This window comes from Cohnella caldifontis, assembly GCF_029360585.1.
Lineage (GTDB): Bacteria > Bacillota > Bacilli > Paenibacillales > Paenibacillaceae > Cohnella > Cohnella caldifontis.
The window spans coordinates 1-115,343 of sequence record NZ_JAQZSJ010000011.1 but is presented as its reverse complement, the minus strand read 5'-3'; the positions used below and the strand labels follow the sequence as shown (position 1 = coordinate 115,343).

Annotated in this window: 110 protein-coding genes and 1 tRNA gene (1 of these 111 running past the window's edge); 28 read left to right on the top strand and 83 right to left on the bottom strand. The window is 57.4% G+C overall.

All coding sequences use genetic code 11. The annotated features are described in order from the left end of the window. A protein-coding gene (locus PTZ19_RS16225) for a hypothetical protein (RefSeq protein ID WP_276356117.1) crosses the window boundary here: on the bottom strand, positions 1-21 show its 5' end (the start). It extends 870 nt beyond the left edge of the window; the window shows 21 of its 891 coding nt (coding positions 1-21); the start codon lies at positions 19-21; its stop codon lies off the left edge, out of view. Positions 22-252: 231 nt separating this feature from the next. Here PTZ19_RS16225 and PTZ19_RS16220 point away from each other — a divergent pair, with 231 nt between their 5' ends. Then, complete coding sequence (locus tag PTZ19_RS16220) at positions 253-1,137, top strand: phosphotransferase (RefSeq protein WP_276356116.1); 885 nt, start codon at positions 253-255, stop codon at positions 1,135-1,137. 7 nt (positions 1,138-1,144) lie between these two features. Here PTZ19_RS16220 and PTZ19_RS16215 read toward each other — a convergent pair whose 3' ends face one another. Further along, the gene (locus PTZ19_RS16215) at positions 1,145-1,537 is read right to left on the bottom strand and encodes a nuclear transport factor 2 family protein (protein WP_276356115.1); all 393 of its coding nucleotides are present in this window, start codon (positions 1,535-1,537) and stop codon (positions 1,145-1,147) included. A gap of 159 nt (positions 1,538-1,696) precedes the next feature. Between PTZ19_RS16215 and PTZ19_RS16210 the strand changes: the two genes are divergently transcribed. Further along, positions 1,697-1,882 carry a hypothetical protein gene (locus tag PTZ19_RS16210; protein WP_276356114.1) on the top strand — a complete coding sequence of 62 codons (186 nt, stop codon included), beginning with the start codon at positions 1,697-1,699 and terminating at the stop codon, positions 1,880-1,882. A gap of 117 nt (positions 1,883-1,999) precedes the next feature. Continuing rightward, on the top strand, positions 2,000-2,497 hold the full coding sequence (locus tag PTZ19_RS16205) for a DinB family protein (protein WP_276356113.1): 498 nt from the start codon (positions 2,000-2,002) through the stop codon (positions 2,495-2,497). A gap of 40 nt (positions 2,498-2,537) precedes the next feature. On the opposite strand, the gene PTZ19_RS16200 is transcribed toward PTZ19_RS16205, so the two are convergent. From PTZ19_RS16200 to PTZ19_RS16175, 7 genes are all read right to left on the bottom strand, one after another. Next, positions 2,538-3,497, bottom strand: coding sequence for a helix-turn-helix transcriptional regulator (locus PTZ19_RS16200; protein WP_276356112.1), 960 nt, complete (start codon positions 3,495-3,497; stop codon positions 2,538-2,540). 48 nt (positions 3,498-3,545) lie between these two features. Further along, on the bottom strand, positions 3,546-4,466 hold the full coding sequence (locus PTZ19_RS16195) for a helix-turn-helix transcriptional regulator (RefSeq protein WP_276356111.1): 921 nt from the start codon (positions 4,464-4,466) through the stop codon (positions 3,546-3,548). A 155-nt stretch (positions 4,467-4,621) separates the two neighbouring features. Beyond that, positions 4,622-5,785, bottom strand: coding sequence for an epoxide hydrolase family protein (locus tag PTZ19_RS16190; protein WP_276356110.1), 1,164 nt, complete (start codon positions 5,783-5,785; stop codon positions 4,622-4,624). Positions 5,786-5,919: 134 nt separating this feature from the next. Continuing rightward, positions 5,920-6,114, bottom strand: coding sequence for a VOC family protein (locus PTZ19_RS25315; RefSeq protein WP_339329336.1), 195 nt, complete (start codon positions 6,112-6,114; stop codon positions 5,920-5,922). Between the two features lie 21 nt (positions 6,115-6,135). After that, positions 6,136-6,888, bottom strand: coding sequence for a sigma-70 family RNA polymerase sigma factor (locus PTZ19_RS16185; protein ID WP_276356166.1), 753 nt, complete (start codon positions 6,886-6,888; stop codon positions 6,136-6,138). Positions 6,889-7,030: 142 nt separating this feature from the next. After that, positions 7,031-10,099, bottom strand: a complete 3,069-nt coding sequence (locus PTZ19_RS16180) for an RCC1 domain-containing protein (RefSeq protein ID WP_276356109.1) — start codon at positions 10,097-10,099, stop codon at positions 7,031-7,033. Positions 10,100-10,331: 232 nt separating this feature from the next. Beyond that, a complete protein-coding gene (locus tag PTZ19_RS16175) occupies positions 10,332-11,270 on the bottom strand; it encodes an aldo/keto reductase family protein (RefSeq protein ID WP_276356108.1) in 939 nt (312 codons plus the stop codon). Positions 11,271-11,421: 151 nt separating this feature from the next. On the opposite strand from PTZ19_RS16175, the gene PTZ19_RS16170 reads away from it, so the two are divergent. Next, positions 11,422-11,766 carry a winged helix-turn-helix transcriptional regulator gene (locus tag PTZ19_RS16170; protein WP_276356107.1) on the top strand — a complete coding sequence of 115 codons (345 nt, stop codon included), beginning with the start codon at positions 11,422-11,424 and terminating at the stop codon, positions 11,764-11,766. Positions 11,767-11,828: 62 nt separating this feature from the next. Here the strand turns inward: PTZ19_RS16170 and PTZ19_RS16165 are convergent, their stop codons facing one another. From PTZ19_RS16165 to map, 5 genes are all read right to left on the bottom strand, one after another. Continuing rightward, positions 11,829-12,080 (bottom strand): 4Fe-4S dicluster domain-containing protein, encoded by a 252-nt coding sequence (locus PTZ19_RS16165; RefSeq protein WP_276356106.1) that lies wholly within the window; start codon positions 12,078-12,080, stop codon positions 11,829-11,831. A gap of 105 nt (positions 12,081-12,185) precedes the next feature. Then, positions 12,186-12,764, bottom strand: coding sequence for a class I SAM-dependent methyltransferase (locus PTZ19_RS16160; protein WP_276356105.1), 579 nt, complete (start codon positions 12,762-12,764; stop codon positions 12,186-12,188). A 320-nt stretch (positions 12,765-13,084) separates the two neighbouring features. Then, positions 13,085-13,537 carry a MarR family winged helix-turn-helix transcriptional regulator gene (locus PTZ19_RS16155; RefSeq protein WP_276356104.1) on the bottom strand — a complete coding sequence of 151 codons (453 nt, stop codon included), beginning with the start codon at positions 13,535-13,537 and terminating at the stop codon, positions 13,085-13,087. Positions 13,538-13,613: 76 nt separating this feature from the next. After that, positions 13,614-14,888, bottom strand: a complete 1,275-nt coding sequence (locus PTZ19_RS16150; RefSeq protein ID WP_276356103.1) for a hypothetical protein — start codon at positions 14,886-14,888, stop codon at positions 13,614-13,616. Between the two features lie 62 nt (positions 14,889-14,950). After that, positions 14,951-15,697, bottom strand: coding sequence for a type I methionyl aminopeptidase (map, locus tag PTZ19_RS16145; protein ID WP_276356102.1), 747 nt, complete (start codon positions 15,695-15,697; stop codon positions 14,951-14,953). Positions 15,698-15,833: 136 nt separating this feature from the next. Between map and PTZ19_RS16140 the strand changes: the two genes are divergently transcribed. Beyond that, positions 15,834-16,199 (top strand): hypothetical protein, encoded by a 366-nt coding sequence (locus PTZ19_RS16140; RefSeq protein ID WP_276356101.1) that lies wholly within the window; start codon positions 15,834-15,836, stop codon positions 16,197-16,199. Positions 16,200-16,264: 65 nt separating this feature from the next. Here the strand turns inward: PTZ19_RS16140 and rarD are convergent, their stop codons facing one another. The 5 genes from rarD to PTZ19_RS16115 form a co-directional block, all read right to left on the bottom strand. Then, a complete protein-coding gene (gene rarD / locus PTZ19_RS16135) occupies positions 16,265-17,167 on the bottom strand; it encodes an EamA family transporter RarD (protein WP_276356100.1) in 903 nt (300 codons plus the stop codon). Between the two features lie 150 nt (positions 17,168-17,317). Continuing rightward, complete coding sequence (locus tag PTZ19_RS16130; protein ID WP_276356099.1) at positions 17,318-17,740, bottom strand: DUF1259 domain-containing protein; 423 nt, start codon at positions 17,738-17,740, stop codon at positions 17,318-17,320. 50 nt (positions 17,741-17,790) lie between these two features. After that, the gene (locus tag PTZ19_RS16125; RefSeq protein ID WP_276356098.1) at positions 17,791-18,210 is read right to left on the bottom strand and encodes a DUF1259 domain-containing protein; all 420 of its coding nucleotides are present in this window, start codon (positions 18,208-18,210) and stop codon (positions 17,791-17,793) included. 84 nt (positions 18,211-18,294) lie between these two features. Next, on the bottom strand, positions 18,295-19,929 hold the full coding sequence (locus PTZ19_RS16120) for a GMC family oxidoreductase (RefSeq protein WP_276356097.1): 1,635 nt from the start codon (positions 19,927-19,929) through the stop codon (positions 18,295-18,297). 214 nt (positions 19,930-20,143) lie between these two features. Next, entirely contained in the window at positions 20,144-21,043 is a 900-nt protein-coding gene (locus PTZ19_RS16115) for an SDR family oxidoreductase (protein WP_276356096.1), read from the bottom strand. Between the two features lie 112 nt (positions 21,044-21,155). On the opposite strand from PTZ19_RS16115, the gene PTZ19_RS16110 reads away from it, so the two are divergent. Further along, a complete protein-coding gene (locus PTZ19_RS16110) occupies positions 21,156-21,494 on the top strand; it encodes a winged helix-turn-helix transcriptional regulator (RefSeq protein ID WP_276356095.1) in 339 nt (112 codons plus the stop codon). Positions 21,495-21,698: 204 nt separating this feature from the next. On the opposite strand, the gene PTZ19_RS16105 is transcribed toward PTZ19_RS16110, so the two are convergent. The 6 genes from PTZ19_RS16105 to PTZ19_RS16080 form a co-directional block, all read right to left on the bottom strand. Then, positions 21,699-22,094: a DUF4870 domain-containing protein gene (locus PTZ19_RS16105; protein WP_339329334.1), complete on the bottom strand. Its 396-nt coding sequence runs from the start codon at positions 22,092-22,094 to the stop codon at positions 21,699-21,701. Between the two features lie 220 nt (positions 22,095-22,314). After that, positions 22,315-22,908: a DJ-1/PfpI family protein gene (locus PTZ19_RS16100; RefSeq protein WP_276356094.1), complete on the bottom strand. Its 594-nt coding sequence runs from the start codon at positions 22,906-22,908 to the stop codon at positions 22,315-22,317. Positions 22,909-23,001: 93 nt separating this feature from the next. Next, the gene (locus tag PTZ19_RS16095; RefSeq protein WP_276356093.1) at positions 23,002-23,454 is read right to left on the bottom strand and encodes an acetyltransferase; all 453 of its coding nucleotides are present in this window, start codon (positions 23,452-23,454) and stop codon (positions 23,002-23,004) included. A gap of 69 nt (positions 23,455-23,523) precedes the next feature. Further along, a complete protein-coding gene (gene speD / locus PTZ19_RS16090; RefSeq protein WP_276356164.1) occupies positions 23,524-24,330 on the bottom strand; it encodes an adenosylmethionine decarboxylase in 807 nt (268 codons plus the stop codon). Positions 24,331-24,409: 79 nt separating this feature from the next. Further along, positions 24,410-25,279 carry an alpha/beta fold macrolide esterase gene (gene mle, locus PTZ19_RS16085; protein ID WP_276356092.1) on the bottom strand — a complete coding sequence of 290 codons (870 nt, stop codon included), beginning with the start codon at positions 25,277-25,279 and terminating at the stop codon, positions 24,410-24,412. A gap of 403 nt (positions 25,280-25,682) precedes the next feature. Next, positions 25,683-26,939: an acyltransferase family protein gene (locus PTZ19_RS16080; protein ID WP_276356091.1), complete on the bottom strand. Its 1,257-nt coding sequence runs from the start codon at positions 26,937-26,939 to the stop codon at positions 25,683-25,685. 313 nt (positions 26,940-27,252) lie between these two features. On the opposite strand from PTZ19_RS16080, the gene PTZ19_RS16075 reads away from it, so the two are divergent. After that, positions 27,253-28,050, top strand: a complete 798-nt coding sequence (locus PTZ19_RS16075) for an alpha/beta hydrolase (RefSeq protein WP_276356090.1) — start codon at positions 27,253-27,255, stop codon at positions 28,048-28,050. A 31-nt stretch (positions 28,051-28,081) separates the two neighbouring features. On the opposite strand, the gene PTZ19_RS16070 is transcribed toward PTZ19_RS16075, so the two are convergent. The 7 genes from PTZ19_RS16070 to PTZ19_RS16045 form a co-directional block, all read right to left on the bottom strand. Next, positions 28,082-28,582, bottom strand: a complete 501-nt coding sequence (locus tag PTZ19_RS16070) for a DinB family protein (RefSeq protein WP_276356089.1) — start codon at positions 28,580-28,582, stop codon at positions 28,082-28,084. A gap of 47 nt (positions 28,583-28,629) precedes the next feature. Continuing rightward, complete coding sequence (locus PTZ19_RS16065) at positions 28,630-29,046, bottom strand: VOC family protein (RefSeq protein WP_276356088.1); 417 nt, start codon at positions 29,044-29,046, stop codon at positions 28,630-28,632. A gap of 29 nt (positions 29,047-29,075) precedes the next feature. After that, entirely contained in the window at positions 29,076-29,309 is a 234-nt protein-coding gene (locus tag PTZ19_RS25440) for a CatA-like O-acetyltransferase (protein WP_422615008.1), read from the bottom strand. Between the two features lie 109 nt (positions 29,310-29,418). Continuing rightward, on the bottom strand, positions 29,419-30,663 hold the full coding sequence (locus tag PTZ19_RS16060) for a DUF4153 domain-containing protein (RefSeq protein WP_276356087.1): 1,245 nt from the start codon (positions 30,661-30,663) through the stop codon (positions 29,419-29,421). Between the two features lie 161 nt (positions 30,664-30,824). After that, positions 30,825-31,619 carry a tail fiber protein gene (locus PTZ19_RS16055; RefSeq protein WP_276356086.1) on the bottom strand — a complete coding sequence of 265 codons (795 nt, stop codon included), beginning with the start codon at positions 31,617-31,619 and terminating at the stop codon, positions 30,825-30,827. A 44-nt stretch (positions 31,620-31,663) separates the two neighbouring features. Next, a complete protein-coding gene (locus PTZ19_RS16050; RefSeq protein ID WP_276356085.1) occupies positions 31,664-32,800 on the bottom strand; it encodes a copper amine oxidase N-terminal domain-containing protein in 1,137 nt (378 codons plus the stop codon). 156 nt (positions 32,801-32,956) lie between these two features. Further along, on the bottom strand, positions 32,957-33,427 hold the full coding sequence (locus tag PTZ19_RS16045) for a DinB family protein (RefSeq protein WP_276356084.1): 471 nt from the start codon (positions 33,425-33,427) through the stop codon (positions 32,957-32,959). A 180-nt stretch (positions 33,428-33,607) separates the two neighbouring features. On the opposite strand from PTZ19_RS16045, the gene PTZ19_RS16040 reads away from it, so the two are divergent. Then, entirely contained in the window at positions 33,608-34,339 is a 732-nt protein-coding gene (locus PTZ19_RS16040; RefSeq protein ID WP_422615007.1) for an MFS transporter, read from the top strand. Between the two features lie 459 nt (positions 34,340-34,798). Beyond that, complete coding sequence (locus PTZ19_RS16035) at positions 34,799-35,992, top strand: linear amide C-N hydrolase (RefSeq protein WP_276356083.1); 1,194 nt, start codon at positions 34,799-34,801, stop codon at positions 35,990-35,992. 638 nt (positions 35,993-36,630) lie between these two features. Here the strand turns inward: PTZ19_RS16035 and PTZ19_RS16030 are convergent. From PTZ19_RS16030 to PTZ19_RS16020, 3 genes are all read right to left on the bottom strand, one after another. Further along, the gene (locus tag PTZ19_RS16030) at positions 36,631-37,665 is read right to left on the bottom strand and encodes a hypothetical protein (RefSeq protein WP_276356082.1); all 1,035 of its coding nucleotides are present in this window, start codon (positions 37,663-37,665) and stop codon (positions 36,631-36,633) included. After that, positions 37,662-38,207 carry an RNA polymerase sigma factor gene (locus PTZ19_RS16025; RefSeq protein WP_276356081.1) on the bottom strand — a complete coding sequence of 182 codons (546 nt, stop codon included), beginning with the start codon at positions 38,205-38,207 and terminating at the stop codon, positions 37,662-37,664. The genes PTZ19_RS16030 and PTZ19_RS16025 overlap by 4 nt, the downstream gene beginning before the upstream one ends. 484 nt (positions 38,208-38,691) lie before the next feature. After that, positions 38,692-39,528, bottom strand: coding sequence for a sulfurtransferase (locus PTZ19_RS16020; protein ID WP_276356162.1), 837 nt, complete (start codon positions 39,526-39,528; stop codon positions 38,692-38,694). A 147-nt stretch (positions 39,529-39,675) separates the two neighbouring features. Between PTZ19_RS16020 and PTZ19_RS16015 the strand changes: the two genes are divergently transcribed. From PTZ19_RS16015 to PTZ19_RS15975, 9 genes are all read left to right on the top strand, one after another. Further along, positions 39,676-39,861, top strand: a complete 186-nt coding sequence (locus PTZ19_RS16015; RefSeq protein WP_276356080.1) for a hypothetical protein — start codon at positions 39,676-39,678, stop codon at positions 39,859-39,861. A gap of 237 nt (positions 39,862-40,098) precedes the next feature. Beyond that, entirely contained in the window at positions 40,099-40,815 is a 717-nt protein-coding gene (locus tag PTZ19_RS16010; protein ID WP_276356079.1) for a type II toxin-antitoxin system prevent-host-death family antitoxin, read from the top strand. A 596-nt stretch (positions 40,816-41,411) separates the two neighbouring features. Next, the gene (locus PTZ19_RS16005) at positions 41,412-42,218 is read left to right on the top strand and encodes a hypothetical protein (RefSeq protein ID WP_276356078.1); all 807 of its coding nucleotides are present in this window, start codon (positions 41,412-41,414) and stop codon (positions 42,216-42,218) included. Next, the gene (locus PTZ19_RS16000; RefSeq protein WP_276356077.1) at positions 42,215-42,859 is read left to right on the top strand and encodes a DUF4328 domain-containing protein; all 645 of its coding nucleotides are present in this window, start codon (positions 42,215-42,217) and stop codon (positions 42,857-42,859) included. Before PTZ19_RS16005 ends, PTZ19_RS16000 begins: the two co-directional genes overlap by 4 nt. Before the next feature lie 184 nt (positions 42,860-43,043). Then, positions 43,044-44,345: a transglutaminase domain-containing protein gene (locus tag PTZ19_RS15995; RefSeq protein ID WP_276356076.1), complete on the top strand. Its 1,302-nt coding sequence runs from the start codon at positions 43,044-43,046 to the stop codon at positions 44,343-44,345. A gap of 32 nt (positions 44,346-44,377) precedes the next feature. After that, complete coding sequence (locus PTZ19_RS15990) at positions 44,378-44,815, top strand: YybH family protein (protein ID WP_276356075.1); 438 nt, start codon at positions 44,378-44,380, stop codon at positions 44,813-44,815. A gap of 391 nt (positions 44,816-45,206) precedes the next feature. Further along, a complete protein-coding gene (locus tag PTZ19_RS15985; RefSeq protein WP_276356074.1) occupies positions 45,207-45,884 on the top strand; it encodes a GntR family transcriptional regulator in 678 nt (225 codons plus the stop codon). Positions 45,885-45,898: 14 nt separating this feature from the next. Continuing rightward, positions 45,899-46,981: a mannonate dehydratase gene (gene uxuA, locus PTZ19_RS15980; RefSeq protein WP_276356073.1), complete on the top strand. Its 1,083-nt coding sequence runs from the start codon at positions 45,899-45,901 to the stop codon at positions 46,979-46,981. Beyond that, entirely contained in the window at positions 46,978-47,844 is an 867-nt protein-coding gene (locus PTZ19_RS15975; RefSeq protein WP_276356072.1) for an SDR family oxidoreductase, read from the top strand. Before uxuA ends, PTZ19_RS15975 begins: the two co-directional genes overlap by 4 nt. Before the next feature lie 112 nt (positions 47,845-47,956). On the opposite strand, the gene PTZ19_RS15970 is transcribed toward PTZ19_RS15975, so the two are convergent. The 4 genes from PTZ19_RS15970 to PTZ19_RS15955 form a co-directional block, all read right to left on the bottom strand. Beyond that, positions 47,957-49,681, bottom strand: coding sequence for a type 2 periplasmic-binding domain-containing protein (locus PTZ19_RS15970; protein ID WP_276356071.1), 1,725 nt, complete (start codon positions 49,679-49,681; stop codon positions 47,957-47,959). A gap of 80 nt (positions 49,682-49,761) precedes the next feature. Further along, positions 49,762-50,631, bottom strand: a complete 870-nt coding sequence (locus PTZ19_RS15965) for a carbohydrate ABC transporter permease (protein WP_276356070.1) — start codon at positions 50,629-50,631, stop codon at positions 49,762-49,764. A gap of 15 nt (positions 50,632-50,646) precedes the next feature. Further along, positions 50,647-51,576 (bottom strand): ABC transporter permease, encoded by a 930-nt coding sequence (locus PTZ19_RS15960; RefSeq protein ID WP_276356069.1) that lies wholly within the window; start codon positions 51,574-51,576, stop codon positions 50,647-50,649. A gap of 114 nt (positions 51,577-51,690) precedes the next feature. Beyond that, positions 51,691-53,748 carry an alpha-glucuronidase family glycosyl hydrolase gene (locus PTZ19_RS15955; RefSeq protein WP_422615010.1) on the bottom strand — a complete coding sequence of 686 codons (2,058 nt, stop codon included), beginning with the start codon at positions 53,746-53,748 and terminating at the stop codon, positions 51,691-51,693. Between the two features lie 340 nt (positions 53,749-54,088). On the opposite strand from PTZ19_RS15955, the gene PTZ19_RS15950 reads away from it, so the two are divergent. After that, positions 54,089-54,883: an AraC family transcriptional regulator gene (locus tag PTZ19_RS15950; protein WP_276356067.1), complete on the top strand. Its 795-nt coding sequence runs from the start codon at positions 54,089-54,091 to the stop codon at positions 54,881-54,883. A gap of 40 nt (positions 54,884-54,923) precedes the next feature. After that, positions 54,924-58,424 carry a glycoside hydrolase family 2 TIM barrel-domain containing protein gene (locus PTZ19_RS15945; RefSeq protein ID WP_276356066.1) on the top strand — a complete coding sequence of 1,167 codons (3,501 nt, stop codon included), beginning with the start codon at positions 54,924-54,926 and terminating at the stop codon, positions 58,422-58,424. Between the two features lie 75 nt (positions 58,425-58,499). Here the strand turns inward: PTZ19_RS15945 and PTZ19_RS15940 are convergent, their stop codons facing one another. Both PTZ19_RS15940 and PTZ19_RS15935 read right to left on the bottom strand, forming a co-directional pair. Continuing rightward, complete coding sequence (locus PTZ19_RS15940; protein ID WP_276356065.1) at positions 58,500-59,141, bottom strand: GNAT family N-acetyltransferase; 642 nt, start codon at positions 59,139-59,141, stop codon at positions 58,500-58,502. A gap of 98 nt (positions 59,142-59,239) precedes the next feature. Then, positions 59,240-61,393, bottom strand: a complete 2,154-nt coding sequence (locus PTZ19_RS15935) for a glycoside hydrolase family 3 C-terminal domain-containing protein (RefSeq protein ID WP_276356064.1) — start codon at positions 61,391-61,393, stop codon at positions 59,240-59,242. A 233-nt stretch (positions 61,394-61,626) separates the two neighbouring features. Between PTZ19_RS15935 and PTZ19_RS15930 the strand changes: the two genes are divergently transcribed. After that, positions 61,627-62,553 (top strand): AraC family transcriptional regulator, encoded by a 927-nt coding sequence (locus PTZ19_RS15930; protein ID WP_276356063.1) that lies wholly within the window; start codon positions 61,627-61,629, stop codon positions 62,551-62,553. A gap of 802 nt (positions 62,554-63,355) precedes the next feature. Here the strand turns inward: PTZ19_RS15930 and PTZ19_RS15925 are convergent. Genes PTZ19_RS15925 through PTZ19_RS15900 form a run of 6 tightly spaced genes read right to left on the bottom strand, consistent with a single transcriptional unit; the run spans position 63,356 to position 70,860 of the window. Further along, positions 63,356-63,835, bottom strand: a complete 480-nt coding sequence (locus tag PTZ19_RS15925) for an RNA polymerase sigma factor (protein ID WP_276356062.1) — start codon at positions 63,833-63,835, stop codon at positions 63,356-63,358. Then, the gene (locus tag PTZ19_RS15920) at positions 63,804-64,841 is read right to left on the bottom strand and encodes an ABC transporter ATP-binding protein (RefSeq protein WP_276356161.1); all 1,038 of its coding nucleotides are present in this window, start codon (positions 64,839-64,841) and stop codon (positions 63,804-63,806) included. The genes PTZ19_RS15925 and PTZ19_RS15920 overlap by 32 nt, the downstream gene beginning before the upstream one ends. 20 nt (positions 64,842-64,861) lie before the next feature. Continuing rightward, the gene (locus PTZ19_RS15915; RefSeq protein WP_276356061.1) at positions 64,862-67,666 is read right to left on the bottom strand and encodes an ABC transporter permease; all 2,805 of its coding nucleotides are present in this window, start codon (positions 67,664-67,666) and stop codon (positions 64,862-64,864) included. Beyond that, entirely contained in the window at positions 67,666-68,715 is a 1,050-nt protein-coding gene (locus tag PTZ19_RS15910) for an efflux RND transporter periplasmic adaptor subunit (protein WP_276356060.1), read from the bottom strand. Before PTZ19_RS15910 ends, PTZ19_RS15915 begins: the two co-directional genes overlap by 1 nt. Beyond that, a complete protein-coding gene (locus PTZ19_RS15905) occupies positions 68,672-69,367 on the bottom strand; it encodes an ABC transporter ATP-binding protein (RefSeq protein ID WP_276356059.1) in 696 nt (231 codons plus the stop codon). Before PTZ19_RS15905 ends, PTZ19_RS15910 begins: the two co-directional genes overlap by 44 nt. Then, positions 69,364-70,860 (bottom strand): ABC transporter substrate-binding protein, encoded by a 1,497-nt coding sequence (locus PTZ19_RS15900; protein WP_276356058.1) that lies wholly within the window; start codon positions 70,858-70,860, stop codon positions 69,364-69,366. The genes PTZ19_RS15905 and PTZ19_RS15900 overlap by 4 nt, the downstream gene beginning before the upstream one ends. Before the next feature lie 1,537 nt (positions 70,861-72,397). Between PTZ19_RS15900 and PTZ19_RS15895 the strand changes: the two genes are divergently transcribed. Next, positions 72,398-73,306, top strand: coding sequence for a GNAT family N-acetyltransferase (locus PTZ19_RS15895; RefSeq protein ID WP_276356057.1), 909 nt, complete (start codon positions 72,398-72,400; stop codon positions 73,304-73,306). Here PTZ19_RS15895 and PTZ19_RS15890 read toward each other — a convergent pair. Together PTZ19_RS15890 and PTZ19_RS15885 are read right to left on the bottom strand one after the other, a co-directional pair. Continuing rightward, the gene (locus PTZ19_RS15890) at positions 73,303-74,583 is read right to left on the bottom strand and encodes a sensor histidine kinase (RefSeq protein ID WP_276356056.1); all 1,281 of its coding nucleotides are present in this window, start codon (positions 74,581-74,583) and stop codon (positions 73,303-73,305) included. The genes PTZ19_RS15895 and PTZ19_RS15890 overlap by 4 nt on opposite strands. After that, the gene (locus PTZ19_RS15885; protein WP_276356160.1) at positions 74,583-75,260 is read right to left on the bottom strand and encodes a response regulator transcription factor; all 678 of its coding nucleotides are present in this window, start codon (positions 75,258-75,260) and stop codon (positions 74,583-74,585) included. Before PTZ19_RS15885 ends, PTZ19_RS15890 begins: the two co-directional genes overlap by 1 nt. A 201-nt stretch (positions 75,261-75,461) precedes the next feature. Between PTZ19_RS15885 and PTZ19_RS15880 the strand changes: the two genes are divergently transcribed. Together PTZ19_RS15880 and PTZ19_RS15875 are read left to right on the top strand one after the other, a co-directional pair. Continuing rightward, positions 75,462-76,115: a TetR/AcrR family transcriptional regulator gene (locus PTZ19_RS15880; RefSeq protein WP_276356055.1), complete on the top strand. Its 654-nt coding sequence runs from the start codon at positions 75,462-75,464 to the stop codon at positions 76,113-76,115. 16 nt (positions 76,116-76,131) lie between these two features. Then, positions 76,132-76,536 carry a hypothetical protein gene (locus PTZ19_RS15875; protein ID WP_276356054.1) on the top strand — a complete coding sequence of 135 codons (405 nt, stop codon included), beginning with the start codon at positions 76,132-76,134 and terminating at the stop codon, positions 76,534-76,536. 42 nt (positions 76,537-76,578) lie between these two features. Here the strand turns inward: PTZ19_RS15875 and PTZ19_RS15870 are convergent, their stop codons facing one another. Further along, positions 76,579-76,992 carry an SRPBCC family protein gene (locus PTZ19_RS15870; RefSeq protein WP_276356053.1) on the bottom strand — a complete coding sequence of 138 codons (414 nt, stop codon included), beginning with the start codon at positions 76,990-76,992 and terminating at the stop codon, positions 76,579-76,581. Positions 76,993-77,527: 535 nt separating this feature from the next. On the opposite strand from PTZ19_RS15870, the gene PTZ19_RS15865 reads away from it, so the two are divergent. After that, positions 77,528-78,004 (top strand): SRPBCC family protein, encoded by a 477-nt coding sequence (locus PTZ19_RS15865; protein WP_276356052.1) that lies wholly within the window; start codon positions 77,528-77,530, stop codon positions 78,002-78,004. A 95-nt stretch (positions 78,005-78,099) separates the two neighbouring features. Here the strand turns inward: PTZ19_RS15865 and eno are convergent, their stop codons facing one another. From eno to PTZ19_RS15835, 6 genes are all read right to left on the bottom strand, one after another. Then, entirely contained in the window at positions 78,100-79,392 is a 1,293-nt protein-coding gene (eno, locus tag PTZ19_RS15860; RefSeq protein ID WP_276356051.1) for a phosphopyruvate hydratase, read from the bottom strand. A 46-nt stretch (positions 79,393-79,438) separates the two neighbouring features. Further along, complete coding sequence (gene gpmI, locus PTZ19_RS15855) at positions 79,439-80,974, bottom strand: 2,3-bisphosphoglycerate-independent phosphoglycerate mutase (protein ID WP_276356050.1); 1,536 nt, start codon at positions 80,972-80,974, stop codon at positions 79,439-79,441. A 1-nt stretch (position 80,975) separates the two neighbouring features. Then, positions 80,976-81,731, bottom strand: coding sequence for a triose-phosphate isomerase (gene tpiA, locus PTZ19_RS15850; protein WP_276356049.1), 756 nt, complete (start codon positions 81,729-81,731; stop codon positions 80,976-80,978). Between the two features lie 22 nt (positions 81,732-81,753). Next, a complete protein-coding gene (locus PTZ19_RS15845) occupies positions 81,754-82,935 on the bottom strand; it encodes a phosphoglycerate kinase (protein ID WP_276356048.1) in 1,182 nt (393 codons plus the stop codon). Between the two features lie 385 nt (positions 82,936-83,320). After that, entirely contained in the window at positions 83,321-84,325 is a 1,005-nt protein-coding gene (gene gap, locus PTZ19_RS15840; RefSeq protein ID WP_276356047.1) for a type I glyceraldehyde-3-phosphate dehydrogenase, read from the bottom strand. A 72-nt stretch (positions 84,326-84,397) separates the two neighbouring features. Continuing rightward, the gene (locus PTZ19_RS15835; RefSeq protein ID WP_276356046.1) at positions 84,398-85,420 is read right to left on the bottom strand and encodes a sugar-binding transcriptional regulator; all 1,023 of its coding nucleotides are present in this window, start codon (positions 85,418-85,420) and stop codon (positions 84,398-84,400) included. 228 nt (positions 85,421-85,648) lie between these two features. Between PTZ19_RS15835 and PTZ19_RS15830 the strand changes: the two genes are divergently transcribed. Next, positions 85,649-85,723 (top strand) — tRNA-Arg (locus tag PTZ19_RS15830). 146 nt (positions 85,724-85,869) lie between these two features. Here the strand turns inward: PTZ19_RS15830 and PTZ19_RS15825 are convergent. Further along, a complete protein-coding gene (locus tag PTZ19_RS15825) occupies positions 85,870-86,937 on the bottom strand; it encodes a DUF3231 family protein (protein WP_276356045.1) in 1,068 nt (355 codons plus the stop codon). A gap of 240 nt (positions 86,938-87,177) precedes the next feature. Here PTZ19_RS15825 and clpP point away from each other — a divergent pair, with 240 nt between their 5' ends. Continuing rightward, positions 87,178-87,759 carry an ATP-dependent Clp endopeptidase proteolytic subunit ClpP gene (clpP, locus tag PTZ19_RS15820; protein WP_276356044.1) on the top strand — a complete coding sequence of 194 codons (582 nt, stop codon included), beginning with the start codon at positions 87,178-87,180 and terminating at the stop codon, positions 87,757-87,759. 235 nt (positions 87,760-87,994) lie between these two features. Further along, positions 87,995-88,252, top strand: coding sequence for a sporulation histidine kinase inhibitor Sda (gene sda, locus PTZ19_RS15815; RefSeq protein WP_276356043.1), 258 nt, complete (start codon positions 87,995-87,997; stop codon positions 88,250-88,252). Positions 88,253-88,400: 148 nt separating this feature from the next. Here sda and PTZ19_RS15810 read toward each other — a convergent pair whose 3' ends face one another. The 26 genes from PTZ19_RS15810 to PTZ19_RS15685 form a co-directional block, all read right to left on the bottom strand. Beyond that, positions 88,401-89,168, bottom strand: coding sequence for an SIMPL domain-containing protein (locus PTZ19_RS15810; RefSeq protein ID WP_276356042.1), 768 nt, complete (start codon positions 89,166-89,168; stop codon positions 88,401-88,403). Positions 89,169-89,299: 131 nt separating this feature from the next. Next, positions 89,300-89,569 carry an HPr family phosphocarrier protein gene (locus PTZ19_RS15805; RefSeq protein WP_123042820.1) on the bottom strand — a complete coding sequence of 90 codons (270 nt, stop codon included), beginning with the start codon at positions 89,567-89,569 and terminating at the stop codon, positions 89,300-89,302. Positions 89,570-89,668: 99 nt separating this feature from the next. Continuing rightward, positions 89,669-90,604, bottom strand: coding sequence for a DNA-binding protein WhiA (whiA, locus tag PTZ19_RS15800; protein ID WP_276356041.1), 936 nt, complete (start codon positions 90,602-90,604; stop codon positions 89,669-89,671). A gap of 5 nt (positions 90,605-90,609) precedes the next feature. Then, on the bottom strand, positions 90,610-91,593 hold the full coding sequence (locus PTZ19_RS15795) for a gluconeogenesis factor YvcK family protein (RefSeq protein WP_276356040.1): 984 nt from the start codon (positions 91,591-91,593) through the stop codon (positions 90,610-90,612). 4 nt (positions 91,594-91,597) lie between these two features. Then, positions 91,598-92,491 carry an RNase adapter RapZ gene (rapZ, locus tag PTZ19_RS15790; protein ID WP_276356039.1) on the bottom strand — a complete coding sequence of 298 codons (894 nt, stop codon included), beginning with the start codon at positions 92,489-92,491 and terminating at the stop codon, positions 91,598-91,600. Positions 92,492-92,573: 82 nt separating this feature from the next. Then, entirely contained in the window at positions 92,574-93,527 is a 954-nt protein-coding gene (locus tag PTZ19_RS15785; protein WP_276356038.1) for an ROK family glucokinase, read from the bottom strand. Between the two features lie 175 nt (positions 93,528-93,702). Further along, positions 93,703-94,653, bottom strand: a complete 951-nt coding sequence (gene trxB, locus PTZ19_RS15780; RefSeq protein ID WP_276356037.1) for a thioredoxin-disulfide reductase — start codon at positions 94,651-94,653, stop codon at positions 93,703-93,705. A gap of 55 nt (positions 94,654-94,708) precedes the next feature. Further along, entirely contained in the window at positions 94,709-96,454 is a 1,746-nt protein-coding gene (locus tag PTZ19_RS15775; protein ID WP_276356036.1) for a tetratricopeptide repeat protein, read from the bottom strand. 299 nt (positions 96,455-96,753) lie between these two features. Further along, positions 96,754-97,704, bottom strand: coding sequence for a ribose-phosphate diphosphokinase (locus tag PTZ19_RS15770; protein ID WP_276356035.1), 951 nt, complete (start codon positions 97,702-97,704; stop codon positions 96,754-96,756). 80 nt (positions 97,705-97,784) lie between these two features. After that, a complete protein-coding gene (gene hisJ, locus PTZ19_RS15765; RefSeq protein ID WP_276356034.1) occupies positions 97,785-98,591 on the bottom strand; it encodes a histidinol-phosphatase HisJ in 807 nt (268 codons plus the stop codon). 9 nt (positions 98,592-98,600) lie between these two features. After that, complete coding sequence (gene hisIE / locus PTZ19_RS15760; RefSeq protein WP_276356033.1) at positions 98,601-99,257, bottom strand: bifunctional phosphoribosyl-AMP cyclohydrolase/phosphoribosyl-ATP diphosphatase HisIE; 657 nt, start codon at positions 99,255-99,257, stop codon at positions 98,601-98,603. Then, positions 99,254-100,012, bottom strand: a complete 759-nt coding sequence (gene hisF, locus PTZ19_RS15755; RefSeq protein ID WP_276356032.1) for an imidazole glycerol phosphate synthase subunit HisF — start codon at positions 100,010-100,012, stop codon at positions 99,254-99,256. Before hisF ends, hisIE begins: the two co-directional genes overlap by 4 nt. A gap of 153 nt (positions 100,013-100,165) precedes the next feature. Next, positions 100,166-100,903: a 1-(5-phosphoribosyl)-5-[(5-phosphoribosylamino)methylideneamino]imidazole-4-carboxamide isomerase gene (hisA, locus tag PTZ19_RS15750; protein WP_276356031.1), complete on the bottom strand. Its 738-nt coding sequence runs from the start codon at positions 100,901-100,903 to the stop codon at positions 100,166-100,168. A gap of 1,043 nt (positions 100,904-101,946) precedes the next feature. Further along, positions 101,947-102,561 (bottom strand): imidazole glycerol phosphate synthase subunit HisH, encoded by a 615-nt coding sequence (gene hisH, locus PTZ19_RS15745; RefSeq protein WP_276356030.1) that lies wholly within the window; start codon positions 102,559-102,561, stop codon positions 101,947-101,949. A gap of 1 nt (position 102,562) precedes the next feature. Next, positions 102,563-103,165: an imidazoleglycerol-phosphate dehydratase HisB gene (gene hisB, locus PTZ19_RS15740; protein ID WP_276356029.1), complete on the bottom strand. Its 603-nt coding sequence runs from the start codon at positions 103,163-103,165 to the stop codon at positions 102,563-102,565. Continuing rightward, positions 103,162-104,451 (bottom strand): histidinol dehydrogenase, encoded by a 1,290-nt coding sequence (gene hisD / locus PTZ19_RS15735; protein WP_276356028.1) that lies wholly within the window; start codon positions 104,449-104,451, stop codon positions 103,162-103,164. The genes hisB and hisD overlap by 4 nt, the downstream gene beginning before the upstream one ends. 2 nt (positions 104,452-104,453) lie before the next feature. Beyond that, positions 104,454-105,101 (bottom strand): ATP phosphoribosyltransferase, encoded by a 648-nt coding sequence (gene hisG, locus PTZ19_RS15730; protein WP_276356027.1) that lies wholly within the window; start codon positions 105,099-105,101, stop codon positions 104,454-104,456. Beyond that, positions 105,098-106,321 (bottom strand): ATP phosphoribosyltransferase regulatory subunit, encoded by a 1,224-nt coding sequence (locus PTZ19_RS15725; RefSeq protein ID WP_276356026.1) that lies wholly within the window; start codon positions 106,319-106,321, stop codon positions 105,098-105,100. Before PTZ19_RS15725 ends, hisG begins: the two co-directional genes overlap by 4 nt. Before the next feature lie 241 nt (positions 106,322-106,562). Continuing rightward, positions 106,563-108,467: an FAD-dependent oxidoreductase gene (locus PTZ19_RS15720; protein WP_276356025.1), complete on the bottom strand. Its 1,905-nt coding sequence runs from the start codon at positions 108,465-108,467 to the stop codon at positions 106,563-106,565. A gap of 40 nt (positions 108,468-108,507) precedes the next feature. Then, positions 108,508-108,981: an acyltransferase gene (locus PTZ19_RS15715; RefSeq protein ID WP_276356024.1), complete on the bottom strand. Its 474-nt coding sequence runs from the start codon at positions 108,979-108,981 to the stop codon at positions 108,508-108,510. Continuing rightward, positions 108,978-109,640: a pyrophosphatase PpaX gene (gene ppaX, locus PTZ19_RS15710; RefSeq protein WP_276356023.1), complete on the bottom strand. Its 663-nt coding sequence runs from the start codon at positions 109,638-109,640 to the stop codon at positions 108,978-108,980. Before ppaX ends, PTZ19_RS15715 begins: the two co-directional genes overlap by 4 nt. Next, the gene (gene lgt / locus PTZ19_RS15705; protein ID WP_276356022.1) at positions 109,633-110,727 is read right to left on the bottom strand and encodes a prolipoprotein diacylglyceryl transferase; all 1,095 of its coding nucleotides are present in this window, start codon (positions 110,725-110,727) and stop codon (positions 109,633-109,635) included. Before lgt ends, ppaX begins: the two co-directional genes overlap by 8 nt. An 18-nt stretch (positions 110,728-110,745) precedes the next feature. After that, complete coding sequence (hprK, locus tag PTZ19_RS15700) at positions 110,746-111,678, bottom strand: HPr(Ser) kinase/phosphatase (RefSeq protein ID WP_276356021.1); 933 nt, start codon at positions 111,676-111,678, stop codon at positions 110,746-110,748. A gap of 138 nt (positions 111,679-111,816) precedes the next feature. Continuing rightward, positions 111,817-112,941: an ABC transporter ATP-binding protein gene (locus PTZ19_RS15695; RefSeq protein WP_276356020.1), complete on the bottom strand. Its 1,125-nt coding sequence runs from the start codon at positions 112,939-112,941 to the stop codon at positions 111,817-111,819. Positions 112,942-113,031: 90 nt separating this feature from the next. Next, positions 113,032-114,117, bottom strand: coding sequence for a PucR family transcriptional regulator (locus PTZ19_RS15690; protein ID WP_276356019.1), 1,086 nt, complete (start codon positions 114,115-114,117; stop codon positions 113,032-113,034). 131 nt (positions 114,118-114,248) lie between these two features. Beyond that, positions 114,249-115,196: an MraY family glycosyltransferase gene (locus tag PTZ19_RS15685; RefSeq protein WP_276356018.1), complete on the bottom strand. Its 948-nt coding sequence runs from the start codon at positions 115,194-115,196 to the stop codon at positions 114,249-114,251. Positions 115,197-115,343 lie beyond the last annotated feature (147 nt).

Here is a 115,343-nt window from a genome sequence, read left to right as displayed (position 1 = left end):
CCTCGCTGCCGCACCGTTCATTTCCCAACATCCTTTCTACGCCGCTGTAATTTCCTCCAGTTTAAAGGAGAAGCGGCGGCAGGATAACGGACGCGGGTCGAAACGGGAGCCGTCCGGGGTCGGTGATTTCGATCGGACCGCAGACCGGGGAGGCAACGGTCCTCCGGCAGGAATCATCTACCGCAATGGGCCATGTAGAGAAACGCGGATTATGTTAAGGTGATAGAAAAGCGAAGCACGGGGAGAGTCGGCATGACGGAGCGGATCGAGCGGCAAAACGATGCGGATGTGGAAACCCTACTGGCGGAGTTCATGTCACGGGGAGTTTTGGAGCGCGCGGCATGGGAGATTCACGGCCGGCGAGGGACGACGGAGGGCCGGGTGTTCCTCTTGTCGGACGGAGACGGACCGAAATACGTGCTGAAGCTGGATGAGCCGGGGCAGATCCGGACGACCGGGGAGTTCCTGCGGGCTTATTCCGGCGTTCAGCTCTTTCCTCGGCTGCTGGAAGTCCATCCGGAAGGCGAGTATTTGGTCTATGCCTACCGGGAGGGAAGCACCCGATCCAACCGGGGGGCTAAGGCACGTTGGCTGGCGAAGATAACGGAAGAAGTGCTGAACGTATACGAGCCGGAGCGGGAGAGGGCCGGATGGGGCCGGCCGGAGTATCCTTGCGAGTCTTGGAGGGAATTCAACCGGCGAAGCCTGTACGGAACCCGGGACGACGTTCGGGGCGTTATTTCCTTGGAGGATCAGCAGCGGATCGAGTCCCTCGCCCTGACCCGGTTGGCGGACGAAGGACCCGAAGCGAAATACCGGCTGCATGGGGACTTGGGAGCCCACAATTTCGTTTATGATCAGGAGGAGCTCGTCGGCATCATCGATCCTGATCCGATGGCAGGGCCGATTCTGTACGACTTCACTTATGCCTTCTGCTCCACGCCGGACGACCTCGACCCGGAGACGCTGCGGTCCGCCTATGCGCGTCTGCGCCTCCCGGAACCCAAGGACGAGCGCAAGCTCATGGAGGAAACGGCGTTCCAGCTCTATTGCCGCATCGGGATCTGCCTCCGCCATCACCCGGAGGATCTCGAGGAATACATGACGGCATGGGCATTCTGGCGGACTTTTTTGTGAACTGCCGTTAAAACCGCTCGAAGCAGTCGTAGTTCCTCTGTCTGTAAATCATGCCGTCCTTGAATTCGAAGACGCAGCAGAAGTAAGCTTTCAGTTGCTGGCCCGCTTTGAACGAGCCGACGTCCGCTCCGACCTCGGCGGTCCAGATCACTTCCGTAATCAGCGTATCCCCGGTCTCGTGAACCCTCTGAATCTCGTACTTCTGTTCCTTCAGCAGCTTCTTGCCGTTCGGGGCCCGTTGCATGAGCAACTCCATGTTGCTGACGACCACGCCCGGCGTGAGCAAATTCGGATACTCGGTCTGTTCGATCTCCGGATGCAGGATCGTCTGGAAGTCGGATGCTTCCAAGCTGAAGGCTTCGAGCAACTCGAAATAACGTTCTACCTTCTCTAACTTCATCCCGTCACCTGCTTTATCGATTGATAATTTCCATTTTTAGTATATCAGTCCTTTTTCCAGAAAAGTTTCACGGAATGATGAACATTCGAATCCGATTGACCCTGGTCTTCACTCTCTTATATGATGAGAATAAATGAGAGATTGGGAGGAAATGGGACGATGGAACCGAGAAGGGCGACCGAAATTCCTCCGTGTCCGGTGTGCGGGTTCGAGATGAAATGGTGGTTCGCCAAGTGGAAATGCTTCAACTGCGGGCAATGGAACGGATGCTGCGGGGACAGCACGAGCGATCCCGGCGGCCTGTGGTGCGATCCGGCGGAGACGAACCGGAGCGAAGAAGATTAGGGGATTCCGTTACTCACCTCCGATTTGCTGACATATAGATGTCAGCCGGGGCTTCCTATAATGAAATCGCAGCGAGCGGAAACCGCTCGACGAACCCCATCATAGGAGGCATGCCCCATGTATACTTCCGTTCAAAGCTTTGTTAACGAGTACCGCAATGAGTCCCATTTCACGCACAAACTGCTGAGTACCCTGACCGATGCATCTTTGAAGCAACCGATCGCGCCAGGCTTCCGAACGCTTGGGACGTTAGCTTGGCACTTGGTGCCTTCGGGCGGCGTTCTGACTCCGACCGGACTTCAATTCGAATCGCCGCCCGAGCGCGCCGAGGCTCCGGAATCCGCGGCGGACATCGTCCAAGCGTACTCCGCCGCTTCCGCTTCCCTAATCGAGGCGGTACAGACGCAGTGGAACGATGAGAAGCTGCAGGAGTCCGTCAATATGTTCGGCCAACAATGGAAACACGGCTTTACCTTGTCGATCTTTCTCAAGCACGAAATCCACCATCGGGCGCAGTTAACCGTCCTGATGCGTCAAGCGGGACTTCCCGTGATCGGAATTTACGGTCCGTCGAAAGAAGAATGGATCTCCATGGGGATGCAAGCCCCGGCATAACGAAAGGCGCGCTTCCGGAGATCGGGATGCGCGCCTTGTCCTATTCGTATTGGTTAAAGATTTGCCGCGCGCGCTCTTTGACGTTATCGGCCAAATGCTTCGGCTCCAGCACCGTCACGTCCGTACCGTAACTGAGCAACGTTCCGTATAACCATATGTCCTCCGCATGTTGGGTTCGCACGATGAAATAGCCGTCTTCATCCCTCTCTATTTCCTCCGGCGGGAAATATTCTTCTACCCGGACCCTCGCCCGGGGGTGGAAGCGGAGCACCATCCGGATCTCATGTTCATTTTCTTGTTGGCCCCACCGGGCATTCAGATCCTCCAAGCTCGCTTCTCTTCGCATGAACCTTTCATCCGTAACGACAAGTTGTTTGATGCGCGTAAGGCGGAAGCTCCGATAGTCGTCGCGCATCCGGCAATAAGCGTATAAGTACCACGCGTATCCTTTCCAAGCCAGCCCAATCGGTTCCACCGTTCGAAGCTCGTCCTGCCCTTCGGCATTCGTATACCGAAATTGAACGGCGTATCGATTTCGGGCGGCTTGCCGGAGCCCTGCCATCATGGCTTGGTCGACATGTCCGCCCCGCCAGATGTTCGTATCGAATATAAGCGTCTCGCCGGCATCCTCGAGCAAGCTTTGCTCCGATTTGGTCATCAGCGCCCCGACTTTCGCGATCAAGGTATCCAGGTCCGGATCATCGAGAGAAGACCGTATTCCCTTGAGCGCATTCATGATGGAATGAAGGTCCTCGAGCGTAACGATCTGTCTATCGATATGGTATTGCTCCATGATCTCGTACCCGCCGTTCGCACCGGAGTAAGAGATGATCGGGATCCCGGCGCTATTGATGGTCTCCAGATCGCGATAGATCGTCCGCAAGGATACTTCGAACAGATCGGCCAGTTCCTGTCCGCTCATTCTTTTGCGGTTCAGCAGATGCATGACGATCGAAAGGAGTCGATGGACTTTCAGATCGGAAGCCCCCTCTAATGGCATTCAGGCAAATCTCGAGATGCTGCCCCCAGCTCCTGAACGGATAGAGCGTTAATCGGAGTACAATCCGCTCATTTTCCGAATTTGCTCCTTCAATTCCCGGATCAACTGCTGGGGTTCGATCACTTGCACGGAACCGCCGAAGCTCATGATTTTCTGTACGGCCCGGTCCATCGAAGAAAAACTCGCCGTGAGCGAAATCGTCCGATCCGGATTCACGGTCATTCGGTCGTACCCGAATTCGTCCCGAACCCGGGTTTCGGCCTCCGGTCGGAACCGCAGAACCGCCTTTACCTTCGCGAAATCGGCTCTTTCCATGAACTGCCGTTCGACATCCTTCAACGTATAGTCCCGGCGGACAAAGCTTTGCGGCAAAATCTTCAACCCGCTGATGCGGGAAAGGCGAAACACCCGGATATCCGTCCGGTTCAAGCAAAAGCCGTACATGTACCATACATAGCCTTTGAGGAAAAGGCCCATCGGTTCGACTTTGCGCTCGGTTTCCGAGCCTTTGTTGTCCAAATAAGCAAACTGAACGATTTTCAGTTCCTTGATGGCTTCGTGCAGCGGAACGAACCGTTCTTTATCGTTAGGAGCCGGCTTGAAATCCAGATCCACAAGCGATTGGCCTTCCAGCGCCGAAGGCTCGGGCACCAGCGCCCCGATCCTTTCGATTAACCGATCGATCTCGGATTGATCCGTCGCGGACCGTACGCTGCGCAAGGCGGTGCAAATGGACGAGAAGTCCTCTAGCGACAGTACCTGCTTTTCCAAACGGTACCCTTCCATGATCTCGTATCCCCCGTCCGAACCGGCGAACGAGACGATCGGAATACCCGCCTGGTTGATGGCTTCCATATCGCGATAGATCGTGCGAAGCGAGACCTCGAAGCGCTTGGCCAGTACGGCGGCGCTGACGCGGGGCTGATTCAGCAGGGTCATCGTAATCGCGAGCAAACGATCCAGCTTCATGGGAAATCCTCCAACCCGAATTCGGCAATCGTCGCATTTTCCGACTCTACTAGTTTCTACGCTTTGATGCGTGTACCTGCCGCCGAAGCCGGAAATCGGCGAAAAAGGAAAGCCTCAAGATCGGCTCTCGAGGCCATTTCGTTTCATTCTCAACGTTATCGAAACCGGCGGAAGAAAGCTTGAATGTCCGAGACGAGCAGGTCCGGGGCGTCCATGGCGGCGAAGTGCGTCCCTCGTTCGAACTCCGACCAATGGACGATGTTCGTGTTGTCACGCTCGGCGAATCGCCTGATCGATTTGAAATCTTGTCCGCACACCGCGACGCCGGTCGGAATCGCGCTTGGCCCTTGGTGTTCTTGGCCGAGATGCGCATTCTCGTAGTAAAGGCGCGTCGAGGATTCGGCCGTATGGGTCAGCCAGTACAAGGAAACGTTCGTCAGAAACGCGTCCCGATCGATCGCGTCCACGTGGTCGCCGAAACCGCAGAACAAGTCGGCGATCCAAGCCAGTTGCCCGGCCGGCGAGTCCGCGAGTCCGTAGGAAAGGGTTTGCGGCCTCGTCGTCTGGATGGCGTTGAAGCCGGCCCTCGACTGGAAGAGCCCAAGGAACTGCAGCCGCTTCTGATCCTCCTCGGACAAATCCGCCATCTCCGCCGGATCTCCCGATGGGAAAGAGAAGAGTTGCAGCACGTGAATGCCGCGAAGACCTTCCGGCTTCTGCAGGCCGAGCTCGCGCGAGACGAGCGCTCCGACGTCGCTGCCATGGGAGCCGTACGCTTGGTAGCCTAGACGTTTCATCAAAGTATCGAACGCCCGGGCGATGCGGGCAATGTTCCATCCCGGTTCGAGGGAGGGACCGGAAAACCCGAAGCCGGGAACGGACGGGATGACGAGGTGGAAGGCGTTCGCCGGATCGCCCCCGTACCGTCGCGGATCGCTCAGAGGTCCGATTAGCTCCAGGAATTCGACGATCGAACTGGGCCAAGCGTGCGTCAGCAGGAGGGGAAACGCGTCCGGCTCGGGCGAACGGACATGCAGGAAATGGATTTGCGCTCCGTCGATCGTCGTGATGAATTGCGGATATTCGTTCAATCGCGCTTCGTGCTTCCGCCAATCGTATCCGTTTTGCCAGTAGGCCGCCAACTCTTTCACGTAATCGAGCGATACGCCGTATCTCCACGCCGATTCGCTTACCGCCTCCGGCCATCTTGTCCGGGAGAGACGGTATTGCAGATCGTCCAGATCCGCCTGCGGGATGGCGATGCGGAACGGCTTCAGTTCTTCCGTTATTTCGTTCAACGTGCGGTTGGTAAAGGTCATTTAATTTTTCCTCCTCTAAGGGTTGTTGTCTGTCTTGCTTACATTCTCATAGTAAAACAACCACCCTGACAGCCTTGTGTCAGGGTGGTGACCGGGACGAAAGATTAATTTATTATGCAAGAGGATTCGCGTCATTACACGACCCCGTACTTATTCCCGTCAGGATCGTACAGCGAGAAGCCGCGCAGTCCGCCGTCGAAACTCTCGATTTCCCCCACATCGGCCCCTTTTTCCTTCAACGCGCGATAGGCTCCGTCCACGTCATCGGTATGGAAGTTGAAATATTGCTCGACTTGGTAGTTGTTGACCGGAAATTGCCGATGTTCGATCTCAAAGGCTTTCCCATCCGTTCATTCCTCCGTTTTTCCGATGAGTGGCGAAGTCACGGTCAACACGTTGCCGTCCGGGTCTTTGAAATAAAACCAAGCGCGGCCGTGCATGAACCCTACGCGTTCGATCCTGATCCCGAGATCGGACAGCTCGCGGTAAGCGCTGAACATCGATTGCACATCCGCGCTCCTGAACGCTTGGACGAACGATTCCAGCAGCTCCGCGTCCGCTTTGGACCTTGGAGCCTTCGCATCGTTCTCATCCTCTTTCAGCATGTGGAACTGCCGATCCGCCGCTTTTTTCAGCCGCATCCGGGCACGGTGCAGCGCGGCTTTGACCGCCGTGATCGGCTGCCCTAACGCTTCCGCGGTTTCCGTCGGCGTGAATCCGAACACGTCCGTCAGCAAGATCAATGCCGCCTGCCGCGGCTCCAATGCGTCCATGAGCAGTTCCAACGATTCGCGGACGTCATGCCGGCTCCAATCCGCGTAGGACAGGTCGTTGTGGTCGGCAAGGTATTCTGGCACGAAGGAGATTCTGCGCCTGCGGCAAACATCCAACCAAGCGTTCGCCGCGATCCGGTACAAGTAAGGTTTGCTGAACTCCCGCTCCGGCCATCTTCGGAACCGGCGGAACGCCTTGAGCATCGTTTCCTGAAACAAATCGTCGCCGTCCCATTCCTTGCCCGCCAATTTATAGCAGTACCTGCGTAAATCGGGTTCATAGGGCCGCGTGATTTCTTCGAAAACTTCTTCGATCGGCGCATCGAACATCGATGTCAATCCCCAGTCCTCGGATTTGTATTCGTTTCCCTTACGATAACGGAAGTTTCCAGCAATCAGATACGGGGGGCGGCGCAAGCGGAAATAAAAAACAGAGCATGAGAAGCGATTCCTCTCATGCTCTGTACTTTACTCAGAAACCTGTTACGACTCCAGAGGTCTTGTCCTTAACCCGAAGAAGAAAATCGACGCTCGTGACGCTCAGCACGTCGGAGCCGGTCCAGACCGAACGCGCGAAGAGACCGTCCAAGTCCACTCGATAGAATTTCCACGATTTCAAATCCGCGGAAACGCCGACTAGATTAGACGTGAGGTACCGATAATCCCGACCGGTCCAGAGAATGTCGCCGTACGGAATGACATGCGGGTTGTGGGCGGCGTAATCGTGATAATCGCCCGCTTCGACGGTCCATTTCTTGCCGTCTTTGGAGGAGTAGATCTCATCGGCCATGATGAAGAAACGGTCGTTGGCCCATTGCACATGGGTGTTGTCCGGCCGGCTCTGGTTGACTCCCCAAGCCGCATTGTCTTGGCCGATCGCGAGCTTGGTTTCCTGCCAGTTCGTTAGGTTCGCGGATGAAACGGTGAACGTCTGCTTGCCTGTATACCCGACAGCGACCACCGTGCCGTTATGCGCGGCCAGATCCGTCAAATAACCGGAAGGCTTGTACGCCGCTTCCTTCCATTTGACCCCGTTATCCGACGTATACAGCTTGACGCGCGGATGGCTGTTGTCGAGCGCCACGAATTTGGAGCCCGACCAGACCACCTTGCTCAGCCAGACGCCGGACGGCAGCGGATTGACCGACCACTTGACTCCGTCGGCAGAGGTGACCGTGTAAGGTCCGCCAACGGCTGCATACCCTTTGCCGCTCGCGGCAACGGAGGACAGCGAACCGTCTCTCTGGCCGGAGACGTTGGAGGAGAACACCGTTTTCCAACTCTTGCCGTCCGTGCTTGTCTGGACAACGGGCTTCGTGGTTCCCGCATCCGTCTGTTCGTTGCCGACCGCCATGTAGGTGCCGCCGTTTTTCAACATGTCGAAGATCTTGTAAAACGGCGTCGGCGCCACGGTCGTCTTCCAGCTCAGGCCGTCCGTCGACACGGCAATCCGGTTCCGGCTCCCGAACAGAACGAACCGGCTGCCGACTTTCTCCACCCGTCCGCCTCCCGGGACGGCGGTAAACTCCTTCTTCGTCCATTTGACTTTGTCCTTGGAAGTGAGCAAATAAACTTTATTCGTATAATACTCGGTTAAGTAGGTTACATACTGGCTGCCGTTCCAGTAGACCGTGTTCAGCGTATTAAACCTGAATTGCGAGTCGGTGCGAGTGACCTTGAACGCGATGCCGTCCTTCGACTCCAGGAAATTGCCGTAATCGTCCATCAATACGATCGTGCCATCTGCCTTCAGATCATAGAGCTGGGGTTGATAGTCCCTCAGCGGAAAGTCCGGATTGAAAAAGGGATTGGCGTATTTCAGGTTTTTGATCGTTCCGGAACGCATCGTCCATTGGGTCAGATCGTCGGACGTGTATACGATCAGTTCGGCGTTCAGCCCTTCTTTGGCATCAATCTTCATTTGATTCAGAGATGTCGTGCTGCCGAAATAACGGTAGCCTCCCGACAAGCCGACGTAGCGCTTGCCGTTCCAGATGATGTCGATCGCTTTCTGCGGAACAAGGGCAGCTTGCTTCCAGGAGTAACCGTCCGCGGAAGTCAAGATGTACGTCTGATGTCCCCAGTCGTCTTTCACGTCTCTGGCCGTCATGATGTATTGCCCGTTCAGCCATTTCACGCTGAGCATATTCAACGCGGCGCCATCGGTTCCCGTGAGCGTCAAGCGGGTCCATTTTACGCCGTCCTTCGACCAGAAAACATTGGCTTTACGCGCATTGGACGGAGAGTAGTAAAACGTCTCGTTTCGGCTTACATACTCAACATTGATTGCAGATCCAGCTTCCTTCACGGGCAGAGGCTGTTTCGTCCAAGTCTGTCCGTAATCGGTCGACCGCAGCATTTCGACATCCGTTGCCGCCAGGATTAACCCGTTGTCGGAGACGGCATACGCGCCGATGCTCGGGGGAGACGTCTGGATCCGCGCGGTATCGAATGCGGTCTTGCCGTCCAGTTCGGTGTAGAAGAACAGCTTTTTCGGATCGGCGACCGCGGCCTCCTTGCTGTCTGTGCCGGTTTCTCCCGACCGATTGCTCCCCCATGACCACACGTTCCCTTGCTTGTCCACGGCGAAGGAATGGCTGGCGCCGTACCCGGTGCCGATGCTTTGAATATCGTGCAGCGACCCCAGCCCAACCGGCTTCGGCACCTCGTTCGGCAAACCTTTGCCCAACTGGGCTTGATCGTTCTTGCCCCAGCCCCACACCGTGCCGTCGTTCTTCAGCGCGATCACGTGGTCTTTGCCGGCGGAGAGATCCCTGACGCCTTCCAGTCCGTCCACCTTGGACGGTTCCCAAGTCCAGCCTTCTTCTGGCCAAACGACGTTGCCGCTTGCCATCGGCTGACCCCATGTCCAGACGGTTCCGTCCGCCTTCAGCGCGAATACCGCTCCATGCGCGGTTACGATCTTGGTGACCGACGCGAGTCCCGAAATCTGTACGGGCTCCGTATCCGACGATTCCAAAAACCATACCGTGCCGTCCTTCTTGATGGCATAACCTCCGTACAGTGCGGCCAGATCGGGAATCGCCGCATCCCGCTTGCGCAGGTAAAGGCCTTTCGTCGCCGAATAGTCGTTCCAGTCATATACGATGCCGGCGTTATCCCGCGCGTAAACGGCAAGCTCAGTCGCCGAAATATCCGAGATTCCGCTCAAGCCCGGGACCTGAACGATCGGTTCATCGCTGGAGGAAGCGTATCGGTCATGCATCCAGACGGTTCCGTCCGCCATCAGCGCCGCCAAGCTTCCATTGATGACGGCGATGTCGGAAATCGGCCGGTTTCCGAACCAATCGATCTGACTCGGAGTCCGATGGCCGCCGAAATGAAAATCGCTGAAGAGACCCCAGGCGTACAAACGGCCGTCTCCATCCAGCGCATAAGACAACCGGTCGCCGGCGATGATTCGCTTGAATGACTGGGCGGATGCCGCTGCCGCCTTCTGTTCCGGCGTCTCTACGGCGAATGTGAAGACCAGGGTGAATAGGATGGCGAATAATAACGACTTGCGCGACCAACGCTTCATGATTTGGACTCCTCTGCTTCGACAGCCGATAGATTGGCAAAGTTATACATAAATCAAGAATAGTGGTCTGATTTCGACCTTTCAAGCCGTTACGCGACAGCCATACCTAAATTTTCTATAAATAGAGTCCTCACATGAGCTCTTTCAAACAGAAAACCCGGCTCCGTAACGGGAACGGAAGCCGGGTCTCTTATGTCCGCTATGAATTCGCCGCTAATCGAGCAGCGTCTCCTTACTTCAAAATCTCCTCGATACGCGCCAGCACCTCTTCGCTGAGCGTAATGCCCGAGGCTTTGGCGTTCTCCGTCACCTGCTCCGGACGGCTGGCGCCGACAAGGGCGCTCGCGACGTTGTTCAAGCGCAGGATCCAGGCCAGCGCCAGGTTGCCGACGGAGATGCCCAGCTCGGCGGCCACGCCTTCCAGCGCTCTCACTTTGGCGATCTTCTCTTCCGTAATGCCCTTGCGCACCCAGTCCAGCTTGGCGGCGCGGCTGTCCTGCGGAATATCGGACGCCGACGTATACTTGCCGGTCAACAGCCCTTGCGCGAGCGGGGAGAAGACGACTTGGCCGATGCCGGAACGCTCGCTGACCGGGATGACTTCCTTCTCGATGTACCGCTCGAACATGTTGTAGACCGGCTGATTGACCACGATCCGGTCCAGCAAGTAACGGTCGGCGAGCCCGACCGCTTCCGCGATTTGGGACGCCTGCCATTCGCTCACGCCGACATAGAGCACTTTGCCTTGGCGAACGAGATCGTCGATCGCGCGCAGCGTCTCGTACAGCGGGGTCTCCGGATCGTGGCGGTGGCAGTAGAAAATATCGACATAGTCGTGGCCGAGACGTTTCAGGCTCGCATGGGCTTGCTCCATGACGTGCTTGCGCGACAGCCCGCGGTCGTTCGGGCCGTCGCCCATCGGCCAGAACGCCTTCGTGGCGAGCACGTAGGATTCGCGCGGGTAAGCTTTCAGGGCCTTGCCGACCAATTCTTCCGCCGCGCCTCGTTCGTACACGTTGGCCGTGTCGAAGAAGTTGATGCCGAGGTCGTACGCGGTTTTAATGGATTTCTCCGCGTTCTCGCGTTCGACGTAACCTCCGTAAGTCAACCAGCTTCCCAAGCTGATCTCGCTGACCTTCAGTCCGCTTCCGCCCAATCTTCTATACTTCACCGTAACGGCCTCCTCGTCGTTTGTTGATGTTAAAACCATTTTCATTTTACAATTGATCCTATACGATAGAAAGAAGTGAAAAGTCTTTCACTTAATTATAGCGAATATACATGCTATACAATGTATAGTGAGCAAAAGGAGGCCGCTGCCGATGTCTACGATTCCCAAGGCCAGCAATTACATTCCGAAAACGCCGGAGCATATCGAGTGCAACATCGAAAAAACGCTGGAGGTGCTGGGCGGAAAATGGGCGTTTCTCGTCATCCGGGAGCTCTTCTGCGGCACCCTTCGCTTCGGGGAGCTGCAGCGCAAAATCCCCCAAGTCAGCCCCCGCGCCCTGACCAGCACGCTTCGCCACCTGGAGGAGAAAGGCGTGCTGGAGCGCACGGTGTTCCCGACCGTTCCCGTCACGGTCGAGTACTCCCTCACCCCGAAGGGCAAGGATCTGCACGTCATCCTCCACGAAATGAAATTATGGGCAGCCCGTTGGACGTAGTGCGAAGTTGACTTCTCCGTCTCCAATAAAAACAAGAGGCCGCGCAAGCGGCCCCATTCGTTTTACTTCTGATAGAATAGCCTGTTTTTCTCGATAAACGCCTTCTCGGAATCGGGGACGTCGTTTTCGTGGTAGATCGCTGCCACGGGGCATGCCGTCTCACAGGCTCCGCATTCGATGCAGACGTCGGGATCGATGAAAAACATGTGTTCGCCATCCTCGGAAGTGCCTTCCGCGATGCAGTCGACGGGGCATACGAGCTTGCATTCCCCCGCCCGCTCTTCGATACATGCAGACGTAATTACGTAGGCCACGGTCACAGCTCCTTTTCAGTGAGATATACTTCTATTTATTCACTAAGAATCGCAAAAATCCTTCTGCGAGTCTATTCGACAAAAAAATCTTGTACCGGATACTCGTTAACCGCGCCTCAGCAACAGAAAATAGTGCTCGAAATCTTGTTTGCCTTCTCCGATTCCTTCGAATCCCTGGGTTGCGGCAACCGACCTCAGCTCACCCATGGAGATCCGGTGGGCCAATGGAGGGCCGATCCGCCCCTCGGCATCCGGATCGAATTCGGAGATGAGGATTCGCGTGTTCGCGCTCGCGAGCGCATGTACGTTCCGCAAAATCGCTTGGATGGAATCCGCGTGATGCAACACATCCGTAAGCGTAATCACGTCAATGTCGCGTAAATCTTCAGGATAAGGCTGCTCCGCATCCCAGCATACGACTTTCACGTTCGCCCGATTCGAATGTCGCAGATAGGATTGAACGGCTTCCATGGATTTCTCGAGCGCGATGACCCGACCTTGCTCCCCAATCCTTTCGGAATACGCATCCAAGAATACCCCGGGACCCGAACCGATATCCAGTAAGGTTATGCCTTCTTCGATACCGGCGATTCGCGCCCATTCTTCGACTAACGGGAGCCGTTTTTTCTGGCGATTACGGACTTCTTCCCACCCCAGATGAGTCAAGTCTTTGCGAAACTCCACGGCAGTCCCTCCCCGGCTACCAGCCGAATCGATTCAGCGTATAGAAAATAAAACCTAAGGAAACGACAACGGATAGAGAAGAAAACAGAAGGGTCAGAGGATCTTTACAACGGTGTTTATATAAACGATAGATCGAAACCCCGATCGTAACGAGCGTCAGAAGGATCATGATTCGCCGAATCCAGAATACCGCTGACATCGTCGACATCATGTTCGTAGAGCCGCCAAGCAGCATCATGATTCCCATATGTATCCAGTGATGGGAAGATGCCAAAAACGCGAGGACAAAGGACGAAATATTGGTTGCCGTCTGGGTTTTCCTATTTATCATGTTTCCCCCCCCTTTGCCGGGAGAGTGCTTCCGAGAATTTCCGAAAACCTTCGAGGATGATCGTTTTATCTTCCTCCGTGTAATCGGATAATACGTTTTGAAAAAACAGGATCGATTGCTTCTTCACTTGTTGAATCGACTTTTTCCCTTTCTCCGTCAGGTGCAGGACGACTTCTCTGCGATTCGCCGCGTTGGTTTCGCGCGAAACGAATTCACCCTTCACCAGATCGTCGACGAGCCTGCTGACCGAGCTTCTTTCCAAATCTAAACGTAACGCCAACTCGGTAATCGACATGTTTTCCTTTTCGAGTTCTTGCATGGCATAGACCTGAGACACGGAGAGAGGAAAGCCGCACGGCGTTACATGGTTCTCGAGGACTCCGAATAACTTCACGAAGCGCTGAACCGTCGATCTCAAATCCATAAAATAGTTTTCGGCCACCGATTTCACCTCGACTTAATGCGTGTATAATACATCATATGTATCATACACCAATTAGATGTCATTGGAAAAGTTTTCAATCGGGGACGCCCGCAGGCTGGATGTTCTTGATTTTCCACAGTTTCTTTTGTTTCACCATCGTAAATCGCAAAGGACTCGAGGCGAATTCGCCTGCAAACTCTTCTCCGCACTCGATCAGACGGACTCCGTTCCGATCGCTGACCGTCGCGAACTTCAGATCCAGGCCGCCATATTCCATCGTTCCAAGGTAAATATAGTCTCCGACCTCGAATTTCAGGATCTCGTCGTCAACGATCAGCTTTTTCATCTCTCCCTGAAGCACGTCGCTCCAGTGGCAGTCTTCGACATAGTTCCGGATGACACCCTCCGGCGTGCTCGGATAAATGAACTTCCCTTGCTCATTGTCGTAGGCGACCTTGTACTTCACCGCCTCCGGCCGGTCAAACCGGTGATAAGCATAAATGGTGTGGGACTGCGTATCGAAGTAGCCATACTCCGATACGCTGTCGGCGATGCCGTCCCGATCGAAGTCCTTCAAATAACGCGAACCTTTCCCCGTTGCGGTCGGCACGTTCGTCAGAAGCGGCTCCGCATGACCGGATTTCCAGCGGTATAAGCTGAACCCATACCCCGACAAACCGACCTTCATGTACACCGCGATATATTTCGCGTCGGTATGATCCAATCTGGCGATCTCCACGTGATCCAGCTCATGGACGACGCTCCCGGTATCATCCCGCAATCTGCCTCGATTGACGAACTTCTTGCCATCCCATTGCACCACGTGCAGGAGAATGTCCGGGCTCATCGGATCCGGATTTTCCCGGCAGACGACGTACTCGATCCGCCCGTCCCCGTCGAGATCCCCTTTGGCGACCACGTCTAACCGGTCCGCGCTGCGAATCCCGGAAAGTTCCTTTTCAAACGTCCGATCGAAATACGTCGTGCTGCCATTAATCGAAACTTGCGTGACCTCATGCCGCTTCCGATCGCACTGCACCTTGGCAACGATCGATCGTTCGACCGCCAATTCATAGCTCCAGTAACCGTTGGCTTGCGCAATGTCTTCAACGAGCGCGTAAAAGCTGCTCTCATACTCCTCTTGGAGCGGATAGGGCAGCGTTACGTCGAAAATGGGATAGGTGCGGTTTTGAGCCAGCCGTACCCGGTTAACCGTGACGTCGTACACTTCGAATACGGCTTTCACCGGATGCTCCCACGTCGTCATATCGACCGTCTCTACGCGGTTGGAAGCTTTGCCCAGCGCGAGCGGCGCCCCCGTCAAACCCGCAAGCAGCCCCGCCAACATACATAGGATCCACTTTCGCACGGAAACGCGCTCCTCCCCATATCCGACGGCAGGTGTGTTCAAACCGACATTGCGCAGACGGATTACGCCACGGTTACGATAATCGGCTGATCCCTTGTAATGATAATCGTATGCTCGTGCTGCGCCACATAGCTTCTGTCGGGAACGCGCATGGTCCATCCGTCCGGCTGCTCCACGACATAATCGGCTCCGGTGGACAAGAAAGGCTCGATCGTGATGACCAGCCCCTCTTTCAATACGCGGCGATCCTGTTTGTTGTAAAAAGGCAGGATCTCCGTCGGGGCTTCATGCAGCGCTTTCCCGATTCCGTGGCTGCACAAATTGTTGATCGCCCGGTACCCTCCCCTTTGCGCCTCCGTCTGAATCATCCTTCCGATCTCGTTCAATTTGACTCCATGGCGGAGAGAAGAAATGATTTTCATCATCGTATCGTGCGTGTATTGGCAAAGCCGCGTTAACGACGGATCGTGCGGAGGCATCGTAAAGGAGTGACCGGCATCCGCGTAATATCCGCCGAGCTCCGCCGAAACATCGATGTTAATCAAATCGCCCGGCCCGATGATCCGGTTGCCCGGTATGCCATGGGCAACCTCGTGGTTCAGGCTGATGCAAGTATGGCCGGGGAAGTCGTAAGTTTTTTTAGGCGCGGACGTTGCCCCATGCTCCTTCAGGATACGGCCCCCGATGTCATCGAGTTCTCTCGTCGTCATTCCGACGCGTGCGCAACGTTTCATCTCGTTGATGGTTAACGCGACGATTTTTCCGATCTTTTTAAGGCCGTCAATATCTTCAAGGTTCTGAACGGTCACCTTCATCCCTCCGTTTTTAATGGATGCCCCCATATTTTAACATAGCCTGCAAGCGAAACCCCATTTTCCCTGCGGAATCGAACCCTCGCGAACGAATTACATATTGTAACGTATACCTGGACAAGGAGGTGATGAAATGCGCCCTTCTTTAAAGCGTTCCGCGCGAAGATCCTCCCTTAAAACGATTCGTCAAGTGATTCCGTTTATTTTCCTTTCCTTCAGGGGGACGGTGCTCACGGCTTCGTTTCAGGTTCGCCGCGCAATCAACCGGGGCGAAGTCGTCGTATCGCAAAGCAGGGGGGTCGGCACGACGGCGACTCCGGTCATTCGTTACCAGTTCGTGAATGCCGTCACGGGTCTGCCGGCCACGAACAGCGTGACCGTAACCGGCGTACGAACGGTTACTTTGCCCTTCATCTTGCCTGCAGGCACTTTTAGGCTGCGTATTACGAATATCGGCGCGGGAGCGGCAACCGTACGGGGAGCCATCCTGGTGTTCTAAACGATAATGGATCGCTTGTGCAGCCATGCTGATTCATCCGGGACAAGCATGGCTTTTCTTCTTGATTAAGCCTTATGCTCCGCCTGTGCCAGTCGATTGGCCGCCGGTTTGGTTCCGAGAAACGAAGCCGCGCTGTAGACGACGAGCGCCAGCCAAATGAGCGCGAAGCTGGCCAGCTGGGACGTTTGGAATGGCTCATGGAAGACGAAAATCGCGAGCAGCAGACTTGTCGTCGGAGAGAGATATTGAATGAAGCCGACCAAAGAGAGCGGCAGCAGGCTCGTCGCTTTGGCGAACCAGAACAGCGGCAGGGCGGTTGCCGGTCCGGCGAGCAGCAAGATCAGCATTTTCGAAACCGGCAGTTGGGTAAACGTACCCGTACCTTGCGTCTGCAGGAACAGCAAATAAACGATCGACAGGGGCAGCACGATCATCGTCTCCCACGTGAGCCCCAGCAGCGCGTCTACTTTCACGGCTTTCTTCGCGAGTCCGTACAGGGAGAACGAAACGGCCAGCGCCAGCGAAACCCACGGAAGACGGCCAAGTTCGACCGTCATTACCAACACGCCGGTACCGGCAAGTCCGATGGCGATCCATTGCAAGGCCGACAGCCGCTCCTTCAGGAACGCAACCGCCACCAAGATGCTGATGAGCGGATTCATATAATAACCTAGGCTCGTCTCCACCACTTGATCGTGGTTCACGGCCCAGATGTAGATCAGCCAGTTCGCGCTGATGAATACGGAACACAGCGCGACGGCGATTTTGCTCCGTCTGTCCGCGACGACCTTCTTCAATCGGTTCCACTGCTTGCCCGCCGTCACCGGCAGCGCGACGAACGCGAAAGCCCAAACGACGCGATGCGCGAGCACTTCCCATGCCGGCATGTTTTGAAACAGACGCCAATAGAGCGGCAGCAGCCCCCAAGCCAAATACGACAATGCGGCATAGACGATTCCCTGCTTCATGGCTGATTTCCTCTCGATGACCCGCAGATCAAAATGGAATGAAACGATATTCCTATTCTAGCGGATTCCTCGAATTGAGCAATGATAAAAGCCGGGAATTCCCGCAGCGGGTTCCCGGCTTTCGCGTTTCCATCTATAGAATTCGCGCCTTCAGCCCAAGAAGGCGATCGAACGCTTCACTTTCCTGGCGAATGCAAGGGGATTATCGATCGACTCCCAGTGAATATACATGAGGCGCGGGTTCTCGAACAACCAGTGGTTGTGGAGAGCCGTCACTTTGATCCCGTTCTTGCGGAGATTGGACAGCAATCGGTTGGCTTGGTTTTGGAAGAGCGCCGTTTCCCCCAGACACAGCGCGCGTCCTGATTTATCGAGCGATTCGAACGAGAACAATTGGTACCGGACCAAAGGCGAAGTGGTGCGTCTTCCCAAAATCGAAGCGTTTACCCTTCTGTTTCTCGTGACGAAACAAACCGGTCCCTTGGTAATTTCATGCTCCGTTCCGCCTAAAATGGCCGAGAATTGGTTGCATAGCCTTCTAAATTGAGGACTTGCTTTCACGGTTTGCGCCAATCGAATTCATCCTCCTTTTATTTCTTGAGATATCGTTTAACGGCCAACCCTTAGCCCAAGAATCGGATGGCCGCTTTCGTTCTTCTAGCAAACACGACCGGATTCATGACCGCTTCCCAGTGCATATACATTAAACGGGGGTTTTCTTTCAGCCAGTGGTTATGCAGGGCCGTTACTTTAATCCCGCTTTTGCGAAGATTCGACATCAATCGGTTCACCTGATTTTGATGAACGGCCGTTTCGCCCAAGCAGAGCGCGCGTCCCGACGGATCCAGGGATTCGAACGAAAACATTTGCATTTGAACCAAAGGCGAGCGGGTTCTTCTTCCCAAGATGGTCTCCCGTAAGTTCGTCATCCGCGTGACGAAACAAACCGGACCTTCCTCGATTTCCGATTCCCCTCCCAATATGTTCGCAAATTGGGTGCACAGCCTTCTGAATCGCGGGCTTACGCATGCTTTCTTTGCCATTGAAATCCTCCTTTTGTCGGTTCTGGAACAATCTATGATCCCTGCGGGAAAGCGAACTGTGCTTGTCACCCGGTTTTCGTGAACCTACTCCTCAAAACTTTCCCGCCGCCGTCTCGGACCTTTGCGTTCTTTCGTTTTGCTTAAGCGCTCGGCGATGGTCAGCCCGATCAAATAAGCAGCCGCCGAGGTGTTCCCATCTACGGTGAAGGGAATGATCGAAGCATCGGCGACGATCAAGTCGCTGACGCCGTGAACGCGCCCATACGGATCGACTACGCCTCCCTTCTCGAGCGGCGCCATTCTCAGCGAGCCCTGCTGATGGTGGTTATGATCGAAGTTCTCCTTGATGAAATTCTCCAATTCTTCGTCGTTATCGATGACGTCCATCGCAGGCGATAGCAATCGATAGGACGGATCGATCGCCGCGAGCTCTATCGCGATCTTCTTGATATATTCCCGGTAAATCCGTTTTACGGATTCCAGGTCATCTTCGTTGGTCAGAAACCCTTCATCGGCCAGCACGATCCGAAGGGGATCTTTGCTTTGGATGCGAACGCTCCCCCGGCTTTTCGGCTTGAGATACAAGATCGCGATCGTCAGCGTCCGGCTCTCGTCGTCGCCGATTCCGAGCAGCTGGACGGCTCTTCTGTCCGGACGAGATCCCGGCGCCGGATCGGGGAGAAAGGCTCCGCCCGTATAGAGGGCGTTCGGATCGTGATCGGGCAGGGGCATGTCATGGGGATTCGCGCTGAAAACGGCAAAGTTCAAGGTATGGTTGCGAAGTCTCTTTCCCACGTTCGGGTTGTTGAAGACGACGGGGATTCCCGCAGCCTTTAACTGCCGGGACGGTCCAACTCCGGAAAGCATCAGCAATTGGGCGCTGTTGATCCCGGCGGATAGGATGACTTTCTTGCGTGCATACGCGCGTGAATACTCTCCTTCCTTCAAAAATTCCACGCCGACCGCGCGCTTGTTTTCGAACAGTACGCGAAGGGCGGACGTTTGATAGAAAATCTTGATTTTCCGGCCGTTTTTGCCTCTCCCGCTTGGGGTCACGATATCCGAAGAGAGGAACGCAGTGGACGAACTCTCCCGCCTGCCGTTCGGTTGCTGGTACAACTGCCATTGGGTAAAAGCACCTATCGGCGTGTCCGGATTGTTGTAATCCCGAATCTCCCCGACCCCGGTTGCGGAGTCGATGGCCGAAACCAGCTTTTTCGCCATGTCCGTCGGTCTCGCGGGCGCTTGCCGGATGTCGATCCGCCCCTTGTAGCCCCGACTGGACCGATTGTCGGTCGCGCCGTTATATTTCTCCAATTCCTTGAATCTCCGAATCGCCTGTTTCGGCGACCACGCCGGCCCCAGCAGCGCTTCCCACTCCCGGAAAACCGCGGATGTCGGCCGAACGTACTGCTCTCCGTTGATGGAGGATCCTCCCCCGGCGAGACGCCCCGTCGTCCATTCGAACGCCCGGCCGCCCACCCCCTCCTGGGGCACCCCTTCTCCCTGCCAGAAATACTCGGGGAAGAAGTTTTCCTCAAGCTCCAGCGCGAACGCGGAGTCTTTGATGGGCGTATCGCGGTCCTTTTTCGGTCCGGCCTCCAAAACAAGCACCGAAGACGACTTGTCGTCGGTCAGCGTCTTGGCCATGACCGCACCGGCCGGCCCGGTTCCAACCACGATGTAATCGAATACAAGTTTACGGCCCGAATTTTCCAATATGGAAACTCCTTTACAGAATGATCTAAAGGCTGGATTACAGCCCCAGTATATGGAACCGTTGGATTCGCGGATTGGGTTCATAACCATGCGGAACGACGAATCCCCAAAAAAGAAAAACGACCGAGTCCGCGGGGACTCGGTCGTGAATGAAAGATGTTTAGACGAACCGTTGGAATCCGTATCCCTGTCGCCGCCCTCCAATCAGGGGCGGTCAAACGGCGGAAAAGTCGATCGTGTCGAGATACGCCTCGAATGTCGTAGGCGTAATGGAGAGCGCTTGCGCCGCGTTCTGCGAGGCATCGATGCGATACGGGGATGGCCTCAGGCCATTGCTCCAACGATACGTATCCGTGACCGTCTTGGCCGTTGCGGCTCCGAAGTCGGCGCTGAATTGCGCTTCGAAATCGTCCAGGGGAATCGGAACATACCGGACTTCCCTGCCCAGCCGCAAGGACAGCAATTCCGCGACTTGGACGGCCGTGAGATTCTCGGGCCCGTACATCGTATATTCGGATCCGGCCAACTGTTCGTTCTTCAAGGCTTCGACGGAGTAAGCGGCCGCATCGGCCGCGCTGATCCAGGCGATCTCGGCTTCCGGTTCGACCGGATACGCGAACACGCCCTCACGTACGATGGCGGGCAGCGTCCAAGGTCCCTCGAGATTGTTCATGTACAGCGTAGGCTTGAGTATGATGAAAGGAACGCCGCTCTCGCGCAAGTGTCCGCAAACCTCCAATTTCCCTTGATAAGCCCTCAGCCCGGTGTCGGCCGGCAGAACGCTGCTCGCGTTGAACACCAATAGCTTCACGCCGGCATCCTTCGCCGCATTAACCGCGTTGCGACCGTACTCCGCCAAGATTCCGGGATCGAATTCGACCGGCAAATGGAAGAAGACTTTATCGGCTCCCTCGGAAGCCCTTCGCAGACGATCCGGATCCGCCAAATGTCCGACAGCGGCCTCGACCCCTTCCTTTTCGAAAACTTGCGCTTTCTTCTCGTCGCGAACCAACACCCGGACCCGGGCGCCTGCTTCCTTCAGCCTGCGCACGACGGCGCCTCCCTGCGTCCCCGTTGCGCCGTACACCAACACCCGTTCTCCCTGCAAACCCATGCGTTACCACTCCTTTTGACTTGATCGAAGCCATTGTAACGCCGGCTGGAAAACGATGTAAGTACGCACAAATTTGTGCTATAGTGACTGCAAGGATACTGGGGGGATCGGCATGCAAAAGTGCCCCGTAGAGATTACGGTCGAGTTGATCGAGGGGAAATGGAAAACCGAGTTGCTCCGTCATTTGCTGGGCGGCACGAAGCGGTTCAACGAGCTGAGAAGGCTCATGCCCGAAGTGACCCAAAGGGTGATGACCAACCAACTGCGGGAAATGGAGCGGGACGGACTGGTGGAACGGACGGTCTACGCGGAGATTCCGCCGAAAGTGGAGTATCGCCTGACCGAGCTTGGGAGAAGCCTGGAGCCGATGCTCCTGGAGATGCTGCGGTGGGGCGAGGCGTATGTCCGGGCGGCGGAAGCGGCGGGTTGCGACCGTTCCCGCAATCCTTGACGCCTCTAAGAGAGCCGCCAAAACGATCCGGCGCAGGCGGAAGCGACGATCGCGAATTTGACGAATGCAAGAGCCGCCGAAGAAAAAGGAGTAGAATCGCTGAAAGAGATGGAGAGCTGATTTAAAAATCGATAGGGAACAGGCCGGATTGCCTCGCTTGCCAGGAGGCGATCCGGCCTGTTCTCTTCTTTGGTCCAAAGCCGCTCACTTGATCAGCGTATATTTGCCGATGATGGGAAGCGGCTTTGCGCCGCCTTGAGCCGCGCTGACGATGCCGATTACCGCGAGCACTAAACACCCCAGGTTGGCGAACGGAAGCAATATCCAGCCGAGAATCGGGATGAAGCCGAGTACGACGTTGAGCACAAGGCAAGTCAAAAATAGCGTCAGTCCTTGATTCGCATGATACTTCGCGAACGGTGAATTTGGGGCCGCGATCAGCGGAACGAAAAACAGGATGTAAGCGACGATCGCCATCCCTTTGTTGTTTTGAATATCCGATTCATCGAACGAAAATGCGGGTTTTTCTTGCATGATCGGCACCTCTTCCTTGATTGATTGCTCGGCGGCGCTCAGATGAGTTTGCGCGAACGCCAGCATCGGAAGTTTCGCAGAAGAACCCCAAGAATGTATAATTCATCCATATGCATTATATCTCATCCAATGCGTACTCCGACAGAGCCTTAAAGCCGATTTTTTTAGCGGAAATTATGGATTTCCTGACATGTAATAAAGGCCGTGACAGCCCGCCTCCCGGCAAACTGTCACAGCCCCTAAACCCACGTCCCTTACGCCTTACGCCTCTTACTCTTTTCGCATATTAAGAGACGGCGTTCTCGTATCCCCGTCTAACCGGTTGTTCGAGCAAGTTCAGAAACTCCCGCATAAAGCCGGGCAGATCCGGCCAAGCGTGTCCGGATACGATGTTGCCGTCTACATGAAGCGTACCATCCGCGTACTGGGCCCCGAGCGCTTCGACTTCCAATCGGCAAGCGTTATAGGCGCTGAGCTTGCGGCCTTCGAAGTAGGTGCGGTCCTTGAGCGCCAAGAAGACTTGCGCGCCGTGGCAGATCGCTCCGATCGGTTTATCCGCGTCCAGAAAATGCTTCACGATCCGCGGCAGATCGGCATCCGAACGGATATACTCGGGCGCCCGGCCCCCCGGAATGATGAGCGCGTCGTATTCGGAAGGCTCCACGTCCGCGAACGCGATATCGCACGGCAGCCGATGAGCCGGCTTTTCCGTGTACGTTTCCCAATTCTCGACGAAATCGTGGCAAACGGTGTTCAGCGTCTGTTTCTTCGGGGATGCGATGACGGCTTCGTAGCCCTCTTCCTTTACGCGAAAATACGGATAATAAACTTCCAATACTTCTGCCCCGTCGCCCGTCAAGATCAATACGCGCTTGCTCATTCCGATCGCTCCCCGCTATTCGTGAATTCGGACTCAACAATGAATATGAAATAAAATAGCGGTTATGCAAGGATACGGAGGAACCGGGGCAATCTATCGAAATGATTTGCAAGCTAGGTGAAGCAAAGGGAACGGCTTGCCCGAACCGTCCAGCTCCGACCGCCCGACTTGCACGAATCCCAGCCGCTTGTAAAATGCGCATGCGCCGTCATTTTGCTCGTTTACGTCGACTTGGAGATGGTCCCCTTTTGTTTTCCGGGCGTGTTGGATTAACCGACTGCCAATACCCTTTCCATGGTATTGCGGATCCACGAACAGCATCTCGATCTTGGTTCCGGCTAATCCGATAAATCCTGCCGGCGTTTGATTCTCGCCTCTGCCAACCCAGACCTCGACTTCCCTCAGAGCGCCGTTCTGAACGATATCGCGGTAAAAGCGGATGTCCGATTCCGCCAAAAAGGCGTGGGTACGCGTTACGGCGCGATACCAAATATCGACTAATCGATCGTGATCGCTTTCCTGGAACGGGGTGATTTCCAATTGCATGTTGAATGTTCCTCTCCACAAGACTATGCTTCTTGCTCCTTGTCTGCATCATACCGATCTCGGGGTGGGTTAGGGGATATTTTTCCCGTAAAAAATCTCATCCATTTCCCACTTCAAGTTTTCGATGATGGCCTTCTCTTCCTCCGCGCTCAACGCTTCTCTCGTATATCCGAACAAATAATTATTCAAATCGAAATTTTTCAGCCTGCACTTGGTATGGAAAATGTGCTCTTGATACACGTTGACGTCGATCATGTCGTACAGGCTCTTGATTTCGTCGGGAATATAGTTCTGAATCGAACCGATCTCATGGTCGATAAACAGCTTATGGCCGTGAATGTCCCTCGTGAAACCGCGAACCCGATAATCGATGGTCATGATGTCCGTGTCGAACGAGCTGATCAAGTAATTCAGCGCTTTCAGCGGAGAGATCTCCCCGCAGGTGGAGACGTCGATATCGGCTCTGAACGTGCAGATCCCTTCATCCGGATGATACTCCGGGTACGTATGGACGGTAATGTGGCTTTTGTCCATCTGGATCACGACGGAATTCGGAAGCGGTCCGGGGGATTCCTCCAGAGCTTCCGTCGGCACCTCCATGACCGGTCCTTCCGACACGAGCATCGTCACGCTGGCTCCCTGCGGCACGTAATCCTGTTTGGCCACATTCAGCACATGCGCGCCGATGATCTCGGCTACATGGCGTAAGATTTGCGTTAACCGATCCGCGTTGTACTGCTCGTCGATGTAGGAGAGATAGGCTTCCCGCTCCGCTTTGGTCTTGGAATAGCAGATATCGTACATATTGAAGCTTAGCGTCTTCGTCAGGTTGTTAAAGCCGTGAAGCGTGATGCGCTGCTCCATCGTCATGTTTATGCGACCTTCCCGCCTTTGGAGTCGCTCCATCATTTGGAAATGATCCGAGCCGATGGTATTGTGCCCCGTTCCCCGTAAATTACTCCGTTTCCGCTGCCTTCCCGAACGAATTTGCCGCTGAAGTGTGTTGTATAATGGCATCAATCACTACATTCCAGTCCCCATCATGAAGCTCGTGCCCCGTACCCTCCAATGCCAGCAATGCCGATCCCGGTATGACGTTAGCCAAATATATTCCGTGTTCATAAGGGATAATCGGATCCTCGGTTCCGTGAATAACCAGGGCAGGCACTTGAATCTCACTCGTCCGAGCCAGATAGGTTTCTCCTCCTGTCACCAAGGCGTGATTCGTCATACTGGCTATATTGCGGCTTCTCGCCAATTCTTTTTTGGCCAAACTCCCCATTTTTTCCTCTTGAAAAGAATGCTTTGAACCTGCGAGGATTCTGGATCGATCGATCGCAAATCGGACGACGGATTGTTCGTCTGTCCAGTCTATAACCCCCATATTCGAGAAAAAATCCATGATCCTTTCCTCCATCGGGGGAAGGTGCGGAGCAAAATTGGATGTCGACAGGAGGGTAATGGTTAGAACTCTCTCGGGGTGCCGCAGAGCGATCATTTGAGTCAACATTCCGCCCATGGACATGCCGACGATATGTGCCTGCTCGATCTGATAGGCATCCAATACCCGGACGGCATCATCCGCCATGTCTTCAAATGTATAACCGGGTTGACCAGGTGCGTAGGTAGTCGAACGTCCAACGTCGCGGTTATCGTAGCGAATAACAAATCGCCCACCATCCGCTAAACGCCGGCAGAATTCTTCGTCCCACCAAATCATGGAGGATTGGGCACCCATAATGAGCAAAATAGCCGGGTTCATCGATTCTCCGAAACTGTCGGCGCATATTTCAATTCCGTCCCATTTGATGAATCGTTCGTTCATGTCAAGTCCTCCAAGGTTTTATAGAGACACGAAAAAGCACAGGCTATCGGCCGCCTGTGCATACGTAATCGAAAAAGAGTCTGAAAATGCACGCAAAAAATTCATTAACGAATGATGGGCTTGCAGTCCAAGCATCATCCGTTAAATCCTCAATCGGTTCATCCCATTCTCTTCGCCTAAAGCAAATTGGGTTACCGTTAGGCAAACCATTCTTCGATTACGATGCACACGAATAGCCATAAATCACGATTCCATTCCTTGTGCATAGAAGATCGAAGAATTAGTTTAACACACGTAACCCCTCCGTCCTGATCAAGTAAAGCTATGCTAACATATGGTAAACTCCATTGTCAACCATGAGGGATATGGCCTATGGCGTTCGATCTGGGCGGCGGAAACCGCATCATCCCTGATTGGGCATCCCCGCCTGGGCGGAAGCCCGCTTGCTTCTGCTCCGTCTGCCGTGAGCCCAATCCAATACGGGTTTCTCGATGAAATAAAACGACAGCGTCGCGATCAGATAAGACGCAGCCAGGATTCCCGCAGAGATCAAGGCCCACCTTCCCAGGCTCGCAACGCCCATATATAGATAATCCTTGGCCCCGTACATGGCAACCATCATGACGAGCAAATAATGCCATAGGTATAACCCGAACGATACTTTGGCCGTATATCGGAAGAAACGGTTGTCCAGCAGCTTCTGCAGGAAAAGCGAGTGCGATCCGACCGCCAGCGGTATGGCGATCAGCGCGGCAAAATACGGATAAAAGTAAGGCTGATGCTGCCAGCTGGCGCTGAATTCGGCAGCGTGGCGATGGGACCACAACATCAGGAACGCCAAAACCAAACCGACGGCGCCCGCCGCATCGAAAAGGCCGAGCCGCTTCAGTCTGTCGATTCGAGCCGACGGCCGGCGCATTCTTGCCGCAATCCCAGCCGCAAGGATGCCGATCGTAAAATGGCAGAAAAACCCGATCGGATTGTAGTTCGGCATCCAGTATTTCGCGCCGCCGATATTCCCGTACTCCCAGCCGCGATTCTCATCACCGGGCGTCAGGTAGCGGTGAACAAGCTCGTTCAGCAGCAGGGCGATAAGCCATGCGCCGATCCAATACGCGAACGAGGCCGGGAAAGACCGTTTTTTCAGAAGCGCGAACATGCCGGCCATGAAGAGCGGCATCAGCGCGTAACAGAATACTTCGAAAGAGATGGACCAGAACGGGCCGTCGATCTCGGAGGGAAAGAACGTCACATAGTGGAAGCCGGCCGTAAACGTCAGCCCGGCGGCGCTGCGCCAGGCGAAGTGCTCGGTCGGAATGTCCAGCGACAAGACCAGCGCCATGCATACGAGGAAGACCAAATAATAGCCCGGCACGATCCGTGCCGCACGCCGGAACAAGTACGTCCCGAGGCGGGGGAACTCCTTTTCCTCCAAATAATTTCTCCAAAAAGGGAAGGCCAGCAAAAATCCGCTCAATACGAAAAAGATGCTGACTCCCGAGTTGCCTAGAAGAAAAAAAGCCTGTGCTTCCCGAATCCCGGCTTCCTGGTCACCCATCGACAATCTTTGCGCGAAATGATGGGAAATGACGGCCAGACAGGCAATCGCCCGAATGCCGTCGGCCCCTCCCAAGTGAAGCTGGTTTGCGTTCGATTTCATCCGATTCGAATCTCCCGTCAACAGAATTGGCTTTTTCGCGGACTAGCAAGCGATTTCATTCTGAGGGATATTCGAGAAAAATCGCGTTTTTCCTCCTTTTGTAAATAATGGAGGGCCGGCCATCCCGTTTAAATGAAATACAATATTCACCAAGAATGGCCGTTATTATATACTTAATGGGTTGGTAAATTCAGGGTGGCGGTGGTGGCGAATGAAATTCAGCGGCGGTTGCCTTGCAATCGGATTCCTTGTTTGCGCCCTGTTGTCGGGCTGCGACAAAACCGATCGACACGAGGCGGCAGGCGGGGAAGACATGGCAAGCGCAGGCGAACCCATTCGCGCGCAGGTATTGTCCGCCAGCCCGAACGTCCAGAAGGTCGTTTTCCATAGCGATTCGCTGGGCAGGGACATGAAGTTCAATATTTATTTGCCTCCGGATTACAATGCTTCGAAGCAGTACCCCGTGTTATACCTGTATCATGGATACAGCGGCAATGAAGATTCCTGGATTCCGGGTCTTGGCGTAGACCAAGCCGCTGACGAATTGCTGCGCGAAGGGAAGATCGATCCGCTCCTGATCGTTGCGCCCCAGATCGACAACAGCTACGGCTTCAACTCCGAATCGAACGGCCCATACGGCGACTACATCACGCAGGATATCATTCAATACGTAGACGGTCATTACGGCACGATCGCCGACAAGAAAGGCCGATATATCGGCGGCTTGTCCATGGGCGGATGGGCGGCGCTGTACAACGGGTTTTCCCACCCCGAGTTGTTTTCGAAAGCAGGCGGACACAGCCCTGCGGTATTCATGGACGACTGGGCCGATACGGGCAACTTGAAAGAGTGGCTCTATCCGACAGACGAGATCCGCAAGCAGAGAGATCCTTATTACCTCGCGGACACCGCGGATTTATCCGGCATGTCGGTCTACCTCGATTCGGGGGATCAAGACTCCTATAAATTCTATCAAGGCGCCGAGGCGCTCGACGCCAAGCTGCGCGGCAGGAACGTGCGCTCGGAATTCCACCTGAATCAAGGCAAACACGACGGCGCCTATTGGAGTCGGCACGTGAAGGATTATTTGCTCTTCTATGCCGGCAAATAGAAATCGGACGAGGGCTGCCCGCTCCGGAGATTCAGGTGAAAAGTCCTCCCAAACGATCGTCGGCAGGCGGCGGGCAACCCAGCTGTTTGGCCATCGACACGATTTGGCCCTTGTGATGGAATTCATGCGTCATCACATGAGTAAACAGCAGCAACGGAGCAGGCGCCTTCGGGTAACCTTGCCAGTTCTCGTCCTGCTCGATCGGTTCAGACCAGCGATCGCGATACTCGTTGAAGAACCGTCGCACCATTTCATCCACTTCCGCAAACCGGTCACGGGCGTATTTCACGTCCGCGCGCTCAATTTCATGCGCGGTAATATCCCGATGTTCGGTTATCTTCTTGAACGCGAAAGATTCCAGCCAAAACCTATAGCAGTCCACGACATGGAGATGGGTGCGCATGATCGAGCCGTGCCCGAATTCGGGAACCGGTTGATGTAACCGTACCGGCGGGATCTCATCTAAGAAAGCAAACACTTTGTCTCTAGCGGATCGGATCCAATCGTATTGTTGCTGCACGATTTCCGACAAGCTTAATCACTCCTCGCATCATGAGTCAACTCCCGCGTTCGACGGCACTAATTATTAAAATTTTTCTTGTGAGCAAAATACGGCGTTTGCCCCGTCTCTTCCACAATATCAACGGGATTTCCATCCAGATCGAACGCTTGGAAAAACCTGTACCCATCCTCTTCGTGGATTTCGCTTAATTCCGCTCCCTTGGCCTTAAGCTGTCTATACGAATGGTCAATATCGTACGAAGTGAAATTGAAGTAAGGCATCAGATGTTTGCCGGTATCGAATTGGACAGGCTGCGGTTTTTCCACTTTCCATAATAAAACCAAGGTTTGAGCATTGGGGAACGCGAGTCCGACTCGATAGTCGGTTTTTTCAATGGTCTCCAAGTCGAACATACGGACATACCACTCCGCGGAACGCGTGATGTCCGTTACCGGGATGAAAATGCTGGATACAAACGAAACGATTCTCTCCATGGGCTAACCACTCTCCTTAAGCTTCATTTTCAATCTATAAACGATAAAAATCCACGAATAGATACGGGTATGAAAAAAAATACGGAGCACCGGCATCCTTCTGGCCGCGCTCCGTATTTGAACTTCGTTGACGTACGATCAATTTCCGACCAACCAGTTCTTGCAATCATCCGCCATTCCTTGGAGCATCTGACGCGGTTTAAATAGTGTTCGAAATAGGGGTTTCTCGCCCATTGATCCCGATCGATCCGATTGAAAATCATGTTCACCCTCCTAAAATGTTCGTATTTTAGGAGGGACCGTCAACTGCTTTAACCATATCCTTATCTCAATCCTCATCGATTTTTTATCATGCTCGATAATTCCTTTGTATTAAAAAATGAACGGAAAAGCAAATGCGACGAATGCCGCCCAAATCCCGTAAACCGGCAAATAATTCGTTACGGAGTCTTGAATGGTTGCAGCACCGGTCTTGTTGCGCAGATAAAGCATGTAGGAGCGCATAATCCAAATCAGATTCGCCCAGATCAGGACGTTTAAGCCGAGAACGGCCAGCCGGTTGGGCGTAATCCCGTAAGAAGTAAGCCGGAACGCGATAGCCAGCAATGCCACGCTGTCAATGATAAGCGTAAGGACGATGAGAGCAAAATGGATGAAGTCGGAAACGTTCTTCCTCTCGCCCGTGCCCCGTTCGGTAATGGAAAATATGGTGACGGTCAGAACACAGAGGAGAATTCCGTTAAAGACGAGCAGGAAATCCCGGTCCACGAAAGGATTTTTTCCGATCCCCATCACCATGATGAGGTAGACTACCAACGTTGCGAGGACAAGGGGACTAAAAATTTTCGCTATGTAAGGCGCTATATTTTTGGCAAGTTTAAGGTTCCTGGATATCAGATAGGCAGCCAAGATCGCGAGAGCCGCCGCACCGAACGATACGACGTTTTCGAAATAGAATTCCGTGACGTCCTCGCCGACAAACCGAAATAACTGCAGCGTTAATCCGGTTAGCAGCATTCCGCATAGGGCCATGCAGGCGTAGAGGATGCCGAACTCCCCGTTGAATTTCAGATACGCGAGTCTGGCGCTGCCTTTGCCGTATTCATTTCCCGTAAACGCAAGCCCTACTAATACCCATAAGAACACGGGGAGGTGCAGATACGCCAGCAAAATATCGTCCTTCATCTCCAGCGGCAGCGCATTCAGATAAATGACGGAGAGGAGGAATAACGATGCCAGGACGTAAACGACCTTTTTATTGGGAGCTTTATGGGTTACAAAATACGCGGCCATAAAGGGCAAGATGCCGAAAACGAGGTTGATGGGCGCTATGGCTTGCCGTTCGACGAAAAGCAGAATGATCCTGGAGCAGATCCCGGCCAGTATGGCTAAAATGCCCATGGAGATGAAATCTTTCCGTAACAGGGATGCTTTTGGGGACGGTTCCGCCTCCGTAAAGAACAATCTTTCATGCCAAACCGCGAGAATCTGCGAATCCGGCCTTTGTTCCCAAGCGATGGAGAAGGCTTGCTGAAAAGCTTCGGGATTTTTACGGAACAGTCTCTCCAGTTCGTGCGGATGGTCCATATGTTCGAGAATCGGATTGGTATTGTCCATCGGTCTACCTCCCTTGCCGAAGTCGTCCCATGCAAATCCACTCTATCACGTCGTTTATTGTTTTACAATAAATTTATATCTTTATTGGAGATGTTTTTGTTGTTACAAATTAAAAGCCAGGACCCTTTCGCAAGGAGTCCTGGCTTATACTGCAGCTTGAATCAAGGCCGGGCAGGGAATATCCCTTCAAGGTTTATGACGTAGCTTACGCCTGCAGGCGCATATTCCCGAAGATCGGGCAAAGCGAAGTTGGTTTTACCGTCTCCACCGTATTGGTTACCCAATATGGAGAATAATACCGTGTTTTGACTGATCGACAACAATGAGCCGTCGCAGACGTGGGTGTGTGGCGGCGCAAAATTCCCGGCGAATAACCAAACCTCTCCGATGAACCTCTCAGGCGCGATGCCGCTGCCTCCAGCAGATCCATCCGGTACATTCGCATTGCCGAACGGCGGTCCGCCAGCTCCCGGTTCGCCCTTTTCACCTTGAGGCCCTTGAGGCCCTTGAGGACCTTGAGGCCCTTGAGGCCCTTGGGGTCCATCTGCTCCCGTGTCGCCTTTATCGCCTTTAGGCCCCTGCGGTCCCGTGGCACCCGTATCTCCCTTCTCACCCTTGGGTCCTTGGGGTCCGGTCGCTCCCGTGTCGCCTTTGTCGCCCTTAGGACCCTGGGATCCCGCCGCGCCTGTATTTCCCTTCTCACCTTTAGGCCCTTGGGGTCCTATAGGTCCCGGCTCGCCCTTGTCACCTTTAGGGCCGACGACATTCCATGAAATCGGCTTCTCGTTCGACTTGCACGATTTACCTTCGGCGACTAATCGAAGCTGTCCGTCGCTTTTGGCGCAGGCGTAAATCGTCTTCGATTGACTCACCTGTGACTTTGCCGCATATACGCTTGCGCAGGAGAAAAGCAAAACCAACGTGATGCCAAGCGTTAGCAGGACTTTCTTGCTCACGTACAACCGAATCCCTCCCTCGCTCCTGTCTGTCGCAGCCTGGCTTATTCCGCCCACTGGAGGGTGGCAGTACGCGTGGCGGAGTCGAACGTGACTCCGTAGCCCAGGATAGGCGATACTACGCGAAGCGGCAACATGACGGAACTCCCATTCTTATAAGGAGGTACGTCCGTCTTATAGGCGGTTCCGTTCCAAGTGTAATCTTTTTCGTCGAGAACCATTTCCACTTTGTAGGTCGAATTGCCGAGTCGCCGGGATAACGTGATATGTCCCGTCGATGCATCGAATTTCACGGTGGCGCCGATCTTGGCAAACATCGTGGACGGAACCATCATCCAACCGTTCTTGATGACCGGCTTCCCATCCATTTGAACATTCACGCCGTCAATCTTGGCTTTGCCCGTTAACAACTCCAGCGTCAAAGTCCGCGATACCGACTGGACGAAGACGGGAGCCGCGGTCGTCAAGGAACCCGGCGAACCTCCAGCCTTGACGGCCTGGACCACGTACAAGTAGTACCGTTTATCCGCCGTTTGGTCTACGAACGCCGTCTCTTGAACGGTGAAGTCGTTCAATTGGGTTACGGTGTAAGAGTTGTTGTCCCCGATCTCGTACCGATAGAGGTTATAGCCCAGTACGGCATCGGGCAGCGCTCCCCACGTCAGCTCGGTATGCCCGCCGGTGCTTACGGCCTTGAGCTCGCTTGTCGTGGGCGTGCCATAATGGAACTGGATCGACACTTTGGGCGTGCTTTGGAGGACCATGAACTTGGCATAATTGCCTGAAGTCAATTTCGCTACGTAGACACGGGACAGCTGAAGATCCGCCGAAGCCGCATACCCTACGGTAGGAACGGATTGTACGTTATCCAGGTTGAGTTGGGCAGGAGACAGCAGTTGGACTGTCGCGCCGTTCTTGCTCGTGACGGCCGTCGATCCGATCTGGATGTCGCCCACCAAATCGCCGTCCAAATCGAATACCGTCGCGGGATCGACATCGTTATACCGGTTGGCGATGGCCCCGAAAGCCACGAGAATCGGCGGGTTGGACACGATAATCGGCAGATTGATTTCCGGCAGGATCTTGGGTCCAAGAGTCGTTGGCTGCGGCGCCGCCAAGGCAGGAGTTGCTGCGAGAAACAACAGACATGCCAGCCCTATCGAAAAACGCGCAAATCTCATTGACATCCCTCTCCTTCGGGATAAAACTAGATACAATTTAACATTTTTATCCTGATTTACAATAGCGAAGAAAGGGAGAGTTTGTTGAAAGCGCGCCGAAGGGACTGGAAATTTTCGACATCATGATATGCCGTCTACGATCGAAGAATAACTCGGTTAAAATAACCCCCGGCGAATGAGATTAGCCGTTACGGGGGCTTTGCTCAATTCCCTCGACCATACGGACAATTGGCCGATATGGTGGATTTCATGGGCGATGACATGCCGCATGATTTCGCCGTATTTGAAAGTAACCTTCTCCCCCTCTGGCGATAATTCCGATAACTCCTTCATTTCCATTTCATCGGTCCACGACAGGACAAAAGGGCGAACTTCCTCGTGAAACTTGGCGGATAAATCCATCACTTTCTGCAGGCTGGCATAGGATTCGAACGAATCCGTGAACTCAGGCTTCCCTTGCAGACCGGATATCCAGCTGTATTCCACATCCGCAATATGAAACAACGTGTGCAAAATGCCTCCTACCCCGCCCGTCCGCTTCTTAAGCAGTTCTTCTTCAGAAACGTCTTGGCACCAAGCGAACCAGTCTTGCCGAACCTGCCAGTTATACTCGAATAATTTCAACATCCGTTTGCCTCCTCATAAGATCATGGACTTATATCATCAACGATTGATTCGCAAGAATTATGCACACCGAATTGTTTAGCAAGCTGTACCGCAGACCTCGCCCAGTCTGGTGTCCGCTGGATTTGGCGTCGTTTCACTGTCGCTAGCTTCGGGTTTCTCGCAACTGTACTCCTCGGATTCTTGTTGCTTAACTGTTATACGAGAACCCCAAATAGGGCTGCAACCGTACTGGAAGTCGGAACATGGCAGGTCGTATTTTTCGCAACTTTATGCTCCTCCATTTTATCACAGTTTGCACAACCTTCCGGCATGAAGCTAATTAAGAATCATGTACGTGATGAAGATGCACAATCCTGTATGTCTTTACTGCAAACCGTGACATCGGTCTTTATGGTACTTGGTCCGATCCTGGGAACATTGGTATATCAGCAATTCGGAATTGAATTCTCCATACTAACGACTGGAGCTTGCTTTCTACTATCCGCCGTTGCGCTATTCTTCGTACCGTCCGATCATAATCCGCCCATATACCGCGAGACAAACAAAAGTTTCCTCATGATCGGCTTACTCGTCAATGGTTCCGGGATCATCTTGGCAGGGCTGTCTACCGAGAAATGGCTTACAATGACGGCCCAATTCATGATTGCCCTTTTGCAACCAGCCATTTTTGTCGGAAACAGCGCCTTGGTCATGCAGCATACCGATCAAAACTTTATAGGTCGGGTAATGGGAATCCGCACTCCGCTTATGACTGGAGCGATGCTTCTTATGATGGGTCTTGCAGGTGGGTTGAAAAATACGCTTTCTCTTCCCGTCGTGTACGAAATTGCCGGATGCTGCTTTTTTGCAGGATTCCTAATTATGATTCCGCTATTCCGAAGCAAAGGCCACAGGGAACGTTCTGCGACATAATCCGAATCATTCATGTAAGCGTTGCAAGCAGTTGAACGAGAACATCAAAGAGGACTGCAACAGGTCACCTGCCCAACCACCTGTCACAGCCCCCAAACCCGCGTCCGCCACGGCCTCTCGGCTCTTACTCGTCCCCCACTGCAATCGGATTCTCGCTGTACGAGATCCAATCGCTCCAATTGCAGAATTGCCATCGGAAGCCGTCAAACGTACATCGGAGATGAATTCTTTCAAGCGGATTAACATCTGTAACTATTCCAAGGTGACACACCTTAGGGGGTATGTTAAAGTAAAGTGACCGATTTCCCATTAATAGTGATTAAGTAATATTATCCCAAATTGCGAGGGATTGGATTGAAACGAATCCCAGTAGTTTTTTTGGTTTTGATTATGGTAATGAGTTCTGATCCTCAATACGTATCCGCATGCACGGTTTTATGCGTGGGAGACCGCAACCAAGTGTTCGTGGGAAATAACGAAGATGGCACAAACTTCAATGCCAAAGCCTGGTTCGTTCCCTCCAATGGCGAATCCTATGGCTACGTGGCTTTCGGATTTGAAGATGGTTATGCCCAAGGCGGTATGAATGATCAAGGTTTCTTCATGGACTGGGCAACGACAGAAATTCAGTCTATTCCCTATTCTAAAGGTCAACGTTATCTTAGGCTTAATGTATTTGGGTATGATTTCAATGAAATGATTCTACGCAAAAGCGCTACGGTCGAGGATGCCATTGCCCTATATCGAAAATTCTTTTTACCGGAGGTTAATGGACATGCGCTACTGGCGGATCGTTCGGGACGCTCCGTCATTGTTGAATGGTACAAAGGAAAATTACAGGTACTGCCCGCAGATAATACCGTTCAGTTTATGACGAATATCAATCTGTGGGAATATAGCGTATCGGATAGGAATTGGATTATCGACCCTCGCTATAATCGGCTGCAAGCGTTTTTCAGTAATCGCAATAACCAAGAGGCTTCCCAGGAACAAATTACGGCTGCACTCGAGTCCACATACCAAATCGGGTCTTATTCAACGGGAACAATTTACTCCAATATCTATAATTTGACGACCGGCGATGTTACGACGATCTATATGCGGGACCGAAACAACAGCATCACATGGAATCTCCATGAACAATTAGCCAAGAATAAGATCCAACTCTTTGACTTGAAGGATATGTTTGCGGCGAATTCCTCGTACCCTAACCTACAAGATCGCAACAGTCAAAATGTATTCGGTGGTGCTTTTGCGCATTTATTATATTGGGTCATTGGTACGCTTCTGGGTATTCTCGCAACGTTAGCCGCTTTATATTTCTTTAGACGCGAAAGCCGAACCAAATGGGTTACCGCTCTACTCGTCACGACCGCAATAAACGTGTTCGCATGTATGATTTTTAGTCATGGGTTGTTGAAGATTGGCAGATACATACGGTTTCAGTTGACCACGTATGAAAAATTGTTATATGAGATGCCTAAAATCATTATCTTACTGACTCTAGTTCAAATCATTTTGCTCATTTTTCTCTGGGTTCAAAGACAATCCCGATTATTGGATCGAGTGATATACAGCATTCATTGTACATTGTTGATTATCATTTCACTTTTTGTCGGATGGATATTTATTGTAGGAGAAGTTATTAAATAGAGATTTCATTCCCGGTGAAAAATAAACCAAGCGATGACTTTACTTGGTCACTCCTGGTATTATCATGACCTTTCTAACCCACACAAAATACATCGCCGGGGCGTGAAAGCCACTTGGCGATGTATTCAAACGTCACATACTTTTATGTTTTGTTCGGTTGTTCTTCATCGCCTGTTGCGATTGGGTTCTGTATATACGAAGTCCAATCGCTCCAGCTTCTTATCCCCCCACGAACCCCATGCTCGGAAGGTTCTGAAACAAAAAAATGGGGGTTCGGAGCTGCGCGGCGGGAATGTCTCGGAGGATATGCCAGCGCACATGTGCAACGACCTCCCTTGGCTACGCTTGGGAGCGATTCAAGAGCAAGAAGCCCGTGGAGGACGAGGCTGGCGAAACAATATGGGTTGAGCCGGGGCGAGTTATCCACATGTAGCTGGGTCAAGGCGAACGGAACGCCAACAAAAGGCCAAGTGAAGCAAGGTAGCACCCGGAGGGTGGATGGAATTAGATAAGGCCTCAACATTATTGTTGGCAGCCTGTTGGAGGTTGTTTGCATAGCGATATCCGTTGGAGATTTGAAAGACTCTGCCGCTGCTGATAGATAATAAGCCAACCAGGTTTGCCTGCTTTCGAGTATCTTAAGATGAAGGTTTATCCGTTATTTGCATGATATTGCCGTTGCTATCTATTCTAACAAGCGAATTCGGCCCTTCCTTATAGAGATAAACGCTAACGGCATCTTCCCCTCCTGTAGAATGTACCGTAAAAGTGCCGCTGGCGTCATCATAATGTATGGTGTCATTTTGATTGGCTTTCAAAATGTCTCTTATGCTTGCCCATAAGAGCTGTCCATCTTGTTCTTTAAAGATGTAGATTTGATTTTGTTTATGGGTAACAACCACCGCCTCTTCTTTTCCATCGCCATCCAAATCACGTTCATAGCTGGCGGCATCAAGTTCCATGTACGAGGAGACCAGTCCATCCGCATCCTTTTTCAAGTACCAGGCGCACGCTTCGCCATCGGTTCTGCAAACCGGTTGTTCGATCTTGAGCACCTCTTGTCCGAACAGTCGTGTCATGCTGAACTGTTGGTCATACATATGCCCCAAGCCAAAATCGTATAACGTCCCTGGCCGGGATGATCCGTTTACCGTAAATCCAAATAACTCCGTGTTTTCTTTAAGTTTATGAGGGTTCTCTGAATCTGGTTTCAAGGTATAATGCAATGCCGTTCCGAAACCGTCTATTTGCTTTTCATCAATCAATTGAATATCGCTAAACGGAATCTGCCTGATATACCCGTTTGTCTTATTTTTTAATGGGTTGTACTTATTGGATAACCCCGGAAGAATGTCAGGGTCCGATTGAGTAATCATCTGACCGGGTGTCCAATCTCTAGCGTCGAGAGGCTTGAATATGACGGGCATCTTCATCTCGTCGGATAAACCGGAAGCTGCCTCGTTGTCATTGCCGTTTGGCCAATTTGCGATCAAAATTACCGAAATAATACCCAAGACTACTGCCCCCGCAAGACGCTTCCATTGCCAAGAGAAATAACCAGGTTGACGATCTACGGCCTCCAACACCGATCGCTTCATCTCGTCGGAAAAAACCTCCTCCGTAAATAGTCCCTGCTTTACTCTGCCCTCCCAATCCTTCGATCGCTCGTTCATGGCTCTGTCACCCTCCATTTTCTATTAACGATTTGGCGTGCCCTATGTAATCTCGATTTAACCGTGCCTTCCGATACATTCACTAGTTTAGCGATCTCTGCCATCGTCAGTTCGTGTTCAAGCGTCAAAATAAGAACCTCTCGCAGCTTACTCGGCAACTTCATAATGATATCTCTAATCTCACGAACAGATTGTTCCGTCAAGTAATCCATTTCCGCTGACCGTACATTCTTTTGCGGCTTCACCCAACCGAATAAAACGATGCGACGCATATAACTCGACTTTAATTCGTTGATGGCGAGATTTCTTGTGATTGTAAATAGCCATGTTTTCATAGAAGACTCGCCCTTGAACGAACCAACGCTGCGAAATACTTTAAGAAACACTTCCTGAGCAATATCTTTGGCCTGTTCCCTGTTTTTGGTGATGGCATAAGCGTATTTCCTTACATCGTCTCCATATGCAGTCATCAGTTCATACAGATCCGTCTTGTCCATACGATCCATATTCACCAAGTATCGAAACTCTATATGGGATTTCACGTGTTCACCTCCACACTATTAGACAAGAGCCGATTGCGAATCGTTCACTGCAATTACAATAAGTTTTGCTTGGCGCTCCGGACGGCTCCCGTTCCCGATGCCTTGAGCTGTGGCTGGCTTAGCGTTTTGCCCCGTCCACGCCCAGACCCTGCGCGTTCCTGCTGCTGATGCCGCCAAATTGGGGGATACCGGGAACGCAAAGGAAAGCCGAGCGAATTGCTCCCAATGGGGATCGTTCACTTGCTCCGCACAAAAGATTGCGCCGTGCCTGATTGTGGAGGGACACAAGCGAAACCGACAAGCATTCAACAACCACCTGACCCGACTTCCGGACTGTGGCTGGCTCCGGGCCTCTGGCAACTGCTTTCTCCGATTTCTTTGTTTGCAAGCTGTTGAACGGAAATCCCAAAAAGGGCCGCAACAGCCCGCCTCCCGGCAACCTGTCACAGCCCTCCAACCCGCGTCCGACGAGGGTTTTCAGATCTTACTCGTCTCCCGTCGCAATCGGATTCTCGCTAAACGAAATCCAATCGCTCCAGCTGCCCGCATACAGGCGCACCCTCTGAAAGCCCGCTTCCTGCAGCGCGAGTACGTTCGGACAGGCGGTGACGCCGGAGCCGCAATAAACGATGAGCTCGCGATCACGCGGCAGATCGTCGAACCGCGCCGCTTGACCGGCGGCGTCTTTCCAGGCGCCGCGTTCGTCCAACGCGTCTTTCCAGAACCGGTTGATCGCGCCGGGAATGTGCCCGGCGACGCGGTCGATCGGCTCCACTTCGCCGCGGTAGCGCGGGGCTTCGCGCGAGTCGACCAAGGTAACGCGGTCAGAACCGAGCAGCTCCCGAACTTCGTCCACTTCCGCCAGCATGTTATGCTGCACGGTTGCGAGAAACTGCGACGGGATCGGCACCTTCTGCTCCGAGGACACTGGATACCCCGCCTTCACCCATGCGGAGAACCCCTCGTCCATCACGTACGCCTGCTCATGCCCGAGGTATTTCAGCAGCCACCACAACCGCGAAGCCATTGCCCCGCCTTGATCGTCGTAGGCGACGACCCTGACGTTGTTGCCGATCCCCGCGCGGCTCAACGTTCCCGTCAATGTCGCAATATCCGGCAGCGGGTGGCGACCGCCATGTTCTCCGACCGGAGCGGACAAATCCTTCTCCAAGTCCAGGTAGACCGCGCCGGGAATGTGCGATTCTTCAAAAGCCGCTCGGCCCGATTCCGGCTGGCCCAACTGGAACCGGCAATCCACGATCACCAAATCCGGTTCGTACATCCGCGCCAAAAGCCATTTCATACTCACGACATTTCGCAACCGAAACCACCCTTTCACAATATCCGCTCCCTTCATTTTACCACGAGAAGCCGAAGGCCCGCTCTCTATGCATTGGCGATTAATTCCTCTCCGAATGTCGCACATTAAGTCAGGGACGACATCGGGACAAACGGAGGTGAATCAGCCATGTCGACTAGCCGGAACCATCAAGGAGCTCACGGCATCGGGCAAATCGAAGAACAGTTGAATCAACAAGCCGAAGCGGCGGACGACATTCAGGGCTGCAGCGACACCGATCGCGAAATCGCGAAGGCGGCCCACCGCGACGCGCACACTTCGCTGGATGAAGTGATCGTAAGAAACGATACCTAAAGGAGGATCGGAAATGGCGCGTAAAAGATCCAGAAACCAAGGCAAACAGCCGCCCGGCAACAACCACGATTCCGCGGTGCCGGGTTCGACCAACCAAAAGCAATGAAAGACAAAAGGCTGAGGAAGCGGCGCGCAGGTTCTTCAGCCTTTTTCATACCTTAGCTATTCCCTCTTGAAAAATTAGCTAACTTCCGTATAATAAAATTATATTAGCTAAATTCAAAAGGGGGATGCCTAATGCGAGTCTCATCCACCGAGGTGCAAAACAACTTCGGCAAATACTTGAAGTTCGCCGAAGCCGGAGAAGAAATCATCGTGACGCGGAACGGCAAGGATATCGCGGCGGTCACGGCTATCGTTGCCGATACCGTGAAAGAACACCAAGCCTCCTATTCCACTTCCGGCGAACGGGTCACTTACGAGGAATTTCTCGAATTGACGGAGTCGTCGGAACAGCGTTACGAGCTGATCGACGGCGTCGTCTACAACTTAGCAGCCCCATCGTATAAGCACCAGAAGGCCGTTCAAGAGATCTTGGGTACCTTCTATAATTGGTTTAAAGGCAAGGATTGCGTGCCGCTTACATCCCCTTTCGATATCACGCTGCCTAAATCGTCGGATAATATCTGCGTCGTTCAACCGGACGTGTTCGTCATTTGCGACAAAACCAATCTGGACGACAAGGGCAAATACCTCGGCACTCCTACGCTCGTCGTCGAAGTGCTGTCTCCCTCCACCCGAAGCAAGGACATGCTCAAGAAACTGGAACTGTATAAGGAATGCGGGGTGAGGGAGTACTGGATCGTCGACCCCATGAAGGATCAGGTCCTCGTTTATCGGCTGGACGACAAAGAGATTTCCGACTACAAGGCGTTTTCCAAATCGGCGGATATGGACGTTCGCAGCTGCTTTTTCGAGGGGCTCTCCGTGAACCTTAACGATATGTTCGAATAAGAAAGGGAGGCTGCCCGCAACGGCAACCTCCCGCCCCATTACAATCGAGCCATTGCTTCCTGGATATACCGGTACAACTCGCCGTCCATCCCGAATTGGATCGCGTTGTCCCGATTCTCCGCATGGAAGCGCTCGGCCGCTCGGAGGATCTCGCCGTCCCCCCCGTGAATTCATCAGTTCTCTCCAACGGGCGGCCAGCTTCGGCACCTCCGGATCGTCCGCTGGGGCCCCGCTTTCCATCTTCCCGCGCACCTTCGCGATCAGGTCGGGCTACTCGTTCTCCACTTCCCCGATCTTGTTCGGTCCGAGAGCCTCGCCCCGCTTTTTCAGCTTTTCCAATTGCTCATTCTTGCCGCCAACTCCCCGACTTTCCAAAATGATTGGTTCAAACTCCACTCCTCATTTCGCGCGAAACGGATTTGTCGACACCTTCATCCTAAATCCTGACCCAGTGTCAGGTTCAAGTACCATTTCGATATTTCCTCGAATTTTTTCCGGCTTCTCTTCAGGGAGGAATAATCAGGGGTTTTGTCGAATCCATTTGTCGAAACCTCCTGGTTATCCTTTATTTCCCAGAAGCGGATTGGGGGAAAAACTTGCGATTCACCGCCAACAAAAACCGCCGGCCCTTGATTTGGGCCGCCGTCCTGCTCCTGATCCCGATCGGCGCGGCCGTCTATTGCGTGATGCCGAGGTACGAACAATATACGGCCATGGGTGAAATCGTCCCTGTCCGGGACATCGGCGTCGACGGAAGCGTCAACTTCGTCTACGTCCGGGAAGGCATTACCCGCAATCTCTTCGAAAAATGGACCGCCGCCCGATCCTACCCGGATGCGCGGTTTACTCCCGCCGATCCCTGGGTCGAAGATGTTTTGGACTTCGAGATGGACGCGGGCGAAGATTTGCGCGACGAGGTCATCCAGCGTGCCGTGGATTCCGCGGAGCAGTATGCGGAAGAAAATCTCGGGGAGTCGGAAAGGCGGACGCGGCTGGACTCGCTGATCGAGCAGACCGCGGATTATTACGGCGATTCCATCGGACTCATGCTGGGGATCGGCCTGGTCGAAGAAGCGTTGCACGAAAATTTTTCGATTCACCCCTTCGGAACGTACTGCATCGCAGGTACCGGAACGCTGGAGGACGATCATACGGTCGGCTCCGTGGGCGCGATTCGGGACAAGCTGCGGACCGCCGAGCAAGCAGGGGCCGATTATTTCTTCGTCCCGAAGGACAAGGACCGCTACCCCTATGAAGGGCTGAGCAATGAGGAAGAAGCTTTCCAGGTCAAGCAAGAGTTGAATCTTCATCTCCGAATCGTGCCGGTAGATACGCTGGAGGAAGCGGTGGATTTTCTGAAAAATCTGCCCAAATCGCCCCTGTTGGAGGAGAGCCGTCCATGAAACTGAAATCCGATACGATATCCGGTCTTCTGAAAATATTGCTGTCGGCGCTCGTGGTCTTGCAAACCGCGGACCTGCTGTCGACGATCGTCTATTCTGCCGGTGCAGACTTCTTCTCCGATAAGCTGTATCCGGTTTACGAATTCATTGGCGTGGCGCTGACGGTGCTGTATTACATCGTACTGGTCCTTTACTTGGTTTGGCTCTACCGGGTGCATATGGATTTGAACCGGCTGTTTCCGCGTTATCCCCGCACGCCCGGAGGCGCATTGGCCTGCACGATCGTCCCGTTCTACAACCTTTACGGAATTCCTTCGATTTACAACATGATCGGCACCCATTTTCAGACGGAAACGGCGCGTCTCCGGAAAGCGGGCGCCTGGGTGAGCGGCATGGCTGTCCCCTTGTTGATTGTCATCATGGCGTCGAACGGACTCAACCGGGCCATCCAACGGGCCGACGATCCCAGCAACGCTTTGCTGCTCGCGACGAGCGTCGTCGATCTGATTTCGTACTTGATTTATCTAGCGCTTTGCCGGTGGGTGTCCCAAGGGTTATCGCAGGTCCACGCGGACAGCGTCGAGGTCATGTACGAGGACCAAAGTGCCGCAGTAGAAGAGACGGTTGCACAAGAAGGATGATCGTATGCTGAACGGAATTTGCCGATGATGGTGGGCACTCCCTCCATTCTTGCTTTTTCCCGCGCATTTGCTGCACTTTCATGCTTCGCGCAAAACTGCCATTTTTTTCATAGACGGCCGTGCGATAGGCGTGTACACTTTCCACTATATTCCACATTATAGCACCTACGGAAAGGACGTCCTCATGAATCTAGCCAAGAAAATCGCGCAGCTCGGCGCGGCCGCGATTCTGATCGGCTCCCTGCTGGGAACAAGCTCGGCCTCGGCCAAACCGGCGGATCAAGTAACGACGGTCGTTCCGAAAGACGCCTTTTATATCCAAGGCTACGTCGACAACAGGGGCCGCTCGCATGACGTCATCTATATCGTGCAGGGAGTTCCGTCCGATTCCGGCGTAACCCTTGCTTGGAGCGGCGATAAAAAGTCGGTCACCCTGACCAAAGGAAAAACCGTGTTGAAATTGACCACGGGCCAGCAGACCGCTTACCTCAACGGCAAGAAGATCAATCTGGAGGAGAAAGTCCGGTCCACCGACGACGCCATTGTCGCCCCGCTCGGCACCATCGCCAAGAAACTCAGCCTGAAAACCACGAGCAACTACAGCTATAGTACGTACGAGAAGCTGAAAGACCGCGCGGCTCAAGAAGCCGCTTTGATCGCGCAATATGTCGCGAAGAACGGGATGACGATTTCCTCCGTAAAGACGTCGGACAATACCGTGTATTTGTGGGGACCCCTGAAATCCGCCGCGCCGGTTCTCGTCAAGATCGTCAAGCAAGGCGAGCTGCCGCGCTACAAAATCGCCGACCCGATCAAAGGCCAGTTGGACGAATTGCTATATCTCTCCGACGGGGCCGGACAATACACGGTTTCCTTGTATGACCGGGCGACCGGAGCTCCCTTGTCCGAAGGCATGGAGAACTTGTTTGCCGTGACGCTGACCAACAAATCCGGCTCTACCGACAATACCTATCTGAAGCCGACGCCCGAAGTAAACAGCGACAATGCCGAAATCAAGGCACTGGCGAAGCAGATCACGGAAGGTCTCACGGACGACTTATCCAAAACGCAGGCGATTCACGATTGGGTGTCGACCCACATTGCGTACGATACGGAAGAATTGTTTACGGGCAACATCCATGGGTATACCGCCGTTCAAATCCTCCACCGCAAGAAAGCGGTTTGCGACGGATATGCCAAGCTGACCGCCGCGCTGAACCGCGCAGCCGGCATCAAGGCCAAAGTCGTCTGGGGGATGGCGGGTACCGGCGATCCGGAGCCGGTGAGTTACATCAACGCAACCGACTATAACCATGCGTGGGTGGAAACCTACGTGAACGGTGCGTGGATCGCCCAGGACACGACGTGGGACGCGGGTTCCGTAACCGGCGAATCCTTCGCATTCGGGTTGAAGCAGAAATACTTCAATCCCGATCCGGACGTTTTCGCAGCGGATCATCTGGCTGCTTTCGTCATGCATTATTAATAGGACGGAATCTATTTCAAGGAGATGGAACCATGAGATTTGCGCTCGAAAATGTCCATGACGTGATCGAAAATTACAAAAGCGCGATTCTAGAACGAGACGTGGAGAAGTTTACGGCCGCGTTCGCTCCCGACATCCATGCCTATGATTGTTGGGAAGACTGGGAGATCGTCGGCCAATCCGACTGGAGGAGAATGGTCGAAGGGTGGTTTGGGGGGTTGGCGGAAGAAGGCGTGACCCTCAAAACGGATTTTCATGATGTGGCCGTGGAAGAAGATTCGAATGTCGCTTTCGTTCGCTGTGCCGTAACGTTCGCTGCGTACAACCCTTCGGGAGAGAAGCTCCGCCAGATGACCAACCGATTCACGATGGGGTTGAGAAAAGACGGCGGCTCTTGGTCCATCGCGCATCAACATTCCTCGTTGCCGATCAGTATGGAAACGGGAAAGGGCCTATTCAACCTGAGATAATCGGAACATCCGAACTCCGCCCGATAAACTGAACGAAGCCATCCGGTCAATCCGGGCGGCTTTTTTTCACGAAAATCGGCCGGCGCTGATCCTAATGGACACCTCGGTCGTTATTGGATGGAAATTGGACATTCCCGAAACGTTACGGACACGGGAGACCTTATCGGCAACATTTCACGGCTGAAAGTGATGCATTCCGCCAAATAAGCGCACCCATGTCCGTTAAAATTGGACGGATCGCGAAATGGCCTTAATAGCGGCCGCTGTGTCCGTTAACCTTGCGCTGCCTCCTCCATCCTCATGGAAGCAGCAATCCCCACAGCCTTCCCGCTGCCATACTTGTATGGTAGTATGGTAGTGACAATCAAAACCGAAGGAGGTGAAGGACACGATGGAACCGTTCGGCGGTGCCCCTGCGTCTTCCGCCCGCGAAGCCGTCTATTGGCGGCTCAGGGAGCGGATTTTAAGCCTGGAGCTGCCTCCGGGGGCGGCGCTGTCCGAGAAAGACATGTCGCTCGCTTTCCAGGTCAGCCGGACGCCGGTTCGGGAAAGCTTCGTCCGCCTGGCGCAGGAAGGGCTCGTTCAGGTGCTGCCCCAGCGGGGCACCTTCGTCTCGCTGATCGATACCGAGCACGCGCTGGAAGCCCGGTTCATGCGGGAGCAGTTGGAGCGGGCCGTCGTACGGCTGGCTTGCGAATCGTTCCCCGCCGAGAGCCTTGCCGCGCTGGATACGAACCTCATGGCGCAGCGGTCGTCTCTGGAATCCCGGGACGAGAAACGCATGTTCGACCTGGACGAGGAGTTCCATCGCACGATTTTCGCAGGCTGCCGAAAGCTCAACACCTGGAACGTCCTGCAGCAGATGAAAACCCACCTGAACCGCACGAGGCACCTGGCTTTATCCCCCGATCGGGATTGGAACCATCTATACGATCAGCACCGGGCCATCGCGGACGCGATCCGGCGGCAGGACGCGGACGAGGCGGAGAGCGTCATGCGGGATCACCTTAACCTCACCGTCACGGACCTGCACGAACTGAAACGGAAACACCCCCATTATTTCAAATAGGACGGGATGCCATCATGCGTATGACTTTTCGTTGGTACGGAGAAGGCAACGACACCGTAACCCCCGCGCAAATCCGGCAAATTCCGGGCGTCGAAGGGCTGGTCTGGTCCCTGCACGACATGCCGGCCGGGGAAGATTGGCCGGAGGAACGTATTCAGCGGACGGTCAAGCAAATCCGCGATGCCGGCTTTCACCCCGAAGTCGTGGAGAGCGTCAATGTCCACGAAGACATCAAGCTGGGCTTGCCGACGCGGGAGCGGTACATCGAGAATTACAAGCGGACGATCGAAAAGCTGGGCCGCGCAGGCGTCAAAGTGATCTGCTACAACTTCATGCCGGTGTTCGACTGGATGCGGACGGATCTCTTCAAAGAACTGGAGGACGGCTCGACCGCGCTGTTTTTCGAGAAATCGAAAATCGACGGCGTCGATCCGTTCGAGCTGGTGAAGCTGATCAGCGGGGACCGCTCGCTCACGATGCCCGGCTGGGAGCCGGAGCGGCTCGCCCGGCTAGAGGAGCTGTTCGAGGCGTACAAAGGCGTCACGGAGGAAGACCTGTGGCGGAACCTGGAATATTTCCTGCAAGAAATCATCCCCGTGGCGGAGAGAAGCGGCATCCGCATGGCGATCCATCCGGACGATCCGCCGTGGTCGGTGTTCGGGCTGCCCCGCATCATCACGAGCCAGGCCAACCTGCGCCGGTTCCTGAAGCTGCACGACAGCCCGGCGAACGGCATCACGCTCTGCAGCGGGTCGCTCGGCGCGAACCCGGAGAACGACATCGCCGCCATGGCCCGCGAATTCGCGGGACGGATACCGTTCACCCATATCCGCAACGTGCGCGTGTACGACAACGGGGACTTCATCGAGACATCCCATCGCACGCAAGACGGCAGCGTCGACATCGCCGGCGTCGTGCAAGCGCTGCATGAGACCGGATTCGACGGCTACTGCCGGCCGGACCACGGCCGCCATCTGTGGGGCGAGCAATGCCGCCCCGGCTACGGCCTGTACGACCGGGCGCTCGGCATCATGTACTTATGGGGCGTATGGGATTCGCTTGGGCGCCGGAAGCTTCAAGGGGAGGTGTCCGCATGAGCGAAGCCAACATCCAATTGCCGGCCCACGAATCGCTCGCCGGCAAAACCGCCGTCGTCACCGGGGGATCCGGCGTGCTCTGCAGCGCGATGGCCCGGGAGCTCGGCCGCCAAGGCGTGCGCGTCGCCGTGCTCGGCCGGACCGCGGCCAAGTGCGAGACCGTCGCCGAGCAGATTCGGGCCGACGGTGGCGTCGCCATCGCCGTTTCCTGCGACGTCACGGAACCGGACAGCGTGCGGGAAGCCGAGCGGATCGTACGGGAGCAGCTCGGCCCATGCGATATCCTGGTTAACGGCGCGGGCGGCAACCATCCGAGCGCGATCACGACCAAAGAGATCTTCCATCCGGACGATCTGGGCGCGCCGGACGTCATGACGTTCTTCGATCTGGCGCTGGCGGGCTTCCGCCACGTGTTCGACCTCAATCTCATCGGGACGCTGATCCCGACGCAAGTCTTCGCCCGCGGCATGGTCGGCCGCCCCGGCGCCGTCATCCTCAACGTCTCCTCGATGAGCGCGCCGAGCCCGATGACGAAGGTGCCGGCATATAGCGCGGCGAAGGCCGCGATCGACAACTTCACCCAGTTCCTCGCCGTCCATTTCGCCGAGTCGGGCATCCGGGTGAACGCGATCGCCCCGGGCTTCTTCAAGACGGAGCAGAACCGGACGCTGCTGACGAATCCGGACGGCACGCTGACCGAGCGCTCCAAGAAAATCATCGCGCATACGCCGATGCGCCGGTTCGGGGTGCCCGAGGACTTGCTCGGCACGCTGCTCTGGCTCGTCGACGAGCGAACGTCGGGCTTCGTCACCGGCATCGTCGTCCCGGTCGACGGAGGATTCATGGCCTATTCCGGAGTGTGACGGTTCCGGCCGATCGAGCAAAAAGCACGCTGCACCGGATTTCCCGCGGTGCAGCGTGCTTTATTTAGGAAGACTTAGAATGAATACCGAATCTTCTTCTGCTCGCAGACGGTTATTTCAACATCGTTTCGCTGCCATAAAGTTTTTCCCATGCCGCTTTGCGCTCGTCGATGATGGCTTGACCGCCCGAGTTGAGGTAATCCTTCATACCCGCATCATAGACAGCGTCAAACTTGTCAACCGGCGCTACGACAGCTTGGTCCAAGAAGGCATCGCGTTTCTTGCTAAGCGCTTCACCTTGACCTTCTTCGGCTTTGATTTCGCCCGCTTTGGCATTTTTGCCTACGCGTCCGTCATGCGTCGTAATCTTGTTGGCAATTTCAATGAGTCTTGCGTCAACCCCTGCATACCCGTTGGCAATGGACTTGGCGGTCAAATCCGGGTTCCCGGTGTCAAGACCGTTGCTCGTGATCGTATAGTCGATATTGGCCGGCGAGTTCATGATATATTCATCCGTAGCGGCAATCGTCTTGAAGGAACCGTCCGGCATCTTTTCGTGCGTTTTGCCTTCTTCGCCGAATTGCAGGTATACGCGGTTCTCAAGCTTGGAAATCCAATCCAGATAGAACATCGAAGCCAAAGGTTCTTTGTTGGTAGCCGGGAAGAATACTTTGCGGTCAACGGGCGCCGACAAGAACTTCCGATAAACCCCGGCATCGTTCGGGAACGGCTCAACCGCAATATAATTTGCGTCCGGACCGACAAGCTTATGAAGGTTTGCGGTAATGCCGTCTTCACCTTCACGATACGGGTAATCCCAATTGTGGATAAACGCGCCCACAAAGCCTGCTTTCATGAGATTATCTTCCGTTTTATCTCCGGCAGGATAGAGCGGGAAGTCTTTCCAGACCAGACCTTCGTTATACCATTTATTCAACGTTCTGATGCCTTCTTTGTAATTCGGGTAAAGAAGTTTGCGATCGTCAAAGCCGTAAACGTAGAGGTCCTTGTCCGTAATATTGTCCGGCACGAAGGACGTTGTCAAATGATCCGTACGCCAACCTACGTCGAAGCTCGTGGAGAAAGGAATCATCTTGTCCGCATCTTTGCCCAAGAGCGTGGAAGCGTTGTCCTTAAACGCTTTGAGCATGTTTTCGAACTCTTGCAGGTTCGTCGGCGCCTGGAGATTGAGCTTCTTCAACCAATCCTCGCGCACGAAAGTATTGATGCGGTTCAGGACGTTCAAGCGAGCTTCCAAAGCCCACAGCTTTCCGGTGTTGGGATCCCGGTCCCAATTGATGTTCGATTCGGTGAGATACCCCCACAGGTTCGGCAGAAGATCTTTGTAATCGTCGACAAGCGGTGCCAGATCCGTGATGCCGCCCATGTTGGCATAGGTTTGGATGGTCGGATACGAGTAGGTGACGCCGATATCCGGCGCTTGACCCGCGGCCAGAAGGTTGTTAAGGACTTCGCCTTCCGTCCAGCGCGGAACCGGAACGAAAGTCACTTCTACGTTATGATCGCGCAGCATTCCGTCTTTGATGAACTTCGTATAGACGTTGTCTTCGGGTTTGGATCCCCCGGTATTGCCCCGATCGTAAATCTCTACCGTGATTTTGCGAGTCTCCTTGAATCTGAGATTGGCATCAAGGCCCAGCTTTTCGAGTTTTGCGGCGGCTTCGTCGGCAGAAGGAGTTGCGGACGATTGTTCCGATGCCGGTGGAGCCGATGAGTTGGACGGGCTTGCCGAATCCTTGCTCTTGGTACATCCCGCAAACGCCAATGCGAAGACGGAACAAAGCGCCAAGATGGTCAAAAACTTGGTTAAACGCATGTAAGATCCTCCTTTTTTTGTTTGTGCCTGTTGATCGATTATAAAAATCGACAAAGTCGATTTTTACCGCGGGTGAACCATTAACCTTTTACGGCTCCGATCGTGACGCCGGAAATAAAGTATCGCTGCAACCAAGGGTAAATGAGCAAAATCGGTACGGTTGCAAACACGACGGTTGCAGACTTAATGGATTCGGACAAGCCCGGGCTGGTAAAGCCCTCCTGCGTGGCCACCTCAACGCTGGTAATGCTATTGAGAATGTTAAAGAGCAGCAATTGGATGGGATAGTAGGTTCTATCGCTCATGAACATCAACGCATCCGAGAACCCGTTCCAGCGTCCAACCGCATAGAATAGCGACAGGGTTGCCAGCACGGGCATGGAAAGCGGCAAATAGACATTAACCAGGACTCTGAGGGGCCCCGCTCCGTCCAGTTCGGCGGATTCTTTGAGGCTCTCGGGAATGCCGAAGAAGAAGCTGCGCATGATGATGACGTTGAATACGCTGATGCTGCCCGGCAAAATCAGAACCAGAGGATTATTCAGCAAGTGCAACCCTTTCAAAAGCAAATAGGTCGGGATGATGCCTGCATTGAAGTACATCGTAAAGAGAATGAGCGCCAGAAAAAATTTCTTGCCCTTCAGGTTGTCATAGATAAGCGGGTATGCGCACAGAATCGTCATGAACATACACCAAATCGTCGCGATGACCGTCAGGATCGCTGTCCATACTAACGCCCATGTGACTTTGGAATCTCCGAGCACGGCTGTATAAGCTTTGAAATTCAGATCCACCGGCCAAAGCAAAACTTGATTCTTCACCATGGCTTCCGCAGAACTTAAGGATCGTGCCACAATGTTCAAAAACGGCAGGAGACAGGCCAGAATCACCAACACGCAAATGAAAACGATGATCCAATCCCCTAATTTCGCGCTTTTTGATTTCACCATAGATTTAACAACCCCCTACCAGATGCCGCGATCGCCGAATTTTTTGGCCAGGGCGTTTGCCCCGAACAAGAAAATGACGCCAACGACGGATTGGAACAAACCGACAGCAGTGGATAGCGAGAATTGCAAACCGCGAATCCCATAGTTGTAAACGAATATGGAGATCACGTTCGAAACATCCGTCACCAGCTTGTTGCCAAGCGCATATGGTCTGTCGAATTCGCTGCCCAGAATATGACCAAGGCTTAGAATGAGCAATACGATGATGGTAGGACGCAATCCCGGCAGCGTAATGTGCCAAATATTTCGCATGCGTCCCGCCCCGTCCACGGAAGCAGCCTCGTAAAGTTCCGGGTTAATCCCTGCAATCGCCGCCAAATAGAGAATGGTGCCCCAACCGACGCTCTTCCATATGCCCAGCGCGATGTAGGTGATCACCCAATTCGTGGAGTCGTTCAGGAACGGAATGGATTCGAACCCCAACTTGTTCAGCATGATATTGACGAGACCCGAGCTAGGCGCGAAAAGCTGAAGCGCCATGCCGGCAACGATGATCCACGACAAAAAGTGCGGCATATAGGCAACCGTCTGGGTGAACTTCTTAAACCGTTTGAAGGCGAGTTCATTAAAGATGATGGCCAATATAATCGGTGCAGGGAAGCCGAATACCAAGTCTAGAAAGTTAAGAAGAAGGGTGTTTCTCAGGGCGTAAAGGAAATCGCGATTGGAAAAAGCCTTGATAAAATACTCGAACCCGTGATTTGCTGCCCATTCCATTTCCATCGGGCTCTTGACGATGCTGTAATTTTTGAAAGCGATTTGAATGTAATTCATCGGGATGTAACGGAAAATGATAAAAAAGGATACCGGCAGGAGCAACATCGCATAGAGGACCCAGTATCGTTTCATATATCCGAGCGATTTTCTTCTCACTGCTGCAGCCAAATCCTCACCGCCCTACGCATGATTTTTTCCACATCCTTTAATCTCCCCCGCAAGAAAAAAACTAAAGCGTTTCCAACACCACTGAATCGCAACGAACTTCCAACCTCACCTCGCCTAGTAGATGGTTCTGCCTTGCTCGTCCGCGATACCCGACTTGCGCAAGAAATAGCTGTTTACAACGTCCCGCCATTCCTTGGCATGCATCGATTGCTCTTGCAGACGACTCAGCACGCTCGCGTAACGATCGCCGTCTATTTTGCCTTGCAAGCCGCGCCAGGCGTCCACCAGTTTGTCCGCCTGCTCGGCGCCTTCGAAATGCGTGTCGTAGATGTGCTGAATCACCGTTTTGCCGGACTTCAGCACATGCGTGTAGGGAACGTGGTGGAAAAACAGCAGCAATTCATCCGGACAGCTGTCGACCGATTCGTAGAGCGACGCGGGAATCTCGTGGTACTGTTCCGTGAACCCGGTTCCGGTGCGGACCGTCCGGTCCACGCCGATCCCATGGCAGTCGGCATAATGGTACGTGCCCCACTTCGAATATTCATATCCGTCGACGTTCGGGCCGTAATGATGGCCGGGATTGACCATCCAGCCGACTCCGAGCGGCGACGTGTAATTCTCGTAAATGGTCCAGGAATCGAGCAGCATGCGGCGTATCGTCGCGACGACGACCGGATCGTGTCCGAACGTGATCCGCACCCATTCATCGGCAATCTGCTCCGCCGTCAGCTCCGGGCGCCATACCAACCGGCCGTATCCGTAGTAATTGGCTTGCGCCAGCAGATGACCGGTCCAATTGGAGTCGTCCCCGATATTGGATACGCCGGCGATTCCGCCAAGCGGCCGGCCGAACAATTCGCCCGTCGCCGCTTTCGCCACCGTCGAACCTTCGCCTAACGCATAGGTGTCGAAATCAAGGACTTCCTTCCATTGCGGAACCAGGAAACAAAGATGCTTCTGCTGCCCCGTATACTCTTGGGTGATCTGCAGCTCCAGCACCTGGTTCGTCTGCCGCAGTCCCCCGAAAAGCGGGGAAGCGGGTTCCCTTACCTGGAAGTCCATCGGACCGTTCTTGATTTGCAGCACGACGTTGTCGGCGAACTTGCCGTCCAGCGGACGGAAATGGTCGTAGGCGGCCCGGGCCCGGTCGGTCTTCCGGTCTCGCCAGTCTTGCAGGCAGTCGTACACGAAGCAGCGCCAGATCACGATGCCGCCGTAAGGACGCAGCGCCTCGGCGAGCATGTTCGCCCCGTCCGCGTGGTCGCGTCCGTAAGTGAACGGTCCCGGCCGGAATTCCGAATCGGCTTTGACCAGGAAGCCGCCGAAATCGGGAACGTGGCGGTACACGTCGGCAGCCCGTTCCGCCCAGAATCGTCTCACCCCCGGATCGAGCGGATCGGCCGTCGTCAGTCCGCCGCACGGGATCGGACTGGCGAAGTTCACGCTTAGGAAAAGCTTGACTCCATAATCCCTGAATATATCGGCCACGGCCGCCACCGAAGGCAGCAGCTCGGGGGTAATGAGGTTCGTCTCCGTCTCGTGCACGTTCACGTTGTTGATGGAGATCGCGTTCAATCCGACGGCCGCCATCATTCGAGCATAATCGCGTATGCGCTTACGGTCCATGATGAAATTCCCATTGCGGTAAAAAACCGATCGGCCCGCGTATCCCCGCTCGATGCTGCCGTCCATGTTGTCCCAATGATCGATCATCCGGAGTTTGGCGGCCGGCTTCTCGCTCACGCGGAGATCGTCCACGCTTTGGCCGGTCTGCATCAGGCGAAGGAAATGGAACGCCCCGTACAGCGCGCCCCGGTCCGTCCGGCCGGCAATCGCGATGTATGCCCGCCCGGGTTCCCGAACGGTCTTCAGCACGTAACCTTCTTCTCCCAGCTCCTCGAGTTCAGCCGTCTCCACCGCTCCCTGCAATTCGGCGAGGTCCCCCGCCGCAATCCGGAGAAAGCGCGGGAGATTCCCGCTTCCGCCCACCCGGGGCGCCGTGCCCAGCATCGATCCGATTCCGTTCACGAGCTCCTCGCAGGCATTCGCCAGCACAGGCGACGGCTCCGAAGCGGTCACGACGATTTCGCCGCACCATGAGGCATACTCCTCCGCTTGATTCAGATCCAGCGGCGGATATCGCAGCCATGCTTTGTACGCTTCCCCCACGCCCTCCCCGTTTCGGCTTGTCGATTCCAGAACGATCTTGTTGTCATTTTCCAATTCATTTTCCTCCAAATCAGACTTGCAACAACTCAATCATTAACAATAAGACATTCGCGGCAAACCCTTGGGTTCCCACGCAGAATAAGGCATCTTGGCCGAGGGAAAAATCATTCATTTGCTCAAATTATAGATTTAAGCGTTTTCACTATCCATAGAGCAACTAGATATTTTTTGTAATTATTAAACATCCTGATTCAATTCTTGGGACTCCGGTGGTAAGATGAATCCAGTTGCATCCCCCGTAGTGCCTTCGGGACTTCAAGCGGCAAGGAAGGTGAACCCCATGGAAACGGAATTCGAACGGCTGCAGGATCTGGTCCCGGACGTCGTGTTTTTCGTCGACAGGCGGTGCTTCCCCAATTGGGAAATCATCAAGCAAACGATCGACTTTCACGATCTGACCTTCGTCGTGGAAGGCAAGTCTAATTATTACGTCAATGGCGTCAAACACACGATCGAAGCCGGCGACGTCATCTACATCCCCGTTGGCAGCGTGCGCGAAGCGCATACGTTCAAGGAAAATCCGGCGCACTCCTATGCCTTCAATTTCAAATGGCTGCCGAACGAAAACACGGATCCGCTCCCGCTCCAGACCGTGACGAAAAACGTCATCACGAACGAACTGATCGGTTATTTCAAGCAGTTCACGCACGTCTGGATGAGCAAGCAGCCGGGATACCTCATGCAGGCCCGGGCATTGTTCATGCTGATCCTCCATCGGCTGCTGGCGAACACCAGCCGCGATTCCGCGAGAGCCGACCAGCGCGTGAATCAAGTACTCGCGTACGTCGCCGAACACTATCCGGAAGAGCTGGATTTGGCCGGCATGGCCGAGATCGTGGGCCTCCACCCGGTATACCTGGGGAAATTGTTCAAAAAGAACATGGGCTGCTCCTTCAAGGAGTATCTGAACATGATCCGGATCAACCATGCGGAAATGCTGCTGTCCACCGGCGGGTTCTCCGTCACGCAAGTTGCCGAACGGTGCGGATTCCGCGACATTTCGTATTTCAGCAACGTGTTCAAATCGGTCAAGGGCTACCCCCCTTCGACCGTGTTCAAGTGCCAGAGCGGCTGATTCCTCCCGCCCATTCCGTCCGTAAAGGAGCCTGCCGAAAATGAGCCGGAAGCGCAAATTCAACGACGATTGGTCTTTTTCCAAACACCCGCTCCGTACCGGTTACGACGCCGTCCTATCCGGCGGCACGGCCTGGACGCCGGTCGCCTTGCCGCACGACTGGCTGATCTACGATGCCCGCAACCTCTACGGCAACGGGGAAGGCTGGTACCGCAAAACGTGGACGATGACGAAGGACGAGATGTCCCCGGGCACCCGCTTCTCGCTCCGATTTGAAGGCGTATACATGGACTCCACCCTCTACGTCAACGGACAAGAAGCGGGAACGTGGAAATACGGCTACTCCACCTTCGAATTCGACATCACGCCGTTCCTCAGGGCCGGGGACAACGAGGTTGCCGTCCGCGTCGTGCACGAGGCTCCCAATTCCCGCTGGTATTCCGGCGCGGGCATCTATCGGAGCGTGTGGCTCAAAAACTACCCGGACACGCACTTGGCGGCGGACGGCATCTATATCTCGGCCGTGCCGGACAGCGGCGGCGCCTGGCGGGTCGAGACGGAAACGGAGGTCGCGTTCGGCGCCTCGGCGGCGGACGGGCTGACGCTTCGCCATCGCGTGCTCGACCGTGACGGCAACCTCGCGGCGATGTCCGAGACGCCCGTCCCTGCCGCGCGGGAAGGGGCGACCGTTCGCGTTCCCGCCGTCCTGCGGGTGGAACGCCCCGTGTTATGGGACATTGAACGGCCCTACTGCTATCGGCTGGTAACGGAACTGCGATCCGCTAACGGCACGGTTACGGACGAGGAGAGCCAAAGCTTCGGCTTCCGCACGCTGGCGTTCGACAGCGGGAAGGGTTTCTTCCTGAACGGCCGGCACGTGAAGCTTTACGGCGTCTGCCAGCACCACGACTTGGGCTGCCTGGGCGCCGCCGTCAACAAGGCCGCCTTGCGGAGGCAGATCTCCCTGCTGCAGGAGATGGGGGTCAACGCGATCCGCACCGCGCACAACATGCCCGCCGTCGAACTGATGGAACTGGCGGACGAAATGGGCGTGCTGATCGTGTCGGAAGCCTTCGACATGTGGGAACGGAAGAAGACGGAGTTCGACTACGCCCGTTTCTTCCCGGAATGGTGGCGCAAAGACGTCGCCAGCTGGGTGCGGCGCGACCGGAACCATCCGAGCCTCATCCTGTGGAGCATCGGCAACGAAATTTACGACACCCATGTCGACGAACGCGGACTGGAATGGACCCGGTTGCTGCGGGACGAAGTGTTGGCCCACGACCCCAAAGGCAACGCGCGCGTGACGATCGGCTCGAACTACATGCCCTGGGAGAACGCGCAGAAGTGCGCCGATTTGGTGAAGCTGGCCGGCTACAACTACGGGGAGAAGTATTACGATCTCCATCACGGGCAGCATCCGGACTGGATCATCTACGGCAGCGAGACGTCCTCCACCGTGCAAAGCCGGGGCGTCTACCATTTCCCGTTGTCCCAATCCGTGCTCGCGGACGACGACGAGCAATGCTCCTCGCTGGGCAACAGCTCCACGAGCTGGGGCGCGAAGAGCACGGAAAGCTGCATTATCGCCGACCGGGACGCGACCTACTCGCTGGGGCAGTTCCTGTGGAGCGGCTTCGATTACATCGGGGAACCGACCCCTTACCATACGAAGAACTCGTATTTCGGACAGCTCGACACCGCGGGTTTCAAGAAGGACTCGTACTATATTTACCAAGCCGAATGGACCGATTACCGCGTCAAGCCGATGGTCCATGTTTTCCCCTACTGGGACTTCTCCGAAGGACAGATGATCGACGTCCGGGTGTGCTCCAACGCGCCGACCGTCGAACTGTTCTTTAACGACGCTTCGCTCGGCGTCTTCCATATCGACCACGCGCACGGGCAGAAGTTGGTCGGCGATTGGCGGATCCCTTATTCCGAAGGCGTTCTGCGCGCGGTGGCGTACGACGAGGAGGGACGGAAAGTCGCGGAAGAGGTCCGCTCCTCCTTCGGGGATGCGGCCGCGCTCGTGCTCGCCCCGGACCGAACGGAGATAGAAGCGGACGGTTCGGACCTCGCGTTCGTCGAAATTTCCGCCGTCGACCGGGAAGGGCGTCCCGTCGAGAACGCCAATAACCGCGTGTCCGTGACCGTGGACGGCCCCGGCCGGTTAGTCGGCTTGGACAACGGGGACAGCGCCGACTACGATTCTTACAAAGGCGCGAGCCGCAGAATGTTCAGCGGCAAACTGCTGGCCGTGATCGCGGCCGATCCGGAGCCTGGCCGGATCACCGTGCGGGCGGAATCCCGGGGGCTGGAGCCTGCCGTGCTCGTCCTATCGGCCGTCAAGCCTCAGCGGCTCGAGAACGGCGATGAAGAAGAAGCCTGCTCGCTGTATGCCTGGACCGCGGATCCTCATGCCGGGCAGGAATCGCTCGGCGAACGGGCGGACGAAATCCCCGTCCGCAAGCTGGAAATCGTCTGTCCGCAGGGCAATCGGCTGGATGCGGACCGCCGTTCTTTGCCGGTGCGGGTCCGGTTGCATCCGGGCGACGCCACTTATCCGGAGGTCGAATGGAGGGTCACCAACGCGGCCGGCATCGACTCCAATATCGCCGTCCTGGAAGCGAACGGACAGGAAGCCGTCCTCACCGCCTTGGGCGACGGCGACGTCTACGTCCGCTGCGCCACGCGCAACGGAGCCGACCGCATCCGCCTCTATTCCGTCATGGAATTCCATATCGAAGGTTTGGGGCAAGCCTATCTGAACCCGTACGAATTCGTCTCCGCCGGCTATCACGGCGGCGCGAGCCGGAACCTGACGAACGGCAACGAACGGGGCGTCGCGACGGCGAGGGACGGGGAAAGCCGGATTTGCTTCGAAAACGTGGACTTCGGGCCCGTCGGCGCGGACGTCATCACCTTGCCGATTTTCTCCCTGGACGGCGAGCAGTTCCCGATCGAAATCTGGAAAGGCATCCCCGGGGAAGAGGGCGCCGCCTTGCTGACTCAAGTCACCTATCAGAAGCCTTCGCGCTGGAACGTCTACCAGGAGGAAACGTACCGTTTGCCGAAGCGTTTGAAAGGCGTGACCTCGCTCAGCTTCGTCCTGCGCCGCAAAATCCATCTGAAAGGCTTCCGGTTCGAGCGGGTGCTCAAGGCTTACGAACGGCTGAGCGCGCTCGATCACGATCAGATTTACGGGGACTCCTTCACGATCGCGGAAGACGCCATCGAGAACATCGGCAATAACGTCTCCCTCGTGTACCGCGACATGGACTTCGGGGAATCCGGCAGCACGAAGCTCGTCCTCTGCGGGCGCTCCCCGCTCGACCGGAACACGATCCATCTCTTGTTCAGCGGTCCCGGCGGGGAAACGAAACAGATGGTCGAGTTCGGTTACTCCGAAGATTACGTCGAACGGGAATTCCCGCTGCGGGAACGCGTCTCCGGCCTGCAGACGGTCACGCTGGTGTTCCTGCCGGGCAGCCGGTTCGATTTGAAGGAGTTCCGGTTTTTGCCATCCGGATTGGATTGAAAAACAACGGCAGCCTAGGATCGGATAACGAAACCCTAGACTGCCGTTGTTGTAGTCATCGATGAATTATAACGGTCATTGAAGCCGATCTTGGAGGTTGGCGCGCACCGCGGGCCACTCTTCCGCCAGGATCGAAAAATAGGCGGTATCCCGAATGCCGCCGTCGCTTGCGGGGACGTGAGCTCTGCGGATCCCTTCAAACACGGCTCCAAGCCGCTGAATGGCCGTACGGGAACGCAGGTTGCGCGCGTCCGTTTTTAACGTGACCCGAATCGTCTTCCAAGTCTCGAATGCATGGGTCAGCAATAGAAGCTTGCACTCCGTATTGACGCCCGTTCGCTGGAACGAAGCCGAATACCATGTACTGCCGATTTCGGCCACGGTCGGCGGGTTCGAATCGGTGGGGGAAGACCCATTCGCGACGCCGGGCGGCCAAGGAGGAGGCCAAGAGAAAACTTCGAGATCCAGAAACCTCGTGCTTCCGACGAGTCGGCCGGTTTCAATATGGCGAACGACAAACGGTATCGCTCGGCCTTTCGCATAGTCCGACAGGGCGATTTCTATGTAACGCCGGGTATCTTCAAGTCCGTTCGGAACATAAGTGTAGCCGTAAGAGGATCGATCTTCGGAGGCAGCGGCGCAGAGATCATGAACGTGGTCCGACGTCATCGGTTCCAAGCAGACAAGGCGACCACGAAGCGTTATCGAGGATAGCACGGTTTCACGCCCTTTAATGGGTTAAGTAAACAGCGGCAGTCTGGGATCGTAATGATGTCCTAGAATGCCGCTGTTTTCAAGTCCCATTGTTTTGGATTTTACACTACCCGTTCCACCGAAGAGAGCAAGGAGAATTTCTCCGCCGCCTTGCCCGTCAGCTCGCGGCTTCTCGCATCCGGCTGGGAAGTGCCGACGTACACGGAATAGTTCCCTTCGTACAGCTTCCGTTTGCCCTCTTCGTCGTATAATCCGAACGCTTCAACCGGTACGTGCAGCGTCAACTCCCTGACTTCCCCGGGCTGCAGACGCACTTTCCGGAAAGCTTTCAGCTGCGGATTCGGAGTTCCTTCGCGTTCCGCCTTGACGTAGACCTGCACGACTTCGCCGCCCGCCATGCTGCCGTTGTTCCGCACCGCGGCGGTTACGCGGACGCCGGCATCCGTGATCGAAGTCGTGTCGACCTTCGCTTGCTCGATCCGGATATCCGTATAGGAAAGGCCGTAGCCGAACGGATAGAGCGCTTCGTTCGTCATGTAACGGTACGTCCGGTTTTTCATGGAGTAATCCGTGAATGCCGGCAGCTCTTCCGACGTGCGGTAGAACGTAATCGGCAGCTTGCCTTCCGGGGAGAACTCCCCGAAAATCGCCTCGGCGATCGCCCGCCCGCCTTGGGCGCCCGGATACCAACCTTGAATGATCGCGGAGACGTGCTCGTGCGCCCATCCGAGCGCCAACGCGCTGCCGGCCAGCACGACCAGCACGACCGGTTTCCCGCTCTCGTAAGCCGCTTTCAGCACGTCCTCCTGCAGGCCCGGCAAGCTCAAGTCCCGCTTGTCTCCGCTGGCGAACTGGTTGCTGGTGTCGCCCTCTTCCCCTTCCAGGCCGGCGTCCAGCCCCAGGCAGACCACGACGACGTCGCTCTCCTTGCAGACTCCTTTCACCTCGGAGATGCGGTCGTTCCCCTGGCTGAGCCCGCTGATCCCGTTCTTGTACAGATGGCATCCTTCGGAATAGAACACCCGGACGTCGTCTCCGACGTAATCCTGGATGCCTTCTTTTACGGTGATATAGCGGGAAGCCGTGCCTTCGTAGTTGCCGACCAGCGCCCGGCGGTTGTCCGCGTTGGGACCGATGACCCCGATCGTCTTGATCTTGGACTTGTCCAAGGGCAGCAAGCCGTCGTTCTTGAGCAGCACGAGGGACGACCGCGCGGTTTTCCGGTTCAGCTCCTGCATTTCGGCGGAATCGACGATCGAATACGGAATCGAAGCGTACGGCACCTTCTCCTGCTCGTCGAACAGCCCCAGCTTCATCCGGGTCGTGAACAGCCGAATGACCGCCTGGTCGATCTGCTTCTCGGTAACGAGGCCTTGTTTCACCGCTTCGAGCAAATGCAGGAAGAGGCTGCCGCAGTTCAAATCGCAGCCTTGGTTCACGGCCAAGGCGACCGATTCGACGGGACCGGACGTCACCTTATGATGCTCGTGGAAATCCCGGATCGCCCAGCAGTCCGACACGACATGGCCGTCGAAGCCCCATTCTCCCCGCAGGATCTTTTTCAAGAGCAGTTCGCTTCCGCAGCAGGGTTCGCCGTTCGTCCGGTTGTACGCTCCCATCACCGCTTCGACCTTCGCTTCCTGCACGCAGGCTTGGAACGCCGGCAGGTAGGTCTCGTACAGGTCCTGCGTGGAGACGACCGCATCGAAGCTGTGGCGGATATCCTCCGGTCCCGAATGGACGGCGAAGTGATTGGCGCAGGCCGCCGCTTTCATGTAGTTCTCGTCCGAGCCTTGCAAGCCCTGGATGAACCGCACGGCCAGCCTGGCCGTAAGATAGGGGTCCTCGCCGTACGTCTCATGCCCGCGGCCCCAGCGGGGATCCCGGAAAATGTTGACGTTGGGCGCCCAGAACGTCAGCCCTTTGTAAATGTCCGTATCCCCGAATTCCTGCTGCATATGGAACTTGGCGCGGCCTTCCGTGGCGGTGGCGTCCGCCACTTCCGCGAGCAGGTCTTCGTCGAACGTCGCCGCCAGTCCGATCGCCTGAGGGAACACCGTCGCGGTGCCGGCCCGGGCGACCCCGTGCAGCGCTTCGTTCCACCAGTTATAGGAGGGGATGTTCAGGCGCTCGATCGCCGGGGCGGCGTGCACCATTTGATGCACCTTTTCCTTCAGCGTCATTTGGCTCACCAGTTGTTTGGCGCGCTCTTTGTACTCCTGAATCTTGGCTTCGTTTTTCGCTAATTCTGACATTGATTTATGCACCCACTTTCCTCTATGATGAGAATCGTTCGGTTCCGACGGAAAAAGTCGCGGAAATCTTGATTTTACGGCATCCTTCTCCGGATGGAGCTTGTTTTGCGCAAGCGCTGAAGCGCGTTGAATGCGGTTACAGCGAGAATATTATACGGAATGAGCGGGCGATCCGCATCGTAAATTTTGCTTTTTGCTTCTCAAATATTGCGAATATTAGAAGGAATTCACCTGTGCGGAAACGGGGGGGCGCGGCCTTGATCGAAATCCTGAACGGCACGAAGGAAACGGTCGCTTACCGGGAGCATTTCGGCATCCGGCTGTATCTCAATCGCGAAGCGGAAGATTACCCGGTGCATTGGCATACCGCCGGCGAAATCATCATGCCGACCGACAATCGTTATACGGTGATCGTGGACGATACTTCTTATGAACTGAGCCCGGGCGATATTCTGGTGCTTCCTCCCGGCGAGCTGCACGAGCTCAAATCCCCGGATTCCGGCGAGCGGATCATCCTGCAGTTCGACTGCTCCCTGCTCTACAATCTCAAAGGGTTCGACTCCACGTTCCATCTGCTGCGGCCCTGCTGCCTGATCACGTCCGAACATGACGGGGAGCTCCACCGGACGCTCCGGACTTTGCTTCTGGAACTGAAGGACGAATATTTCGGCCAATCCCTGCTGAAGGAAGCGGCCGCATACGCCAAGCTGATCGGCTTTTTCGTCGAGCTCGGCCGGAACGCCGTACACGCCGAGCACAGCCGAGGCGAGCAGAAAAAAAGCCGCAAGTACCGTCAAAACATCGACACGTTCCTAAAAGTCTGCCATTACATGAACGAGCACTGCACCGAGGATATCCAAGCGGAGGAGCTAGCCAGGCTTGCCGGATTCAGCAAGTTCCACTTTACCCGGCTGTTCAAACAGTATATCGGGATGTCGTATTACGACTACCTGGGCCAGCATCGCATCATGCATGCAGAGAAGCTGCTGATCGACCCGAATTTGTCGGTCACGGAAGTCGCCATGCGGTCGGGCTTCGGCAGTCTCGCCACGTTCAACCGGGCGTTCAAGGCGTTCAAGAAATGCACGCCTACGCAATATAAAGCCTTGCACGACAACGGCGGCGCAGGCCGGGATCCGGGGAGCGGGGCGGCGAAATGATGAGCGGGGAAGCGGAGCCCTGAGCGGCGAGTAAAGCCCGGGAGGAGTCTGCTCGGAGAGAGTTTGCTGATTGACTCTGTTGCGATCGATTTCGAGCTGCGTCCGATCGCGGCGAAGCTGATCCGAGTTATCGCTTTTGCGCAATAACTCGGCGAAAATTCGCATGGATCAGCGTGAGTTGTTGCTTTTGCGCAATAAAAAGGGGGCTATATTTCCGATCACGCCGAATGGGGCCGGAGTTATTGCTCCAAAGCAATAACTCCCGTTCCTCCTTCGAACGATTCCGCAATAACTCCGGCGTTCGATGCGGCGCTCGAATTCGATTCGCCGATCGAGTTCGCGAATGCGATAACACGGCGGCGTGACCACGGATGCCTGACTGGAAAAACCGGAATCCCCCCCAGGGGGACTCCGGTCAGCCTGTTGGCGAAGCCGTTATTAGGATTCTTCGACCCCTTTGGGAAACCATCCAACGAATTCGAAATTTCAATCACAAATCACCTGAGCCGATCATTTGATGATTCTGTTTGAAATTTCGAATACATTTCACTCTGCGGCCGCTAAATCAAGGATTGTATGCGGTTTTTCATATAGATACCGACGAACTGTGGCTATACCAATAATTGAACTCGAAAAATCGAATATAAAATTATAAATCGCTTTTGCTAATCATCATGTTGAAGGTTCTTCAACGGCTTGACCGGAATCCCCAAAGGGACTCCGGATTTTCCTTTTTCCGCGCTATGGTTCTGTTTTCCGTTATCCGACCCATATAGCAGCGAAATCCAAGTACCGCGGATGTTCACCTCCATCCGGACAGTTTCGCTTTGCCCCGCCGGATCCAGGTTTTCACCGTGTTCTCGGAGCAGCCGAGGCGGCAGGCGATTTCGCCGTAGCTGAACTCCCCATAAATCCGCATCTCGAAAGCTTCGCGCACCTGCGGGTGCAGGCGCTGCAGAAGCCGGTTCGCTTGCCGTTCGGCCTCCGTGTCGAGCACGGCCTGCTCCGGTCCGGAGCTTCCGGGGAGAGCCGGATCCAGCGGCACCCAGACGATCCGCCTGGCGCGGCGCAATCGGTCGACAAACAGCCGGTAGCCGGTCCGCGACAGCCACGCCAGCGGATACTCCGGCAGACGTTCCTGTTGGCACAGCCGCAGGAACGCCTCCTGCACCAAGTCTGCCGCGTCTTCCCGGTTGCCCGTCAGCCTGAACATGCAGCCGTTCAAAGCGGGCGCGTGCGCCGCGTACAGCTCACTCAGCCGGGCTTCGGTCCGCGCGTTCATGCTGCCGATCCCCTTTGTTCGCCATCTCAGCCTCCCGCTCCCCCCGGTACGTCTGTCCATGCTCCCGCTCCTTCCCGTCCGCGCCGCCGCTAAGCCCCGGAGCTTCGCGCGTCGGGCCGATGATCACCCGGTTGCCGTCGAATTCAAGCACCGCTTTATCCCCCACGTTCATAGCCTCCAAATACGCCTTCGGGATTTGCAGCCGGCCGATCCGGTCAATCACGACGTATTCTTCATGCCGATCGCCGAATCGGAAGTCCGCGGACGATCCCTCTGCCGACGCCGGCTCGGGAGATTCCCCATTCGCACGCACGTCGGACTCGGACGGTTCCCGCTTCAACCACTCCGTGCTGGTCAGGCCATCGCGGATGGCGACGACCCGATCGACTTTGTCCGCCACCGACAGATTGTGGGTAACGATGACGATCGTCACGCCCATGTCCCGGTTGAGCCGCCGGAAAATGTCCAGAATCTGCTCCCCGGTCGCCCGGTCCACCGATCCCGTCGGCTCGTCGGCGAGCACGAGCGGCGGCCGGTTGGCGAGCGCGATAGCGATCGCGACCCGCTGCTGCTCGCCGCCGCTCAGCTGCGTCAGCCGGCTGCCCATCCGATGCTCGAGCCCGACGGCGGTCAGCAGCTGCCGGGCGTAAGCCCGATCCGCCTTGCCCCGGATCAGCATCGGCAGTTCGACGTTCTGCAGCGCGGTCAGATATGGAACGAGATTGCGCGCGTTGTTCTGCCAAATGAATCCGACGGTATTCCGCTTGTAGGCGATCCGCTGCTCGTCGGTCATTTTCAGCAGGTTCCATTCGCCGACGAACGCCTGCCCCGCGGACGGCCGGTCGAGTCCGCCCAGGATGTTGAGCAAGGTCGACTTGCCGCTGCCGCTGTTGCCGATGATCGCCATCATTTCGCCTCGTGCCACCGTCAGGTTCAGCCCCTGAAGCGCGACGACCTCGATCTCGTCCGTTTTGTAGATTTTCACCAGGCCTTCGCAGCGGATCATGTCCATCGCCGAATCTCCTCTCACCGTTCCTCGCCCAGCTTGACGGCCTGCGAGACGCGCAATCGCCGCAGCTGCAAGACGAGCAGGAAGGCGCCGGCCCCCAGCATGACGGCTGTCGCGGCGTACAGCCTGATCGTATCCTCCGCTTCGAACACGACACGGAACGGCGGCACTTGCCGCGCTCCGTCCACCGCCCCTTGCTGAAGGAACGGCAGGAACAGGCGGCCGGCGGCCGTGCCCAGCCCGATGCCGATCGCGACGGACAAGCCGGTCGTGAACAACTGCTCCAGCAGCAGCATGCCGGTCAACTGCCCGCGCGTCAGGCCGGTCGCCCGCAGGATGCCGAGCTGAACGACCCGGCGGGACAAGGCGAAGAACCAGAAAATCAAATAGCCGAGAAACGAAACGAGCAGCGTAATGAGAAATCCGAGGCTCAGAATGCCGAAAACGCCGCCTTGGGCCGGATGGTTGCGCCGCGCGATCAGCTCGCTTCTCGCATCGTCCGCCTGCGAGATCGGGATGCCGCGGTCGGCCAGCGCCTCCAGCGCAGGCGCCAGCTTGGCCCCGTTCTCCATTCGCAGCCACACCTCGTACGGAATTTTCTCGATCTGCTGATAGAGATAATCCAGGTTCGCCACGATAAACGGCGACTCTTCCGGGTACAGGCTGGGCCAGTACTTCACGATGCCGACGACGACCAGATCCACCGCCTCGTTGCCGTAACCGACGGTAACTTGCAAAGGATCGCCTTCTTTAACGCCGTATCGCAAGGCAAAATCGGAGGAGACGAGAGCCGCCTGTTCGGCCGTTCCGAGCGCATCCAGGTACCGGTATGGCGGATACGGGTATAAATCGTCGCGAAATCGGGCGGCTCGGTAAAAGTCGGCGTTGTCGATGCCGACGAGCTGCGCGGTTCCGGCAGACTTGCCGCCGAGCGAGACTTTGCCTCCGCTGGCTTTCAGCACCCGCGCGGCGCTTTCGACGCCGGGCAGGTCCCGGTACGCGCCGAACGGCGGCTCCGAATAGTAGGTCTTGTTGGCGTCTTCCCCGTCCTGGACGCCTTCCCATGCGGCCTTCAGCACCACGTCGCTCCCGTATTGGTAGATCACGCGGTCCGAAGCGTTGCGGTCCATCGTCCGCGCGGCCGAAGCGTCGTACACGCCGAGTCCGATCGTCAGAATGAGCAAAATCATGATCGGATAAAACGCCGCCGCCGAACGCGAGAGCTGCGTTAACGTAAGGTAGGCGACGACCGGCATGCGGTTCTTCGTCAGCCGGTTCCACAGCCGCAGCAGCAGCGGGAACAGCCGAAGGCTGAGCAGGCCGGCGGCGAAAATGAACAGCGCCGGAAATACGAAGATCGCCGGTTGGAACGCCCCGGTCCCCGCCCCCGTCCCGCTTCCGCCGCCTCCGGCTTCCAACGAGGCGAGGCGGCCGGCGCGTTGCAAGTACCACCCGGCCGCGGCCAACGCCAATAGTCCCGCGTCCAGGTAGAACTTCTGCCACAACGGCGGCCGGTCCGCGCCCGCCCGCTTCCGGGCGTGTTGCACGACGGAAGTTCCCGCGTACGCGCGGATCGGCGCCGTCGTCGCGATGACGGCGAGCAAAGTAGCCGCGCCTCCGAGCCACCAGGCGGCGGGCGTCCAGCCGACCGGGATCGACTTGCGGCCGACGAAGGAGAGGAAGCCGCTGGACGAGCCGATCGTCTTGGCCATGAACCAAGCCAGGCCGAGCCCGGCCAGCAGCGCCGCCGCCCCGAGCAGCGAAGCTTCGATCGCGTACAGCGCCGCGATCTGCCGCGGGCTTGCGCCCCGGCTCTGCAGCACCGCGATGTCGCCGCGCTGGCGGATCAGCGACTGCTGGGCGTTCAGGGTGATGAAATACAGCACCATGGCGAGTACCGGCGCCGCCAGCGCGAACAGCATCGCCTGCAGCAGCAGGCTCGTCTGCCGGAATTCGCGCAGCATGTCTTCGAAGGTCAGATTCACTTTCGTATCCGCCAGCATGCCGCTCAGCGTAATTTCCAGCCGGCGCAGCTCGCCGATAAGCGGCGACAAGTCGCGGATGCGGATGTCCCGCAGGTCGAAGGCGTAGAACCAGCCGGCCGAATCCAGCACCAGCCCGCTCCGGCCGAGCAGCTCTTCCGTCATCGTCCGTTCGCTCACCAGAAGCGTCTCCGCCAGCCTCTCCTTCCCGTCGACGGCCAAGCTGAAATCGGACTCGTCCTTCAACTTGTAGGCTCCGACGATCCGGACCTTCAGGCGCTGCGTCTTGCCGTCTCGGTCTTTCGAGGAATAAGTGAACGTGTCGCCGATTTTCCAGCTATAACGTTCCATCGTCTCGTCCAGCACGATCGCTTCCACCGCGCCTTCCCGCAAGCCGTCGCGGGGCAGCTTCCCTTCCGTCACCTCGGCCCGCTCGGCGATCCCGCTCTGCCAAGCCAGCTCCATCCGGACGAGCCGGCCGGAGCCGCCGTCAGCGGGACGAATCGCGGACATCGGCAAACCGAACCGGGAGGAGGTCGCGATCACCGGAAAGCCGATGCGTCCAGGCAGCTGCCCGCCAATCCAGTCCTCCGTTTGCGCAAGGCCCTCGACGTCCGCGTCTTCCATGTCCGAAGGCTGATACTTGATATACAGGGAAGCCGGGGGCAGCCCTTTGGTTTTCTCCTGGAGCGAGCTGGCCACGAGACGCTTCAGCGTACCGTCCGCGTACATCGGAATGCTCATCGCGAAAGCCGCCGCCACCGTCAGCCCGAGCAGCGTCCCCAGCGTGAACCAGCGGTTTTGCCACATTTTCAGCAGAAGGTACGCGAGGATCCGCATTATTTCCCCACGACCTTCTGGCCCTCTTGCAGCCCGCTGATGATTTCCGCCTCCGTCGAAGAGACCGCGCCGACCTCCACGTCGACCTCTCCCTTGGTGCCGTCCGCACCCGCCACGACCACGTAATAGCGGTCGTTCTGCTTCCGCAGCGCGGCCAGCGGGATCGTCAGCGCGTCTGCGCGCCGCTCCACGATGACGGCGGCGGTCAGCGGCGTCCCGTATCCGGCTCCCTCGGGCTGCTCCTCCAAGTCGATCAAGACGCGCGAATCGAGCGGATTTTCTTCGCCGCCTTCCCCGGAGTCGATCGGCAGCCGGCGGACTTTGCCGCGATAGTCGCCGGCCGCGTTCACGCTGACGACGGCCTCCATGCCCGGCGCGATGTCTTCCAGATCGGTCGAAGAGAAGGATACGGCCACGACCAGCGCCTTCATGTCGGCGATTTGCCCGATTTTCTCGTATGCTTGGGCCACGTCGCCCTTCTCCGCCGTGAAGCTGACAACCGTGCCGTCATACGGCGCGGTAAGCTTCGTCCCCTCCAGGGAACGGCGCAGTTCGGCCAACTCTTCCCGGAGCAGTTCGTAATCCAGCTGCTGCTTTCTCAGCGCCGTATCCTGCCCCTCCCCCGCCTGCCGCATTGCTTCCTTCAGGTCGAGCCCGGCTTTCTCCAGCTCGATCTCCTTCCGGCGGATCTGTCCCTCGGTATCGTCCGTGTCCAACTCGGCCAGCAGTTGGCCTTTCTTCACTTGGTCGCCCGCTTTGACGTAGACGCCGGCGATTCGCCGATTATCCTCCGTGAAATACAGGTTCTCCTCCCGCTCCGACAGCAGCTTCCCCGACCCGCTGGCCTTGACCTCCAGCGCGGCCCGTTTGACCGGATATTCGGGTTTCTGCGAAATCTTAGGCGTCCGGATCTGCGGCAGCTGCTCCGGCTCCTGTTCCTGCGGCAGCAAGGCGCAGCCGGAGGCCAAGGTCAGACACAGCGCCGCCAGCGCCAGCCGCGCGGGCTTACCCCGCGGCGATCCGGCCGTCGACCATTTCGTAAACAACATCCGCCGCCTCCCATAACTCGGAATCGTGCGTCGTCATGCAGACCGCGATTCCTTCCGCCTCGATGATCGTCCGGAAAACGTCCATGACCCGCGCGGCCATAAGCGTGTCCAGCTCCGCCGTCGGTTCGTCCGCCAACAGCAGGTGCGGCCGGTGGGCAATCGCCTTTGCAATGGCTACCCGCTGCTGTTCCCCTCCGGACAGCTCGGAAGGACGATGCAGAGCCCGCTTCGTCAGGCCGACAAGCTCGAGGCAGCGGGCGACCCGCCCGCTCCACTCGGCACGGGGAATCCCCGCCATACGCAGCGACAGCTCGACGTTCTCCCATGCGGTAAGCAGGGGCAGCAGTGCGAACGATTGGAAAATAAAGCCGATTTCCCGCCGCCTGACGCGGGTCAGCTGCTTGTCGGTCCACCGGTGGAACGGACGGCCGCGGAACCGTACTTCCCCCTCCGACGGCCGGTCTAGCCCCCCGAGTAAATTGAGCAGCGTCGTCTTGCCCGATCCGGAGCGCCCCTTGAGCATCGTGAGCCGTCCGGCCTCGATCCGCAGATCGATGCCGTCCAGCACCGTCACGGCCCGGCCGCCGGACGGGAAGCTCTTGCGCACGCCCCGCACGTCCAGCAGCGCCTCTTCCCGATCCGTTTCCGTCATCCTTCCTCCGACTCCAACCCGGCTTTCGTCAGCAGGTCCTGCCCCCCGCTCTGGATCGCCTTCAGCGCCTCGTCCAGCGACTCGGTTTCCCCTACCACCCGCTTCACGTGATCGGAAGCGAGCTCGGCGAACGATTTCGCGAACTCCTCCGGCAGCGCCTGCAGCAACACCTGCTCGTTCGCTCCGAGGGCGTACAGAGCATCGACGTTTTTGCCTTCCGCTTGTCTCTTGTAAGCCGATCGGGTCGACAGCGTCAGGCCAGACTTCGCGCTTGATTTGGCCAGCTGTTCGCCGTTCGCGTATTTCAGCAGCTCCCAGGCTCCGGGCAAGTTCTGGGCGGACGCGTTGATCGCGAACACGCCGTCGAGGCTGAATCCGCCCGCGACGTCGGGCTGGGACGGGTCGACGGGCACGGTGACCATGTCCCAGTCGAACGACTTGATCGGAGCGGGTCCGCCCTTGGGCCCTTCTCCGCCTTCGGACGCTTGGGCGGATACTCGCATTTTTCCTCCGGCGCCCGTTCCTTGCGCGCCGAGCATATCCATGAGCATCGAACTGTCGATCGTCATCGCGGCCTGGCCGCCGATGAACTTCATCGAATCAGGGCCCAAGTTGAACGTCTTGCCGCCGCCGACCCCGCGCATGCTGACCATGGCTCGGTTTTTGCCGCCGCCGGCGTCGCTTCCGGGCAGGTAGATGCTTCCCGATTGGTAACCTTCGATCACTTTTTGGAAAATGGCCTTCCACTCCGGCGTATCGATCGACAATTTGCCCGTATCCGCGTCGGCATACAGCAGTCCTTTCGCCTCCCCGATCCGGCGGATCAAGTCGAACGCGTCGGTCGTCTGGGACGACGGGAACAAGCCGGACCACGCGTTGTCGCCGTCTTTCTGGACGGGGAACCGGGCCGCAAGCCGCAGCACGTCGTCCCAGCTCATGCCGTCGGTCGGGTACGGGACGCCGTATTTGTCGAACATCTCTTTGTTATAGTAGAGCGCCTGGCTGCTGAAGCTGGGACTCAGCCCGTACAGCTTCCCGCCACCGCGCGCCTTGAGCAGGTCGATGGCCGCCGGCACGAACGCGGACAGGTCGAACTGGTCCTGCTTGACCGCCGCTTCCAGGTCGTACAGCTTGCCCGAAGCCGCCAGCTTCGCGTACTGCTCCTCCGTCACAAAGAGCACGTCGGGCTGCTGTTCCTCGAGCAGTTTCTCCATCGCCTCTGCGGGATCTTCGGCATCGAACGTCGACTGCGTGGACACGACTTCCAGCGTCAAGTTCGGGAACATCGCCTGAAAAGCGTTCCCGTACTGCATCAGGAAAGCCTGCTCGTCGAAATAGGCGATTTTCAGCGTCCCCGCCTGGTCCTTGTCGAGCCCGCCGATTCCTCCCTTCTCCTTCCCGCCCGAGGACGTGCAAGCGGTCAGCGCGATTGCCGCCAAGAGCGTACATGCCAGCCACCCCGTTTTCCATCTCCGTTTGTTCTTCGTTAACATCGTTCACCCACACCTTTCATTCAGAGGATCCAACAGGGACAGTATGCCGGGCGATTTTTAGAAAACGCTTAGAAATGCTGAAAGGAAGCTTAAGAAACGATGAGAGGAGCATAAAAAAACGACGGCTGACCTGTTCGCGCATGCGGAGGGTTTGGGGAAAGATGCGCTTAGTAGGATTGATGGGGGGGGGAGGCGATGGGGCGAGAGTTTGACGGGAGCGAGAGTTCGACAGAAGCGTGTACGAGGGGGGAGGAGGAAGGGTTTGATGCGGAGGGTTTGATGAGAAAGGTTTGATGGGGGCAACGAGGTGAGAGTTCGACGGGAGCGAGAGTTCGACAGGAGCGTGTACGAGTGGGAGGAGGAAGGTTTGTGGAGAAGGGTTTGCACGAGGAGGGTTTGCACGAGGAGGGTTTGCACGAGGAGGGTTTGCACGAGGAAGGTTCGACGAGAAAGGTTCGGCTAGGAGGGTTTGCACGAAGAAGGTTCGGCGAGAAAGGTTCGATGAGGAGGGTATGCACGAGAGTGGGGCGGCTAACGGACACAGGGGACGTTATTTTTCGAAACATCGCGCTCATTCATTACTAACGGACACAGCCGCACTTATTTGGGTAAAAATACCGACTACTCTCGTGTTTTTACAGCAAATAAGAGCCGTCGTGTCCGTTACGTTTAAAAAAGGATCCGAATCCGCGAAATAGCGGCCGTGCTGTCCGTTACACCATCCGAGCCCGAGGCCCAGCACCGCCAAGCTGCAGACCGCGGCACCACTGAACGGCGCGTTCCGTTAAACCAGTCGAGCCCGAGGCCTAGCATCGCCAAGCTGCAGATCGCGGCACTGAACGGCGCGTTCCGTTAAACCATCCGAGCCCGAGGCCCAGCACCGCCAAGCTGCAGACCGCGGCACCACTGAACGGCGCGTTCCGTTAAACCAGTCGAGCCCGAGGCCTAGCATCGCCAAGCTGCAGATCGCGGCACTGAACGGCGCGTTCCGTTAAACCATCCGAGCCCGAGGCCCAGCACCGCCAAGCTGCAGACCGCGGCACCACTGAACGGCGCGTTCCGTTAAACCATCCGAGCCCGAGGCCCAGCACCGCCAAGCTGCAGACCGCGGCACCACGGAACGGCGCGTTCCGTTAAACCAGTCGAGCCCGAGGCCTAGCATCACCAAGCTGCAGATCGCGGCACTGAACGGCGCGTTCCGTTACACCATCCGAGCCCGAGGCCCAGCACCGCCAAGCTGCAGACCGCGGCACCACTGAACGGCGCGTTCCGTTACATCATCCGAGCCCGAGGCCCAGCACCGCCAAGCAGCAGACCGCGTCACTGAACGGCGCGTTCCTATCGCTTTCTGCCCAACTGACGCCAATGGATGCCTGACCGTCAAGCGAAAAATCCTGGCGATCGTTCGTGCCGAAGCAAATCAAATCGTATCGTGACCGATCTGCCGCGCGGTATTAATGAGGGGCAGTATCATGGCATCCACGGTTCCGAAGGACTTCGAGGCCGTTTTTTTACTGAAGAGGGAGGGTTTGATCTCTTGAATCGCGGAGAAATACGGCCGGTTAACCGGTTGACGGAAGAACAGTTGAAGCAAGTGAAAGCGTTGGCCCGGCTGTGCGACGAGACGGACGGCATCACGTTGAAGCTCAATCTAGACATGCTGGAGGAGCGGGACCCGGAGGAGACGAACGACTGGCTCTGCGTCGCGGACGGACGCATCGTCGGTTTTCTGGGCATGTACGTATTCACCAAGAAAGAAGCGGAAATCAGCGGAATGGTCCATCCGGACTACCGCAAGCGGGGAGTATTCGCGGAACTGCTGAAGGCGGCGGCGGAAGAAAGCCGGCGGCGGGGCATTCCCGAATTGCTGCTGATCGTGCAGCGCGGGTCGGAATCGGGGCAAGCTTTCGCCAAAGGCGTCGGGTCCGACTACCGATTCTCGGAATATGGGATGGAGTTGGCGGAAGAACATCGCGGAGAGAAGCCGACGTCGAAGGCTTCGGCAAGCCGCGTCGCGCTGAGACGGGCGTTGCAGGCCGACTTGGAATTGGCCGCCCGGATGGATGCGGAAGGCTTCGGCGAATCCATCGAAGAAGCGCGGGCTTTCGTCGAAACCACGATGAAATCCGAGGGGCGGCAGCTGTGGATCGCCGAGCTGGAGGGGGTTCCGATCGGCAAGCTGACCATCCTGGAGAGCGGCGGCGGTTTCATCTACGGATTCACCGTACTGCCCGCTTTCCGCGGTCAAGGGCATGGCCGGGCGATATTGGCGCAAGCGATCGGACGCATCCTAGCGCTGGGGCTTCCCGGCCGGCCGGCGCTGGAAGTGGCGGCGGGCAATGACCGGGCTCTCGGTTTATACAAGTCGCTCGGCTTCGAGGAACGCAGCGTGAACGACTATTACGCCCTGCCGGTACAGCGGGCGATCGCGATTAACCGACCCTAGGCCGGCAACGTGATCTTGACTTGCGTGCCGACGGACAGCTTGCTCTCGACGCGGATTTTGCCGCCGTGGCGTTCCACGATCCACTTGGCGATCGCCAGACCGAGACCCGTACCGCCTTCTTGGCGCGTACGGGCTTTGTCGCTGCGATAGAACCGATCGAAAATGCGGGGCAAATGCTCCGGCGCGATCCCGATGCCCGTGTCTTCCACTTCCAGCTGCACGGAGTGGGGGAGCTTTCGGCAGAAGACGCGCACGAGCCCTCCCTCGGGCGTGTACTTGATCGCGTTGTCGAGCACGATCGTGAGCAGCTGGTGCAGCCGCTCCTCATCCGCCTGGATCGGAATGGACGGTTCCGTCTCCGCTTGCACGATGATGTTCTTTACCTCCGCAAGCATTTGCAGCTTGTGGACGCAGTCCTGGATCACGCGGTCGAGCATCACCGGCTTGATCTCGAGCTCTTGCCGGCCCGCGTCCGATCTCGCCAACGTCAGCAGCCCGCCGACCAGCTTGCTCATTCGCCGGGCCTCCTGCAGCACGGTGGATACGTGCTTGCTGTCTTGCTCGATCGTATGTTCCGGGTGGCGCAGCAGCAGCTCCGCATGCGCCTGGATGACCGACAACGGCGTGCGCAGCTCGTGCGAAGCGTCGGACACGAACTGCTGCTGGCGCTCCATGGAGAGGCGGATCGGGATCAGCGCCCGATTCGCCAGGTAGAATCCCGCGGCCACGGCGACGAGCAACCCGACCCCGCCTCCCAGCAGCAAAATGTTCCGCAGCCGGGCGAGCATGCCGATTTCCGCCGTCACGTTGCTCAGCGTCAATTGATAGGAGACGACGTAGGTGATCCCGTCTCCTCGGGTCATCGCCAGCGCCGTCGGTTCGACCTTCAGCGCGCGGTAATATTGATCGCCCAATTTCACCGTTTTCGGAGAGTCGCCGAAACGGCTCGGCAGTAGCGGCCCCGATAGCTGTTCCTTCGTGAATGCCTCGCTGCCCGGCGCCGGAATGGGCTGCATGTCTTGCGTCCAAAACAGCTCATATACCGGGCGATCCGACTTCGCCATGCGGAGCATGATCGTTTGCTTAGGCGACGTTGCCGCACTCGCGGAAAAGCTTTGCATCCCGATTTGGGCTTCCGCCCCCGTCAGCGACCGGTCCACTTGGGCAAACAGCATCTGCTGCATGACCCAATAGACGGACAGGTTGAGCGCGACCAGAATGACCGACAGGACGGCGGCATTGCGGATCGTCAGCTGAATGCGCGTACGGTTGAACATCAGCTTCTCACCTTCATCATGTATCCGACTCCCCGAACGGTATGAATGTATTCGTCGCATCCGAACGGAGCCAGCTTTTTGCGCAAATAATGCACGTACACGTCCACGACGCCCGGCCCCGCATCCGAATCGATGCCCCATACCCGGTCTATCAGCTGTTCTTTCGTCAAAATCTGTTCCCGGTTGATCAGCAGGAATTCCAGCAGCTCGTACTCTTTAAGCGTCAGCTTGAGCGGCTCGCCGTTCGCGTACCCTTCCATGGAAGGACACTTCAGGCTGAGCCGGCCGTAGCCGATCTCTCCATCCGGCTGGCCGCCGGCCCGCCTGCGGAGCAGCACCCGGATCCGCGCCAGCAGCTCGGGCGTCGCGAACGGCTTCACGAGGTAATCGTCCGCCCCGGCGTCGAGTCCCCGAACGCGGTCCATCACCCCGTCCCGGGCCGTCAGCAGCAGGATGGGCGCGTCGATCCCCCGCTTCCGCAGCTCCGCGAGCACGGACAGGCCGTCCATGCCGGGCAGCATGATGTCCAGCACGATCAAATCGTGAATGCGCTGCTGCGCCAAGTACAGCCCGTCGGATCCGTTGTCGGCCCAATCGACCTGGTAGGCTTCTTCCTTCAGAACCGCCGTCACCGCGTCCAACAGCGGGAGGTCGTCTTCCACCACCAAAATGCGCAAGTCCTCGTCCGCCCCTTTTCCGACCGCCATTTCCATCCAACATTGGCATTTCCATTATAGGCGATAAACCTTAAAGAAGGGTTAGAAAAACGGAACGGACCGCCTCGCTTCGTCTATTTCCGAAAATGGGCATTGCAGGCTAACGACTGTTCGCTTATCATAAGGATAACGATCGTTAGCCACTGGAGTGAACCAAAGAAGATGGAACCGAATGAGCGGCCCGCGTATTTCGACCTTCAATCGCGGCCCATCGCAAACGCGACGAAAATCAAGATTTTGGAGACGGCCGTCGAGCTGTTCTCGCAGCGGGGGTTCAGCGGGGCTTCCGTTCGGGACATCACGGGCGAGGTGGGCATCAAGGAGAGTTCGCTGTATAAACACTTCAAAAGCAAAGACGAGATCCTGGAGACGATCTTCGCCAACTTCCGCCGGGAAGCAGACAAAATGCTGCCGCCGACGGAGCATCTCGATTTCATCGCCCGCTCCATGAGTTTGACGGAGTTCCTCGAGCGAGGCATCGCGAATTTCCTGGACCATATGCGGGTTCCGATTCATCGGAAAATATGGCGGATCCTGTACAACGAGCTGTTTCGGCATCCGACGGCGAGGCGCATTTACCGAATGGAAATTCTCGAGCGTTCCGTGGAAGTAATGGCGGCGGTTTTCGAAAAGATGATGCAGCAGGGGAAAATGAAGCCGTTCGATGCCCGGCCGGTCGCGATGGAGTACGAGCACGCTTCGATGACTTTGATCTTGGAATACAACCTGCGGATGGCCGAGAACGAAAGCACCGAGCCGCTCGAACGCCAAATCCGGGAGCATGTCCGGTTCTTCTCGGCCATGACTTCCGCATAGAGGAGAGATAGCGCCCATGTGGAAACGACTCATCAGCGCCCGAGTCTCGGGCATGATCCTTCTGATTGCAATGACCGCCATGCTCGTCGTGCATGTGCTGATCGCGGCGGGCGTCATGCCGAGCGACTTCATCTGGGGCGGGAGGATCGGAAGCGAGACGGAACTGCTGGTCATGGAAGGAATCGCGATCGCTGCGACGCTGCTGTTCATGGGGTTGATCGCCCTGAAAACGGGACTCGCGGGGCGCGCCAAATTCCGCCGAACCGCCGCGGTCGGGGCATGGATCGTATTCGCCTACTTCCTGCTTAATACGGCCGGCAATCTCGCGAGCGAAGCCGCCCTGGAAAGGACGCTGTTCGTGCCCGTGACGATCGTATTGACGCTTCTCGCGTTAAGGGTGGCGATGGAGGAAAGCGCGTAAGCAAGCCACTCGCTAACGCGCTTTTCTCTTGTAATAAAGCACCTATGAAAATTTCCCGGACAGGACGGCCATGGCCGCTTCCAGCCGGCGTTTCGCGTTCTCCCGCTCGTGCGGCCCGCTCAGTTGCTCCTGGTGGAAAGCCACGGTCGTCTTTCCTTCTCCTGCATCCAGCAGGCGGATTTGATACGTAGACGGCTTGTCCCAATCCGCTTTCCGCCAGGTGAGACGCAGCTGCTCGTGCAGCTTTGCCACGCGAATCTCTCCCGTTGTCCCCTCTTTCGTCTCATAAGTCCCTTTGATTTGCAGATCCAGGCTTGCCAGCTCGCCCAGCCACAAACGCAGTCCCTCCGGCGACAGCAGAAACGCCCATGCTTCCTCCCGGGATACCGGGAACGTCCGGCGGATGCCGAACTGGAATCCGGCGGACTTTGTCTTTCCGACCACTCTAGCCTCCATCTCTGCTCCTCCTCCGACTTTTTTCGACCGGATCATATGTTCGCTTCTTTTTCCTGATTATAACATATGCATGATTTTTTCTCTAATTTCTAGGTGTTTTTCCGGTTGGAAATGCGCATCATCCCTCCCTGTCTCTCTTTCGTTTTGTAGAGGATTTTTAGCGGAGCTTGACATGTCAATATCTGGATGGCTAAAATGGGCGCATGGTGAAGTCGATCATCTAGTAAAGCTTGTAAGGTGCCCCCGCTAATCTACCGCACTAGCGCACGTCATGTTCTATCACGCGTGTTACACCGCCATCGCTCCGCAACAGCTCACGTCATGCTCTATTCCGGGTGTTCCCACCGCCAATCCGCCGCAACAGCGCACGTCATGCCCGATTTCGCAGGTTCCGCCACCGTTCCGCTGCATTAGCGCGCGTCATGCTCTATTTCGCGTGTTTCGCCGCCATCATGCCGCACTAGCGCACGTCATGCTCTAACTCGCGTGTCTCACTAGCTAAACGACTACCTGAACAAGGAGATGTGAAACGTTAATGGAATACCAGTTGACGAAGCCCCCGGTCGCTAAAGCGGAGATGCTGATCCGCAAACCGGCCCGCGAGGCGTTCGAGGCGATTGCCGATCCTGCCTTCACAACCCGGTTCTGGTTCACCAAGAGCAGCGGGCGTCTCGAGCCCGGCAAATGGGTCGAATGGGAATGGGAAATGTACGGATTTTCTACGCACGCGCATGTTCTCGAAATGGAACCCGATCGCCGCATCCTCTTGGAATGGGGGGATTCGGAAATGACCACGATCGAGTGGCTTTTCACTCCCCATTCGGACCAGTCGACATTCGTCAGCGTCACGAACAGCGGATTCAGCGGAGAAAACGGGGATTCGCTGGTCGCGCAAGCCATCGGCTCGACGGAAGGATTTACGTTCGTGCTCGCCGCCATGAAGGCGCTGCTCGAGCACGGCATCGAGCTGAAAGTCGTGGCGGACCGGCACCCGGGCGGAATCGGCGGCTGAACGGCTAAGTCGAACGGGATAGAAATAGGCAGAGATTCGCGGGACGTTGCCCACGGATCTCTGCCTTTGTTATGGCTTGCGATTGGATCCCGATCTTACTTCAGCCCGCGCAGGTTGTAGAACGCGGTTTTGCCGCCGTAAATTGCGGTTTTGCCCAGTTGGTCCTCGATGCGGAGCAGCTGGTTGTACTTCGCGACGCGGTCCGTGCGGGACGGCGCGCCCGTCTTGATCTGGCCGGCGTTCGTCGCTACGGCGATGTCGGCGATCGTGCTGTCCTCGGACTCGCCGGAACGGTGGGAGATCACCGCGGTGTAGCCGGCGCGTTTCGCCATCTCGATCGCGTCGAACGTCTCGGTCAGCGTGCCGATTTGGTTCACCTTGACGAGGATGGAGTTGCCGATGCCTTTCTCGATGCCGGAAGCCAGGCGCTCGGTGTTCGTCACGAACAGGTCGTCGCCGACCAGCTGGACTTTGCCGCCGAGCCTCTCGGTCAGCAGCTTCCAGCCTTCCCAGTCGTCTTCGGAGCAGCCGTCCTCGATCGAAATGATCGGGTACTTCTCCACCCAGCTCGCGAGCAGGTCGACGAACTCGGCGGAAGTGAACGATTTGCCTTCGCCTTCGAGGTGGTACTTGCCGTCCTTGAAGAATTCGGTGGAAGCGACGTCCATGCCGAGGAAGACGTCGACGCCCGGCTTGTATCCGGCTTTCTCGATCGCTTCGATGATCGTGGAGAGCGCTTCTTCGTTGGAGCCGAGGTTCGGCGCGAAGCCGCCTTCGTCGCCGACGGCCGTGTTCAGGCCTTTGCCCTTGAGAACGGACTTGAGGGCGTGGAAAATTTCGGCGCCTGCGCGGAGAGCTTCCTTGATGGAAGGCAAGCCGACCGGCAGCACCATGAACTCTTGCACGTCGACGTTGTTGTCGGCGTGCGCGCCGCCGTTGACGATGTTCATCATCGGAACCGGCAGCGTCTTGGCGTTGAAACCGCCAAGGTAAGCGTACAGCGGGATTTGCAGGGCGTCCGCCGCGGCGCGGGCTACGGCCATCGACACGGCCAGGATCGCGTTCGCGCCCAGGTTGCCCTTGTTCGGCGTGCCGTCGAGCGCGATCATCGCGCGGTCGATGGCGACTTGGTCGAGGGCATCCAGGCCGATGACTTCGGGGGCGATTTTCTCGTTGACGTTGTCGACCGCGTTCTGAACGCCTTTGCCGAGGTAGCGGGACTTGTCGCCGTCGCGCAGTTCAACGGCTTCGTAAGCGCCGGTGGAAGCGCCGGACGGCACGATGGCGCGTCCGAAGCCTCCGGACTCCAGGCGCACTTCGACTTCCACGGTCGGGTTGCCGCGGGAGTCGAGCACTTCGCGTGCGTAAACGTCGGAAATGATGGTCATGCTTCGACACTCCTTCTAGGATCGGATTTGAAAAACGCGCTATCGTTTATTGTATCAAACTTTTGCCTGTCATTTCCTTCGGTTGTTCCAGTTGCATAAGCGCAAGCAGCGTCGGGGACACGTCGGCCAGGATGCCGCCGTCCCGCAGGGTGACGCCTGGCTTCGTGACGATGCACGGCACCGGGTTCGTCGTATGCGCCGTGAAAGGCCGTCCTTGCTCGTCGATGACCATGTCGGCGTTCCCGTGGTCGGCGATGATGACGGCGACGCCGCCTTTGGCCAGGATCGCGTCGACGACTTTGCCCAGGCACTCGTCCGTCGCTTCGACCGCCTTGATCGTCGGCTCCAGCATGCCGGAGTGGCCGACCATGTCCGGGTTGGCGAAGTTCAGGATGATGGCGTCGTGGCGCTCCGCCTCGATTTCCTTCACGGCGGCTTCCGCCACTTCGTAGGCGCTCATTTCCGGCTTCAGGTCGTAGGTGGCGACTTTCGGCGAGTTGATCAGGATCCGCGTCTCGCCTTCCAGCTGGATGTCGCGCCCGCCGCTGAAGAAGAACGTAACGTGCGGGTATTTCTCGGTTTCGGCGATGCGGAGCTGTTTCTTATGCTGCTGCACCAGCACTTCGCCGAACGTGTTGTCGAGCTCCTTCGGCTTGTAGGCGACATAACCCCCGACGGACTCCGCAAACAGCGTCATGCAGACGAAGTACAGATTTTTCGGGAATTTGTCTCCCCGGTCGAATCCGCGGAAATCTTCGTTCGTGAATACGTTCGAGAGCTGGATCGCCCGGTCGGGACGGAAGTTGAAGAAAATGACCGCGTCTTCCGATTCCACCAAGCCGACCGGTTGGCCGGAACCGTCCACGATGACCGTCGGCATGACGAACTCGTCCATGACCGACTTCTCGTACGATTCTTTAACGGCTTGGATCGGATCGGTATAAGCCGGGCCTTCGCCGTACACCATCGCCCGGTAGGACTTCTCCGTGCGCTCCCAGCGCTTGTCGCGGTCCATCGCGTAGTAACGGCCTTGCACCGTCGCGATTTTGCCTACGCCGAGCTCCGCGATTTTGGCCTGAAGCTCCTGCAGGTAACCGACCGCGCTGTCCGGCGCGACGTCGCGGCCGTCCAGGAACGCGTGAACGAACACTTCCTGCAGGCCTTCGCGCTTGGCCAGCTCAAGGAGAGCGTACAAGTGCGCGATGTGGCTGTGCACGCCGCCGTCGGACAGCAAGCCGTACAGATGCAGCTTCTTTCCGTTCGTCTTCGCATGGCGGACCGCGCCGAGCAGCGTCTCATTGCTGAAAAAATCTTCGTCGCGGATCGATTTCGTGATCCGGGTCAAGTCCTGGTACACGATCCGGCCGGCTCCGATGTTCAGGTGACCGACCTCGGAGTTGCCCATTTGGCCCTCCGGCAGCCCGACCGCCTCGCCGCAAGCCGTCAGCCGCGTATGGGGGTAGGTTGCCCAATAACGGTCGAAATTGGGCTTCTTCGCTTGGGCGACCGCATTGCCTTTCGTTTCTTCGCGCAAACCGAATCCGTCGAGGATGATCAGTGCGACCGGTTTCGGAGCTGCCATCTTACTTCGCCCCCTCGACAAGCGCGACGTAGGATGCCGGCTCCAGGCTGGCGCCTCCGACGAGCGCGCCGTCGATTTCCGGCTGCTGCATGTATTCGCGGATGTTGTTCGGCTTCACGCTGCCGCCGTACTGGATCCGGACTTGGTCGGCCGTCGAAGCGTCGAACAGGTCGCGGATTACGCTGCGGATGTAGCCGATGACTTCGTTCGCGTCGTCCGCCGTGGAGGATTTGCCCGTGCCGATCGCCCAGATCGGTTCGTAAGCGACGACCACTTGCGCGGCTTCCGACGCGGCCAATCCTTGGAACGCCGCTTCGGTCTGCACGCGGACGACGTCTTTCGTCTGGCCCGCTTCGCGCTCTTCCAGCTTCTCGCCCACGCAGACGATCGGGATCAGGTGATGGCGGAACGCCGCATGCACTTTCTTGCTGACGGTCTCGTCGGTCTCGGCGAAATATTGCCGACGCTCGGAGTGCCCGATGATGACGAAATCGACGCCGAGATCGTCCAGCATGATGCCGCTGATTTCACCCGTAAAAGCGCCGTTATCCTCGAAATGGAGGTTCTGCGCGCCCACCTTGAGGGACGTGCCCTTCACGGCTTCCACGAGCGCCGGCAGCGCGGTGAACGGAGCGCAGATCACGCTTTGCACGCCTTCCACTTCCGCTTTGCCTTTCACTTCGTTCACGAACCGGACCGCTTCGGAAGCCGTCTTGAACATTTTCCAGTTGCCCGCGATGATCGGGGTTCTGCTCATGGTCACACCCGCTTTCGTATTCTTACTTATCGTTCAGCGCCACGACGCCGGGAAGGGCTTTGCCTTCCATGAACTCGAGCGACGCGCCGCCGCCGGTGGAGATATGGTCCATCTTGTCGGCCAGCTTGAACTTCTCGGCCGCGGCCGCGGAGTCCCCGCCGCCGATGACGGTGTAAGCGGAAGTCTCGGCGCAAGCCTGCGCGACCGCGCGGGTACCGTTCGAGAAAGCATCCACCTCGAACACGCCCATCGGTCCGTTCCAGACGACCAGCTTGGAGTTTTTGACGACGTCGGCGTAGATTTCGCGGGTTTTCGGCCCGATGTCGACGCCTTCTTTGTTCGAAGGGATGCCGTCAATGCCGACGATTTCCATGTTGACCGCTTCCTTGAAGCTTTCGGAGACGACGATGTCGACCGGCAGATACAGCTTTTTGCCCAGCTTCTTCGCCTTCTCGACGAACTCCTTCACCGTCTCCAGCTTGGAGTCGTCGCAGAGGGAGAGGCCGATTTCATAGCCCTGCGATTTGAAGAAGGTATAGGAAATGCCGCCGCCGATGATGATGTTGTCCGCAATCTCGATCATTTTGTTGATGACGTCGATCTTGTCCTTCACCTTCGAGCCGCCGACGATCGCCGTGAACGGGCGCTCCGGATTGTTCAGGGCTTTGCCGAGAACGTCCAGCTCCTTCTCCATCAGCAGACCGGATACGGCCGGCAGGTAGTGGGCGATGCCTTCGGTGGAAGCATGGGCACGGTGAGCGGCGCCGAACGCGTCGTTCACGTACAGGTCGGCCAGCTCCGCGAACGCCTTGGCGAGCTCCGGATCGTTCTTCTCTTCGCCCGGATAGAACCGCACGTTCTCAAGCAACAATACGTCCCCGCCCGCGAGCGCGGCGACTTTCGCTTTCACGCCGTCGCCGATCGCTTCGTCGGCCTTGACGACCGGCTTGCCGAGCAGCTCCGACAGACGCGCGGCAACCGGCGTCAGGCGCATCTCTTCCACGACCTCGCCCTTCGGGCGGCCCAGATGGCTGGCGAGAATGACTTTCGCGCCTTTCTCGATCAAATAGCGGATCGTCGGCAGCGTCTCGCGGATCCGGGTGTCGTCCGTGATGGCCCCGTTCTCCAGCGGCACGTTGAAGTCGACGCGCACGAACACTTTCTTGCCCGCGACGTCAACGTCCCGAACGCTTTTCTTGTTCATTGGAATGCCTCCTCCAAACTGCATTTAGCCTTTACGGTCAGGAGCAGGACGCCGACAGGCGTCCAACCCTCAACTTTTCGGCCTTTAGGCACGAAGCTGGATGCCGCAAGGCATCCGGTTCGTCAGCCCTACCCAGCCCTCAGGCACAACGTGTCCCGGCATTGCGGCGCAATCCGGGACGTTTGCTATCTAGCATACACAGATTTCCATGTTTCACACGCACCTCGGGCGTTCCCAACTCTCTCCCTCCACCTATGTACCTCGCGCGCGCCTCGGACGTCATGCGGGTGTCCAGAGGGCGCAGCGCCTCGGGGTCCCCCCTTCCGGGGAAGGGGGGATTTAGGGGGGTTGGCGAAAAAGCGGGTTGTAAAGGAACCCCTTAAACTTACAGCCCTTTGGACGCGATGTAGGCTGCCAAGTCAACCACGCGGTTGGAGTAGCCCCACTCGTTGTCGTACCAGGAAACGACTTTCACCATGTTGCCTTCGACGACCATCGTGGACAGCGCGTCGATCGTGGAGGAAGCCGGGTCGCCGTTGTAGTCGCGGGAAACGAGCGGCTCGTCGGAGTAGTTCATGATGCCTTTCAGCGGGCCTTCTGCAGCGGCTTTCAGCGCGGCGTTGACTTCGTCGACCGTCACGTTCACTTTCAGCTCGGCGACGAGGTCCGTAACGGATACGTTCGGGCTCGGAACGCGGAAGGACATGCCGTTCAGCTTGCCTTTCAGCTCCGGCAGCACGAGGGAGACGGCTTTCGCTGCGCCCGTCGTGGACGGAATGATGTTCTCGGCTGCGGCGCGCGCGCGGCGCAGGTCTTTATGCTGCAGGTCGAGCACTTGCTGGTCGTTCGTATAGGAGTGGATCGTCGTCATCATGCCTTTGACGATGCCGAATTTCTCGTGCAGGACTTTCGTGAACGGCGCCAAGCAGTTCGTCGTGCAGGACGCGTTGGAAATGATCGTGTGTTGAGCCGGATCGTACTTGTCTTCGTTAACGCCGAGGACGATGGTGATGTCTTCGTTCGTAGCCGGAGCGGAGATGATGACTTTCTTCGCTCCGCCTTTCAGGTGAAGCTCGGCTTTCTCCTTCGCGGTGAAAATCCCCGTCGATTCCACGACGATTTCAGCGCCGACGGATGCCCAAGGCAGGTTGCCGGGATCGCGCTCCGCGAACACCTTGATCGTTTTGCCGTTCACGATCAGGGCGCCTTCCGCGACTTCCACTTTCGCGTTCAGACGGCCGTGCGTGGAGTCGTATCTCAGCAAATGGGCCAGCGTGCTGACGTCGGTCAGATCGTTGACGGCGACGATTTCCACGTTCGGGTTGTTCAGGGCTGCGCGAAACACGTTGCGGCCGATCCGGCCAAATCCGTTAATGCCTACTTTCACCATGGTAAGGTCCTCCTTAGGAATGGTTTCTTTTTGATCTATGTCAGACGCGAAATCGCGTCCAGACCACATGCTTCAATGATGGCGCAGCGCTTCGAGCGCCCCCGCCTCGTCCGTGACCAGAATATCGTCATGGCCGAAGCGCAGAACCGAAGCGATCGCCTCTCCCTTGCTTCGCCCGCCGGCGATGCCGATCACGACGCCGGCCGCTTCGATGTCTTCCAGCCGGAGGCCGGCCGTCGCCATGCGATGGACGACTTTGCCGTCCCGGTCGAAATAATAGCCGAAAGCCTCCGCGAGCGCCCCATCCTTCCGGATTTCCTCCATCGTTTCGGGAACCAGCTTGCGCCTGCGCGCCATGGTCATGGCGTCACCGATGCCGTGTACCACGATGCGGGCGCCGCGGATCATGTCCACGACTTCCCGGACGCCGGGCTCCTGCATGATCGACTGGTAGGCCTCTTCGCTCAAATGGTCCGGCACGTGGAGCATCCGGTACCTGGCGCCGGTCCGCTTGGCGAGCTCGGATGCGATCGTGTTCGCCTGGTAATCCACGCTTTCCCCCAGGCCTCCGCGCGCGGGGACGAACCAGTTGTCCCGCTGGGCGGTCGGCATGGAGAATTGGGCGGCCATGCGGAACATCGTCGATCCGCCCATCACGGCCACGACGTCGCCGGGAGACATGCTGTCCCGCAAGACGTGCGCGCCTGCGCGGCCAAGCTCCCATTTCACGTGGTCGGACTCGTCGGAGTCGCCCGGAACGATCACGACGCGCTTCAGTCCGAAGGCGGCCTGCAACCGTTCCTCCAGTTCGGACAAGCCGAACAGTTCTTTCACCAGCGGCTTCATGTCTTCCAGCAGCCGCTTGCCCGCCTCGCTGAGCGCCATTCCGTCCGTCCCGATGCTCAGGAGTCCTTGCGCGCGCAGGGTCTCCAGTTCGGACCGAAGCACCCGCTCGGTCAGGTCCACTTCCGCCGCCAAGGAGCGCCGGCCGATTTTGCCCGACGTGGAGATCCGGTGCAGAATGTCGTAGCGTTTCTGCAAAATCTCCATCATGTCCGGCACGAGCTTTTTCTGGATTTCGAGAAGGTTTCGCATTCGGTGCCGGCGTCCCCCCGTTTCGGATGGTTTCGGGATGAATGCGAATTGCTGGACGTAAAATGTCCCGCATGTTCTTTTTTGGTCCCACCGATATTGTAACGAATTGTTCAGAAACTTGCAAGTTCCGACAGCCTCGACAGCTCGAACGAATTTCCCACTTTCTGCTGCTTGCTTTTTCGTTCGCCATCGCCTATAATAACTTTTGCTGTTCGAATATCGTAATGTGCGCCCGTGGTCCAACGGATATGACGCAGGCCTCCGGAGCCTGAGATTGGGGTTCGATTCCCTACGGGCGCGCCAAATAACAGCATTGAGCACAACCGTCCGTTCTATACGGGCGGTTTTTTTATTGCGGCCGTTCTCGGGCGAGTTCATAAAAGAAGATCGCCGGCCCCGCTACGTCATCAAGGCGGGATCACGGGCGATCTTCTGAAGTCCGTTATTCCTCAGCGCTCTTTCGATTCCGCGGCCAGCGCCTGCCGGTCAACGGCTTGGGGCGGTTCTTCGATCCAGCCGTGGGAGATCAAAATATTCGCCCCGTCCTCCACGTAATTGCCTACTTCCAGCAGCAGCCGTCCGTATTTCAGACTCAAGTCGTGCCGGGTCGTGAACGCTAATGCGTTGCCGTAAGCTCTCACCCGCATGGAGTACATGTCCAGCTTATGGCTCATCATCAGCTTATCGGAAAACGGAGGGGAGGTCGAAGTCGTTACGTAGGAGTCGAGTAACGGCGGCGCGGGCAAATCCTCTTTCTCGAGCGCCTTGCTGAAGAAATCGTAATGTTTCGCGGCGATTTCTTCGCCCCTCAGGAAATAGGACTTTACCTTCTCCAACTGGGCGACTTGGCTGAAACCGATCAGCACCGCTTTGCTTGTCGCGTTGTTTTCGACGTTCTCGAACAAGTGGGTGATTTCCAAACCGTGCAGCGGCCTAACGTCCCCAAAGAACCCGTTCAAATAATTTTGCTTGCGGATAAAGTCGTTTTTGTCGCGATAGGGGATGTACGGAGGTTTGGCCGCCAATCCTTTGATCTCAAGAAGTTGGTTGATCCGATTCATCAATTTCACGGTGGAATCGAGCGTTTGCGTGAAAAATTCGCGGATATCCGGCCTGGTCATGAGCGGTACCGCGATTCCGTAAATGCTGATGCCCGCTTTGCCGGTGTACTTTAAATAGGGGAGATAAAATTCATCCGTGAACAACCGCTCGGCTCCGATGTTCACGTCGTCCTCGGTGAACCCAAACGGGACGGGAAGATTCTCTTGCGTAAAGACCGTTCTGATGATCTCCACGATTTGCTCGGAAATGGAGTATGCGTTTTCCAAAACGTGCTTGATGTCCTGGTCGTCGACGTGTTGCAGGAAATAGCTCAGCACGCGAACGGCCATCGAGTTGCCCACGTACGTCGTCCAAAGTTTGGCCTGCTCGGCGGAGGTCAATTTTTCCTTGGCATTCGGCTTCGGGTGAATATTCGGCGCGGGGACCGGTTGATTAGGAGCCTGAATGGTTCTCATCGTTGAACCTCAATTCCACAAATTTTTCTTAAAGTTCGCAATAGGAAAAGAATTATGCATACCCACACGATTTCAGCCGCTTCGACGCACAAAACGCAACGGCATTTCTCTACGTCCGGTTCCCCCGCCAACGCCGAAGTACGGTTCCCCAGATTAATTTGACCAACTTTGACTTTTGATCGGCAATTGGATATTATGGAGGAACCAAGCGAACCATTTCCTTGAAGGAGGGACTTGAACATGAGCTTTATTCCTATGGTCGTCGAACAAAGCAACCGCGGCGAGCGGGCCTACGACATCTATTCCCGTCTGCTGAAGGACCGCATCATCTTCCTCGGCACCCCGGTGAACGACGTCGTCGCCAACTCCATCATTGCCCAGATGCTGTTCTTGGCCGCCGAAGACCCGGAGAAGGACATCAGCCTGTACATCAACAGCCCGGGCGGATCGATCACCTCCGGCATGGCGATTTACGATACGATGCAGTTCATCAAACCCGACGTGTCCACGATCTGCGTAGGCATGGCCGCATCGATGGGCGCGTTCCTGCTGGCGGCAGGCGCCAAGGGCAAGCGATATGCGCTGCCCAACAGCGAAGTCATGATCCACCAGCCTCTCGGAGGCGCGGAAGGGCAGGCCAGCGACATCGAGATCCGCGCCCGCCGCATCCTGAAGCTGCGCGATAAGCTGAACCGTATTCTCTCCGATCGGACGGGGCAGCCGCTCGAGCGAATCGAGAGAGACACGGACCGCGACAACTTCATGGAAGCCGAGACGGCGAGAGAATACGGATTGATCGATAAAGTCATCGAGAAAATCTAAGCCCTCCGCCCAACCGCGACGTAAAAAAGGCCGTACGCAGGCGCTCAAAGCCGGCGTACGGCCTCATTTTTACACTCCGATAACATACAATTATCATGCTGTCAAGAAGAATTCAAATCTTTGAATCCCCCCTCTACCAGCCGAACGATCCGTGATATTCTTACTAGAGAGGTTGAACCATTAACCTCCAGTTCTTGTTCTCTCCTAGGAACGATCGTATGGGAGGATCTCCGCCATGAGTCAACGCACCTACCCGCAGTGGTTCAAGCCGCTCGCCGAGCAAGTCCAGTCTTCGTCGTCCAACGACGCGTCCGTCCAGCTGATGGCGGCCCGCCGTTTAAGCGATAAAGCATCCTTGCTTCGCCCTCTGCAAGACGAGCATCTGCTCGAAGTTTACCGCGAAGCCAAAAAAATGAATCTCTCGAGCGAATTCATTGAACTGCTTGAAGAAGCCATTGCCATGCGCCACCTCGAGCACTTTCAGGAAGCTTGATCATCGGCAACGAAGGATAACGCTTTCTCTGCGCCGCTCCCGTCCGGAGCCGGCGTTTTTGCTCTTTCTGCATTCATCTGCAAAAAGGACGGTCCCCGTCATCCGCTCTTCCGCGGATCGGGGAACCGTCCTTTTGCTCGTCTTCCGTTTACATCTGATACTGAACGGTGACGCTGGCGCTGATTTCGATCTGGCCCGTCTGCACCGAAGTCGGCGCGGACGAGGCTCCCGCCATGTCCATCGTCTTCGCTTGCGCTTCGTTCATGAACAAGACCGGAGGCGCGGCGGAAGCACCCTGCACGATGTTGATTACGCCCTTCACCTGCCGGTTGGCCGAAGCCGCCAGCACGTTCGCCTTGGCCTCCGCGTTCGCCATCGCTTTCTTCAACGCATCCCGCTCATATTGGTCGGACTTCTCCGTCCCGAACTGAACGCCGTCCATCCGATTGGCGCCGGCTGCGGACAGGGCATCCAGCAGCTTGCCGATCTCCGTCAGTTTGCGGTAGCCGATCCTCACGGAATGAACCGCCGTGTAGCCCGTCAGCTTACGTCCGTCCTTTTCGGTATAATTGTACTCCGGCTGCACGTAGAACCCGGTCGTCTGCACGTCCTGCTTGCCGAGGCCGAACTGCTCGTAAAGCACTTTCTCCACGGCCGCGAACTTCTCCGCGTTCGCCTTCTGCGCCTCCCCGGCGGCGGAACCTTTGGTCTCTACGGCCGCGTTCACGTACGCGATATCCGGGTCCACCTTCACCGAACCGCCGGCATTCACCGTGATCGTATTCAGCGCCGTCCCCGTCTGGACCGCCCCCGTTTCGGCTTTCGCGACGCCGGCCCCGCTCTGGGCGAACCCCAGCCAACCGACCAGCACCGCCGCGACGGCCAGCGCCGTCAGCTTCCACCCTTTGTGCTTCATCTTCCTGCAATCCCCTTTCCTTCCATTTCCCCTATGGACGCAGGATGGACATAAAAGGTTACAGCCTAACCCCAAGTTCCCGAAAAAATGCAAAAAGCCCCCAACGGGAGCTTTGAGCGCAGTTGCCGGGATTATTGGTTTTCCAGTTCCTCTTTGCTGACCAGCTGAACTAAAGCGGTTACAGCTTGCTCTGCGTCGGAACCTTCCGCACTAATGGAGACCTCCGTGCCCGAACTGATGGCGAGGCTCATAATTCCCATAATGCTTTTGGCGTTCACTTTCTTATCGTCCTTCTCGACAAAGACGTCGGAGGAGAATTTATTGGCTTCCTGCACAAAAAGCGCCGCCGGTCTGGCGTGAAGCCCCGTTTTGAGCCGAACAACCACCGGCTGTCTCGTCATTGGAACGGCTACCCCCTATCTGAATTCGGCACTCCCACTACGTACGTTCATGGTTTCACACCTTATTATAACATTGATGGGAACAAAAGCGCCATACGCTTATGCCCCGCCGTTCCGGATTTTTTCCGCCCATTCGTCCAATTTGCGCAGCCGGTGGTTGACGCCCGATTTGCTGACCTGCCCCTTCAGCATGGCGCCGACTTCCTTGAGGTTGATATCCGGATGCTTCAGGCGGATTTCCGCCACCTCGCGAAGCTTCTCCGGCAGATTCTCAAGCCCGACTTCTTTCTCCAGCAGCTTGATGTTGTCGATCTGGCGAACCGCGGCGCCGATCGTCTTGTTGAGGTTGGCGGTCTCGCAATTGACGATCCGGTTCACGGAATTGCGCATGTCCCGCATGATGCGGACGTCCTCGAACTTGAACAGCGCTTGATGGGCCCCGATGATGTTCAGGAACTCGATGATTTTCTCGCCTTCCTTGATGTACAGAATAAAACCTTTCTTGCGTTCGATGAACCGGGCGTTCAGATGGAACTTGTTCGCCAGCTCGACGAGCGCGCGGCAGTGCTCTTCGTACATCGAGGCGATTTCCAGGTGGTAGGACGAGCCCTCCGGATTGTTCACCGAGCCTCCGGCCAGGAACGCCCCGCGCAAATAAGCCCGTTTGCAGCAAGGCTTCTTGATCAATTCCTTGTCGATGCTCGGGTGGAACTGGAATCCTTCCGTCGTGATCGCCAGCTCTCTGAGCAGCTCCTCCACCCCGCCGGGCACCCGCACCATGTAGACGTTGTTCTTCTTCAGGCGCATTTTCTTGCGGACAAGCAATTCCGTCGGAACGGAAAAATGCCGCTTGAGCAGCGTGTACATCCGCCTGGCGATCGCGGCGTTCTCGGTGGAGATGTCCAGCACGATCCGCTTGTTCGTCAAGGAAACCGTGCCGTTCATCCGGATGAGCGCGGACAGCTCCGCTTTCTCGCAGCAGGATTCGGTTTCCACGAGCGTCAATTCTTTTTTGGTCTGGGCCGCAAAAGACATCGGACTTACTCCTTTCGCAGCATCCAATTGTCCACGAGCTGGTAAATGTGATCGCTAAGCTTCGCGGCGTCATGGCGCAAATAAGTTCGGAACAGCACGAGCCGGTCAGCGATGACCTTGTACCCCCGGCGGGTGACCTCCTCTAAGTCCAGATGGACCGCATGGGCGCCCTGCTCGGCATAGAGGCTTTGGACTTGAGGAGGGATCTCGCCGTCGTTCACGATGACATAATCGAATAAATGATGGCCGATATGCGCATGAATGGCGTCCAAATGGTCGGACACCGCATAATTGTCTGTCTCTCCGGGCTGGGTCATCACGTTGCACACGAAAATTTTCACGGCGTTCGAGGCTACGATCGCCTCCGCCAGCTTGGGCACGATCAAGTTCGGAATGATGCTGGTGTACAGGCTGCCGGGTCCGATCAGTATGGCGTCCGCCTCGCGGATCGCCTCCACGGCTTCCGGCAGCGGCTCGACCTCGGCGGGTTCGATGAAGACCCGCCGGATGGACTGGCCGGCCTTCGGGATCGAAGATTCTCCGACGACGATGGAGCCGTCGGCCATCTCGGCTTTCAGGACGATCGCCTGGTTCGCCGCCGGGAGCACCCGCCCCCGTACGGCAAGCACCCGGCTTAGTTCCGTAATCCCGGTGACGAAATCCCCGGTAATGTCGGTCAAGGCGGCCAATATCAGGTTGCCCAGACTGTGGCCCGCCAAGACCGACCCGTTGTTGAAGCGGTACTTGAGCACTTCGTACAGCAGCGGCTCGGTGTCGGACAGCGCGGTCAGCACGCTGCGGATGTCGCCGGGCGGCGGGATTTGCAGCTCTTCCCGCAGGATGCCCGAGCTTCCGCCGTCGTCCGCGACCGTGACGACCGCCGTAATGTCCATCGGCTTCATTTTGAGGCCGCGAAGCATGACGGACAAGCCCGTGCCCCCGCCGATCACGACGATCCGGGGTTTGCGCGGCTTCAAACTCGCATCCATTCGGTCACCTGCCTTCCCGCTCGCGCTCGGCGTCGCGATGGTGAACCCTCACCGTCTCCGTCTCGCCGACCGCCAGCATTTTGCCCAAGTATTCCGCGATCGCCACGGAACGGTGCTTGCCGCCGGTGCAGCCGATTCCGATCACTACCTGGCTCTTGCCTTCCTTGTGGTACTGCGGAATGAGGAACTGCAGCATATCCAGCAGCTTCTGCAGGAACACCTGCGTCTCCGACCACTTCATGACGTAATCGTATACTTCCGGCTCTTGCCCGGTGCGAGGCCGCAGTTGCTCGACGTAGTGCGGGTTGGGAAGAAACCGGACGTCGAAAATGAGATCGGCGTCGATCGGGACCCCGTACTTGAACCCGAAGGACGTCACGTTGATGGAGAGCGCGCTCCGGTCCAGATTCGTGAACCGGGAGACGATTTTCTCCTTCAGTTGGGCCGGTTTCAGGCTGCTGGTATCGATCACTTGGGTGGCCCATCCCTTCAGGTCCTCCAGCAGCTTCCGTTCATTCTGGATGCCTTCCAGCGGCATCCCCTCGGGCGCGAGCGGATGGCGGCGCCGGCTTTCCTTGTAACGCTGAACAAGCACCGAATCGGTCGCGTCCAAGAACAGGATTTCGTAATGGACGGTGTAATGCTCCTTCAGATACCCGAGCGACTCGGATAAGGCGGTAAAGAACTCGCGGCCCCTAAGGTCGATCACGAGCGCGACTTTGGCGATCCGCCCCTGGGACTGCTCGATCAGCTCCGCGAACTTCGGAATGAGCACCGGCGGCAAGTTATCCACGCAGAAGAAGCCCAAGTCTTCCAAGCTTTGCACCGCGATCGTCTTGCCCGCTCCGGACATCCCGGTGATGATCACCAGCGTCGGCGTCGATCCGTGTCCTTCCATCCCCGCTCCCCCTTCCGAAAATGACAGGACGCCTGCGCGGCGCGAACGTTTCGCGTCGGAGCAGGCGCCGCTTGCGAATCCATTAGTCCTGAAGCGTCAAGCCGGCGGCGCCGACGACGCCCGCGTTGTTGCCGAGCTCGGCCGCCACGATGTCGACGCCGTCCTGCGCCCTCTCCAGCGCGCACTTCTGGAACGCCTCGCGGATTTGCGAGAACAGGAACTCGCCGGCTTTGCTCACGCCTCCGCCGATAATGAACCGCTTCGGGTTCACGATGACGGAAACGAGCGCCATGGATTTCCCTAGGTAGTGGGCCGCGCGGGACACGATCCGCTGGGCGACCTCATCCCCGTTCTTCGCGGCGTCGATGACGTCTTTGGCCGTCAGCTGCTCGAGGACCGACAGGGAAGTCCGATCCCCTCGGTCTACCGCGTCTTTCGCCATCCGGATAATCCCCGTCGCCGAGGAGACCGTCTCCAGGCAGCCCATTTTGCCGCAGCCGCACTGGATCGCCTCCAGATCGGGCACGATCGACATATGCCCGACTTCCCCGGCCATGCCGGTGGCGCCTTCGATCAAGCGACCGTTCACGACGATGCCGCCGCCTACGCCGGTACCCAGCGTATAGCAGACGACGCTGGACACCCCGCGGCCCGCTCCGCCCCATGCTTCGCCGAGCGCGGCCACGTTGGCATCGTTGTTGACGCGTACTTTTTTACTCAATGCCGCTTCCAAATGGTCCTTCAGCGGAACGTTGCGAAGCAGCGGAAGATTAGCCGAAGAATGGATGAACCCCCGGTCGAAATCGACGAATCCGGCGATGCCGATGCCGATGCCCGCCACCCGGTCCCAGGAAGCAGCGGATTCCTCCACGATATGCCGCGCGTACTTCGCGATGTTGTCCAGGACCCGTTCCGTTCCTTGATCGGCTTCGGTAGGCCCTTCATAGGTTTGCAGAAGATCGCCGTTCCCGTTGCAGATGCCTACTTTGATCGCGGTTCCGCCGATATCCACGCCTACGTGAATGTGATCCGACATTTCCAGGCACACCTCAATGTTCAAAGTCGCAGGACGCCCTGCCGTCTTAAAGCTACTGTACTCACTATAAGGCAACGGACCCCAGCGGTCAAGATCGAATGCCGATCCGCGGAAGCCCGGTAAAACAAAGGAAACCGGAGGTTTCTCCGGTCTCCTTTGTTTTGAAATCGCGCAATCAGGAGAGGGTCGCCGACCAGTCGTGAACCGCCGAACCTTCCAGGAATTTCTCGCAATCGAGCGCCGCCATGCAGCCGCTGCCCGCAGCCGTGATGGCCTGGCGGTAACGGTTATCCTGCACGTCCCCGCAGGCGAAGATGCCGGGAACGTTCGTCTCGCTCGTACCGGGTTTGACTTTGATGTAGCCGATCTCGTCGGTCTCGATCTGGCCGCCCAGGAACTTGGTGTTCGGCGTATGGCCGATCGCCACGAACAAGCCTTGGGTCTCGATGACTTCCTCTTTCCCGGTCTCGTTGTTGAGCACTTTCAGCCCCGTCACGCCCATGCCGGTCGCATGGACTTCCAACGGCGTACGGTTCAGCATCCAAGTGATTTTCGGATTTTCGCGGGCGCGGTCCTGCATGATCTTGGAAGCCCGCAGCTCGGCGCGCCGGTGCACCAGCACGACCTCCGAAGCGAAACGGGTCAGGAAGTTCGCTTCCTCCATCGCCGAATCCCCGCCGCCGACCACGATGATTTTCTTGCCGCGGAAGAAGAAGCCGTCGCAAGTCGCGCAGGTGCTGACGCCGCGTCCGACGTTGTCGCGCTCGCCCGGGATGCCCAGATATTTGGCGGAAGCCCCGGTGGAGATGATCAGCGTCTCCGCTTGCAGCGTTTCTCCGCCTTCCAGGGACAATGTGAACGGCCGCTTGGACGTGTCCACGGAGTTGATCCATCCGGTGCGGAATTCCGCCCCGAAGCGCTCCGCCTGCTTGCGCATATTCGCCATGAGCTCCGGCCCCATGATGCCTTCCGGGAAGCCGGGGAAATTTTCGACCTCGGTCGTGGTGGTCAGCTGTCCGCCCGGTTCCGGGCCTTCGATGACCAGCGGATTCAGGTTGGCGCGCGCCAGATAAATGGCCGCCGTCAAGCCGGCAGGGCCCGTTCCGATTACGATGGTTTTGTACATGGTTTCTTCCTCCTCCGATTTTCTCTATATCCTTGTCCCGCAAGGAGCATTCCCGCTACGGATGCTCCTTGAACGCGGGCGTCGTCAAATCCAGTTTCTCGCGGATGCCGCAGGCTTCGTCGATCCGGTTGGCGTAACGGCTGATGCTGGCCTGGGACACGCCGTACCGGCTGACGAGATCGGCGTAGGTCACGGTCCTGCGGTGCATCTTCGCCGTCCAGTATTCGAGGGCGGCCGCCCATCCCGCGGCTTTGTGCAGCTTGGGGACGTCCGGGTACACCCGGGACAGATAGTCGACCCATAGCGTCATCATGTCGTGCTGCTGGACGACGTCGTAGCGGCTCGACATCTGTTCGAGCGCCTTTTCCAGCACCGCCTGCCAAGCGCTGTCCCATACGGGCAGCTTCGCCGACTTGCGCCGGGCCTCGAGCGTCAGCGTGCGCCCGCTGAACGTGACGATCAGCGAATCCTGCACGCCGATCGAGCGCAGCACCAGCACGGCGACGCGCTTGAGCTCGTCCTCTTCCCCCGGGTCCACCAGGAAAGCCTTGAGCGCCTCGATCACTTCCTGGTCGGCGACCAGTCCGAGCGCCTGGATCACCTGCACTTTCGTGCGGCGGTCGCCGTGGCGCAGCGCCCAGAAGAACGAGGAACGGATCAGCGGATCCTGCTTCAGCGCCTCCGAGACGAGTCCTGGATTCGACTCCCAGCGTTTGAACTGCTCCTCGAAAGGCAGGTGATAATGATAATGCACCGGCGGTTTATCTTCGCCGACGCGGATTTTGTCCAGCTTCTTCAGGTAGTAGGCCGGCACCTCGGAATCCGGGTCTAACCGAATGGCTTGCCTCCAATAACGCTCGGCTTCGTCCAGGCGGCCCAGATTTACCGCGGCGACGGCCGCGAAATGATGCAGGCTGGGCTCGCCCGCCAGCTCGCCGGTGTGCAGGAGCCGGCGGAAATGCCGGTAGGCCTCGCGATGTTCCCCGACGATGCCGAGCGTCGTCGCGAGCTTGAATACGTGTTCGGGATGGAAAGGCACGGTCTTGCGCAGCTTCTCCATCAAGGCGCGCAGCGACATTTCCCGTCCCGCATGCTGGTAGAAAATCGCCAAGTTGCAGAGCGCGTGCAGGTTGCCGGGCTCCGCGTCCAGCACTTCCGTGATCGTCTGGACCGACTTGTCGAACAGGCCCATGTAATAGTATGCCAAGCCCAAGTTATTCCGCGCCGCCAGGAAGTCCGGCTGGCGTTGGATAATTTCTTCCAGGATTTTGACCGCCTCGGCGAAATGTCCGGCTTCGAGCAGCTCGCGGGCTTTGTCGTGGGCGAACATGTTCTCCTTCGACTTGATGGTCGAAATCTTGGTGGGCCGGTTCAGCTCGTACCCCAACAGATCCAGAAGTTCGTCCGCCTCTTCCAGGAACTGCCCGTCCGGATCGTTCTCCAAGTAACGGACCAGCGCTTCCTCGGCGGCTTCGTACAATTCCATGTTGGCGTAGTTGTTGGCCAAATAATAGTAACATTCGGTCATGGCCGGATCGATCTGGTCCAGAACCGACCGCAGGATCACGTTGGATTCCTCGTAGCGGCCCATTTCCGACAAAATTCCCGCCATGTTGCAATGGTTGACCGGATTTTCCGGCTCATATTCGACAGCCCGGCGGAAGTACTTCAGCGCCTTGTCGTAATGAAACCGATCCAGAGACTGCACGGCCCGTTCGAAGAAGAATGTGGCATCCAAGCGCATCGGGATCACTTTGGGACGACGGTTTTTGCTGCTCTCCGCGCGTTTTCTCTGACTCATCGGCAAGGCACCTCCCCGGTTGTTCCCGCGTACAGCTTCAAGTTAGGCCTCCATGTTTCATCCCTCTTCATCACCCAAGATTATAACACAGCACCCGCCAACCATAAAATAAAAACGCGTCCGGGGAGGACTTCGAATGGCCGACGAGTTTATAATTATTATAATCTAAGTTTTATTTTAAACAATAGCGGGAAAATGGAGGAACGCAAAAAGCCCGAGCGCGGCGGCAGAAGGATGCCGTTTGGCGCACGGGCCGGAATCGGACGTTGTCGGGAAATGTCAGGCGTCAGGCGGACGTCTTATACGCCTTTCGTTTTGAACAGCGTGCTGATGGAACCGCCTTCCATGATGATCCGGATCGCTTCCGACAGCATCGGGGCGACGGAAAGCACGCGGAATCTGGAGGAACGGTCCTCCGGCAGCAAGATGGAGTCGGTGACGACCACCTCGCGAATGCTCGGATGGTCCAGCTTCTGCAGCGCGTTCGCCGAGAAGAGCGGATGGGTCGCGCAGACGTAGACGTCTTGGGCGCCGCGCTCCTTCAGGCTCTCGACCACGTTCACGATCGTCGTGCCGGTGTCGATCATGTCCTCGATGATGATCGGGGTGCAGCCTTCGACTTCCCCGATCACGTGGGTGATGACGGACTCGTTGTGGCTCGGCCGTTTCTTGATCATGATGGCGAAAGGGGCGTTCAGCTGGTTCGCCAGCTTCTCCGCCGTCGAGGCCCTGCCGGCGTCGGGCGATACGACGACCGGATTCGGCAGGTTCAAGGAGATCAGGTGCTCGCTGATCAGGTCGAGCGCGGTCAGATGGTCGACCGGGATATTGAAGAAGCCCTGTATCGCGGGCGCGTGGAGGTCGATCGAAATGATCCGGTGCGCCCCGACGGTCGTCAGGACGTCCGCCACCATTTTCGCGGAAATCGGTTCCCGGGGCGCCGCTTTGCGCTCCTGGCGCGCGTAACCGTAGTAGGGAAGCACGACGTTGACGGTGCGGGCGGATGCGCGCTTGGCGGCATCGATCATGATCAGCAGCTCTACGAAAAAGTCGTTGATCGGATGGGATAAGGACTGAATCAGGAATACGTCGCAATTGCGGATCGTTTCTTCGTAATGGACGTAGATCTCTCCGCTTTTGAACCGGGAAAGCTTGATTTTCCCAAGCGGAATTCCCAGCTGTTCGGCGATCTTCCGAGCAAGCGGCTCGTTGGAAGATCCCGAGAAAACGCGAAGTCTGCTGCTGTACATGTGCCCCTCCAAAAGATTGGATTCTGCGACAAGAACCGACTTGTTTCTCATCTTCCATTATACATGAGGGCGGACGAGATTCACACAGGGATCTTGCCCCTATGCCGATTTTCGAACGTCGCGATCTCGGTAAAGCCGGCTTCGAGCAGCAGCGCCTTGGCATCGGCCGATTTTTGGCCGACTTTGTCGGGGTGATGCGCATCCGAGCCGTACGTGACCGGAATGCCCAACTCCTTGGCCCGCTTCAGCATCCGGAGGGAAGGATACATCTCCTTGCAAGGCGCATGGATGCCCGCCGCGTTCAGCTCGATCGCGAGCCCGTGCTTCGCGACGGCTTCCAGGGCGCTGTCCTCGAGGTCCGTCACGTCCTCTTGCGGGCGGTACCCGAAGCGCTTGATCGCGTCGATATGGCCGAGGTAATCGTACAGGCCGGTCGCCGCGGCCTTGCGCACGGCGTCGTAATAACGCTCGTACACTTGGAGTGGGTTGCGCCCTTCCCAGTTGTGGACCTGGCGGAAATCCGTGATGTCCCACGTCCCCAGAAAATGCACCGATCCGATGACGTAGTCCCACGGGTAAGCCCGGACGATTTCGGCGATCTTGTCCTCGCAACCTTCGATGTAGTCGCCTTCGAGCCCCACGCGCACGGAAATCCGGCCTTTGTACTTCTCTTTGAGTTTCAGGCACTCCTCGACGTAACGCGGAAGTTCGTCCATCGGCATGGCCATCTCGGGATAATACGTTGCGGGATCGACATGAAGAAGAGGCATGTGATCGGACAGGCCGATCTGTTCCATGCCTTTGGTTATCGCGCTTTGGATATAGGCTTCGAGATCCCCGACGGCATGGCCGCAGCGGGCGTGGTGGGTGTGGTAGTCGACGCGCATCCGGATCACCTAATCTTTCTTGACCGGCTTGCGGTGGCGGAATTCGAGCTCGTCCATGACGTTGTCCAGCGGAATGCGCTGCTCCCGAAGCAGAACCATGAGGTGGAAAATGAGGTCGGCCGCTTCGGCCTGCAGTTCTTTGGCATCCCGGTTTTTCCCCGCGATGATGACCTCGGCCGTTTCTTCCCCGATCTTTTTGAGGATTTTGTCCAGGCCTTTCTCGAACAGGTAGGTCGTGTAGGAGCCTTCCGGGCGTTCCGCGTCGCGCTGGGCGATCGTCGTTTCGAGGTTCGCGAGCGGAGCGAAACGGTCTTGCGGGGCTTGGCCGGCGTTCTCACCGGTCTCTCCCCGATAGAAGCAGCTGTACGCGCCGGTATGGCAGGCGGGACCGTTCTGCTTCACGGCGACGAGAAGCGTATCCCCGTCGCAGTCGTATTTCAGCGACACGACCTCCTGCGTATGGCCGCTGGTCGCTCCCTTGTTCCACAGTTCGCCGCGCGAACGGCTCCAGAACCAGGTTTGCCGGGTTTCGAGGGTTTTGGCCAGGGACTCCCGGTTCATGTAGGCCAGCATCAGCACTTCTTTGCTGGCGGCGTCCTGCACGATGGCCGGCACCAAGCCCTGCTCATCGTATTTGATCTGCTCCATCCAGGCAGCGTCGCTCATCTGACGTTCACTCCTTCGCCGCGAAGCTCGTCCTTCACTTCGCGAATCGTAACTTCCTTATAGTGGAAAATGCTGGCCGCAAGCGCGGCGTCCGCGTGCCCGAGCGTCAGGATCTCGGCGAAATGCTTGGCCGATCCCGCTCCCCCGGACGCGATGACGGGGATGCCTACGCTGTCGGAGATCACCCGGGTCAGCGGCATGTCGAAGCCGTCCTTCGTCCCGTCCGCGTCCATGCTCGTGAGCAGCAGCTCGCCCGCGCCCCGGCGCTCGGCTTCCTGCGCCCATGCCAAAGCGCGGATGCCGGTCGGCTTGCGGCCGCCGTGGGTGTACACTTCCCATTCCTGCCACTCGAGGTTGAACTTCGCGTCGATCGCCACGACGATGCACTGGGCTCCGAATATCCGCGAGCCCTCCGTGATCAGGTCCGGCCGCTGGATCGCCGCGGTGTTGATGCCGATTTTGTCCGCACCCGCGCGCAGCAGACGCTTCATGTCCTCCGTCGACTTGATGCCGCCCCCGACCGTGAACGGGATCGACACTTCCTCGGCGGTGCGCCGCACGACGTCCACCATCGTTTCCCGGCCTTCATGGGAGGCCGAGATGTCGAGAAACACCAGCTCGTCGGCCCCTTCCTTATCGTACAGGGCGGCGAGCTCGACCGGGTCCCCGGCGTCCCTCAGGTTGACGAAGTTGACTCCCTTGACGACGCGGCCGTCCTTGACGTCCAGGCAAGGAATGATTCTTTTGGCGAGCATGCGGCTTTCTCCTTTGCGTTGGGTTGCGGGTTATGCGATTCGATATTGCAGTCACGCTTGAGCTCAATCCCGCCTCCCTCGGTTTGAGTTTCCGGGAGGTCCAGCGGCGGGATCGGGTCCTTTGAAGCACAACAATCCGTTTTCTGATAGGGGTCAGTTTTGCGCGGTTTTGCGGACCGCTTCGGCCAAGTTGATGCTGCCGGTATACAGCGCCTTGCCGACGATGGCGCCGCCGACTCCGTCTCCGGCATGGGCGGCGAGCCGGTCCAAATCCTCCGGCTTGCTGACTCCGCCGGACGCGATGACGGTCCGGCCGGATACTTGCGCCAGGCGGACGATCGCATCCACGTTCGGTCCGCCCATCATGCCGTCGCGGGAAATGTCGGTGAAAATGAACGTTTGCGCGCCTTCGGCCGCCAGCTGGACGGCCAGGTCCTCCGCCTTGACCTCGGACGTCTCCAGCCAGCCGCGGGTCGCGACGAAGCCGTTGCGCGCGTCGATGCCGATGGCGACGGACGAGCCGTATTTCGCCAGCACCCGGGATACGAAAGCGCGGTCCTCGATGGCCGCCGTGCCGAGAATGACGCGGGAAACGCCCAGGCCGACCAGGCGCTCGACGTCCTCTTCCTTCCGCAGTCCGCCGCCGACCTGGACCGGTACGTTCACCGATTTCGCGATGCGCCCGATCAGCTCGTCGTTGACCGGATGGCCCGCTTTGGCGCCGTCGAGATCGACGAGATGGATCCACTGGCCGCCTTGGGCTTCCCAATCGCGGGCCACGGAGACCGGGTCCTCGTTATAGACCGTCTCGCGGTTGTAATCCCCCTGCACGAGACGCACGCATTTGCCGTCCCGGATGTCGATGGCGGGGTAAATGATGAACTTGGACATGGATCGCTAAACCTCCGAACCGCGGGTCCGGTTGGACTCGCGGGAATCATGGACTTCCATTTGCGGTAGAATCCGACCCGTTCGTTAGAACGAACGGATCAACCAGTCCCGTCTGACGATGTGGGTCTGCCCTGCTTAGTCACAGAGTCATTAAGTCGGTCTTACCGACTTAATCCTACTCACCGACCCTGCGTCGACGCCGTTAAGCCTGTCTCGCGGGCTTAATCCTACTCACCGACCCCGCTCCGACGCCATTAAGCCTGCCACGCAAGCTTAATCCTGCTCACCAGCCTGGCGCCGTCGCCGTTAAGCCTGTCTCGTGGGCTTAATCCTACTCACCGACCCCGCTCCGACGCCATTAAGCCTGCCACGCAAGCTTAATCCTGCTCACCAGCCTGGCGCCGTCGCCGTTAAGCCTGTCTCGTGGGCTTAATCCTACTCACCGACCCCGCTCCGACGCCATTAAGCCTGCCACGCAAGCTTAATCCTGCTCACCAGCCTGGCGCCGTCGCCGTTAAGCCTGTCTCGTGGGCTTAATCCTACTCACCGACCCTGCGTCGACGCCGTTAAGCCTGTCTCGCGGGCTTAATCCTACTCACCGACCCTGCGTCGACGCCGTTAAGCCTGTCTCGCGGGCTTAATCCTACTCACCGCCCCCGCTCCGACGCCATTACGCCTGCCACGCAAGCTTAATCCGGCTCACCAGCCTGGCGCCGTCGCCGTTAAGCCTGTCTCGTGGGCTTAATTCTACTCACCGACTCGCTCCGGCGCCTTTAAGTCGGTCTCACCGACTTAATCCCTCTCAAGGACCCGGCTTCGGCGCCGTTAAGTCGGTCTCACCGACTTATACCCTCTCAAGGACCCGGCTTCGGCGTCATTAAGTCGGTCTCACCGACTTAATCCGACTCGAGGACCTTGCCTCGACGCCATAAAGCCTGTCTGGCGGGCTTAATCCTACTCCCCGACCTTACGCCGAAGCCATTAAGCCTGTGTCGCGGGCTTATCTTTCATCGGCCAGTCTGCGTCGCATCCCGTCAGAGCGGTCAGCCCACCCGAACAGCCGTCAATTCCAGGAAGCGCTGTAGCAACTTGAGGCCGAGCTCGCCGCTTTTCTCCGGATGGAACTGCATGCCGAACAGCGAGCCGCGGCCGACGATGGCCGTGACCGGCTGTTGGTAATCCGTTACCGCCAGCAGATCTTCCTTCCGGTCCGGCAGCGCGTGGAACGAATGGACGAAATACACGTGCCCGGGCTTGACGTCCCGGAACAGCGGGCTCTCGCCCACGAACTCCAGGTCGTTCCAGCCCATATGCGGGATCTTGTACTTCCCTTGGAACCGCACGACCCGGCCGGGCAACAGGTTCAACCCTTGATGCCGTCCGTGCTCTTCGCTCTCCGTGAACAACAGCTGCATCCCCAAACAAATGCCAAGCAGCGGCTTGCCGGACGCGGCGTACTCCTTCACGACGACCTCAAGCCCGGTATCGCGAAGATTGGCCATCGCGTCCCCGAAAGCGCCGACGCCGGGCAGAATCGCCCCGTCCGCCGCCAGGATCTCCGCCGGGTCGGACGTGACGGCTGCCTCATAGCCCAGCCGCTCTACGGCTTTGCTGACGCTGTGCAGGTTGCCCATGCCGTAGTCGATGACCGCGATCATCTTACAGCACTCCCTTCGTGGAAGGCACGCCTTTCACGCGGGGATCGATCAACGTCGCTTCGTCCAATGCGCGTCCGAGCGCCTTGAACACCGCTTCGATCATATGGTGCGTGTTCTTGCCGTAATGCACGATCACGTGCAGCGTAATGCGCGCTTCCAGCGCCAGCTTCCATAGGAACTCGTGCACCAGCTCCACCGTGAAGCTGCCCACGTTCGCCGCCGGAAAATCCGCGCGCATCTCGAAATGCGGACGTCCGCTAATATCGATGATCACCTGGCCCAGCGCCTCGTCCATCGGCACGAACACGCTGGCGTACCGCTTGATGCCCTTCTTGTCGCCGAGCGCTTCCCGAAGCGCCTGTCCGAGGCAGATGCCGATATCCTCCACCGTATGGTGGTCGTCCACGTCAACGTCGCCGCGCGCCTCGACCTTGAGATCAAACTGGCCGTGCTTGGCGAATAAATCGAGCATATGGTTCAAGAAAGGAACGTCGGTATCGATCGCCACCTCGCCCGAACCGTCCACTCCGAACGCCAGCGTAATGTCCGTTTCCCCCGTTTTCCGCGCGATCTCCGCCGCACGTCCGTTCATCATTTCGCTCATTCCCGTTCCCCGCCTTCCCACCGGATTTCCACCGCTCGCGCGTGGCCTTCGAGACCTTCGTGCCGGGCCAGCGTCGCAATGCCCGCTGAATCCCGCCGCAAAGCCTCCTTGCTGTATCGGATCAAACTGGATTTTTTCACGAAATCGTCCACGTTCAGCGGCGACGAGAACCGCGCGGTCCCATTGGTCGGAAGGATGTGGTTCGGCCCGGCGTAGTAATCGCCCACCGGCTCCGAGCTGTAAGGCCCGAGGAAAATGGCGCCCGCGTTCTCGATCCGGCCGAGCAGCTCGAGCGGATCCGCCGTCATCACTTCCAGGTGCTCCGGCGCCAGCCGGTTCACGACCTCCGTTCCTTCTTCCAAGTCCCGCACCAGCAAAATCGCCCCGTACTGCTCCAGCGACTTGCGCGCGATCTCCCGCCGCGGCAGCGCCTCCACTTGGCGCGCCAGCTCCGCCTCCACCGCGGCGGCGAGCGCCTTCGACGGCGTGATCAGCATCGCCGACGCCATCTCGTCGTGCTCCGCCTGCGACAGCATATCCGCGGCCACGAACCGCGGATCGGCGCTGTCGTCGGCCAGCACGGCGATCTCGCTCGGGCCCGCGATGCTGTCGATGTCCACCGCGCCGAACACGGCGCGTTTGGCCAGCGCCACGTAGATGTTGCCGGGCCCGCAGATCTTGTCGACGGCGGGAATGCTCGCCGTCCCGTAAGCCAGCGCCGCCACGGCCTGGGCGCCCCCGACCCGGTAAATCTCCGTCACGCCCGCTTCGGCGGCCGCGACGAGAATGTACGGGTCGATGCCTTCGCGCCCGCCCGTGGCCGGCGGCGTGACCATCGCGATCTCCGGCACGCCGGCAACCTGGGCCGGAATCGCGTTCATCAGCACCGACGACGGATACGCCGCCTTGCCGCCCGGCACGTACAAGCCGACCCGGCGAAGCGGCCGGATGACCATCCCGAGCATCGTGCCGTCGGGCGAGACGTCCATCCAGGAGTTCCGCTTCTGCTTCTCATGGAACGCCCGGATATTCGCCGCTGCCTGCCGCAACGCGGTCAGAAACTCCGGCTCTACCCGCCCGTACGCTGCCTGGATCTCATCCTTACCGACCCGGAGCCGATCCGGCGTCAGCGCGACTTTATCGAAAGCGGCCGTATACCGAAGCAGCGCCTCGTCGCCCTCCCGGCGCACGGCCTCCACGATCTCGGCGACCGCCGCGTTCTGCTCCGGGGTGCCGTATTCGGTTTCCCGCTCCAACCGGAAACCCGATGCCAAACCGAAGTACATGCTCACACGCCTCCTTGTGCCGGGATCACGGCCGACAGCCGGTCGCACAGCGATTGGATCGCCGCGTTTTTCATCCGGTAGCTGACCCGGTTGGCGATGAGGCGGCTGGTGACCTGGAACATTTCCTTCATTTCCACCAGCCCGTTCTCCCGCAGCGTCTGCCCGGTCTCCACCATGTCGACGATCCGGTCGGCCAGCCCGATGAGCGGCGCCAGCTCGATCGAACCGTTCAGCTTGATGACTTCGACCTGCTGGCCGTGCTCGCGAAAATATTGGGAAGCCACCTTCGGATACTTCGTCGCCACGCGTGGATGGATGACCGGCTTCCAGTCCGGCAGCCCGATCACGGACATCCGGCAGCGGGCGATGCCCAGATCCAGCAGCTCGTACACGTCCTTGGCTTCCTCCATCATGACGTCCTTGCCCACGACGCCGATATCCGCCACGCCGTATTCCACGTACGTCGGCACGTCGACCGGCTTCGCCATGATGAACTCCATGCCCGCTTCCGGTACCGGAATGATCAGGCGCCGGGAATCGTCGAAATCCTCCGGAATCGGCAATCCCGCTTCCCGGAACAGCTTGCTCGCCTGTTTGTAGATCCGGCCCTTGGGCATCGCGACCTTCAGAATGCCGCCGTTCTCCGTCATCCCCGAACGCCTCCTTCCCCGAGTCCGAAAACGACGACTTCGCCGTACTCCGTCCCCTTATGCGTAACCCCGCCGTTCTGCCGGGCCTTCAGCCGCAGCCGATCCGCCTCGGCGGGATCCGCCGCGATCTCCGTGACGGCGATCCGCCCGTCCGCGCGAAGCCGTTCCGCCTCCGCCAAAGCTTGCCCCCGCGCCTCGGCCGTATACACGATCAGCGTCTTCTCCGGAGCCGACGGCTCCTCCTCCACGACTTCCAGGATCCGCGTCGTTTTGAGCGCGAATCCCGTCGCCGGAGCCGGCCGGCCGAATTGGGCCAGCAGGTTGTCGTACCGGCCCCCGCTGCATACAGGAAAACCGAGGTTCGCGGCATAGCCCTCGAACGTCATGCCGGTATAATAGGAGAAATCCCCGATCATCGTCAGATCGATGAGCACGTGTTCCTGCACGCCATAGGCCGCCAGCACGTCCCACATCTCGCACAAATGCCGGATTGCCTTCCGGGCTCCCTCGTTCAGGCTGAGCTGCAACGCCTGCTCGCAGACCTCCTGGCCGCCGCGCAGCCGGAGGATGCCCTCCAGTTCGGCTCTCCAGCCCTCGTCCAACGACAAGCTGCCCAAAATCCGGCGGTATCCGACATGATCCCGCTGCAGCAAGCAAGCCTTCAGCTCCTCCTGCTCCGCCTCCCGCCCAGGCAGCGTCTCCTCGAACAGCCCGTTCAGGAAGCCGACGTGCCCGACGGCGATCTTAAAGGAGCGAACGCCCGCGGCTTGCAGCGAAGCGATCGCCAGCGCGATGACCTCCGCGTCGGCTTCGGGCGAAGCGTCTCCGACCAGCTCGACGCCGGTCTGGAAAAACTCCGCTTCCCGCCCCGCATCCTCCTCGAACGCGCGGAACACGCTCGCGTGATAGCTGAGTCGCAGCGGAAACGAATGCTCCTTCAGCAGCGAACCGACGACCCGGGCGATCGGCGCCGTCATGTCCGAGCGCAGCACGATCGTCGTGCCTCGCTGGTTCAGCAGCTTGAACAGCTTCTGATCGGACGTGGCGCTGGCCACCCCGACCGTATCGTAATATTCGAGCGTCGGCGTCATGATCTGCTCATAACCCCACCGCAGCATGCAATCCAGCACGCTGCGCTCGATGCCGCGCAGCTTGGAGACGGCATGGGGCAAATAATCCTTGACGCCGACCGGTTTTTCGAATCCTTTCGGTTTAGACACGAGGAACACCTCAAAACGCTTTAGTATGTTAATGTGCTACCATGCTACCATACTACCAAAATAAAGGCTTTGCTCCACTTTAGCACGAACCCCATCCAGCGTCAAGGAGCCCCCCGACGAATCGGGGAGCCCCTGCAACGACACGATTATGGCGTTCCGGCTTTCACGCAGCACGCAACGTTTTCGACTCGGACATTGAATAGCCGCGGGCAACGTTCACTCCCTCTCCGGCAGCAAGCACTCAATCGAACTTGGCGCCGACATACTGCTCCGCGACATCGCGGACCAGCATGAAGGAATCCCCGTTGGTGAGCCGGCCGCGATCATGGATCAAAGCCAGCGAGCTTTCCGTCACCCACTTCTTGGCGATCAGCTCATCCAACGCTTGGTCCGGCTTCACCTGCAGCCCTGCCGCCAAAGCGATCGTATAAGCCGCTTGATCCAGCGTCAACGCCGCCTTCGCGGGATCGCCGATTCCCGCGAGCGCATCCTGCGGCTGACCCGGGAATGACGAAGCGTACACCCGCTTGACCGCGGACATCGCGTTCGCGAAACGCTGAGCGTTCGAAGCCTCGTCCAGCGCGAAGCCCTTATTGTCGTAGCCGCCGTACGTGAGCGCCATGCTGGCCGCCGCCAGCAACCCGGAGTACTCCGGATGCTTGGCATAATCCGGCGTCTGGATTTCCGGCATCGTCAGATCCATGCCTTGCTCGACCAGCCGCTTGCGAAGCTCCGCGATGTCCGCCTTGGAACGCGACAGCTCGCGTACGCTGATTCCTTTCTCGATCGCGAGCTTGGCGGCGGCGCCCGCCGCTTGCCCCGTCGCCATGCCGAGCGGAATGACCCGGGCGCTTCCGTGCGACAGCGAGTCGAAGCCGGCCGACCGGCCGACGACCAACATCCCGTCCACCTTCCGGGGAACCAGCGACCGGAACGGCACGCCGTACGCTTGCGGCTTCATCGCCACGGCCCCGGGGAAGCTCGGCCCCGTGCTCTGAATGTCCACTTCATACGATCCGTACGCGACCGCATCCCATGCGTCGCGGTTCTCGAGCAGATCCCGGATGGTCAGGCGGTATTCGGCCTCGATATGCCGGGATTCCCGAACGTAGAGCTCCGGCGCCGTGCCGGCGAACTGCAAATTCCGGAACTCCTTGAACGTCTTCTTCAAATATTCCACGGCAAGAGGAGCCTCTTTACGCCCGATTTCCAGACCCTCCTGCACGGATTGGGGATCCAGAGGATCCACCCCGTAAATGTGCATGGCATTAAGGAGAATCGTTCCGTCGTTCTGCCTCCCGACGTTCAAGCCGCGCAGTTTCACCCGATCCGGGTTGCTCGAGACGTATTCGCTCGCGGCGTAAAATCCCGAAGCGCTCATCTTGTCGAAGCCGTTCTTCGCTTCGGCGCGGAACGAATTCCAAATCTCCGGCGTCACCCCGCTCATCTTGAACACCAAAGTGACGGCCATCTTCGCGTCCGGCTCCCCAAGATCCTCGCGGCCGAACGTGAACGGAACCCCCGCGGCGGCAGCCAGATCGGCGTCTTGCGTGGCGTCGATCAGGACCTTGCTTCCGATCTCCGCCGTGCTGCCGTCTTCCTTCTCCACGCGCAGGCCGACCACGTTCGCTCCCGACAGCACCGGTTCCATACGCTTAGCTTTTAGCAGGACATCAATGTTGGGTTCCGCCCTCACCATTTCGTTAAAGGCGTTGGCGGCCGTCGTCACGTCGAAGGAGGTTCCTTCGATCTTGTCGTACCACTCCTGGAATAAGCCTTTGTCCAGGAAAGTCAGTTTTTCCGCAAAATTCCGCTTGGGGGCCTTGTTCAAATCCAGCGAGTTCAGCCATCCAAGCGTCATGAGTCCCCCGAAAATCTCCCGGTCCCGCCCGTCCACGAGCAGCACATGGAGGCCGTTCCGGGCAGCGGATACCGCGGCCATCACCCCTTCGGGGTCGGTTCCCGCCACGATGACGTCATACGAGCTTTGGGTAGGTCCTGCGGCCCGCACCGGTTCCAGCTTCGCTTGCTTAACCGCGGGCCCTCCGTCTTCCTGGGCGTCCCGCCACAAGTACACTGCCATCAGCAAGATGACGACGAGCGCGAGAACTCCTCCCAATTTGATTCGAAAGGATAAACCAGCCATGAAGCAGCTCCTGTCGCATAATGAATAATGAAGGCCTTCCCTATAAATCCCGCAGAGGGTTGCCGCCGACGCGGGCATGGGCCGGCACGTCCCGGTGGACGACGGCTCCCGCCGCCACGACGGCGTGATCCCCGATCGTGACTCCGGGCAGCACCGTAACGTTCGCCCCTATCATGACGTTGGAACCGATCGTAATGTTGCCGAGCCTGTATTCGTCGATCAAATATTCATGGGTGAGCAGCGTCGAATTGTATCCGATGATGGAATTGTCGCCGACGGTAATCCGCTCGGGAAAAAAGACGTCGACCATCACCATCAGCGCGAAAGCCGTCCGATCCCCTACTTTCATCCCAAGCACGCGGCGATAGATCCAGTTTTTCAGAGGAAGACTCGGACAGTACCTCGCGATTTGGATAAACGCGAAATTGCGCACGGCTTTCAGGCGGGATACCGTCCGGTACACCTGCCAAAGCGAATTCGGTCCTTCCACCGGATACCGCTCCACGTTTCTCAAGCCTTCGCACCCTCGATTCCGCATAGGGTCAACAGCTGGTTCATGTCTTGCAGCACATGCTCCGCTCCCGCGTCCCGCAGCACCGCTTCGCCTTTGAGCGACCAGGCTACGCCGACCGGAACGGCGCCGGCCCGTATGGCCGATTCGATGTCCACCGCGCTGTCGCCGACCATGATCGTACCGGATGCTTTCGCGCCGACGGCCTCCATGGCTTTCAGGACCGGTTCCGGATGGGGCTTGGCATGCTCCACGTCGTCCAGCGTCACGATCGCGTCCATCTGGTCCCATAAACCGAACAGCCGCAGCGCCCTTTCGGTCGAGGCGCGCATTTTCGTGGTCACGATCCCCAGCTTGATGCCTTCGCGTTTCAGAACCGGAACGACCTCCGCCACGCCCGGGAACAACCCGACCATCTCGTCGTGGTACTGAAGGTTGTATTCCCGGTAAGCCGCCATCAGCCCGGTGACGTCTTGTTCGCCGGAGAACAGCCGCAGCTGGTCGGTCAACGTTTTGCCCATGTGGGGGATGATGTCTTCCCGGCCGAAATCGTCCGGCATCCTTCCCTTCAACGCATGCAGGAAGGATTGAATGATCAATTCGTTCGTGTCGATAATCGTGCCGTCCAGGTCGAACAGGACGGCCTCCGTTTCTTTAGTCATTCCCTTGCTTGTCTCCTGTCTGCTCGCCGACCGGAACCTCCGGCGGCTTCTCCGCTCTTTCTTCCGTTTTCGGGGAATCGTCAGCCGGCGTCTCCGCAGCCGCCGCATGCGCCGAAGATTCCGGAGCTCCGGCTGCCGGCTCGTCCAATGCAGCGTCCGCTGCCGGTACCGCGCTCGATCTCCTCGTCAGGGGGTCATGGTAGTAGGCGCCCGCCGTGCCTGTCCAGCGGCGAACCGCGATGAACACGATGCCCGCGATCACGAAAACGAGCGCCAGCAGCTGCGAAATCCGAATGTTGCCGTAGTTCGGATCCAATTCGCCTTGTCCGTCGAAAAGCAAGGTCATCGGCGACCACAAACCCCGAAGCATGGAAGCGAGCCATTCGGGTCCTTTGAACGCCAGGCTGTCCGTACGCAGCGCTTCGACGAAAAACCGGCCGATCGAATACCAGATGAAATAGAACGTCAGGACCTCGCCCGTTTTCAGGAACCGCAATCTGCGGATCACGAACAGGATGATCAGTCCGACCAGGCTCCACAAGGATTCATAGAGAAAGGTCGGATGCCGGTAGATTTCGCCGATGTACATCTGGTCCACGATGAAATTCGGCAGGTGCAGCGTGTTCCGGAGAAACGTTTCGGTCGTTGGACCGCCATATGCTTCCTGGTTCATGAAGTTGCCCCAGCGCCCGATCATTTGGCCGGCCAGCAAGGACGGCGCGCATATATCGGCGATTCGAATGAACGGATAGCCTTTCGCGCGCGCGTAGAAAAACCCGCAGATCAAGGCCCCGATGATGGCGCCGTAGATGGCGATGCCGCCGTTCCAAATCTGTACGATCTCGCCCGGATGGCTTTGGTAATAGTCCCATTTGAACGCGACATAATAGATCCTTGCGGCGATAATGGCCGACGGCACCCCGTATAGCAGCAGATCGAGGAAAAAGTCCGGCGAAATGCCGAACCGCCTGCCTTCCCGAACGGCAAGCATCAAGCCGACCAAGGCACCCAGTCCCAGGATGATCCCGTACCAGTGAACCGAGAGAGGTCCCAGCGTAAAGGCGATCGGATCCAAACTCAATAGCATCGTTATCCTCCGTCCCGACTATTCGTAATCGTCGTCCGCGATCGCTTCCGTCAGCTTGTTCGTAAACTGCAGGGCGGCGTTGTAGCCCATCCCCTTGAGCCGGAAATTCATCGCGGCGACCTCCAGGATAACCGCCAGGTTGCGGCCGGGCCGTACCGGAACGGTCAGCAAGGGAATTTCCGTATCGATGATCTTGGTTTTCTCTTCGTCGAGGCCGAGACGATCGTACTGCTTGCCCTGCTCCCAGTTCTCCAGCTTGACGACCAGGCTGATGCTTTTCTGGTTGCGTACCGCGCCTGCGCCGAACAACGTCATGACGTTCAGGATACCCAGCCCGCGGATCTCCAGCAAATGGCGGATCAAATCCGGCGCGCTGCCGAACAGGTGGTTGTCCGCCGTCTGCCGGATTTCGACGGCGTCGTCCGCGACGAGGCGATGCCCCCGCTTGACGAGCTCCAGCGCGGTCTCGCTTTTGCCGATGCCGCTGCCGCCCGTGATCAGCATCCCGACGCCGTACACGTCGACCAGTACGCCGTGAATGGTCGCCGACGGAGCCAGCCGTTTTTCCAGGAAGTTGGTGATCCGGCTGAGCAGAATCGTCGTGGCGACCGGGCTTCGCAGGACCGCGATGCGGCGCTCGTTGGCGATGTCGATCAGTTCTTGGGGGACTTCCAATCCCCGGGTAATAATGATGCACGGGGTTTCTTCATGGCACAGCCGTTCCATGCGGTCGCGCCGCGTCTCCGCGGTCAGCGTCTCCAGAAACGCCAGCTCGGTGCGGCCGAGGATTTGGGCGCGCTCCGCCGGGTAATAAGCGAAATACCCGGCCATCTCCAGACCCGGCCGGTTCAAGTCGTCCGTCTCGATCGCGCGCCGTAGCCCGTCCTCGCCGGCGACGACCTCCAGATGAAATTGCTGCACGAGTTCGGAAACTCTCACTTTTTTGGCCATCGTACAGCTCCTTTCCCATTTTCCAATTTCAATCGTACCCGAAAAGGGGCGTTCAAAGCAATCGCGCATTCCCGCACGGCTTCGGCCGCATGCAAAAAACCGCCCGGCCAAGGGCCGGACGGCTTACGGTGAAAAGGATTATTCGGCTTCGAACACGTTCAATTCGGTGTCCTTGTCGAAAATATGAACCTTGTTCATGTCGAGGGCCAGCTTGACGTTTTGGCCTTCGCGCAGGGTGGAGCGGCCGTCGACGCGGGCGATGACGTTGTCTTTGCCCAGGCCGGTCAAGTACAGGAACGCTTCATGGCCGAGGTTCTCGGTGACTTCGATGCTCGCGTTGATAATGCTGTTCGGCGATGCTTCGATGAATACCGGCTCTTCGTGGATGTCTTCCGGACGAACGCCCATGATGACTTCGCGGCCGATGTAGCCTTTGCTGCGAAGCACGCTGGCTTTGCCTTGCGGAACTTCCACGTTGATGCCCGTCGCGCGGAAGCGGACGGAACCGCCGTCTTCGACCAATTGGCCGGTCAGGAAGTTCATTGCGGGAGCGCCGATGAAGCCGGCGACGAACAGGTTGACCGGGTGGTTATAGAGCACTTCCGGCGTAGCGGCCTGCTGGATCAAGCCGTCTTTCATGACCACGATCCGGTCGCCCATCGTCATGGCTTCGGTCTGGTCGTGGGTAACGTAGATGCAGGTCGTTTCCAGGCGCTTCATCAGCTTGGAAATGTTCGCGCGCATCTGCGTACGCAGCTTGGCGTCCAAGTTGGACAGCGGTTCGTCCATCAGGAACACTTGCGGTTCGCGGACGATCGCGCGGCCCAAGGCGACGCGCTGGCGCTGACCGCCGGACAGCGCCTTCGGCTTGCGGTCCAGCAGGTGCTCGATTTCCAGGGTGCGAGCGGCTTCGCGAACGCGGCGGTCGATTTCATCCTTGCGGAACTTCCGCAGCTTCAGGCCGAAAGCCATATTCTGATAAACGTTCATATGCGGATAAAGTGCGTAGGACTGGAACACCATCGCGATGTCGCGGTCTTTCGGAGCGACGTCGTTGACCACGCGGTCGCCGATGTACAGCTTGCCTTCGGAGATTTCCTCCAGGCCGGCGATCATCCGCAGCGTCGTGGATTTGCCGCAGCCGGAAGGGCCGACAAGCACGAGGAACTCTTTGTCTTGGATGTCGAGGTTGAAGTCCGTTACCGATGCTTTGTCGGAACCGGGATATTTTTTGAATACATGTTCCAAACGTACGCCTGCCATTGTACATTTCCCCCTAACACTCGTTTAAAGGTACGTTTCCATCTTACCTCGGGCCGGGAGAAATGACTATGCACAAAGCGTACAAAAAATTCATTTCCTTTTCGTGACTTTGTACAATAGCAGCAAAATGCGGACCAAAACCGCGTCGTTAAAGGAACGGACGTCCAAGCCCGCCTCTTGTTTGATCTTATCCAGACGGTATAAAAGCGTGTTGCGGTGGATGAACAGTTTCTTGGCCGTTTCGCTGACGTTGCAGTCCATCGAGAAAAAAGCGTCGAGCGTGGAGACGGTTTCCGGATCGTTGAACAGATCCGGGCGGCCGACCATTTCCTCGACGAACCGGTTGCGGACCGATTCCGGTATGCCGTTCAGCAGCCGTTCCAAATGCACGAGCCAAGGCAAATGCACCTGCATGCCCACGTGGAATTTGCGACCCAGCTGGATCGTTTCCCGCAGGATGTAGACGGTGTGGACGATGCTTTCCGACGGATCGATCGGTTCCCCGACGGCCGCATGGCATTCGCCGCCCCATTCTCCGGAAACCATCTGATGGAGCCCCGAGGCCAGGGAGGCGAGGATGGCTTTCTCTTCGCCGCTTTCCCCATCCTCCTCCAAAGCATCCGTCTCCGCCAACAGGCGGTCGGGGGCGAGAATCAGCCACTCATGCTCCCGCAGCGGAATGAGTAGCGTATCCTCCGTAATGAACGAGCGTACCGCTTTTTCAAGATCCCCGTATGAAGGTTCTTTATCGTCTGCCTGTTCCCGCAACAGCAGAAACGGAATCATGCCGTCGAACAAACGGGACCGCAGTTCGATGCGGTCGGGGATTTCCGCCCGCCATTCTCCGTTGGCCGAGCATTGCACGATCCAATCGCCGAGCTTGCGGGCCTGGCGTTCCATATCCGTTGCGGCCGCAGCCCGCCCCGGTTTCTGCTGGAACAAGAGATGAAGCATCTTCCGCTCCAGCTCGGTCAGGGCCAATTCCGTATCGCAAACCTGGATTTCCGTTCCGGATGCCCGAATGACGATCCGGGTCCCCCCGGGAACCGGCAGCGTCTCCCCGGCTTCCGGGTCCGGAGTCCCTCCGGCTTTCTCCCACTCGGAGGCCGGCACCGTCCGAAGTTCCACGGCTGCGCCAAGCAACGATTCCAGCTGCTGCAGTTTCGAATTTTGCATGAAGGTTCCCCTTATCCGGCCTTTGGTATTCTGCGTGTATTGTATCATATTTTCACGCAGCGGGACGCATGCCCGGGCAGTCGACGGAGTCGGCGGCCAGGCCGGGCGGGGACAGGGGATGCGATATCGCTTTAACGCAGCGCCAGTAGAATAACGATCGACAATAACGAAAACACAGCGGCGATTAAATAAAGGAACGAGACGGTCTGCACCTGGGTGAGTCCCCATCTCATCAGGCTGTGGTGCGTGTGCAGATTGTCCGCGCGGTGAAGACCTTTACCCTCGAGGAGCCGCCGGGAAAACACGATCACCGTGTCCAGAATCGGAACGCCTAAAGCGAGCAGAGGGACAGACAACGACAAGAACGTCGCTCCTTTTAGGGTACCGTCGATCGCCGTTACCGCCAGCGTATATCCGAGAAAAGTGGCCCCGGCGTCCCCCATGAAGATTCGCGCGGGGTGAAAATTATAGCCTAAGAAGGCCAAGCAAGCGCCTGTCAAGGCGATGGCCACGACCGCGGTCTCCCGCTGCACCTCCATGAGTGAAGCGGCGAATATGGTCAGCGAAGAAATAACGCACACGCCTGAAGCGAGTCCGTCGATCCCGTCAATGAAGTTAAGCATGTTGATAAGGGCGAATACCCAGACGGCCGTCATCGCTGCCGAGACGGCAGGCGAAAATATGATCATGGCCGCGGGAGTCGGCGAAGATATCCCTTGTATGGAAATCCCTTGCCATACCGGAATGAATGAGACGCCGATATACATCAAGAGCCGGGGCCAGACCGGAAATTCCCGGCCGCGGGATTTGAAGGAATCATCCGCAAGCCCGATCGCGACGAGCAGCGCGCCGCCGATGAGCAGGGTGCGGAATAGCGCCTGGTCGTCAAGAAACAGGTACGCGCTCAACGCGACGCCGGCGTAAATCGCGACCCCTCCGGACAACGGAATCGGACGAAGATGGATCTTGCGTCCGGTCGGACGGTCGACGAAGCCCAACCGCAATGCTGCCGCCCGGACGATCGGGACGAGGATGAGCACCGCCGCAAACGAGACGCCAAGCGCATACAGAAAGACCATGGCCGTTCCTCCGTTGGTGGCTTTGCCTTAAGTTGCCCCATCCGGAGTGCGTCATGCGGACAAAATAAAAAACAGACGCCAACGCGTCTGCTTTGCGTAAGTAAACTGGTGAGCCATGAAGGACTCGAACCTTCGACACCCTGATTA

What these genes read in the sequence shown, in the direction of transcription:
- PTZ19_RS15935 (WP_276356064.1), bottom strand. Translation starts at nt 61,393, where the DNA reads ATGTCAGAATTAGCGAAAAACGAAGCCAAGATTCAGGAGTACAAAGAG.
- PTZ19_RS15685 (WP_276356018.1), bottom strand. Translation starts at nt 115,196, where the DNA reads ATGGTCTTTCTGTATGCGCTTGGCGTCTCGTTTGCGGCGGTGCTCATC.
- PTZ19_RS16140 (WP_276356101.1), top strand. Translation starts at nt 15,834, where the DNA reads ATGCGCCCTTCTTTAAAGCGTTCCGCGCGAAGATCCTCCCTTAAAACG.
- mle (WP_276356092.1), bottom strand. Translation starts at nt 25,279, where the DNA reads ATGAACGAACGATTCATCAAATGGGACGGAATTGAAATATGCGCCGAC.
- PTZ19_RS16195 (WP_276356111.1), bottom strand. Translation starts at nt 4,466, where the DNA reads ATGAAGCTGGATCGTTTGCTCGCGATTACGATGACCCTGCTGAATCAG.
- PTZ19_RS15775 (WP_276356036.1), bottom strand. Translation starts at nt 96,454, where the DNA reads ATGAGTCAGAGAAAACGCGCGGAGAGCAGCAAAAACCGTCGTCCCAAA.
- PTZ19_RS16050 (WP_276356085.1), bottom strand. Translation starts at nt 32,800, where the DNA reads ATGAGATTTGCGCGTTTTTCGATAGGGCTGGCATGTCTGTTGTTTCTC.
- PTZ19_RS16190 (WP_276356110.1), bottom strand. Translation starts at nt 5,785, where the DNA reads ATGACCTTTACCAACCGCACGTTGAACGAAATAACGGAAGAACTGAAG.
- PTZ19_RS16210 (WP_276356114.1), top strand. Translation starts at nt 1,697, where the DNA reads ATGGAACCGAGAAGGGCGACCGAAATTCCTCCGTGTCCGGTGTGCGGG.
- PTZ19_RS16100 (WP_276356094.1), bottom strand. Translation starts at nt 22,908, where the DNA reads ATGAGCAAGCGCGTATTGATCTTGACGGGCGACGGGGCAGAAGTATTG.
- PTZ19_RS15690 (WP_276356019.1), bottom strand. Translation starts at nt 114,117, where the DNA reads ATGCAAAATTCGAAACTGCAGCAGCTGGAATCGTTGCTTGGCGCAGCC.
- PTZ19_RS15880 (WP_276356055.1), top strand. Translation starts at nt 75,462, where the DNA reads ATGGAACCGAATGAGCGGCCCGCGTATTTCGACCTTCAATCGCGGCCC.
- hisB (WP_276356029.1), bottom strand. Translation starts at nt 103,165, where the DNA reads ATGAGCGAAATGATGAACGGACGTGCGGCGGAGATCGCGCGGAAAACG.
- hisJ (WP_276356034.1), bottom strand. Translation starts at nt 98,591, where the DNA reads ATGCGCGTCGACTACCACACCCACCACGCCCGCTGCGGCCATGCCGTC.
- PTZ19_RS15825 (WP_276356045.1), bottom strand. Translation starts at nt 86,937, where the DNA reads ATGAGAACCATTCAGGCTCCTAATCAACCGGTCCCCGCGCCGAATATT.
- PTZ19_RS15845 (WP_276356048.1), bottom strand. Translation starts at nt 82,935, where the DNA reads ATGAACAAGAAAAGCGTTCGGGACGTTGACGTCGCGGGCAAGAAAGTG.
- PTZ19_RS15910 (WP_276356060.1), bottom strand. Translation starts at nt 68,715, where the DNA reads ATGTTGTTTACGAAATGGTCGACGGCCGGATCGCCGCGGGGTAAGCCC.
- hisA (WP_276356031.1), bottom strand. Translation starts at nt 100,903, where the DNA reads ATGTCCAAGTTCATCATTTACCCCGCCATCGACATCCGGGACGGCAAA.
- PTZ19_RS15945 (WP_276356066.1), top strand. Translation starts at nt 54,924, where the DNA reads ATGAGCCGGAAGCGCAAATTCAACGACGATTGGTCTTTTTCCAAACAC.
- PTZ19_RS15975 (WP_276356072.1), top strand. Translation starts at nt 46,978, where the DNA reads ATGAGCGAAGCCAACATCCAATTGCCGGCCCACGAATCGCTCGCCGGC.
- PTZ19_RS15995 (WP_276356076.1), top strand. Translation starts at nt 43,044, where the DNA reads ATGAATCTAGCCAAGAAAATCGCGCAGCTCGGCGCGGCCGCGATTCTG.
- eno (WP_276356051.1), bottom strand. Translation starts at nt 79,392, where the DNA reads ATGACCATCATTTCCGACGTTTACGCACGCGAAGTGCTCGACTCCCGC.
- PTZ19_RS15905 (WP_276356059.1), bottom strand. Translation starts at nt 69,367, where the DNA reads ATGACGGAAACGGATCGGGAAGAGGCGCTGCTGGACGTGCGGGGCGTG.
- PTZ19_RS16115 (WP_276356096.1), bottom strand. Translation starts at nt 21,043, where the DNA reads ATGGGTTTGCAGGGAGAACGGGTGTTGGTGTACGGCGCAACGGGGACG.
- trxB (WP_276356037.1), bottom strand. Translation starts at nt 94,653, where the DNA reads ATGTACAAAACCATCGTAATCGGAACGGGCCCTGCCGGCTTGACGGCG.
- PTZ19_RS15805 (WP_123042820.1), bottom strand. Translation starts at nt 89,569, where the DNA reads ATGACGAGACAGCCGGTGGTTGTTCGGCTCAAAACGGGGCTTCACGCC.
- PTZ19_RS15925 (WP_276356062.1), bottom strand. Translation starts at nt 63,835, where the DNA reads ATGAACGCGCGGACCGAAGCCCGGCTGAGTGAGCTGTACGCGGCGCAC.
- PTZ19_RS15720 (WP_276356025.1), bottom strand. Translation starts at nt 108,467, where the DNA reads ATGGCTGGTTTATCCTTTCGAATCAAATTGGGAGGAGTTCTCGCGCTC.
- PTZ19_RS15770 (WP_276356035.1), bottom strand. Translation starts at nt 97,704, where the DNA reads ATGTACAGCAGCAGACTTCGCGTTTTCTCGGGATCTTCCAACGAGCCG.
- PTZ19_RS16105 (WP_339329334.1), bottom strand. Translation starts at nt 22,094, where the DNA reads ATGCTGGCGTTCGCGCAAACTCATCTGAGCGCCGCCGAGCAATCAATC.
- hisD (WP_276356028.1), bottom strand. Translation starts at nt 104,451, where the DNA reads ATGTACTTCGGTTTGGCATCGGGTTTCCGGTTGGAGCGGGAAACCGAA.
- PTZ19_RS15900 (WP_276356058.1), bottom strand. Translation starts at nt 70,860, where the DNA reads ATGTTAACGAAGAACAAACGGAGATGGAAAACGGGGTGGCTGGCATGT.
- PTZ19_RS16065 (WP_276356088.1), bottom strand. Translation starts at nt 29,046, where the DNA reads ATGGAGAGAATCGTTTCGTTTGTATCCAGCATTTTCATCCCGGTAACG.
- PTZ19_RS16170 (WP_276356107.1), top strand. Translation starts at nt 11,422, where the DNA reads ATGTCTACGATTCCCAAGGCCAGCAATTACATTCCGAAAACGCCGGAG.
- PTZ19_RS15990 (WP_276356075.1), top strand. Translation starts at nt 44,378, where the DNA reads ATGAGATTTGCGCTCGAAAATGTCCATGACGTGATCGAAAATTACAAA.
- PTZ19_RS15695 (WP_276356020.1), bottom strand. Translation starts at nt 112,941, where the DNA reads ATGGCAGGCGTACGTTTGGAACATGTATTCAAAAAATATCCCGGTTCC.
- PTZ19_RS16215 (WP_276356115.1), bottom strand. Translation starts at nt 1,537, where the DNA reads ATGAAGTTAGAGAAGGTAGAACGTTATTTCGAGTTGCTCGAAGCCTTC.
- ppaX (WP_276356023.1), bottom strand. Translation starts at nt 109,640, where the DNA reads ATGACTAAAGAAACGGAGGCCGTCCTGTTCGACCTGGACGGCACGATT.
- uxuA (WP_276356073.1), top strand. Translation starts at nt 45,899, where the DNA reads ATGCGTATGACTTTTCGTTGGTACGGAGAAGGCAACGACACCGTAACC.
- gpmI (WP_276356050.1), bottom strand. Translation starts at nt 80,974, where the DNA reads ATGGCAGCTCCGAAACCGGTCGCACTGATCATCCTCGACGGATTCGGT.
- PTZ19_RS15810 (WP_276356042.1), bottom strand. Translation starts at nt 89,168, where the DNA reads ATGAAGCACAAAGGGTGGAAGCTGACGGCGCTGGCCGTCGCGGCGGTG.
- PTZ19_RS16015 (WP_276356080.1), top strand. Translation starts at nt 39,676, where the DNA reads ATGTCGACTAGCCGGAACCATCAAGGAGCTCACGGCATCGGGCAAATC.
- PTZ19_RS16000 (WP_276356077.1), top strand. Translation starts at nt 42,215, where the DNA reads ATGAAACTGAAATCCGATACGATATCCGGTCTTCTGAAAATATTGCTG.
- hisH (WP_276356030.1), bottom strand. Translation starts at nt 102,561, where the DNA reads ATGATCGCGGTCATCGACTACGGCATGGGCAACCTGCACAGCGTCAGC.
- PTZ19_RS16220 (WP_276356116.1), top strand. Translation starts at nt 253, where the DNA reads ATGACGGAGCGGATCGAGCGGCAAAACGATGCGGATGTGGAAACCCTA.
- PTZ19_RS15865 (WP_276356052.1), top strand. Translation starts at nt 77,528, where the DNA reads ATGGAATACCAGTTGACGAAGCCCCCGGTCGCTAAAGCGGAGATGCTG.
- PTZ19_RS16180 (WP_276356109.1), bottom strand. Translation starts at nt 10,099, where the DNA reads ATGAAGCGTTGGTCGCGCAAGTCGTTATTATTCGCCATCCTATTCACC.
- PTZ19_RS25440 (WP_422615008.1), bottom strand. Translation starts at nt 29,309, where the DNA reads ATGATTTTCAATCGGATCGATCGGGATCAATGGGCGAGAAACCCCTAT.
- PTZ19_RS15970 (WP_276356071.1), bottom strand. Translation starts at nt 49,681, where the DNA reads ATGCGTTTAACCAAGTTTTTGACCATCTTGGCGCTTTGTTCCGTCTTC.
- gap (WP_276356047.1), bottom strand. Translation starts at nt 84,325, where the DNA reads ATGGTGAAAGTAGGCATTAACGGATTTGGCCGGATCGGCCGCAACGTG.
- PTZ19_RS16205 (WP_276356113.1), top strand. Translation starts at nt 2,000, where the DNA reads ATGTATACTTCCGTTCAAAGCTTTGTTAACGAGTACCGCAATGAGTCC.
- PTZ19_RS15870 (WP_276356053.1), bottom strand. Translation starts at nt 76,992, where the DNA reads ATGGAGGCTAGAGTGGTCGGAAAGACAAAGTCCGCCGGATTCCAGTTC.
- PTZ19_RS16010 (WP_276356079.1), top strand. Translation starts at nt 40,099, where the DNA reads ATGCGAGTCTCATCCACCGAGGTGCAAAACAACTTCGGCAAATACTTG.
- PTZ19_RS16075 (WP_276356090.1), top strand. Translation starts at nt 27,253, where the DNA reads ATGGCAAGCGCAGGCGAACCCATTCGCGCGCAGGTATTGTCCGCCAGC.
- hisG (WP_276356027.1), bottom strand. Translation starts at nt 105,101, where the DNA reads ATGACGGAGAACGGCGGCATTCTGAAGGTCGCGATGCCCAAGGGCCGG.
- whiA (WP_276356041.1), bottom strand. Translation starts at nt 90,604, where the DNA reads ATGTCTTTTGCGGCCCAGACCAAAAAAGAATTGACGCTCGTGGAAACC.
- PTZ19_RS15950 (WP_276356067.1), top strand. Translation starts at nt 54,089, where the DNA reads ATGGAAACGGAATTCGAACGGCTGCAGGATCTGGTCCCGGACGTCGTG.
- clpP (WP_276356044.1), top strand. Translation starts at nt 87,178, where the DNA reads ATGAGCTTTATTCCTATGGTCGTCGAACAAAGCAACCGCGGCGAGCGG.
- PTZ19_RS15920 (WP_276356161.1), bottom strand. Translation starts at nt 64,841, where the DNA reads ATGATCCGCTGCGAAGGCCTGGTGAAAATCTACAAAACGGACGAGATC.
- PTZ19_RS16095 (WP_276356093.1), bottom strand. Translation starts at nt 23,454, where the DNA reads ATGCAATTGGAAATCACCCCGTTCCAGGAAAGCGATCACGATCGATTA.
- PTZ19_RS16200 (WP_276356112.1), bottom strand. Translation starts at nt 3,497, where the DNA reads ATGCCATTAGAGGGGGCTTCCGATCTGAAAGTCCATCGACTCCTTTCG.
- hisF (WP_276356032.1), bottom strand. Translation starts at nt 100,012, where the DNA reads ATGCTCGCCAAAAGAATCATTCCTTGCCTGGACGTCAAGGACGGCCGC.
- PTZ19_RS15795 (WP_276356040.1), bottom strand. Translation starts at nt 91,593, where the DNA reads ATGGATGCGAGTTTGAAGCCGCGCAAACCCCGGATCGTCGTGATCGGC.
- PTZ19_RS15985 (WP_276356074.1), top strand. Translation starts at nt 45,207, where the DNA reads ATGGAACCGTTCGGCGGTGCCCCTGCGTCTTCCGCCCGCGAAGCCGTC.
- rarD (WP_276356100.1), bottom strand. Translation starts at nt 17,167, where the DNA reads ATGAAGCAGGGAATCGTCTATGCCGCATTGTCGTATTTGGCTTGGGGG.
- hisIE (WP_276356033.1), bottom strand. Translation starts at nt 99,257, where the DNA reads ATGAGCGACGCTGCCTGGATGGAGCAGATCAAATACGATGAGCAGGGC.
- tpiA (WP_276356049.1), bottom strand. Translation starts at nt 81,731, where the DNA reads ATGAGCAGAACCCCGATCATCGCGGGCAACTGGAAAATGTTCAAGACG.
- lgt (WP_276356022.1), bottom strand. Translation starts at nt 110,727, where the DNA reads ATGCTATTGAGTTTGGATCCGATCGCCTTTACGCTGGGACCTCTCTCG.
- rapZ (WP_276356039.1), bottom strand. Translation starts at nt 92,491, where the DNA reads ATGGAAGGACACGGATCGACGCCGACGCTGGTGATCATCACCGGGATG.
- PTZ19_RS16125 (WP_276356098.1), bottom strand. Translation starts at nt 18,210, where the DNA reads ATGGCAAAGAAAGCATGCGTAAGCCCGCGATTCAGAAGGCTGTGCACC.
- PTZ19_RS16060 (WP_276356087.1), bottom strand. Translation starts at nt 30,663, where the DNA reads ATGGACAATACCAATCCGATTCTCGAACATATGGACCATCCGCACGAA.
- sda (WP_276356043.1), top strand. Translation starts at nt 87,995, where the DNA reads ATGAGTCAACGCACCTACCCGCAGTGGTTCAAGCCGCTCGCCGAGCAA.
- PTZ19_RS15785 (WP_276356038.1), bottom strand. Translation starts at nt 93,527, where the DNA reads ATGTCGGATCACATTCACGTAGGCGTGGATATCGGCGGAACCGCGATC.
- PTZ19_RS15965 (WP_276356070.1), bottom strand. Translation starts at nt 50,631, where the DNA reads ATGGTGAAATCAAAAAGCGCGAAATTAGGGGATTGGATCATCGTTTTC.
- PTZ19_RS16110 (WP_276356095.1), top strand. Translation starts at nt 21,156, where the DNA reads ATGCAAAAGTGCCCCGTAGAGATTACGGTCGAGTTGATCGAGGGGAAA.
- PTZ19_RS16185 (WP_276356166.1), bottom strand. Translation starts at nt 6,888, where the DNA reads ATGTTCGATGCGCCGATCGAAGAAGTTTTCGAAGAAATCACGCGGCCC.
- PTZ19_RS15890 (WP_276356056.1), bottom strand. Translation starts at nt 74,583, where the DNA reads ATGTTCAACCGTACGCGCATTCAGCTGACGATCCGCAATGCCGCCGTC.
- PTZ19_RS15915 (WP_276356061.1), bottom strand. Translation starts at nt 67,666, where the DNA reads ATGCGGATCCTCGCGTACCTTCTGCTGAAAATGTGGCAAAACCGCTGG.
- PTZ19_RS16045 (WP_276356084.1), bottom strand. Translation starts at nt 33,427, where the DNA reads ATGTTGAAATTATTCGAGTATAACTGGCAGGTTCGGCAAGACTGGTTC.
- PTZ19_RS15875 (WP_276356054.1), top strand. Translation starts at nt 76,132, where the DNA reads ATGTGGAAACGACTCATCAGCGCCCGAGTCTCGGGCATGATCCTTCTG.
- hprK (WP_276356021.1), bottom strand. Translation starts at nt 111,678, where the DNA reads ATGGCCAAAAAAGTGAGAGTTTCCGAACTCGTGCAGCAATTTCATCTG.
- PTZ19_RS16030 (WP_276356082.1), bottom strand. Translation starts at nt 37,665, where the DNA reads ATGAACGAGCGATCGAAGGATTGGGAGGGCAGAGTAAAGCAGGGACTA.
- PTZ19_RS16080 (WP_276356091.1), bottom strand. Translation starts at nt 26,939, where the DNA reads ATGAAATCGAACGCAAACCAGCTTCACTTGGGAGGGGCCGACGGCATT.
- PTZ19_RS15835 (WP_276356046.1), bottom strand. Translation starts at nt 85,420, where the DNA reads ATGCGAAACCTTCTCGAAATCCAGAAAAAGCTCGTGCCGGACATGATG.